Origin of the sequence: Streptomyces sp. NPDC051677 (genome assembly GCF_044453465.1) — a bacterium.
Taxonomy (GTDB): Bacteria; Actinomycetota; Actinomycetes; order Streptomycetales; family Streptomycetaceae; genus Streptomyces.
Genome location: NZ_JBITCT010000005.1, coordinates 1 through 113354 on the forward strand (window position 1 = coordinate 1; position 113354 = coordinate 113354).

102 protein-coding genes and 1 pseudogene (1 of these 103 running past the window's edge) are annotated in these 113354 nt (G+C 71.4%); 46 read left to right on the forward strand and 57 right to left on the reverse strand.

Going from position 1 to position 113354, the window contains the following annotated elements; genetic code table 11:
• Positions 1-281: 281 nt before the first annotated feature.
• Both typA and ACIBAF_RS07150 read right to left on the reverse strand, forming a co-directional pair.
• Positions 282-2189, reverse strand: coding sequence for a translational GTPase TypA (gene typA, locus ACIBAF_RS07145; protein ID WP_399462121.1), 1908 nt, complete (start codon positions 2187-2189; stop codon positions 282-284).
• Positions 2190-2398: 209 nt separating this feature from the next.
• Complete coding sequence (locus ACIBAF_RS07150; protein WP_399462380.1) at positions 2399-4723, reverse strand: ABC transporter family substrate-binding protein; 2325 nt, start codon at positions 4721-4723, stop codon at positions 2399-2401.
• Between the two features lie 284 nt (positions 4724-5007).
• On the opposite strand from ACIBAF_RS07150, the gene ACIBAF_RS07155 reads away from it, so the two are divergent.
• The 4 genes from ACIBAF_RS07155 to ACIBAF_RS07170 are packed head-to-tail and all read left to right on the forward strand — an operon-like array spanning position 5008 to position 8887.
• Positions 5008-5298 carry a hypothetical protein gene (locus ACIBAF_RS07155; protein WP_399462122.1) on the forward strand — a complete coding sequence of 97 codons (291 nt, stop codon included), beginning with the start codon at positions 5008-5010 and terminating at the stop codon, positions 5296-5298.
• Positions 5299-5316: 18 nt separating this feature from the next.
• On the forward strand, positions 5317-6150 hold the full coding sequence (locus ACIBAF_RS07160; RefSeq protein WP_399462123.1) for a hypothetical protein: 834 nt from the start codon (positions 5317-5319) through the stop codon (positions 6148-6150).
• A gap of 32 nt (positions 6151-6182) precedes the next feature.
• Positions 6183-8120 (forward strand): fumarate reductase/succinate dehydrogenase flavoprotein subunit, encoded by a 1938-nt coding sequence (locus ACIBAF_RS07165; protein WP_399462124.1) that lies wholly within the window; start codon positions 6183-6185, stop codon positions 8118-8120.
• Positions 8117-8887 (forward strand): succinate dehydrogenase/fumarate reductase iron-sulfur subunit, encoded by a 771-nt coding sequence (locus ACIBAF_RS07170; protein ID WP_399462125.1) that lies wholly within the window; start codon positions 8117-8119, stop codon positions 8885-8887. Before ACIBAF_RS07165 ends, ACIBAF_RS07170 begins: the two co-directional genes overlap by 4 nt.
• Positions 8888-8980: 93 nt before the next feature.
• Here the strand turns inward: ACIBAF_RS07170 and ACIBAF_RS07175 are convergent, their stop codons facing one another.
• Positions 8981-10024 (reverse strand): hypothetical protein, encoded by a 1044-nt coding sequence (locus ACIBAF_RS07175; protein ID WP_399462381.1) that lies wholly within the window; start codon positions 10022-10024, stop codon positions 8981-8983.
• Between the two features lie 667 nt (positions 10025-10691).
• Between ACIBAF_RS07175 and ACIBAF_RS07180 the strand changes: the two genes are divergently transcribed.
• On the forward strand, positions 10692-12161 hold the full coding sequence (locus tag ACIBAF_RS07180) for a hypothetical protein (protein ID WP_399462126.1): 1470 nt from the start codon (positions 10692-10694) through the stop codon (positions 12159-12161).
• Positions 12162-12509: 348 nt separating this feature from the next.
• Here ACIBAF_RS07180 and ACIBAF_RS07185 read toward each other — a convergent pair whose 3' ends face one another.
• The 6 genes from ACIBAF_RS07185 to ACIBAF_RS07210 form a co-directional block, all read right to left on the reverse strand.
• Positions 12510-15158, reverse strand: coding sequence for a SpoIIE family protein phosphatase (locus ACIBAF_RS07185; RefSeq protein WP_399462127.1), 2649 nt, complete (start codon positions 15156-15158; stop codon positions 12510-12512).
• A 269-nt stretch (positions 15159-15427) separates the two neighbouring features.
• Positions 15428-15856, reverse strand: coding sequence for an ATP-binding protein (locus ACIBAF_RS07190; RefSeq protein ID WP_399462128.1), 429 nt, complete (start codon positions 15854-15856; stop codon positions 15428-15430).
• Positions 15857-16011: 155 nt separating this feature from the next.
• Entirely contained in the window at positions 16012-16422 is a 411-nt protein-coding gene (locus ACIBAF_RS07195; RefSeq protein WP_399462129.1) for a (deoxy)nucleoside triphosphate pyrophosphohydrolase, read from the reverse strand.
• 30 nt (positions 16423-16452) lie between these two features.
• Positions 16453-16686 (reverse strand): hypothetical protein, encoded by a 234-nt coding sequence (locus ACIBAF_RS07200; protein WP_399462130.1) that lies wholly within the window; start codon positions 16684-16686, stop codon positions 16453-16455.
• A gap of 450 nt (positions 16687-17136) precedes the next feature.
• A complete protein-coding gene (locus tag ACIBAF_RS07205) occupies positions 17137-17889 on the reverse strand; it encodes a GntR family transcriptional regulator (protein ID WP_399462131.1) in 753 nt (250 codons plus the stop codon).
• A 183-nt stretch (positions 17890-18072) separates the two neighbouring features.
• Positions 18073-19377, reverse strand: coding sequence for a DUF4190 domain-containing protein (locus ACIBAF_RS07210; RefSeq protein ID WP_399462132.1), 1305 nt, complete (start codon positions 19375-19377; stop codon positions 18073-18075).
• A gap of 140 nt (positions 19378-19517) precedes the next feature.
• Between ACIBAF_RS07210 and ACIBAF_RS07215 the strand changes: the two genes are divergently transcribed.
• Positions 19518-20666 carry a serpin family protein gene (locus ACIBAF_RS07215; RefSeq protein WP_399462133.1) on the forward strand — a complete coding sequence of 383 codons (1149 nt, stop codon included), beginning with the start codon at positions 19518-19520 and terminating at the stop codon, positions 20664-20666.
• Positions 20667-20787: 121 nt separating this feature from the next.
• On the opposite strand, the gene ACIBAF_RS07220 is transcribed toward ACIBAF_RS07215, so the two are convergent.
• A complete protein-coding gene (locus ACIBAF_RS07220; protein WP_399462134.1) occupies positions 20788-23034 on the reverse strand; it encodes a DEAD/DEAH box helicase in 2247 nt (748 codons plus the stop codon).
• A 147-nt stretch (positions 23035-23181) separates the two neighbouring features.
• On the opposite strand from ACIBAF_RS07220, the gene ACIBAF_RS07225 reads away from it, so the two are divergent.
• Positions 23182-24153: a kinase gene (locus ACIBAF_RS07225; protein WP_399462135.1), complete on the forward strand. Its 972-nt coding sequence runs from the start codon at positions 23182-23184 to the stop codon at positions 24151-24153.
• 658 nt (positions 24154-24811) lie between these two features.
• On the opposite strand, the gene ACIBAF_RS07230 is transcribed toward ACIBAF_RS07225, so the two are convergent.
• The gene (locus ACIBAF_RS07230) at positions 24812-25006 is read right to left on the reverse strand and encodes a hypothetical protein (RefSeq protein WP_399462136.1); all 195 of its coding nucleotides are present in this window, start codon (positions 25004-25006) and stop codon (positions 24812-24814) included.
• A 100-nt stretch (positions 25007-25106) separates the two neighbouring features.
• On the opposite strand from ACIBAF_RS07230, the gene ACIBAF_RS07235 reads away from it, so the two are divergent.
• Entirely contained in the window at positions 25107-25364 is a 258-nt protein-coding gene (locus ACIBAF_RS07235; RefSeq protein WP_399462137.1) for an acetyl-CoA synthetase, read from the forward strand.
• A gap of 46 nt (positions 25365-25410) precedes the next feature.
• Here the strand turns inward: ACIBAF_RS07235 and ACIBAF_RS07240 are convergent, their stop codons facing one another.
• Positions 25411-28002: a glycosyl hydrolase gene (locus tag ACIBAF_RS07240; protein ID WP_399462138.1), complete on the reverse strand. Its 2592-nt coding sequence runs from the start codon at positions 28000-28002 to the stop codon at positions 25411-25413.
• A gap of 153 nt (positions 28003-28155) precedes the next feature.
• On the opposite strand from ACIBAF_RS07240, the gene ACIBAF_RS07245 reads away from it, so the two are divergent.
• A complete protein-coding gene (locus ACIBAF_RS07245) occupies positions 28156-28404 on the forward strand; it encodes a type II toxin-antitoxin system RelE/ParE family toxin (RefSeq protein ID WP_399462139.1) in 249 nt (82 codons plus the stop codon).
• A 220-nt stretch (positions 28405-28624) separates the two neighbouring features.
• Here ACIBAF_RS07245 and ychF read toward each other — a convergent pair whose 3' ends face one another.
• The gene (gene ychF, locus ACIBAF_RS07250; protein ID WP_399462140.1) at positions 28625-29713 is read right to left on the reverse strand and encodes a redox-regulated ATPase YchF; all 1089 of its coding nucleotides are present in this window, start codon (positions 29711-29713) and stop codon (positions 28625-28627) included.
• A gap of 514 nt (positions 29714-30227) precedes the next feature.
• Here ychF and ACIBAF_RS07255 point away from each other — a divergent pair.
• The gene (locus ACIBAF_RS07255; RefSeq protein ID WP_399462141.1) at positions 30228-30617 is read left to right on the forward strand and encodes a DUF6542 domain-containing protein; all 390 of its coding nucleotides are present in this window, start codon (positions 30228-30230) and stop codon (positions 30615-30617) included.
• A gap of 38 nt (positions 30618-30655) precedes the next feature.
• Here the strand turns inward: ACIBAF_RS07255 and ppgK are convergent, their stop codons facing one another.
• Positions 30656-31402 carry a polyphosphate--glucose phosphotransferase gene (gene ppgK, locus ACIBAF_RS07260; RefSeq protein ID WP_399462142.1) on the reverse strand — a complete coding sequence of 249 codons (747 nt, stop codon included), beginning with the start codon at positions 31400-31402 and terminating at the stop codon, positions 30656-30658.
• A gap of 29 nt (positions 31403-31431) precedes the next feature.
• Entirely contained in the window at positions 31432-32469 is a 1038-nt protein-coding gene (locus ACIBAF_RS07265; RefSeq protein WP_399462143.1) for a 4-hydroxy-3-methylbut-2-enyl diphosphate reductase, read from the reverse strand.
• Positions 32470-32560: 91 nt separating this feature from the next.
• Here ACIBAF_RS07265 and xseA point away from each other — a divergent pair, with 91 nt between their 5' ends.
• The 3 genes from xseA (at position 32561) to ACIBAF_RS07280 (ending at position 34830) form a co-directional block, all read left to right on the forward strand.
• The gene (xseA, locus tag ACIBAF_RS07270) at positions 32561-33775 is read left to right on the forward strand and encodes an exodeoxyribonuclease VII large subunit (RefSeq protein WP_399462144.1); all 1215 of its coding nucleotides are present in this window, start codon (positions 32561-32563) and stop codon (positions 33773-33775) included.
• Positions 33776-33824: 49 nt separating this feature from the next.
• Entirely contained in the window at positions 33825-34052 is a 228-nt protein-coding gene (locus tag ACIBAF_RS07275; RefSeq protein ID WP_399462145.1) for an exodeoxyribonuclease VII small subunit, read from the forward strand.
• Between the two features lie 187 nt (positions 34053-34239).
• Positions 34240-34830 carry a malonic semialdehyde reductase gene (locus tag ACIBAF_RS07280; protein WP_399462146.1) on the forward strand — a complete coding sequence of 197 codons (591 nt, stop codon included), beginning with the start codon at positions 34240-34242 and terminating at the stop codon, positions 34828-34830.
• A gap of 78 nt (positions 34831-34908) precedes the next feature.
• Here ACIBAF_RS07280 and ACIBAF_RS07285 read toward each other — a convergent pair whose 3' ends face one another.
• Positions 34909-35433: a DUF4245 domain-containing protein gene (locus ACIBAF_RS07285; protein WP_399462147.1), complete on the reverse strand. Its 525-nt coding sequence runs from the start codon at positions 35431-35433 to the stop codon at positions 34909-34911.
• 131 nt (positions 35434-35564) lie between these two features.
• Here ACIBAF_RS07285 and glpX point away from each other — a divergent pair, with 131 nt between their 5' ends.
• A complete protein-coding gene (gene glpX / locus ACIBAF_RS07290; RefSeq protein WP_399462148.1) occupies positions 35565-36599 on the forward strand; it encodes a class II fructose-bisphosphatase in 1035 nt (344 codons plus the stop codon).
• Positions 36600-36706: 107 nt separating this feature from the next.
• Here glpX and ACIBAF_RS07295 read toward each other — a convergent pair whose 3' ends face one another.
• The gene (locus ACIBAF_RS07295) at positions 36707-37084 is read right to left on the reverse strand and encodes a WhiB family transcriptional regulator (protein ID WP_399462149.1); all 378 of its coding nucleotides are present in this window, start codon (positions 37082-37084) and stop codon (positions 36707-36709) included.
• Between the two features lie 130 nt (positions 37085-37214).
• Positions 37215-37901, reverse strand: a complete 687-nt coding sequence (locus ACIBAF_RS07300; protein ID WP_399462150.1) for a DUF1707 domain-containing protein — start codon at positions 37899-37901, stop codon at positions 37215-37217.
• 177 nt (positions 37902-38078) lie between these two features.
• Here ACIBAF_RS07300 and ACIBAF_RS07305 point away from each other — a divergent pair, with 177 nt between their 5' ends.
• Positions 38079-39770 (forward strand): fumarate hydratase, encoded by a 1692-nt coding sequence (locus ACIBAF_RS07305; protein WP_399462151.1) that lies wholly within the window; start codon positions 38079-38081, stop codon positions 39768-39770.
• A gap of 67 nt (positions 39771-39837) precedes the next feature.
• Here the strand turns inward: ACIBAF_RS07305 and ACIBAF_RS07310 are convergent, their stop codons facing one another.
• The gene (locus tag ACIBAF_RS07310; protein ID WP_399462152.1) at positions 39838-40335 is read right to left on the reverse strand and encodes a hypothetical protein; all 498 of its coding nucleotides are present in this window, start codon (positions 40333-40335) and stop codon (positions 39838-39840) included.
• On the reverse strand, positions 40332-40853 hold the full coding sequence (locus tag ACIBAF_RS07315) for a SigE family RNA polymerase sigma factor (protein WP_399462153.1): 522 nt from the start codon (positions 40851-40853) through the stop codon (positions 40332-40334). The genes ACIBAF_RS07310 and ACIBAF_RS07315 overlap by 4 nt, the downstream gene beginning before the upstream one ends.
• 141 nt (positions 40854-40994) lie before the next feature.
• Here ACIBAF_RS07315 and ACIBAF_RS07320 point away from each other — a divergent pair, with 141 nt between their 5' ends.
• The 3 genes from ACIBAF_RS07320 (at position 40995) to ACIBAF_RS07330 (ending at position 45595) form a co-directional block, all read left to right on the forward strand.
• Entirely contained in the window at positions 40995-42380 is a 1386-nt protein-coding gene (locus ACIBAF_RS07320; protein ID WP_399462154.1) for a class II fumarate hydratase, read from the forward strand.
• A gap of 73 nt (positions 42381-42453) precedes the next feature.
• Complete coding sequence (locus ACIBAF_RS07325) at positions 42454-43146, forward strand: DUF402 domain-containing protein (RefSeq protein ID WP_399462155.1); 693 nt, start codon at positions 42454-42456, stop codon at positions 43144-43146.
• A 316-nt stretch (positions 43147-43462) separates the two neighbouring features.
• Positions 43463-45595 carry a SpoIIE family protein phosphatase gene (locus ACIBAF_RS07330; protein WP_399462156.1) on the forward strand — a complete coding sequence of 711 codons (2133 nt, stop codon included), beginning with the start codon at positions 43463-43465 and terminating at the stop codon, positions 45593-45595.
• 93 nt (positions 45596-45688) lie between these two features.
• Here ACIBAF_RS07330 and ACIBAF_RS07335 read toward each other — a convergent pair whose 3' ends face one another.
• Positions 45689-48160, reverse strand: a complete 2472-nt coding sequence (locus ACIBAF_RS07335; protein ID WP_399462157.1) for a transglycosylase domain-containing protein — start codon at positions 48158-48160, stop codon at positions 45689-45691.
• A gap of 309 nt (positions 48161-48469) precedes the next feature.
• Here ACIBAF_RS07335 and ACIBAF_RS07340 point away from each other — a divergent pair, with 309 nt between their 5' ends.
• The 6 genes from ACIBAF_RS07340 to ACIBAF_RS07365 all read left to right on the forward strand — a co-directional run bounded on the left by ACIBAF_RS07340 (position 48470) and on the right by ACIBAF_RS07365 (position 54087).
• Positions 48470-49411, forward strand: a complete 942-nt coding sequence (locus tag ACIBAF_RS07340) for an SPFH domain-containing protein (RefSeq protein WP_399462158.1) — start codon at positions 48470-48472, stop codon at positions 49409-49411.
• Positions 49408-49662: a hypothetical protein gene (locus ACIBAF_RS07345; protein WP_399462159.1), complete on the forward strand. Its 255-nt coding sequence runs from the start codon at positions 49408-49410 to the stop codon at positions 49660-49662. Before ACIBAF_RS07340 ends, ACIBAF_RS07345 begins: the two co-directional genes overlap by 4 nt.
• A gap of 127 nt (positions 49663-49789) precedes the next feature.
• Positions 49790-50314: a PadR family transcriptional regulator gene (locus ACIBAF_RS07350; RefSeq protein WP_399462160.1), complete on the forward strand. Its 525-nt coding sequence runs from the start codon at positions 49790-49792 to the stop codon at positions 50312-50314.
• Positions 50311-51000, forward strand: a complete 690-nt coding sequence (locus ACIBAF_RS07355; RefSeq protein ID WP_399462161.1) for an ABC transporter ATP-binding protein — start codon at positions 50311-50313, stop codon at positions 50998-51000. The genes ACIBAF_RS07350 and ACIBAF_RS07355 overlap by 4 nt, the downstream gene beginning before the upstream one ends.
• On the forward strand, positions 50997-53336 hold the full coding sequence (locus ACIBAF_RS07360) for an FtsX-like permease family protein (RefSeq protein ID WP_399462162.1): 2340 nt from the start codon (positions 50997-50999) through the stop codon (positions 53334-53336). The genes ACIBAF_RS07355 and ACIBAF_RS07360 overlap by 4 nt, the downstream gene beginning before the upstream one ends.
• Before the next feature lie 208 nt (positions 53337-53544).
• Positions 53545-54087, forward strand: coding sequence for an alkyl hydroperoxide reductase (locus ACIBAF_RS07365; RefSeq protein WP_399462163.1), 543 nt, complete (start codon positions 53545-53547; stop codon positions 54085-54087).
• Positions 54088-54090: 3 nt separating this feature from the next.
• On the opposite strand, the gene ACIBAF_RS07370 is transcribed toward ACIBAF_RS07365, so the two are convergent.
• The 5 genes from ACIBAF_RS07370 to ACIBAF_RS07390 form a co-directional block, all read right to left on the reverse strand.
• A complete protein-coding gene (locus ACIBAF_RS07370; protein ID WP_399462164.1) occupies positions 54091-55497 on the reverse strand; it encodes an AI-2E family transporter in 1407 nt (468 codons plus the stop codon).
• A gap of 141 nt (positions 55498-55638) precedes the next feature.
• Positions 55639-56355: a transglycosylase SLT domain-containing protein gene (locus tag ACIBAF_RS07375; protein WP_399462165.1), complete on the reverse strand. Its 717-nt coding sequence runs from the start codon at positions 56353-56355 to the stop codon at positions 55639-55641.
• A 73-nt stretch (positions 56356-56428) separates the two neighbouring features.
• Entirely contained in the window at positions 56429-57103 is a 675-nt protein-coding gene (locus ACIBAF_RS07380) for a transglycosylase SLT domain-containing protein (RefSeq protein ID WP_399462166.1), read from the reverse strand.
• 429 nt (positions 57104-57532) lie between these two features.
• Positions 57533-58858 carry a PhoH family protein gene (locus ACIBAF_RS07385; protein ID WP_399462167.1) on the reverse strand — a complete coding sequence of 442 codons (1326 nt, stop codon included), beginning with the start codon at positions 58856-58858 and terminating at the stop codon, positions 57533-57535.
• A gap of 347 nt (positions 58859-59205) precedes the next feature.
• Complete coding sequence (locus ACIBAF_RS07390) at positions 59206-59979, reverse strand: isoprenyl transferase (RefSeq protein ID WP_079660025.1); 774 nt, start codon at positions 59977-59979, stop codon at positions 59206-59208.
• A 710-nt stretch (positions 59980-60689) separates the two neighbouring features.
• Here ACIBAF_RS07390 and ACIBAF_RS07395 point away from each other — a divergent pair.
• Entirely contained in the window at positions 60690-61877 is a 1188-nt protein-coding gene (locus tag ACIBAF_RS07395) for a winged helix DNA-binding domain-containing protein (RefSeq protein WP_399462168.1), read from the forward strand.
• Between the two features lie 35 nt (positions 61878-61912).
• On the opposite strand, the gene ACIBAF_RS07400 is transcribed toward ACIBAF_RS07395, so the two are convergent.
• The 16 genes from ACIBAF_RS07400 to ACIBAF_RS07475 all read right to left on the reverse strand — a co-directional run bounded on the left by ACIBAF_RS07400 (position 61913) and on the right by ACIBAF_RS07475 (position 74890).
• Positions 61913-62713: a methyltransferase domain-containing protein gene (locus ACIBAF_RS07400; RefSeq protein ID WP_399462169.1), complete on the reverse strand. Its 801-nt coding sequence runs from the start codon at positions 62711-62713 to the stop codon at positions 61913-61915.
• Positions 62714-62800: 87 nt separating this feature from the next.
• Positions 62801-63187, reverse strand: coding sequence for a DUF192 domain-containing protein (locus ACIBAF_RS07405; protein WP_399462170.1), 387 nt, complete (start codon positions 63185-63187; stop codon positions 62801-62803).
• Positions 63188-63230: 43 nt separating this feature from the next.
• On the reverse strand, positions 63231-63848 hold the full coding sequence (locus ACIBAF_RS07410) for an OmpA family protein (protein WP_399462171.1): 618 nt from the start codon (positions 63846-63848) through the stop codon (positions 63231-63233).
• Between the two features lie 8 nt (positions 63849-63856).
• Entirely contained in the window at positions 63857-64438 is a 582-nt protein-coding gene (locus tag ACIBAF_RS07415) for a hypothetical protein (RefSeq protein ID WP_399462172.1), read from the reverse strand.
• 35 nt (positions 64439-64473) lie between these two features.
• Positions 64474-64995: a pilus assembly protein TadG-related protein gene (locus ACIBAF_RS07420; RefSeq protein WP_399462173.1), complete on the reverse strand. Its 522-nt coding sequence runs from the start codon at positions 64993-64995 to the stop codon at positions 64474-64476.
• Positions 64996-65051: 56 nt separating this feature from the next.
• Entirely contained in the window at positions 65052-65288 is a 237-nt protein-coding gene (locus ACIBAF_RS07425) for a Flp family type IVb pilin (protein ID WP_399462174.1), read from the reverse strand.
• 108 nt (positions 65289-65396) lie between these two features.
• Positions 65397-66185 (reverse strand): response regulator, encoded by a 789-nt coding sequence (locus tag ACIBAF_RS07430; protein ID WP_399462175.1) that lies wholly within the window; start codon positions 66183-66185, stop codon positions 65397-65399.
• Positions 66185-67846: a histidine kinase gene (locus ACIBAF_RS07435; RefSeq protein WP_399462176.1), complete on the reverse strand. Its 1662-nt coding sequence runs from the start codon at positions 67844-67846 to the stop codon at positions 66185-66187. Before ACIBAF_RS07435 ends, ACIBAF_RS07430 begins: the two co-directional genes overlap by 1 nt.
• A gap of 11 nt (positions 67847-67857) precedes the next feature.
• Positions 67858-68745 carry a DUF5936 domain-containing protein gene (locus ACIBAF_RS07440; RefSeq protein ID WP_399462177.1) on the reverse strand — a complete coding sequence of 296 codons (888 nt, stop codon included), beginning with the start codon at positions 68743-68745 and terminating at the stop codon, positions 67858-67860.
• A gap of 16 nt (positions 68746-68761) precedes the next feature.
• On the reverse strand, positions 68762-69706 hold the full coding sequence (locus ACIBAF_RS07445) for a type II secretion system F family protein (RefSeq protein WP_399462178.1): 945 nt from the start codon (positions 69704-69706) through the stop codon (positions 68762-68764).
• Between the two features lie 5 nt (positions 69707-69711).
• Positions 69712-71049, reverse strand: a complete 1338-nt coding sequence (locus ACIBAF_RS07450; RefSeq protein ID WP_399462179.1) for a CpaF family protein — start codon at positions 71047-71049, stop codon at positions 69712-69714.
• Between the two features lie 16 nt (positions 71050-71065).
• Complete coding sequence (locus ACIBAF_RS07455; RefSeq protein WP_399462180.1) at positions 71066-71488, reverse strand: TadE/TadG family type IV pilus assembly protein; 423 nt, start codon at positions 71486-71488, stop codon at positions 71066-71068.
• 1 nt (position 71489) lies between these two features.
• Complete coding sequence (locus ACIBAF_RS07460; protein WP_399462382.1) at positions 71490-71819, reverse strand: pilus assembly protein; 330 nt, start codon at positions 71817-71819, stop codon at positions 71490-71492.
• Positions 71820-71965: 146 nt separating this feature from the next.
• Positions 71966-73234, reverse strand: coding sequence for a CpaE family protein (locus tag ACIBAF_RS07465; RefSeq protein ID WP_399462181.1), 1269 nt, complete (start codon positions 73232-73234; stop codon positions 71966-71968).
• Positions 73235-73247: 13 nt separating this feature from the next.
• Entirely contained in the window at positions 73248-73955 is a 708-nt protein-coding gene (gene cpaB, locus ACIBAF_RS07470) for a Flp pilus assembly protein CpaB (protein ID WP_399462182.1), read from the reverse strand.
• A 65-nt stretch (positions 73956-74020) separates the two neighbouring features.
• Positions 74021-74890 carry a hypothetical protein gene (locus ACIBAF_RS07475; RefSeq protein ID WP_399462183.1) on the reverse strand — a complete coding sequence of 290 codons (870 nt, stop codon included), beginning with the start codon at positions 74888-74890 and terminating at the stop codon, positions 74021-74023.
• Positions 74891-75173: 283 nt separating this feature from the next.
• On the opposite strand from ACIBAF_RS07475, the gene ACIBAF_RS07480 reads away from it, so the two are divergent.
• From ACIBAF_RS07480 to ACIBAF_RS07490, 3 genes are all read left to right on the forward strand, one after another.
• Entirely contained in the window at positions 75174-76865 is a 1692-nt protein-coding gene (locus ACIBAF_RS07480; RefSeq protein WP_399462184.1) for a chitinase, read from the forward strand.
• 181 nt (positions 76866-77046) lie between these two features.
• The gene (locus ACIBAF_RS07485; protein WP_399462185.1) at positions 77047-77349 is read left to right on the forward strand and encodes a hypothetical protein; all 303 of its coding nucleotides are present in this window, start codon (positions 77047-77049) and stop codon (positions 77347-77349) included.
• A gap of 70 nt (positions 77350-77419) precedes the next feature.
• Positions 77420-78790: an Nramp family divalent metal transporter gene (locus tag ACIBAF_RS07490; protein ID WP_399462186.1), complete on the forward strand. Its 1371-nt coding sequence runs from the start codon at positions 77420-77422 to the stop codon at positions 78788-78790.
• A gap of 111 nt (positions 78791-78901) precedes the next feature.
• On the opposite strand, the gene ACIBAF_RS07495 is transcribed toward ACIBAF_RS07490, so the two are convergent.
• Together ACIBAF_RS07495 and ACIBAF_RS07500 are read right to left on the reverse strand one after the other, a co-directional pair.
• Positions 78902-80158, reverse strand: a complete 1257-nt coding sequence (locus ACIBAF_RS07495) for a hypothetical protein (RefSeq protein WP_399462187.1) — start codon at positions 80156-80158, stop codon at positions 78902-78904.
• A 112-nt stretch (positions 80159-80270) separates the two neighbouring features.
• A complete protein-coding gene (locus ACIBAF_RS07500; protein WP_399462188.1) occupies positions 80271-80780 on the reverse strand; it encodes a SigE family RNA polymerase sigma factor in 510 nt (169 codons plus the stop codon).
• 129 nt (positions 80781-80909) lie between these two features.
• Here ACIBAF_RS07500 and ACIBAF_RS07505 point away from each other — a divergent pair, with 129 nt between their 5' ends.
• Positions 80910-81275, forward strand: coding sequence for a hypothetical protein (locus ACIBAF_RS07505; RefSeq protein WP_399462189.1), 366 nt, complete (start codon positions 80910-80912; stop codon positions 81273-81275).
• 13 nt (positions 81276-81288) lie between these two features.
• On the opposite strand, the gene ACIBAF_RS07510 is transcribed toward ACIBAF_RS07505, so the two are convergent.
• Both ACIBAF_RS07510 and ACIBAF_RS07515 read right to left on the reverse strand, forming a co-directional pair.
• The gene (locus ACIBAF_RS07510) at positions 81289-81480 is read right to left on the reverse strand and encodes a hypothetical protein (protein WP_363167757.1); all 192 of its coding nucleotides are present in this window, start codon (positions 81478-81480) and stop codon (positions 81289-81291) included.
• 11 nt (positions 81481-81491) lie between these two features.
• Positions 81492-82343 carry a helix-turn-helix domain-containing protein gene (locus tag ACIBAF_RS07515; protein WP_399462191.1) on the reverse strand — a complete coding sequence of 284 codons (852 nt, stop codon included), beginning with the start codon at positions 82341-82343 and terminating at the stop codon, positions 81492-81494.
• A 266-nt stretch (positions 82344-82609) separates the two neighbouring features.
• On the opposite strand from ACIBAF_RS07515, the gene ACIBAF_RS07520 reads away from it, so the two are divergent.
• Together ACIBAF_RS07520 and ACIBAF_RS07525 are read left to right on the forward strand one after the other, a co-directional pair.
• Complete coding sequence (locus ACIBAF_RS07520; RefSeq protein ID WP_399462192.1) at positions 82610-83128, forward strand: ATP-binding protein; 519 nt, start codon at positions 82610-82612, stop codon at positions 83126-83128.
• A gap of 10 nt (positions 83129-83138) precedes the next feature.
• Positions 83139-83289 (forward strand): annotated as a pseudogene (locus ACIBAF_RS07525) (zinc ribbon domain-containing protein); the annotation flags it as partial.
• A gap of 56 nt (positions 83290-83345) precedes the next feature.
• Here the strand turns inward: ACIBAF_RS07525 and ACIBAF_RS07530 are convergent.
• The 3 genes from ACIBAF_RS07530 to ACIBAF_RS07540 all read right to left on the reverse strand — a co-directional run bounded on the left by ACIBAF_RS07530 (position 83346) and on the right by ACIBAF_RS07540 (position 87968).
• The gene (locus ACIBAF_RS07530) at positions 83346-83813 is read right to left on the reverse strand and encodes an ATP-binding protein (RefSeq protein WP_334577533.1); all 468 of its coding nucleotides are present in this window, start codon (positions 83811-83813) and stop codon (positions 83346-83348) included.
• Positions 83814-83898: 85 nt separating this feature from the next.
• Positions 83899-84831, reverse strand: coding sequence for an anti-sigma factor RsbA family regulatory protein (locus ACIBAF_RS07535; RefSeq protein WP_399462193.1), 933 nt, complete (start codon positions 84829-84831; stop codon positions 83899-83901).
• Between the two features lie 278 nt (positions 84832-85109).
• On the reverse strand, positions 85110-87968 hold the full coding sequence (locus ACIBAF_RS07540; protein ID WP_399462194.1) for a LuxR C-terminal-related transcriptional regulator: 2859 nt from the start codon (positions 87966-87968) through the stop codon (positions 85110-85112).
• Positions 87969-88272: 304 nt separating this feature from the next.
• Here ACIBAF_RS07540 and ACIBAF_RS07545 point away from each other — a divergent pair, with 304 nt between their 5' ends.
• Positions 88273-89643: a M14 family metallopeptidase gene (locus tag ACIBAF_RS07545; protein WP_399462195.1), complete on the forward strand. Its 1371-nt coding sequence runs from the start codon at positions 88273-88275 to the stop codon at positions 89641-89643.
• On the opposite strand, the gene ACIBAF_RS07550 is transcribed toward ACIBAF_RS07545, so the two are convergent.
• The gene (locus ACIBAF_RS07550; RefSeq protein ID WP_399462196.1) at positions 89640-90278 is read right to left on the reverse strand and encodes a hypothetical protein; all 639 of its coding nucleotides are present in this window, start codon (positions 90276-90278) and stop codon (positions 89640-89642) included. The genes ACIBAF_RS07545 and ACIBAF_RS07550 overlap by 4 nt on opposite strands.
• A 238-nt stretch (positions 90279-90516) precedes the next feature.
• On the opposite strand from ACIBAF_RS07550, the gene ACIBAF_RS07555 reads away from it, so the two are divergent.
• Entirely contained in the window at positions 90517-92526 is a 2010-nt protein-coding gene (locus ACIBAF_RS07555; protein WP_399462197.1) for a zinc ribbon domain-containing protein, read from the forward strand.
• A gap of 172 nt (positions 92527-92698) precedes the next feature.
• On the opposite strand, the gene ACIBAF_RS07560 is transcribed toward ACIBAF_RS07555, so the two are convergent.
• Genes ACIBAF_RS07560 through ACIBAF_RS07570 form a run of 3 tightly spaced genes read right to left on the reverse strand, consistent with a single transcriptional unit; the run spans position 92699 to position 95024 of the window.
• On the reverse strand, positions 92699-93124 hold the full coding sequence (locus ACIBAF_RS07560) for a RidA family protein (RefSeq protein ID WP_399462198.1): 426 nt from the start codon (positions 93122-93124) through the stop codon (positions 92699-92701).
• Positions 93121-93885 (reverse strand): IclR family transcriptional regulator, encoded by a 765-nt coding sequence (locus ACIBAF_RS07565; RefSeq protein ID WP_399462199.1) that lies wholly within the window; start codon positions 93883-93885, stop codon positions 93121-93123. The genes ACIBAF_RS07560 and ACIBAF_RS07565 overlap by 4 nt, the downstream gene beginning before the upstream one ends.
• On the reverse strand, positions 93882-95024 hold the full coding sequence (locus ACIBAF_RS07570) for a sugar kinase (RefSeq protein ID WP_399462200.1): 1143 nt from the start codon (positions 95022-95024) through the stop codon (positions 93882-93884). The genes ACIBAF_RS07565 and ACIBAF_RS07570 overlap by 4 nt, the downstream gene beginning before the upstream one ends.
• Before the next feature lie 125 nt (positions 95025-95149).
• On the opposite strand from ACIBAF_RS07570, the gene ACIBAF_RS07575 reads away from it, so the two are divergent.
• Both ACIBAF_RS07575 and ACIBAF_RS07580 read left to right on the forward strand, forming a co-directional pair.
• Positions 95150-96424, forward strand: a complete 1275-nt coding sequence (locus ACIBAF_RS07575; protein WP_399462202.1) for an amino acid deaminase — start codon at positions 95150-95152, stop codon at positions 96422-96424.
• Between the two features lie 11 nt (positions 96425-96435).
• Positions 96436-98061 (forward strand): amidohydrolase family protein, encoded by a 1626-nt coding sequence (locus tag ACIBAF_RS07580; protein ID WP_399462203.1) that lies wholly within the window; start codon positions 96436-96438, stop codon positions 98059-98061.
• Positions 98062-98083: 22 nt separating this feature from the next.
• Here the strand turns inward: ACIBAF_RS07580 and ACIBAF_RS07585 are convergent, their stop codons facing one another.
• Complete coding sequence (locus ACIBAF_RS07585) at positions 98084-98971, reverse strand: serine protease (protein ID WP_399462204.1); 888 nt, start codon at positions 98969-98971, stop codon at positions 98084-98086.
• A gap of 355 nt (positions 98972-99326) precedes the next feature.
• On the opposite strand from ACIBAF_RS07585, the gene ACIBAF_RS07590 reads away from it, so the two are divergent.
• Positions 99327-99554 (forward strand): hypothetical protein, encoded by a 228-nt coding sequence (locus tag ACIBAF_RS07590; protein ID WP_399462205.1) that lies wholly within the window; start codon positions 99327-99329, stop codon positions 99552-99554.
• Positions 99555-99630: 76 nt separating this feature from the next.
• Here the strand turns inward: ACIBAF_RS07590 and ACIBAF_RS07595 are convergent, their stop codons facing one another.
• On the reverse strand, positions 99631-100242 hold the full coding sequence (locus tag ACIBAF_RS07595; protein ID WP_399462206.1) for a hypothetical protein: 612 nt from the start codon (positions 100240-100242) through the stop codon (positions 99631-99633).
• 125 nt (positions 100243-100367) lie between these two features.
• Between ACIBAF_RS07595 and ACIBAF_RS07600 the strand changes: the two genes are divergently transcribed.
• The 6 genes from ACIBAF_RS07600 (at position 100368) to ACIBAF_RS07625 (ending at position 106719) form a co-directional block, all read left to right on the forward strand.
• Positions 100368-101579, forward strand: a complete 1212-nt coding sequence (locus ACIBAF_RS07600) for a pyridoxal phosphate-dependent aminotransferase (protein ID WP_399462207.1) — start codon at positions 100368-100370, stop codon at positions 101577-101579.
• 111 nt (positions 101580-101690) lie between these two features.
• On the forward strand, positions 101691-102131 hold the full coding sequence (locus ACIBAF_RS07605; RefSeq protein ID WP_399462208.1) for a hypothetical protein: 441 nt from the start codon (positions 101691-101693) through the stop codon (positions 102129-102131).
• A 211-nt stretch (positions 102132-102342) separates the two neighbouring features.
• Entirely contained in the window at positions 102343-103407 is a 1065-nt protein-coding gene (locus ACIBAF_RS07610; protein WP_399462209.1) for a hypothetical protein, read from the forward strand.
• A gap of 12 nt (positions 103408-103419) precedes the next feature.
• Entirely contained in the window at positions 103420-104589 is a 1170-nt protein-coding gene (locus tag ACIBAF_RS07615) for a toxic anion resistance protein (RefSeq protein ID WP_399462210.1), read from the forward strand.
• Positions 104586-106130, forward strand: coding sequence for a substrate-binding domain-containing protein (locus tag ACIBAF_RS07620; RefSeq protein WP_399462211.1), 1545 nt, complete (start codon positions 104586-104588; stop codon positions 106128-106130). The genes ACIBAF_RS07615 and ACIBAF_RS07620 overlap by 4 nt, the downstream gene beginning before the upstream one ends.
• On the forward strand, positions 106117-106719 hold the full coding sequence (locus ACIBAF_RS07625) for a hypothetical protein (protein WP_399462212.1): 603 nt from the start codon (positions 106117-106119) through the stop codon (positions 106717-106719). Before ACIBAF_RS07620 ends, ACIBAF_RS07625 begins: the two co-directional genes overlap by 14 nt.
• 129 nt (positions 106720-106848) lie before the next feature.
• Here the strand turns inward: ACIBAF_RS07625 and ACIBAF_RS07630 are convergent, their stop codons facing one another.
• Positions 106849-108690 (reverse strand): phosphoenolpyruvate carboxykinase (GTP), encoded by a 1842-nt coding sequence (locus ACIBAF_RS07630; RefSeq protein ID WP_399462213.1) that lies wholly within the window; start codon positions 108688-108690, stop codon positions 106849-106851.
• 315 nt (positions 108691-109005) lie between these two features.
• Here ACIBAF_RS07630 and ACIBAF_RS07635 point away from each other — a divergent pair, with 315 nt between their 5' ends.
• The 4 genes from ACIBAF_RS07635 to ACIBAF_RS07650 all read left to right on the forward strand — a co-directional run bounded on the left by ACIBAF_RS07635 (position 109006) and on the right by ACIBAF_RS07650 (position 112889).
• Positions 109006-109719 carry a hemolysin III family protein gene (locus ACIBAF_RS07635; protein WP_399462214.1) on the forward strand — a complete coding sequence of 238 codons (714 nt, stop codon included), beginning with the start codon at positions 109006-109008 and terminating at the stop codon, positions 109717-109719.
• Positions 109720-109863: 144 nt separating this feature from the next.
• Positions 109864-111489: an MFS transporter gene (locus ACIBAF_RS07640; protein ID WP_399462215.1), complete on the forward strand. Its 1626-nt coding sequence runs from the start codon at positions 109864-109866 to the stop codon at positions 111487-111489.
• Positions 111490-111491: 2 nt separating this feature from the next.
• Positions 111492-112130, forward strand: a complete 639-nt coding sequence (locus ACIBAF_RS07645; RefSeq protein ID WP_399462216.1) for a TetR/AcrR family transcriptional regulator — start codon at positions 111492-111494, stop codon at positions 112128-112130.
• A gap of 33 nt (positions 112131-112163) precedes the next feature.
• A complete protein-coding gene (locus ACIBAF_RS07650) occupies positions 112164-112889 on the forward strand; it encodes a Mut7-C RNAse domain-containing protein (RefSeq protein ID WP_399462217.1) in 726 nt (241 codons plus the stop codon).
• Between the two features lie 39 nt (positions 112890-112928).
• On the opposite strand, the gene ACIBAF_RS07655 is transcribed toward ACIBAF_RS07650, so the two are convergent.
• Positions 112929-113354, reverse strand: partial view of a thioredoxin domain-containing protein gene (locus tag ACIBAF_RS07655; protein WP_399462218.1) — the 3' portion only. Its footprint extends 1608 nt past the window's final position; only the last 426 of its 2034 coding nucleotides appear in the window; its start codon lies beyond the right edge, outside the window — the gene reads right to left on this strand; it ends in the stop codon at positions 112929-112931.

Sequence of the window (113354 nt, forward strand, 5' to 3'; positions counted from 1 at the left end):
CGGGCAGAACCCGCCCGTGACGGCCAACTGCCCGCTACACTCCCACCGCTCGACGTTTCCCCAGGTCAAGCCACGAAGTACTGCTGGAGTACTAGCACACCTGTACGCGCGAGTCGATGAAGCCGACTCGATGAAGCCTGGGCGATGAAGCCGACTCGATGAAGCCGGGGCGATGAAGCCGGGGCGATGAGGGCGTTCGCGAAAAGCCCGGGCGCCCCCACGAGGGGACACCCGGGCTCCCGGAGTGCGGCGCGGCCGCGGACTGCGCCTGCCTGCCTGGATCAGCCGTGCTTGGCGCGGCTCGCGGTGCGGGCGCGGTCGCGCTGGTCGAGGACGACCTTGCGGATGCGGACGGCCTCCGGGGTCACCTCGACGCACTCGTCGTCACGGCAGAACTCCAGCGACTGCTCCAGCGACAGCTTGCGCGGCGGGACGATCGCCTCGAACGAGTCGGCCGAGGAGGACCGCATGTTCGTGAGCTTCTTCTCCTTGGTGATGTTCACGTCCATGTCGTCGGAGCGCGAGTTCTCGCCGACGATCATGCCCTCGTACACCTCGGTGCCGGGGTCGGTGAACAGCACGCCGCGCTCCTGGAGGTTCGTCATCGCGAACGCGGTGACGGCGCCGGCGCGGTCGGCGACCAGCGAGCCGTTGTTACGGGTCGTCAGCGTGCCGAACCACGGCTCGTGGCCCTCGTGGATGGAGTGGGCGATGCCCGTGCCGCGCGTACCGGTCAGGAACTCGGTACGGAAGCCGATGAGACCGCGGGACGGCACGACGAACTCCATGCGGACCCAGCCCGAGCCGTGGTTGGACATGTTGTCCATCCGGCCCTTGCGGACGCCCATGAGCTGCGTGACGGCGCCCATGTGCTCCTCGGGCACGTCGATCGTCATGCGCTCGACCGGCTCGTAGACCTTGCCGTCGACGTCCTTCGTGACGACCTGCGGCTTGCCGATGGTCAGCTCGAAGCCCTCGCGGCGCATCTGCTCGACCAGGATGGCCAGCGCCAGCTCACCGCGGCCCTGCACCTCCCAGGCGTCGGGGCGCTCGGTGTCCAGGACCCGGAGGCTGACGTTACCGACCAGCTCGCGGTCGAGGCGGTCCTTGACCTGACGGGCGGTGACCTTGCGGTCCTTGACCGCGGCCTTGTTGTCGGCGCCCTTGCCGGTGCCGCCACGGCCGACCAGCGGCGAGGTGTTGGTGCCGATGGTCATGGAGATCGCCGGCTCGTCGACCGTGATGAGCGGCAGCGCGATCGGGTTCTCGGGGTCGGCGAGGGTCTCGCCGATCATGATGTCCGAGATGCCGGCGACGGCGCAGATGTCACCCGGGCCGGCCATCTCGGCGGGCTTGCGGGTGAGCGCCTCGGTCATCAGCAGCTCGGTGATGCGCACGTTGGACATCGTGCCGTCACGCTTGATCCAGGTGACGGTCTGGCCCTTGCGCAGCTCGCCCTGCTCGACGCGCAGCAGCGCGATACGGCCGAGGAAGTTGTCGGCGTCCAGGTTGGTGACGTGCGCCTGGAGCGGAGCCTGCTCGTCGTACTCCGGAGCCGGGACGTGCGACAGGATCGTGGAGAAGAAGGGCTCCAGGTTGTCGCTGTCCTTCGGGACCGTGCCGTCCTCCGGCTTGGTCAGCGAGGCGACGCCGTCCCGCGCACACGCGTAGACGATCGGGAACTCGATCTGGTCCTCGTCGGCGTCGAGGTCGAGGAAGAGGTCGTAGGCCTCGTTGACGACCTCGTCGATGCGCGAGTCGGGACGGTCCGTCTTGTTGATGCACAGGATGACGGGCAGGCGGGCCTGCAGCGCCTTGCGCAGCACGAAGCGGGTCTGCGGCAGCGGGCCCTCGGAGGCGTCCACGAGCAGCACGACGGCGTCGACCATCGACAGACCACGCTCGACCTCACCGCCGAAGTCGGCGTGACCGGGGGTGTCGATGATGTTGATCGTGACGACGTCCCCCCCGTCCTTGGGGTGGTACTTCACCGCCGTGTTCTTGGCGAGGATCGTGATGCCCTTCTCACGCTCCAGGTCGTTCGAGTCCATCATGCGGTCGTCGAGCGACTCGGCGGCGTGCGCGGCGAAGGCGCCCGCCTGCTTGAGCATGGCGTCGACCAGAGTCGTCTTGCCGTGGTCGACGTGGGCGACGATGGCTACGTTGCGAATGTCGTGGCGCGTGGCCATAAAGCGGCGTTCTCCCGGAGTGTGAGGGCGACCCTGCTGCGTACGTCTGTGTTACGCGGGCCCTGCCGGGCTTGACACGCCACGGCCTCACCCCATGGTACGTGGCCCGGCGGGGAAGGGCTTCCGCAGGGCCACACGGTTCATTCGGCGATCACCTCGCGCTCACTTCCGCGCCCGCTTCCGCGCCCGCTTCCGCGCTCTCTTCGCGCTCACTTCTTCGAGGAGCTCGCGGCGCCCTTCGCGCCCTTCGCGCCCTTCTTCAGGAAGCCCATGTCCTCGTAGACGGGGGTCTGGAAGCCGAAGGCGCCCGCGTTGACCACGTTCTTGCGGGCGGCCGTGAGCTGGGGGCGCTGGTAGAGAGGAATCGATCCGGCAGCCGCCCAGATTCGGGAGTCGGCCTTGCGGATCAGGGACCGCTCCTCGTCCGCGTCGAGGGTTCCGAGAGCCTGATCGAACAACTGATCGACCTGGTCGGTGCCGACCCGGGTGTAGTTCTGCTCCACGCTCAGCGAGCCGTCGGCGGCCGGCATCGGCTTGGCGTAGATCGGCCGGGCGTCGGTGGCGGGGAAGGCGGACGCGGGCCAGGAGTACAGGGCGAGGTCGTACTGGCCGGAAGCGATGTGGTCCTTGAAGTAGCTCTCGTCCGAGACCTTGGTGATCTCGGTGCCGATGCCGACCTTCGCCAGCATCCTCGTGATCCGCTCGGCGACCGCCGCCAGCGGCTCCGACCCCGGGCCGGACGGCAGCACGAACCGCAGTGTGAGCGCCTTGCCGTCCTTGGCCAGCGCCTTGGCGGGGGCCACGGCCGGCGCGGCGGTGCCCTGCGGCGCCGGGGTGCCCTGGGGCGCGGCGGTGCCCTGGGGCGCGGCGGTGCCCTGGGGCGCGGGGGTGCCCTTCGGGGCGTACGCGCCGGGGACGGCGCCCTGGTGCAGCTGCTTGTACTGCTTGCCGTCCTGGGCGAGCTGCCGCCCGCCGTCCTCGCCCTTGGCGGCGTGCCGCTTCTCCTCGCGGCCCGCCTCGGCCGGCGGCTTGTCGTCCTCGCCGACGATGTACGTGCCGTCGTTGCCGCCCGGGGAGTCGTCGTCGGCCTTCTTCCCCTTCGCCCCGGCGGCCTTCTCGTCCTTCGCCCCGGCGGCCTTCTCGCCCTGCGCGCCGGCCGCCTTCTCGCTCTTCGGCTGCTCCTTGACCGGGCCGCCGAGCACCCAGCCGGCATCCGCGAGCAGCGCCTGCGCCTCGGAGGTGTCCTGCCCGCCCAGCGCCCCGCTGTTGTCGGCGTACGCGTCCTGCCCGGCCAGGGCCAGGTGACTGCCGACGGGCTCCGCGGGCAGGCCCAGCGGCTTCAGCACGAGCTTGGCCAGTTCCCTGCGGTCCAGCGCACGGGCGACGGCCCGCCGCACCCGCTCGTCCGCCAGCGGCCCGTCCGCGCCGTTCAACGCCAGCTGCGTGTACGCCGGCTCCAGCGAGCGGCGCACCTCGAAGTCGCGCAGCGCCTTCTGCTGCTGCTCCCACTCTGCGATCGCCCTGGTCAGCTTCGTCCGGTCGTCGGCCGCGTCCTCGGTCCGCTCCTCTTCGGGGCCGTGGGCGAGGGCCCAGGAGCGCGGCGCCTTCGCGGCGGTGCGCCCGCCGCCGGGACCGGCGAGCGGTCCGGCCGTGCCGTTCGCGGCGCCCTCGACGCGCTGCGCGCCGGCCGGGTCGATCTCGGCCAGGTCGAGCTTCCCGGCGGCCAGCGCGGACGCCCGCTCGTTCCTGGGGACGGCCGTCAGCACGATCTCGGAGAGCTTGGCCTGGCGCCCCCACCAGCGCGGGTTGCGGGTGAGGCGCACCTGGCCCGCCTTGCGGTCGACCTTGTTCACCAGGAACGGCCCCGCGGTCACCTTCAGCTTGCCGCGCGCCCCGTCGTTGAAGGAGTCGGGCGTGCCCATGACCTCCTTCGGGTACAGCGGCGAGAACAGCGACCGCCAGTCGGCGTAGCGCTGCTTGAAGGTGACCCGGACCTCCAGGTCGTTGGCGCCGCGCTCGATCTTCTCGATGCGGTCGTAGCCGGCGTTGCGGGCCGTCCAGTAGGCGCTGTCCTTGCCGGACAGGGCGCGCCACTGGGCGGCGAAGTCGGCGGCGCCGATCTCCCGGCCGTCGCTCCAGACGGCCTGCTGGTTCAGCCGGTACAGCACGACCTGCTTGGGCTCGGTGTCGACGACCTTCGCGGACTCCAGGTAGTCGGCGTCGCGCCGCGGCCGTCCGTTCACGTCCAGCCGGTACATCGCGGGCAGCACGGCCTGGGCGACCCGGGTGGTCGTGGCGTCGGCGTCCGACTGGAAGGCGTTGAGGGTCTCCGGCACCGTGTCCACCGCCCAGCGCAGCGTGCCGCCCTCGGCGACCCGGGCGCGGGCGGCCGGGGCGATGTCCTGGCGGGCCAGGGGCTTGCCGGCCTCGTCGGCGGAGCCACAGCCGGCCAGCAGGGGCACCGCGAGCGCACCCGCGGTGAGGAAGACGACCGAGCGCCGGACCGCGCGCGGGCCGACGCCGTGGTGGGACATCGACATCTCTGGTACCTCCGGGGAGCCGCTACCGGTGCGTTCTGATCACATTTGGCGGTATTTTGGAGTTGATCAGATCTACGGCTCACTGAAGAGGAAAGGGTTCGCCTGCCGGAAGCGACACGGCGGCGGGGGGCTCCAAGGCCACTCGTGCGGAGCAACGCACCCCTTCCGCATCCGCCAATCGCTGCACACGCCTTCACATCGACCGGTGTGACGCGCAACACTCGCAGGCGCATGAACGTTGCCGTCCAGGGCTGCGGCCCACGGAAGCGAGGTACGTCATGTCCGTGCACGACGACCTGACATCGGTCCAGCGCTGCCTCGACGATCTCTCCCGGTCCGTCGGCCGCCTGGAGCAGCATCTGGGCAGCGGTGGTCTGGAGATGCGCCGCGTGCGCACCGACGCCGACCATCTGCGCGAGAGTCTCGCGCTGCTGCGCGAGGCGGCCGCCCATCCGGCCTCGTCGCGCAAGCCCGAGCTCGTCACCATCCCCGACACCCCGTACGACGACTCCCTGTGGATCGACACCGACGACGAGGGACTCGGCGCCCGGGACCGACACGCACCCTGACCCGACCGGAGTCCTGAGTTGGCCACTGGTACGGAACCTCCACCCACCGACCCCCATCCCCCGAGCGGCGTACGCGGCGCCGGCCGCGCCGCGATCGCCGCGCCCCATCTGCGGACCGACCGCTGGTGGCTGGCCCCCGCCGCCACCGCCGCCGGTCTGCTGGCGTTCATCGCCTACTCGACCTGGCGGGCCTTCGCGAACGCGGACTACTACGCGGCGCCGTACGTCTCGCCGTTCTACTCCCCGTGCCTGGCGGATAACTGCCGGCCCATGCACGCGGGTCCCAACGCGGAGCTCTTCGGCGGCTGGTGGGGCCTCTCCCCCGCGATCATCATCCTGATCTTCCCGCTCGGCTTCCGGCTGACCTGCTACTACTACCGCAAGGCCTACTACCGGGGCTTCTGGGCGTCCCCGCCGGCCTGCGCGGTGGCCGAGCCGCACCAGAAGTACACCGGTGAGACCCGCTTCCCGCTGATCCTGCAGAACATCCACCGGTACTTCTTCTACGCGGCGATCGTCGTGGCCGGGATCCTGACGTACGACACCGTGCTCGCCTTCCGCGACGAGCACTACGCGTGGGGCCACATGGGCCTGGGCACCCTGGTCTTCCTGCTCAACATCACGCTGATCTGGGCGTACACGCTGTCCTGCCACTCCTGCCGGCACATCGTCGGCGGCAAGCTGAAGCACTTCTCCAAACACCCGGCGCGCTACAAGGCGTGGCAGTTCGTCGGCCGGCTCAACGCCCGCCACATGCTGCTGGCCTGGGCGTCGCTGGTGAGCGTGGCGCTCGCCGACTTCTACGTGTATCTCGTCGCGTCCGGTGTCTTCGACGATCCGAGGTTTTTCTAGATGCTGCCGAACCTGATGAGTGGGGCCTGCTGATGTCCGTGGTCGACCGCCAGGAGTGGGACGTCGTCGTGGTCGGGGCGGGCGGCGCCGGGCTGCGTGCCGCCATCGAGGCCCGCGAGCGCGGCGCCCGCACCGCCGTCATCTGCAAGTCGCTGTTCGGCAAGGCGCACACGGTGATGGCCGAGGGCGGCATCGCGGCGGCGATGGCCAACGCCAACGAGCACGACAACTGGCAGGTCCACTTCCGCGACACCCTGCGCGGCGGCAAGTTCCTCAACCAGTGGCGGATGGCCGAGCTGCACGCCCAGGAGGCCCCGGACCGGGTGTGGGAGCTGGAGACCTGGGGCGCCCTCTTCGACCGCACCAAGGACGGCCGGATCTCCCAGCGCAACTTCGGCGGCCACGAGTACCCGCGCCTCGCGCACGTCGGCGACCGTACGGGCCTGGAGCTGATCCGCACCCTCCAGCAGAAGATCGTCTCCCTCCAGCAGGAGGACTTCAAGGAGACCGGCGACTACGAGTCCCGGCTCAAGGTCTTCCAGGAGTGCACGGTCACCCGGGTCCTGAAGGACGGCTCGCGCGTGTCCGGCGTCTTCGCCTACGAGCGCGAGAGCGGCCGTTTCTTCGTCCTGCAGGCGCCCTCCGTGGTGATCGCGACCGGCGGCATCGGCAAGTCCTTCAAGGTGACGTCGAACTCGTGGGAGTACACCGGCGACGGCCACGCGCTGGCCCTGCTCGCCGGCGCGCCGCTGCTCAACATGGAGTTCGTGCAGTTCCACCCGACGGGCATGGTCTGGCCGCCGTCGGTGAAGGGCATCCTCGTCACGGAGTCCGTCCGCGGGGACGGCGGGGTGCTGCGCAACTCCGAGGGCAAGCGGTTCATGTTCGACTACGTCCCCGACGTCTTCAAGGAGAAGTACGCGGAGTCGGAGGAGGAGGGCGACCGCTGGTACGAGGACCCGGACCACAACCGGCGGCCGCCGGAGCTCCTCCCGCGTGACGAGGTGGCCCGCGCGATCAACTCGGAGGTGAAGGCGGGCCGCGGCTCCCCGCACGGCGGAGTCTTCCTCGACGTGTCCACGCGCATGCCCGCCGAGGTCATCCGCCGCCGGCTCCCGTCCATGTACCACCAGTTCAAGGAGCTGGCGGACGTCGACATCACCGCGGAGGCCATGGAGGTCGGGCCGACCTGTCACTACGTGATGGGCGGCATCGCGGTCGACTCCGAGACGGCCGCCGCCCGCGGGGTGCCGGGCCTGTTCGCGGCCGGCGAGGTGGCCGGCGGCATGCACGGCTCCAACCGGCTCGGCGGCAACTCGCTCTCCGACCTGCTGGTGTTCGGCCGCCGGGCGGGCCTGCACGCCGCGCAGTACACGGCGGCCCTCGGCGCGGGCCGCCCGGCGGTGGCCGACGAGCAGGTCGACGCGGCCGCGGCGGAGGCGCTGCGTCCGTTCTCCGCGGAGGGCCCGGCCGCCCCCGACGGCCGCCCGCCGGAGAACCCGTACACCCTGCACCAGGAGCTCCAGCAGACCATGAACGACCTGGTCGGCATCATCCGCCGCGAGGGCGAGATGGAGCAGGCCCTGGAGAAGCTGGCCGAGCTGCGCGTACGGGCGCGGCGGGCCGGCGTCGAGGGGCACCGGCAGTTCAACCCGGGCTGGCACCTCGCGCTGGACCTGCGCAACATGCTGCTGGTCAGCGAGTGCGTGGCCCGGGCGGCCCTGGAGCGCACGGAGTCGCGCGGCGGCCACACCCGCGAGGACCACCCGACGATGGACCGCAGGTGGCGCAACGTCAACCTGCTGTGCGCACCGGCCGACCCCTTCGGCGACCCGGAGTCGACGGACCCCGTCCAGGGCCGGATCACCCTCACCCGCGAGACCACCGAGCCCATCCGCCCCGACCTGCTCGCCCTCTTCGAGAAGGAGGAGCTGGTCAAGTACCTCACCGAAGAGGAGCTGTACGAATGAGCAGCTACGACGCCCACTTCAAGGTGTGGCGGGGTGACGTGCGGGGCGGCGGCCTGGACGACTTCAAGGTCGAGGTGAACGACGGCGAGGTGGTCCTGGACATCATCCACCGCCTCCAGGCCACCCAGGCGCCCGACCTCGCCGTCCGCTGGAACTGCAAGGCGGGCAAGTGCGGGTCGTGTTCGGCGGAGATCAACGGGCGGCCCCGGCTGATGTGCATGACCCGTATGTCGGTCTTCGAGCGCGCGGAGACCATCACCGTCACGCCGCTGCGCGCCTTCCCGGTGATCCGCGACCTCGTCACGGACGTCGGGTTCAACTACCAGAAGGCGCGGGAGGTGCCGTCGTTCGTGCCGCCCGAGGGCGTCGGCCCCGGCGAGTACCGCATGATGCAGGAGGACGTGGACCGCTCGCAGGAGTTCCGCAAGTGCATCGAGTGCTTCCTGTGCCAGGACACCTGCCATGTGGTCCGCGACCACGAGGAGAACAAACCGGCGTTCGCGGGTCCCCGCTTCCTCATGCGGGTCGCCGAGCTGGACATGCACCCGCTGGACGCCGCCGAGGAGTCCGGCGTCGACCGCAAGCGCACGGCCCAGGACGAACACGGCCTCGGCTACTGCAACATCACCAAGTGCTGCACGGAGGTCTGCCCCGAGGGCATCAAGATCACGGACAACGCGCTGATCCCCCTGAAGGAACGCGCGGTCGACCGCAAGTACGACCCGCTGGTCTGGCTGGGCTCGAAGATCAGGAGGCGCTCGTCGTAGGCGTAGAAGTGCAGGCGGGACGTACGGCCGGGACGCCGTAGCAGGACGTCTCAGCAGGACGTCTCAGCAGGACGCCGCCGCCCGGCGAGGCGCTCACCGGACCCAGCCCTCTTCGTACGCCGTCCAGTCGGTCTCCGTCGCCGTGAAGTCCACGTACGCCGCGACGCCGAAGTTCTCGCGGTCGGCGTCCGTGCGGGACAGGCCCAGGCGGACGCCCCGGACGGCGGCGGCCACGGTCTCCGCGTGCGCCCAGTGGCCGAAACGGTTCTCCCGGTAGAAAGGCAGGCCCATCAGGAGGTCGGTGGAGTCCGGGGTGACCTCCAGGGCGAGCGAGGTCTGCTGGGCGACGTAGCCGCCGTAGGTGCTCTGCAGCGGCTGCATGGTGTCGTACGACATCACGGCGATCTGGTCGACGCGGCGGGCGACCTGGCCGAAGAACCGCTGCGACCACCACTTGGGGTGGCCGGTGGTCGTGCCCCAGAAGGAGTGGAAGCCGGGCACCGGGTCGATCTGGTGGGCGGCCACGGAGAGTTGCGCGTTTGCGGCGCGGGTGACGGCGCGCAGGGAGTCGAGGAGGGCGAGGTAGTCGCCGTCGTCGGAGTGGAGGGGTTCGAGGTCGAAGTGGGCGCCCTGGAAGCCGGCGGCGAGGATCTCGCGGGTCGACCGGACGACGGCGGCGCGGGTCTCGGCCCGCTCCAGCCGCATGCCGTCCGGGCTCTCGCTGGCGAGCACGTCTCCGAGCCAGGCCTGGACGCGGAGCCCCGGCGCCTCCCGGTGCACGGCGGCTATGAACCACCGCGCGTTGGCGTACGCGGACGCGGGGAGGGTGCCGTTGTGCTCCAGTGGCCCGGCGTGGACGTACAGGTCGTGCATCCCGGTGCCGCGCAGCCGCCCGGCGAGCGCCTTGACGTCGGCGTCGGTCTTCCGCCCGTCGACCCAGGCGTGTCCCAGCCAGATGGCGTCCTTGCCGCGGGTGCGGGCGCTGTCGGCCGGGTCGCCCAGGTAGTTCACCCGCAGAGCCGCCTCGGCGACGAGAACCGGTCCGAGCAGGACCAGCGCGACGACGAGCGCAACGCGACGCAGCCGCCGCCCGCGCCGCCCATCTGCCTCGACGCGCCCACCACCGGGCGACCCCACCGAAACACCCGCACCCTCGGCGGGAATCGCCCCCTGCGCCCCCTCTTGCTCCTCCCGCTCCTCGCGCCCTTCCCGCTCCTCCCGCTCCTCCCGCTCCTCCCGCTCCTCCCGCTCCTCGCGCCCTTCCCGCTCCTCGCGCCCTTCCCGCTCCTCCCGCTCCTCCCGCTCCTCCCGCTCCTCCCGCTCCTCGCGCTCCTCGCGCCCTCCCCGCTCCTCCCGCTCCTCCCGCTCCTCCCGCTCCTCCCGCTCCTCCCGCTCCTCCCGCTCCTCGCGCCCTCCCCGCTCCTCCCGCTCCTCCCGCTCCTCCCGCTCCTCCCGCTCCTCCCGCTCCTCGCGCCCTCCCCGCTTCTCCTTCTTCTTCACCGCGGCGTCGGTCCCCGTCGGTGTCTCCGCCGCGGGTTCCTCGTCCGTCTCCGCGTTTCTGTCCGACCCCGTCCGCCCCGGTGATCGTTTCATCGCCGGTCCCCCTCCCGTGTCGTTCCGTCCCACGGCCCCCGCCTCGGGTGCATCCCGGTCGCGTGGCTGTATTCGCGGCCATACGCTCCCAAATGTGACCTCTTCCTTGCTTCGAGGCCGAGCGCGGCCCGCCGGGTCGCACATATCCGTGCGGGTGGCTCATGCCGTGCTGGGTGGTGCGCTTGGGGTCGTGTGGCTGGTGTTGCCGGGGATGACGTCCGGTGACGACGCTCCGGTTGCGATCAAGGAACCGGCGCCCGCCGCGAGCGCCGTCGCGGCCGACGAGGACGAGACGTCCGCCACCGATCTGGTGCTCCCGCTCGTCGCGGTCGGCGCGGCGGGCGCGGTCGCCGGGTACGGGTACCTGCGCCGGGTCCGTCGCGCCCGGGAGCGGACCACCCCCGGCGGGGTCGGCAGCCCGCCGCCGGCGAAGGCGTCGCCACCGCTCGCCGCCCGCGACGAGCAGTCCTGCGCGGCGCTGGTCGAGGCCGACAACCGGCTCCGCGCGGCGCGCACCGAACTCGGCTTCGCCGAGACGCTGTTCGGGACGGAGGCCGTCGTCGGCTTCCGCCGGGCCGTCCACGAGGGGGAGTCCGAGCTCGCGGCCGCGTTCCGGATGCGGCAGCGGTACGACGAGGGGGTGCCGGCGGAGGAGGCGGCCCGGGGGCACGCGCTCGCCGGGATCATCGGGCGGTGCGAGGAGGCCGGCCGGCGGCTGGACGCCGTGGCCGACGCGTTCGGGGAGCTGCGGGGGCTGGAACGGGGGACGGACGAGGCGCTGGGGGTGTCAGGGGCGCTGGGGATCGCCGAGCGCAGGTTCCGGGAGCTGACGGGGCGTGCGGGGGTCGCGGAAGCGGTCCTCGCCGGACTCCGGGCCCGGTACGCGCCGACCGCCACCGCCTCCGTCACCGGCAACGTCGAACAGGCCAAGGACCGGCTCGTGTTCGCCACCGTCCGGCTCAACCAGGCCCGCCAGGCGGCCGATTCGGGTCGGCCGGAGGGGGCGGCACGGCAGCTGCGGGCCGCCGAGGGCGCCGTCGACCAGGCGGCCGTCTTCGTCGAGGGCGTCGACCGGCTGGCCACGGAACTACGGTCGGCCGAGCAGACGATCCCGGCCGCCCTGACGGGCGCGGAGGCCGAGCTGGCCTGGGCCCGGGCGGGGGGAGCCGCCCACGGCCCTGCCGGCACACCGCCAGGTGAGCTGCACGCCCGGCTGGCGCATGCCGACGCCGTGCTGGACTCCGTACGGCAGGAGCTGACCGGAGGGCAGCCCTACGATCCCCTCGGCGTGCTGCGCCGGATCGTGCGGGCGACCGCGCCGGTCGCCTCCGGGCGGGCCGGGGTGCTGCCGGCCGCCGCCCTGATCACCGCCCGCACCGCCACCGCCGCCGCGGCCGACTTCGTGGCGACGCACCGCGGCGCGGTCGGCGCCACCGCCCGCACCCGCCTCGCCGAGGCGCAACGACTCCTCGCGACAGGGGACCCCACGGACCGCCCACCGGCCGACGCCCTCGCCCTGGCGGCCCGGGAACTGGCCGAACTCGACGTGAGAACGCGCGGCACCCCCTATCCGACCGCAACGGCAGGCACCGGCGGCGCCGTCCTCGGCGGCATAGTCCCACCCGAAAACCCCGACACCGGCACCCCCGCAGGCTTCACCACCCCAGCCGCCCCCGCCTGACCCACACCGACGCAGACCCACCGGCACCACCCCGGCCGAAGACCCCGACACCGGCACCCCCGCAGGCTTCACCACCCCAGCCGCCCCCGCCTGACCCACACCGACGCACGCCCACCGGCACCACCCCGGCCGAAGACCCCAACACCGGCACCCCCGCAGGCTTCACCACCCCAGCCGGCCCCGCCTGACCCACACCGACGCACGCCCACCGGCACCACCCCGGCCGAAGACCCCGACACCGACACCCCCGCAGGCATCACCACCCCAGCCGGCCCCGCCCCCACCTAACCCCGCAGGCGCGCGCAACCCAGCCGGGTCGGTCGGTCGTAGCCCGGGCGGGGGCGGGGGTCAGAACAGGCTCAGGAGGGCCTCTGCCGGGTCTGTCAGGCCTGTTTCGCCGTCCGGGAGGGGGAGTTCGAACCACACCGTCTTGCCGCGGGGGGTGCGGCGCGAGCCCCACGCCGCGGAGAGGAGGCCCACGAGCTGGAGGCCGCGGCCGCCCTCGTCGGTGTCGCGGGCGCGACGGCGGCGCGGCTGGACGAGGCCCGAGTCCCAGACCTCGCAGACCAGGGTGCGGTCCAGCAGCAGCCGGAGCCTGATCTCGCCCTCGCCGTACCGCAGCGCGTTCGTGACCAGTTCGCTGACCAGCAGTTCCGTCGTGTCGACGAGGGGTTCGAGGTCCCAGGAGAGCAGCTGGCCGCGCGCGTACTCGCGCGCCCGGCCCACACTGCGCGGCTCGCGGGGCAGCGTCCAGTCGCCGACCGAGTCGGCGGGCAGGCCCTGGACACGTGCCATCAGCAGCGCGATGTCGTCCTCGCCGTGGTGCGAGTCGAGGGTGTTGAGGACGTGGTCGCAGACGTCCTCCAGCGGACTGACCGGGTCCGTCAGCGCCCCCACGAACGCGTTGAGGCCCTCGTCCAGCGGGTGGTCGCGCGATTCGACCAGTCCATCCGTGTAGAGCGCCAGCAGCGCGCCTTCGGGGAGTTCGACCTCCACCTCCTCGAAGGGCTCGCCCCCGACGCCGAGCGGCATGCCCGGCGGCACGTCCAGCATCAGCGCCGGCTCGCCGGGCTCGACCAGGACGGGGGGCAGATGACCGGCGTTGGCGAAGGTGCACCGGCGGGTCACCGAGTCGTAGACCGCGTACACGCACGTCGCGAGGTACACCTCGGACAGGTCGGCCTCGCGGGGGCGGCGGGCGGCCCGGGTGGCCTGCTGGACGCCGCCCGGCGTGCCGAGGCCGCGCGCGATCTCGTCCAGCGCGGAGAGGACTTCGGCCGGTTCGAGGTCGAGCAGCGCCAAGGTGCGCACGGCCGTACGGAGTTCGCCCATCGCGACCGCGGCGCGCAGCCCCCGCCCCATGACGTCGCCGACCACCAACGCGGTACGGTGACCGGGCAGTTCGATGACGTCGAACCAGTCGCCGCCGACCTCGCTGGGCCGGCCGGTGGAGGCGTTGCCGGGGAGGTAGCGGCAGGCGATGTCGAGGCCCGAGGCCACCGGGTCGCCGGGCGGCAGCAGCGACCGTTGCAGTATCAACGCCCGCTCGTGCTCGCGCCGGTACAGCCGTGCGTTGTCGATGCAGACCGCGGCCCGCGCCGCCAGCTCCACGGCGAGATCCCGGTCGCGGTCCCCGAACGGCTCGCTGCCCTTGGTGCGCGAGAACTGCGCCAGGCCGACGACGGTGTCGTGGGCGACCATCGGGACGGCGAGGGTGGACTGCACCAGGCCGCCCTCCTCGCCGGGGATGGCCTGCGGGCGGGCGGTGCGCAGGGCGTCCGCGCAGGGCGAGTTGAACGGGAAGTGGTGGACGGCGCCGACGGCGACGGGCGCGCCGGCGCCGGCGAACGGGGCGTCGGAGACGGCGGAGGAGAAGGCGACCCGGCGCAGTTCGGCGCTGCCGTCGGCGAGGCCGGGCGGGGTCTCGTCGCCGGCCAGGAGACCCTGGTAGAGGTCGACGGTGGCGAGGTCGCAGAAGCCGGGCACGACGACGTCGAGGAGTTCGCGCGCGGTCGTCTCCAGGTCGAGGGAGTTCCCTATGCGGGTGCCTGCCTCGTTCAGAAGGGCGAGATTGCGCCGTGCGGCGGCGGCCTCGCGGGCGGCGGCGCGGCGGGCGGTGTTGTCTATGCCGAGCCAGGCGATGCCGATGGGGCGGCCGGAGCCGCTGTGCACGCGGTAGAGGTTGATCGACCAGTGCCGGCGCTCGTCGGAGCCCGGGACGTAGCCGGTGATGTGCATGTCCGTGATGGAGTCGCCGGTCTCCAGGACCCGGCGCAGGGTGGCGCTGACCCGGTCGGCCTCGGACCGGGGCAGATAGTCGTGCACGCCCTTGCCGCGGTGGTCGTCGGGGCTGCCGCCGAAGACGGAGGCGAACCGCTCGTTGGCGCGGCGGACCCGCAGCTCGGTGTCGATCAGCAGGAAGCCGAACGGGGATTGGCCGAAAATCGACTGCGAGGCGGCGAGGTCGGTCTCGATGGTGCGGAGCGTGCGGACGTCGACGACGATGCACACGGCGGCCTTCTCGCCGTCCAGGCTGCGCGTCGGCATGACGTACACCTCGGCGAGGCCCTGCTCGCCGCGCCCGCCGCCGGGCACCGGGTCGGGCACCCGGAAGGGGACCACGCCGGTCCACTCGCGCCCGTCGAGGATCTCGGCCATCTTGCGCTGGCCGCGCTCGCGCAGGTCCGGGTCGACGAACGCCTCTATGGGGTCCATGCCGACGGCTCTGTCGGCCGGGATGCCGAGGATCTGCTCGGCGCGCAGACTCCACTGGTCGACGAGGCCGTCGGGGCCGATGGAGAACGAGGCGACCTTGATGTAGTCGTAGATCGAGCCGGGCGGACTGCTCTGCCACATGGCGTCACCCGGCGTCCCCGCCTCGCCCGACCCGTCGGCGAAGTCGCGCGCGGCGTCGGCGGCGAGCGCACTCGCGGCCCTCGCCCTCGCGCCGCCCGACGGGTCCTCGGACTCCGTGGCCTTCGCTGGTATCTCGCTCACGCGAACCGTCCCCTCCAGCTCACCGCGTCCGGCACCGGTCACCGGCAGCGGCTGCCCGCAGTATCCAGCACTACGGGTCCGCACGACACGGTGTTCACGATCACAGCACGGCCCAGGCTTTTTTCGGACCGTGCCGCGTCAACACTTCCAGTCTTCTAACCAGCGGGCACGCCGTCGAACCACTCCTTCCGGGACCGGTCGCAACCGGAGCCGGACGGGGGACACGGCCACCCCGGCTGTACACCGGCTCATCCCCGCGAGACGGGGCGTCAACCCGGTACCGCGAGTTCGAACCACACCGTTTTTCCGGTGTCCCCGGGACGGGTGCCCCACCGGCGCGAGGAGGAGGCAACGAGCTGCAGTCCGCGCCCGCTCTCGTCGTCGGGCCGGGCGACGCGCTCGCGGGGCGGGTCCGGCAGCGGGTCGGAGACCTCGACCAGCAGCACACCCGCCAGGCCGGCGGGGCGCACCAGACGGACGCCGATGGGGCCGGTGGCGTGCCGCAGGGCGTTGGTGACCAGCTCGCTGACCAGCAGGGCCGCGATGTCGCCCAGGCTGTCGAGGTCCCAGCCGTGCAACTGGCTCCGGACGGCGCCGCGGGCGGTGCGCACCGCACCGGGGTCCGCGGGGAACGTCCATTCGGCGCGGTCGCCATCGGTGTCGATCACGCCGATCACTTCCCAGGCCAGCGAGTACACCCATGTCCGGTTTCGTGGGGTTAATGGGCACATACCCGATATCCGCGAGGCAGTACCGCACAACAGGGCGCACTGTGGCACGAACGGCGTACGAGCCGCCCCGCTCCTCGATCAACGCGCCCCCGCGCCTTCCAAAGAGGCGGAGCAGCCTCGGATCAGCGGGTGTGGGTGTTGAGTCCGGCGAGGGTTTCGCGTACTGCGGGCACGTCCTGGTCGAGCCAGTCGACGTGCCAGATCTCGTCCGGGGTGAGCCAGCGCAGGGCGTCGTGGTCCTGGAGGGGACGGGGGGCCGCGGAGCCGGGGCGCAGGCGGGCGGTCCACACCTGGAGGACGTAGGGGGATTTCAGGGGCCACTCCCCCGGGACGCGCTCCACGGTCTCGGCGTCGACGCCGAGTTCCTCGCGCAGTTCGCGCACCAGGGCGGCCTCGGGCGCCTCGCCCTCCTCGACCTTGCCGCCGGGCAGCTCCCAGCGCCCGGCGAGTTCCTCGGGCGCGCTGCGGCGCGCGGCGAGCAGGCGGCCGCCGTCGAGCAGGGCGGCTCCCACCACCACGATCCGTTCCGTCATGCGGCGGAGCCTACGGGACCGCGGGACGCGTCAGTTCCGGGTGCCGTCTCCGTGCTGTGCCTGTGCCTGTGCCTGCGCCTGGGCTTCGCCCTGGCCCTGACCTATGCGTTCGATCCAGTACAGCTGCTTGTGGCCGCGACTGTCGAGGGTGTCCGCGATCTCCTGGGCCTCGGCCCGGCTCGCGTACCTGCCCACGCTGTAGCGATTGCCGTTGTCGTCCTGCCGTATGACCAGCCAGGGCAGAGAGACGGTGCTGTCGTTCATCGCCCCCCACTCCCCCTTCTCGCCCCGGCCTGCCCGGATCCCGTACGCGGCACGCTGTGCGCCCCGCCTGCCAAGGAAACCGCAATCCGCATATGCCCGAGCGTACGCCTTACCTTTACGCACCGAACACGGCTTTGCACAAAGAGGTACGCAACCAGCCAAGACGGAGGGGGCGCACGGGACCGAGCGCGCCGTGCGCGCGCGGCGATGCGTCCGGTTGGCGGGGGTCCGGGCGCCTACCGGACGACCTGCGGGAACGATGGGAAACGACCGGATTCCGACGGCGGGCGGGCGGCCCCGCGAGGCGCCGATACCGGGGGCAACTGCCGGAAGGGTGTGCGCCGCCCGGGCGAATGCACTACCGTCCCGGGCCGCGCCTCCGCCTCCACTGCTTCACTCATGCCACCGGGGCGGGGGCGACCCGCACGCGCCGCGGCGGCCAGAGGGGCTCTACTTCACCGGCAGGTGGTAGGCGACCCGGTAACGGTCGGCCGGGATCACCACGTCGGCCGTCTCGACCGGGCGGCCGGAGGCGTAGTAGGTGCGGTGGACGACCAGGACGACGTGCCCCGGGACGCCGCCCAGCATGAGGAGTTCCTCGGCGAGACCGGGCCGGGCGCCGACCTCCTCCGTGACGTTGTCGACGATGACGTCGATGGCGCGCATCCGCTCGACGACGCCCATGCCGCCGAGCGGCCCCTCCTCGGGCAGCATGACGGGGGTGCGGCCGGTGACGGCGAGGGGCTCCCAGGAGGTGGACAGCATCATCGCCTCGCCGGCCTCCCGGAAGACGTACTTGGTGCGCATCACGCGGTCGCCGACCTTGATGCCCAGCCGCTCCGCGACGTCGACGCACGCCTCGACCTGCTCGCTGCTGGACTCCCAGGTGCCGCGGTGGTGCCCCTCGGCCTGTTCCTGACGGAAGGGCGTGGCGCCGCTGACGGGGCGGTAGCCCGAGCGGGCGATCCGGCGCGGCACGGGCCGCTCACGCACGTACGTGCCCGATCCGGAGCGGCCCTCGACCAGCCCCTCGGCCATGAGCACCTTGCGCGCCTCCAGCGCGACCGTGTCGGAGACGCCGTACTCCTCGCGGATTCTCGCCTGGGACGGGAGACGGGTGTGGGGTGGCAGCGACCCGTCGGTGATCTTCTTGCGAAGATCACCCGCGACACGCAGATACGCCGGCTGCTCACCGAATGTCACTGGCCACTCCCATCAGGTTGTACAGACAGCTACAGCCTGGCAACCGTGGGTTGTGCCATGCAAGCAAAGGCCAGAGAATCACTCGATGTGATGACATCTGCCCGGGAAACGCTTTACCCAGGCACTTTCTCCCCGCTATGGACGTAATCACACGCATGCTCACACACGCCATCACACGCGTGATCACACATCCAGACCGCCGTCGCCGCCGCCCCGGCCCGTGCCGCCGCTGCCGCTCCCGCTGCCGTCCTCGTCGTACGTGGGCCGGGTCGTGGCCAGGCCCAGAGCCTTGCGGGCGGTGACCGTGGAGTCGCCGTCGACGTACTTGTAGGCGGTGTCGTAGTGCGTGTAGAAGCCGTCCACGGACGTGGCCTTCTCCGCCGCCGCCCACTCCTTGCCCGCGGCCCGCATGTCCTTCACCAGGGCGGCGAGGGGAGCGCGCGCCGTCGCGGACCAGGTGTGCGCGCCGAGCGCGGCCGCCTGCTCGTCGGTCGCGTCGCCGATGTCCCCGGCCCAGGTCCGGTTGCTCGCCAGGTCCTCCTCGGCGTATTCCTCCGGCTCCTCGAAGAGGACCTGGTCGACGGCGGTCATCGCCTTCAGGAAGGCCAGCTGGTCGGCGTCGAGGGTCGTCTCGTCGGTGCGCAGCGAGCCGGTCAGGGTGCCCTTCTCGTCCGCGTTGGCGAACACGCAGGTGATCTCGCGGTCGCCCTGCTCCCAGCTCTCGGAGGTGGGCGTGAGGTAGTAGACGTCGACCTCGTCGGTCACCGCCCAGGCGTCCATCGCGTAGGCGTTCTCCAGGTCGTAGCACTTGTCCTCGGCCACGTCGGTGACGTGGTCGTCGCCCGGAAAGTCGCTGCCGGGCAGCGGAACCGTCGCGAACACCTCGGCGTCGTGCTCACCGGAGCAGGCCACCTCGTCGACGTCGTAGACGTTCTCGTCGAAGGTCTTGCCCGGCACGTCGAAGCAGTCGCCCTTGGCCAGCGCGAAGCTGGAGTTGGGGCTCGCGCCCTCCTTGAACCCGTCCCAGAACTCGGAGGCGCCGCCCGTGGCCAGCGCCAGGACCCACAGCGCGAGCCCCACGGAGGACAGGATCGCGCCCGCGACCGCCATCCCCTTGCCGCGCTCCCCCCGCTTCTTGATCTGCACCAGCGCGATGATCCCGAGCACCAGACCCACGGCCGGTATGAAGCAGAGGATGCCGAGGACCAGGGCGGCGATGGCCACCCCGTTGATCGGCGAAGGCCGGCCGAAGGGGGTGTACCCCTGCCCCCACACCGGGTAGGGCGCCGCCCCGTAGGGGGCCTGCGGATACGGTCCCGGCCCGGGATACCCGGGCGGGGACTGCTGAACCTGGGGACCGTACGGCCCCTGGGGGTGCGGGCCCTGCGGGGGCGGTGCGAAGGGGTCCTGCGGGTACGGGCTCTGCGGCTGCGGAGGCTGGTACGGGTCCTGGGGCTGGTGGGGCCCGGGAGGCGGAGGTATGGACACGAGTACCGTGCTCCTGGTTCAGAAGGTCAGGCGGTTGTTCAGGCGGTTGTTCAGGCGGTTTGAAGCAGAACGACTGGGCGCATCGTAAGCGCGGTACGAGCGGGGGCGGAACAGTGGTCGCGAATGCGACGATCCGGGCGGTGAACGGGCTCACGGGCCGGTGGGCGGGGGTCGCCGGTCCTGAGACGAACTCGGTGTCCTCGGCGGTGGGCGTGTGGCCGCTGTTGGCCTTCCTCGCGGACGGAGCCGCGGGTCCCGCGCGGGAGGAACTGACGGAGGCGCTCGGCGTACCGGCCGGTGAAGCCGGCGTCGCCGCGCGGGAGTTGCTGTCCGGGATGGGTGCGATGCCGGGTCTGGACACGGCCCTGGGGCTGTGGACCAAGCGCACCCTGGAGCTGCGGGAGGCCTGGGAGGCGGGACTGCCGGCCGAGGCGCACGAGGTGCTCACCGGGGACGCGGCGGCCGACGGCGAGGCCCTGGACGCCTGGGCGGCGAAACGGACCGGCGGGCTGGTCAAGCGGATGCCGGTCACGCTGGGCGACGACACCGAGATGGTGCTGGCGAGCGCGCTGGCGCTGCGGACGCGGTGGCTGCGGCCCTTCCGCGCCGTCCCCCTGCACAGCCCGCACTGGCCCGACCGGACGCTCCTCGGCCTGCGGCGCGAGACCCTCCTGCTGGACCGGATCGGCGTCGCGGACACGCCCGACGGACACGTCACCGAGCTGAAGGTGTTCGGCACCGACGGCATCGACGTCCACCTGCTGCTCGGCGAGGAGCACATGATGCCGGGGCAGGTGCTGGGGGCGGGCGTGGACCTCCTGGCCGGCCGGCGCCGGGTCGTCCCCGGTCCCCGACTCCCCTACGGGGACGTCGGTCCCGGCCTCCGCGTCGTGAAGGAGCGGTCCATGACGCCCGACCCACCGACGCTGGACGTCATGACGGCGGCGTTCGAGGTCTCCGCCCACCACGATCTGCTGGCGCGGCACGAGCTGTTCGGGCTCACGACCGCCCGGGACGCGAACCACGGGCACTTCCCGGGCATCAGCGCGTCCGCGCTGGCCATCGCGTCGGCTCGGCAGTCCGCGACGGCGGAGTTCGGCGCGGAGGGCTTCCGGGCGGCCGCGGTGACGGCGGTCGTCTCCGCCCCGGGCAGTGCGCCGCCCCGGCTCCGCTGGATCACCACGAGCCTCAAGGCCCGCTTCGACCGCCCCTTCGGCTTCCTCGCCCTGCACCGCCACTCACGGCTGGTGCTGGCGGCGGGCTGGGTCGCGGAGCCGAAGACCTTCTGACGCATGGCGGAGGGTCGCCCTCGTACCGGGCCCTCTGGAGGTGGGGGCGCCCCCTCCGGGGGGAGCGTGCGAGGACGAGCAGCCGGGCGTCGCGAGCCAGGCGGGACCTTGCGGACACGGCCTAAGGCTCGCCCGCCAGCCTGCGCTGTTCCTCCTGCACGATGCGGCGGGCGAGGCCGTCGTCGGAGACGTCCACCGCGTCCGGGGTCGCCTCCGCGGTGTCGCTGCGGCGGGCGTAGGCGTCGAACAGGCGGTTCTTGTCGCTGAGGATGCGCAGGAGCCGGTCGTCCACGCTGTCCGTGACCAGCAGTCGGTGCACCTGGACCGCGCGGACCTGCCCCATGCGGTGCGCGCGGGCCACCGCCTGGTGCTCCAGGGTCGGCTTGACCTGCGGCTCGCACAGGACGACCACGGACGCGGCCTGGAGGTTCACCCCGACCCCGCCCGCCTCGATCTGGCAGAGCAGCACCGCATGCCCCTGGGCGGCCGTGAAGTCGTCGACGATCCGCTGTCGGCGGGCGGCGGGGAGGTCTCCGGACAGCGGCCCGAACACGCCGTCGCCCAGCGCGCCCTGAACCGCCCTCAGAACATCGCGGAAGTACGAGAACACCACCGCCTTCAGGCCGTTGGCCGCCGCCTCCGCGACCAGTTCGCGCAGCCGTTGCAGCTTCGCGGACTTCTCCGGGTCTGCGTACGCGGCCCTGCGCATCGCCATGAAGTTCCCGGCGGCGACGGCCGCGCGGTAGGCGTCCTGGTCGGCGGCGCTGAACTCCTCCCATTCGTCGACCTGGATCAGCGCGGGCAGCTCGGTGAGCACGTCCTTCTGGTTGCGGCGCAGGTAGGCGGGGGCGACGGCCCTGCGGAAGGCGTGCGGGCCCGCCGCGCCGGCGCCGGCGCGTAGCTCCGGGACCAGTTCGGGCCGCAGGTGGCGGACGAGGGCGCGGAACTCCTCGACCCGGTTCTCCATCGGCGTGCCGGTGAGGAACAGGACGCGGTCGCAGACCCCGGTCCACACCGCGACCGAGCGGGCGCGGCGGGTGTCGGGGTTCTTGACGTAATGCGCCTCGTCGACGACGAGCAGACCGGGCGGCGGCGCGGCGTCGGGGCCGCCGCGCGCGGCCTGCGGCTCGGGCAGGGTGTGCAGGACGTCGAAGGCGGTGACGGCGACGCCGCCGCGCTCGCGCCACTCCGCGTACGCGTCCCGCCGGTCCGGACCGTGCACCGGCACCGCTCTGAGCGTGCTGCGGGCACGGATCTCCCGCGTCCAGTTGATGAGCACGCCCGCCGGACACACCACCAGGAAGTGGGCGTGTCCCTCGGCCGCGAGGTGGGCGAGGACGGCGATCGCCTGGACGGTCTTGCCGAGCCCCATCTCGTCGCCGAGGACGACCCGGCGCTGGGCGAGCGCGAACCGGGCGCCGAAGGCCTGGTAGCCGCGCAGGGAGACCCGGCGGTGGGTGTCGTCCAGCGGTTGCGCGTGCACCCGCTCGGCCACGTCCGACGGCACGAACCCCTCGGCGGCCGCCACGTCCGCCGGGTGGGCGCCGAGTTCCGCGAGCCGGCTGTAGTACTCGGCGGAACGCACCTCGAAGTCGACCCAGGGCTCGATCTCGGAGACCGGTTCGCGCAGCAGGTCGGCGGTGGCCTGGGCCAGACGCAGCGGCACGTCCGCCTCGGCGGCCTCGGCCGTCAGCTCACGCAGTGCCGTGACCGCGGCGCGCGCGGCCTCCCGGCTGCGGCTCCCGGTCAGCGCCAGCCGCAGCCGGCCCGTGGCCGGGCGGGCCGCGGGCAGCAGTTCGGCGAGCCTGGTCTCGTACCGCTCGGCGGCCTGCACGGCGCGGGGCAGCTCGGGGCCGGCCTCGACGAGCCGGTACAGCGCGGCGACCAGGGCGGCGGTGCGGGGCTCGGGACGGTCGACGTCGATCCGCACCGAGACGGTCTCGCCGACCGCGCGGGCGATCTGCCGGGCGGCGGCCAGTGCCTGGTCGGCGGTCTGCGCGCCGACGCCGGGAATCTGCCGCAGTGCGTGCCGGCTCGCCTCGTGCACCTCGTGCACCGAGCGGAACCCGGCCGCCTCGACGGCCGCGAGCCGCAGCCGCCCCCCGGTGACGTCCTTCAGCCGGGTGAGCGGGATGGACCGGAGCTCCTCGGCGACGAGGGCGTCCCTGAGCGGCGTATGGGCAGCCCGGACGGCGTCCAGGGCGCGGGTGTGGTCTGCGCGCAGGGTGCGGGCGGCCTCGTACAGCCGCACCCCTTCCTCGTACAGCTCCCTCGCCCGCCGGCCGACGGGCGGAGCCGTGTCGACCGGCCCGCGGACGGGGTCGCGCACGGCTGTCGCCTCCCCGCCCCGCGCCCAGGCCCGCGCCATGCCGCCACCCCCTCGCCCGCCGACCGTCCGTCGCCCGCTCCGACGTCCTCCCCGCCGTCCCCCATGCTCGCACCCGCCGCCGACAACGGACCGTGATCGCCCCGACTGGCACGATGGCGGCGAGATCGGGAGGCGGGAGGGCGCACGGTGTCGTCGACGCAGACGGCCATCACCACGGCCGCGGGCACAGGCACGGCCACAGGTTCCAGCACAGGCTCGGGTGCCGCTTTCGGTACGGGCACGGCCCCCGTCCACCACGGCGAGCTGCTGCAGGGCGCGTTCACCGGGCCGTCGGGCGCTCCTGTGCGCGCTCTGGTCACGCTGCCCTGCCCGCTCCACACGACCCGGGCGACCTTCACTCCGGTCCCCGGCGGCGAGGTCACCGTCTCGCCGCCGTGGAAGGAGAAGGCGCGCAGAGCGGCCGAACTGACCCTGGACGGCCTGCGGTTGCGGACGGGCGGCCGACTGGACCTGGTCGGGGACGCGCCCACGGGCCGTGGTTTCGGCTCCTCCACCAGCGACGTCCTGGCGGCGGTCCGGGCCGTGCGGGACGCGTTCGGCGCTCCCCTGACGGCGCGGGAGGCGGCCCGGCTCGCGGTGCGCGCGGAGACGGCCTCCGACGCGCTGATGTTCGAGGCGACCGCGGTGCTGTTCGCGCAGCGCGAGGGCACGGTGGTCGAGGACTTCGGCCACCGTCTGCCGCCCCTGCACGTCCTCGGCTTCGGCTCCCGCGCCGACGGCCACGGCGTGAACACCCTCGCGCTCCCCGCGCCCCGCTACGACAGCGCGGAGATCGCCCGCTTCGACCGGCTGCGCGTCCTGCTCCGCCGTGCCCTCCGCGCCCAGGACGCGGCCCTGCTCGGCGCGGTGGCGACCCGCAGCGCGCTGCTCAACCAGCGGCGCCTTCCCGTCCCGGGCCTCGACCGTCTCCTCACCACGGCCCGCGCCTGCGGCGCTCTCGGCCTCCAGATCGCCCACAGCGGCGACATCGCCGCCTTCCTGTTCGCGCCGGAACCCCCGGAGGCCCGGACGCCCCGCACCACCCGCGCGCGCGAGCTGTTGCGCGGGGCGGGCGTCGAGGAGTGCTGGGAGTTCGCCGTCGGCGCCGCCCCGCGGTGACTCGCTGCGCGCCGGACCAGGAGTGGATCGACGGCGCCCCGGCCGGGAGGGGGCGGCGGGACGCCGACGGCTGCGGGCATACGGAGGTGGGCTGCGGGGCGGGCACGGTCAGGGTGTGGAGCAGACGGCCGTCGGGTGGTACGCCGAGCGGCACGTCGAGCCCGGCCGGTCGGCATGGGACGGAGGCGTGACCGGCGTCCTCCTTCGGCGAGTTCGTAGCCGTCGGCGGCAACGGGCGTCGTCGGCTGCGGTGCGGCGGATGGCATGGGCGGTCTCCTCGGTCAGCGCAGGGTGGTGCCGTCCGGCTGGTCGAACAGGCCGAGTTCGTCCAGGGTCGGCAGCCCCTCCCAGTCGCCGCGGGTGCCGACGGCGAAGGCCGCGGTGGGGGGGGGGGGGGGGGGGCCGCGCGCCCCCCCGCCGGCCCCCCCCCCCCCCCCCCCCACCGCAGCACCGCAGCACCGCAGCACCGCGGAGGAGTCCCCGCCAGGTATCCGGCCACGAAGGCGTCGCCCGCGCCGACCAGGTCGACCGCGTCGACCCGACGTGCCGCGCGGTCGGTCGAGCCGAACGTCTGGCGGTCTCGTCGCTGACGGCGGAGCATGCTGGTGGGGCACACGAACGGGCCGGGAGGTGCGGGAATGCGGTGGTGGGCTGGAGGTCACATGATCGCCGCGGTGGCGGTCCTCGCCGCGTGCAGCACGTCGGGCGGCGGCGGGTCGGCGGCAGACGGCTCGTCAGGAAGCGCACCGCCGGGGCCGCCGTCCGGTACGCCGACCCACACGTCCGCCCCGGCCTCGTCCTCCGCGCCGCCCGCGAGTCCGACGCGGCCGACAGCCTCAAGATCGCCCGTCACGCCCTCCCCCTCGACCGCCGGCTGCGCATCGGGACGGACAGAGGTCGCCGTCGCCCCGGGTGACCCGGTCCAGCGGCCGTTGTGCGTCCGGCCGGCAACGGTGGTCTCCCTGGTCCTGCGACCCCGGACGGACGACAAGCGGTGGACGGCCGTACAAAGCTCCGCGCCGGTCTTCGTCCTGGTGTCCGGATGGCGGCTGGACGCGGACGGCACCGCGCACGCCACGCTGCGGGCCGCGGGCACCCGGGGCGGCGGCGCGAAGGTCACCGCGCTGGCGAAGGCACCGGACGTCGCGGGTGCGGCGAAGGCCGCCTTCACGCTGAACGTGGACGTGGTCCCGTACGCGCGGGAGGGGTGACCTCGGAGAGCCCGGGGTCACCCCTGCCTTCACCGCACGGTGTGCGTCAGTCGCAGTCGCGCACCTTGACGGTGTAGATGCCGCGACCGTGGGTGGCCGCGTACAGGGTCTTGCCGTCGGGGCTCAGCTTGAGCTGGAGCACGGCGACGGCCGGGAGGCTGCCGACCCGCTGCCACTTGGTGTGCCCCGGGGCGCGGTACACGACGCCCAGGTCGGTGGCGACGGCGAGGCCGCCGTTCGGCGTGACGACGGCGGAGTCGGCCGGCACGTCGGGGAGGTCGGCGGAGACGTCCTTCCAGGTGGCGCCGCCGTCGGTGGACTCGAAGACGTGGCCGACGCCGGCGCCGGGGCCCTCGGTCCAGTGCCGGGAGAAGCCGTTGACGGCGAGGAAGACGTGGTCGGCGTTCTTCGGGTCGACGGCGAAGCCGCTGAGGTAGCGGTTGGGCACGGCGCCGTCCACGGGCAGGGTGATGTCGTGCCAGCCGGTGCCGTCCGCGTTGCCGACCGAGATGCCGCGGGCGAAGCCCTGGTTGTTGCAGGGCCCGCACCAGGCCGCGTACACCTTGCCGCCCGAGGCCGCGACGGCGGTCGCGGTGCGCCCGGCGCCGAGGTCGTACACGCTCTTCCACTCGTCGCCGCTGCGGATGGCGTAGCCGTGGGTCTGCACCCAGATGTGCCGGCCGCCCGCGATCCACGTCGAGCTGCTCTTCAGGTCGGCCGCGAGCGGGGCGATGAAGCGGGCCTCGCCGGTGGCGTTGTCGGCGGGGGCGACGTTGTACGACGTCGCCTTGGTGGCGTCGTCGACCCAACTGCCGTCGTTCACGGCACAGTTCTGGGTGACCTGGATCGCGAGGTAGACGTACTCCTCGGCGATGTTGCAGCCGTTGGCCGGGTCGGTGAGCGTGTCGCCGCCGTCACCGCCGAAGTTGGAGCCCATCACCTTGTCGTTGCTCCGCAGGATCGACTGGCCGTTGTCCTGCAGTCCGCCGGTGACCGAGACGCCGCCGTGGTCGAGGTCCTTGCCGACGCCCACCGAGTAGTACTGGAGGGCGTCGATGGTGCCGTCGTTCAGCGAGGTCCAGTCGGTGGCGTGACCGGAGGCGTCCTGGGAGCCGTCGACCGGACGCTTGTAGACGCCGCCGTCGTTGCCGACGTACACGAAGCTCTTGCCGTGATAGCGGCCGATCGCGACCCCGTGCTGGTCGGAGTGCGTGGTCTGGTTGCAGTCGCCGGTCTGCTCGGCCGGGTCGATGGACCAGCAGGGGAAGGTGAAGTTCCAGTACGGGCCCACGGTCGACCAGGTGGCACCGCCGTCCTTGGTCTCGTAGACCTCCTCCAGACCCGCGTACACATGCTTCGGGTCGCTCGGGTCCACGGTCAGGAACTGGTTGTACCAGGCCTGCACGCCCGGCATGTATCCGCTGGACGTCAGCGCCGAGCCGTCGGCGGCCAGGCCCTTGTAGTCGGCGATCTTCGTCCAGGGGCCGAACGGCGAGGCGGCGCTGAAGATGCCCTCGAGGCCGCTGTCCGGGTTGGTGTTCAGCTGCTCAGGCGACTGGTCGACGGCGTAGTAGCGGGAGCCGTCGGCGGAGCGGGCGAAGGTGACGTTGCCGACGTCGTCCGCGTCGGTCGGCAGGTCGCCGAAGCCGCTGGTGATGCGGGTCCAGACTCCGTCGACCCTCGTGTAGAAGCCGTTGTAGTCGTCACCGCTGCGCCAGCCGACCGCGAGGATCACCCTGGACGGGTCCTTCGGGTCGATCGCGATGTCGTTGGCGATGTTCTTGTACGCGGCCGAGTCGTCGTCCGCCTTCGAACCGCCGGGCAGATAGTCGGGGTTGGGCGCGAACTCCAGCTTCCAGGCGCCCTTCAGCGTCTTCGTGGAGTGGCTCCACACGCCCGCGCTGGTCGCCGCCCACACCTTGCCGCCGCCGAACCGCAGCTCGTGGACAGTGGTGGACTCCAGCTCGTCGCCGCCGACCCGGCTGCGGGAGGAGAAGACGCCCTGGTGCGGGTGGGACAGAAGGTAGACGCCGCTGCCGAGGTAGGCGTCCGCGTTGGTGGTCGCCTCGCCGGTGCCCAGCCACAGCCGTCCCGAGCCGTCGAGCGCGAGCGCGCCGGTGGACTGCGAGGGCAGTCCGTCGCTGATGGGCTTCCAGTTCCCGCCGCCCTTGTGGGACCGCCAGACGCCGCCGCCGGCACTGCCCGCGTAGACGTATCCGTCGTCGTCGGCGGCGATGGCGGCCATCCGGCCGGTCACGTTGCCCGAGCCGCCACTGGAGTTGGAGTCGACGTCCCGGTAGCGGGAGTCGTCGGAGTTGTAGGGCAGGTCGGTGACGTGGTGCCAACTACCGCCGGTACGGGGCAGGTTGGTCATGCCGGTCCAGGCGGCGCCGTACGCGCCGGGGGCGACGACGCCGGGCGAGGTGCGGGCCTCGGCGTACTGGTCGGCGCCTTCGGCTATCTCGTCCGCCTCGTTGCCGTCGTCCTCGTCCTCGCCCTTCAGACGGGGACTCATGGCGCCCACGGACTGCTCGCGTTCGGCGGCGAGCCGGGCGAGGGCTCGACCTCCGAACGGGCTCTTGCTGTTGCCGGACGCGGCACCTGCGGGTGTCGCGAGGAGTGCGGCGGATGCGGTCATGGCGCAGAACGTGAGCCATCGTCTCGTACGAGTTGGTGCCGGCACCAGGTCCTCCGAAAAAGGGTGGTCGTACAGCCGTCGTGGAGAACCCGACCACCGACGCCAGAAGGCGTCCGGCATTTGGAAAACCCTTAACCAGAACCTGCCACTACCGTGGCGGCAGGCTCAGGCACCCCATCCGAAGGCTCGCAGGGGCAGCCCCGCGGCGACGGCGAACGCGACGCCACCCGAAACCAGCGGGAGAGTGACCCGATCGGATTCAACACCACGGCGCTCGTATCCCAACCCGATCGCCGTCGCCTCCGGGTCCGCGACTACCGCGTCATCTACACCATCGACAACGGTGAACTGGTCGTGTGGGTCGTTCAGGTCGGACACCGCTCCACGGTCTACGACACGTGAGGTCTTGGACATGGCTCGGCACAAGCCGCCGCCACCCCATCTCCTCCCAGCACGCAACGGATGAAGAGAGGTGACGGGGGGTGTCGGTGAGTGATGCCGGGGCCAGAAAAACCCGGCACCCTGTCAGCACGGGAACGCAGAAGGGGTTGGGCTCGTCAGAACCCGACCCCTTTCGACCCGCATATTTGACGAAAATCTCTAACGTGCAGTAACCGGACAGCTACACGTTGAAGCGGAACTCGACCACGTCCCCGTCCTGCATGACGTACTCCTTGCCCTCCATGCGGGCCTTGCCCTTCGCGCGGGCCTCGGCGACCGAGCCGGTCTCCACCAGGTCGGCGAACGAGATGACCTCCGCCTTGATGAAGCCCTTCTGGAAGTCGGTGTGGATGACGCCGGCGGCCTCGGGGGCGGTGGCGCCCTTCTTGATGGTCCAGGCTCGGGACTCCTTGGGGCCGGCCGTGAGGTACGTCTGCAGGCCGAGGGTGTTGAAGCCCACGCGCGCGAGGGTCGCGAGGCCGGGCTCCTCGGCGCCGACGGACTCCAGGAGCTCCATCGCGTCCTCCTCGTCCAGCTCGGCGAGGTCCGCCTCCAGCTTGGCGTTGAGGAAGATCGCCTCGGCGGGGGCGACCAGGGCGCTCTGCTCGGCCTTGAACGCGTCGTCGGTCAGCTCGTCCTCGTCGACGTTGAAGACGTAGAGGAAGGGCTTCGTCGTCAGCAGGTGCAGGTCGTGCAGGAGCTCCTCGTTGCCGGAGCCCTGGACGATGCCCTGCGAGAAGAGCGTGGCGCCCTTCTCCAGGATCTCCTTCGCCGCCTCGACGGCCGCGACCTTCGCCACGACGTCCTTCTTGATCCGCGACTCCTTCTGCAGGCGCGGCAGGACCTTCTCGATCGTCTGGAGGTCCGCGAGGATCAGCTCGGTGTTGATCGTCTCGATGTCGTCCTTGGGCGAGACCTTGCCGTCGACGTGGACGACGTTCTCGTCCTTGAAGGCGCGGATGACCTGGCAGATCGCGTCGGACTCACGGATGTTCGCGAGGAACTTGTTGCCGAGGCCCTCGCCCTCCGAGGCGCCCTTCACGATGCCCGCGATGTCGACGAAGTCGACCGTCGCCGGGAGGATCCGCTGCGAGGAGAAGATCTCGGCCAGCTTGGTGAGGCGCGCGTCGGGGACGCCGACGACGCCCACGTTGGGCTCGATCGTGGCGAACGGGTAGTTGGCCGCCAGCACGTCGTTCTTGGTCAGGGCGTTGAAAAGGGTCGACTTGCCGACATTCGGCAGACCGACGATTCCGATCGTGAGCGACACGTTGCGACTTCCCGTAGTCAGAAGGGCCAGTGGGCCGGTTCCCGTGGTGAGAGGGCCGGGGGCGGGCCAGGGGGCCGGCCGATGCCCCAGTTTACGGCGTGCCCGGCACCGGCCCGGCGGGCCCGTCGAACGCGTGGCCAAGCTCCGCCCCACGGCGTGTCCGACACCCGATTCGGCACATAAACCGACCTAAGTTGGTCCAGTGGAGCAACACAGGACACGCCCCCCGAACCGAGCCGTCCGACACGACCCGCCGCCGCCCCTGCCACCCCAGGCGGCCCGGGAACGAAGCCGCAGAGCCCCACGCCCCGGGGCGGAGCCCGCACGGACCGACCGGGCCCCACGGACCGACCGGGCCCCACGGACCGACCGGGCCCCACGGACCGACCGGGCCCCACGGACCGATCGCGCCGCACGGACCGATCGCGCCGCACGGACCTACGGGGCCGCACGGGTCGCCGGAGCCGACCGGGCCGACCGGGCCGACTGCGGGGAGCGGGCCTCGGGGCGGCGGATGCCGAACCCCCGGCTCACCGGGCTGGGCGCCGGGCTGTTCGGCGGGGCGTCGATGTTCGTGGTGGGGTTCCTGGACCAGGTGCTGTTCGGGGCTTCGCTGACGGTGTACGGCGTGCTGTTCCTGCCCGTGTGCCTGCTGGTCGCCCTCTGGGTGCGCGCGGCCGACCTGCTGTCCGCGCCCGTGATCGCGCCGATCGCCTTCGCTCTGGGGCTCCTGCCCGTGGCCGAAGGCGGAAACGGGGTCGGGGACCGGCTGATGGGGTTGGTGACGGCCCTCGCCACCCAGGTCGGCTGGCTGTACGGCGGAACGCTCCTGGCCGCGCTGACGATCCTGGTCCGCGGACTGCGCCGAGCGGTGGCCCGCCGCCACCCCGCGAACCGCCGCTAGCCGGCCGGTCGCGGAGCGTCCGGGGCCCCGTCAGCCCGTCAGTTGCCCTTCGCCGCCCGCATCGCCGCCCCGACGATTCCCGCGTTGTTCTGCAGCTGCGCCGGGACGATCTCCGCCTTGACGCCCTCGATGAGGTGCAGGAACTTCTCCGACTTGCGGCTGACGCCGCCGCCGATGATGAACAGCTCGGGCGAGAAGAGCATCTCGACGTGGGCGAGGTACTTGGTGACGCGGCGGGCCCAGTGCTCCCAGGTCAGCTCGCCGTCCTCCTTGGCCTTGCTGGAGGCGCGCTTCTCCGCGTCGTGCCCGTGCAGTTCCAGGTGGCCGAGCTCGGTGTTGGGGACGAGGACGCCGTCGGCGAAGAGGGCGCTGCCGATGCCCGTGCCGAACGTCAGCAGGATCACCGTGCCGCTGCGGTCGCGGCCGGCGCCGAACGCCATCTCGGCGACGCCCGCGGCGTCCGCGTCGTTGACCACCGTCACCGGCAGCCCGCCCAGCCGCTCGCTGAACAACGCGCGCGCGTCCGTGTCGATCCAGCTCTTGTCGACGTTGGCCGCCGTACGGATCGTGGAGCCGCCGGTGACCACGCCCGGGAAGGTCAGACCGACGGGACCGGTCCAGCCGAAGTGGTCCACGACCTCCTTGACCCCGTCGGCCACGCCGTCGGGCGTCGCCGGATGGGGGGTGAGCACTTTCAGGCGCTCCTGAGCCAGGTCGCCCCTGTCCAGGTCCACAGGGGCGCCCTTGATCCCGGATCCGCCGATGTCCACGCCGAAGATCTTCATGGCCCTACGTTACGACGACCGACTGACAGTCACTCGGTCACGGTGCCCGAGGAGCCCTCGGCGCCGCTTCCGCCGCGCTCGGCGACCAGGGCCGCCGCCTCCTCGCGCAGGTCCCGCCGGAGTTCCTTGGGCAGCGAGAAGGTGATGTGCTCCTCGGCGGCCTTGACGAGCTCGACGTCGCCGTACCCGCGCTCGGTGAGCCAGGCCAGGACCTCCTCGACGAGGACCTCGGGGACGGACGCGCCGGAGGTGACGCCCACCGTCGTCACGCCTTCCAGCCAGGCCTCGTCGATCTCGCTCGCGAAGTCCACGAGGTAGGCCTCGCGGGAGCCGGCGAGCTTGGCGACCTCGACGAGACGCTTGGAGTTGGAGGAGTTGCGGGAGCCGACCACGATCACCAGTTCCGCCTCCGCGCCCATCTGCTTCACGGCGAGCTGACGGTTCTGCGTGGCGTAGCAGATGTCGTCGCTGGGCGGCGAGATGAGCTGCGGGAACTTCTCCTTCAGGGCGTCGACGGTCTCCATGGTCTCGTCGACGGAGAGGGTGGTCTGGGAGAGCCACACGATCTTCGACGGGTCGCGGACCTCGACCTTGGCGACGTCCTCGGGGCCGTCGACGAGCTGGATGTGGTCGGGGGCCTCGCCGGAGGTGCCGATGACCTCCTCGTGGCCCTCGTGCCCGATCAGGAGGATGTCGTAGTCCTCGCCGGCGAAGCGGACGGCTTCCTTGTGGACCTTGGTGACGAGCGGGCAGGTCGCGTCGATGGTGGCGAGGCGCCCGCGCGCGGCCTCCTCGTGGACGACGGGGGCGACGCCGTGCGCGGAGAACATGACGATGTTGCCCGGCGGCACCTCCTCCGTCCGCTCGACGAAGATGGCGCCCTTGTTCTCCAGGGTCTGCACGACGTACTTGTTGTGGACGATCTCGTGGCGGACGTAGACCGGGGCCCCGTACTGCTCCAGGGCCTTCTCGACGGCGATCACGGCACGGTCGACGCCCGCGCAGTAGCCCCGGGGAGCGGCGAGCAGGACACGGCGGCGGCCAGGCGAAGCAGTCATGCGTCCCATCGTAAGGCCGCCTCCAGGGGGTCGAAGATCCCCGACGGGTGAAGGGTTCGCGTCCACTGCGTTGTCAGTCGTGGCCGTTACTCTCGGGCGCATGGCTGTGAACACGTCCGCGGACGCCCCGCTGCCCGTCGGCGAGGTGTCGCGGCTCATCGGGAGCTGGATCGAGCGGCTCGGCGCGGTGTGGGTCGAGGGGCAGATCACGCAGTTGTCGCGGCGTCCGGGTGCGGGCGTCGTGTTTCTGACGCTGCGGGATCCGTCGCACGACATCTCCGTCAGCGTGACCTGCTACCGACAGGTCTTCGACGCGGTCGCGGACGTCGTCGGCGAGGGCGCGCGGGTCGTCGTCCACGCGAAGCCGGAGTGGTACGCGCCGCGGGGGCAGTTGTCGCTGCGGGCCGTGGAGATACGGCCGGTGGGGGTCGGGGAGCTGCTGGCGCGGCTGGAGCAGTTGAAGAAGTCCCTGGCCTCGGAGGGGCTCTTCGCCCCCGCGCGGAAGAAGCCGCTGCCCTTCCTGCCGCAGCTCGTCGGGCTGGTGTGCGGGCGGGCCTCCGCCGCGGAGCGGGACGTCCTGGAGAACGCCCGGCACCGCTGGCCCGCCGTCCGCTTCGAGGTGCGCAACGTCGCCGTCCAGGGCGTGCACGCGGTGACGCAGGTCGTCCAGGCCGTCAAGGAGCTCGACGCGCTCGACGACGTGGACGTGATCATCGTGGCGCGCGGGGGCGGCAGCGTCGAGGATCTGCTGCCGTTCTCGGACGAGCAGCTGGTCCGGGCGGTCGCGGCCTGTCGCACGCCGGTCGTCTCGGCGATCGGGCACGAGCCGGACAACCCGCTCCTCGACCATGTGGCCGACCTGCGCGCCTCGACGCCGACCGACGCCGCGAAGAAGGTCGTGCCGGACGTCGGCGAGGAGCTGGAGCGGGTGCGGATGCTGCGCGGGCGGGCGCGGCGGTGTGCGGAGGCGTTCGTGGAGCGCGAGGAGCGCGGGCTGGCGCACGCGCTCGCGCGGCCCGTCATACAGGATCCGCACCGGATGGTCGACGAGCGGGCCGACCATGTCGCCTCGCTCGTGGACCGCACCCGGCGCACGCTCGGCCACCTCCTGGACCGCGCCGACTCCGAGCTGACGCACACCCACGCGCGCGTGGTGGCCCTGTCGCCGGCCGCGACGCTGAGGCGCGGGTACGCGGTGCTGCAGAAGGCGGACGGGCACGTGGTCCGGGACCCGGGCGAGGTGGCGGCGGACGAGGTGCTGCGCGCGCGGGTCGCCGAGGGGGAGTTCACCGTGAGCCGGGTCGACGGCCAGTAGCCGACGGCCGGACAGCGGCAGCCGGGAAACGACGACTGGGAATGGGTGCATGACGAGCAGGACGGACGAGGCGCTCGGTTACGAGCAGGCCCGCGACGAGCTGATCGAGGTCGTACGGCGTCTGGAGGCGGGGGGCACGACGTTGGAGGAGTCCCTCGCCCTCTGGGAGCGCGGCGAGGAGCTGGCCAAGGTGTGCCGGCGCTGGCTGGAGGGTGCGCGGGCGCGGCTGGACGCGGCGCTGGCCGACGAGGAGGAGACCACCGCGGACGAGGAGTGACCCCGGCCCCGGCGGGGCCGGCTCACCGCCTGGTGGGCCGGCTGACCGGCCGGGCGGATGTGAAGCGGATCACCTCACGCCCCCTTTTGTTGAACCTTGAACATCCCTCCCGTACCGTCGGTGTCGTCAGCCGATCCGGACCACGGTCCGGTACTGGATCCGGACGCCACTCCAAGGAAGTACACGCATGTCTCTCGTTCTTGACGCCGCCGCCCAGGACCTGCTGTTCCGCGAGGCCCGCACCGCGAACACCTTCACCGACGAGCCGGTGACCGACGAGCAGGTCCAGGCGATCTACGACCTCGTCAAGTACGGCCCGACGGCGTTCAACCAGAGCCCGCTGCGCATCACCCTGGTCCGCTCCGCCGAGGCCCGCGAGCGCCTGGTGAAGCACATGGCCGAGGGCAACCAGCCCAAGACCGCCACCGCCCCGCTGGTCGCGATCCTCTCCGCGGACAACGAGTTCCACGAGGAGCTGCCGACCCTGTTCCCGCACTTCCCGCAGGCCAAGGACCTCTTCTTCAGCGAGCGCCCGGCCCGTGAGGGCGCCGCCTCGCTGAACGCCGCGCTGCAGGTCGCCTACTTCATCATCGGCGTCCGCGCGGCCGGTCTCGCCGCCGGCCCGATGACCGGCGTGGACTTCGCGGGCGTCCAGAAGGAGTTCCTGGACGACGACCACACCCCGCTGGTCGTCATCAACATCGGCAAGCCGGGCGAGGACTCCTGGTTCCCGCGCTCCCCGCGCCTGGCGTACGACGAGGTCGTCACCACCGTCTGAGACCGGTGACGCAAGCACCAGTGACATACGAAGAGGCCCCCGGCGCGTGCCGGGGGCCTCTTCGTGCGTCGGGGGCGCTCATGCCAGCTTCAGCGCCCCGGCCATCGTCGACAGCTGCTCGAAGGATCCCGTGCCCGCGACGACCGTGGTCGAGCTGCCGGTGTCCTGCAGGACGAGCGCGTCGTAGCGGCCGCCGGTGTAGCGGGTCCAGGTGCGGCCGCCGATCTGCTCGGTGACCTTGGTCGCGGTCGAGCCCTGACTGGCCTCGTCGATGAACTGCGCGCGCTTCTGAGTGGACTGCTCGATCGTCACGTACTCCCCGTCGGGGGCGTGGAAACCGAGGTGCCAGGCGTCGAAGTCGGCGCCCTGGAAGCGCACCGAGGTCGCCTTCCAGGCGTCGGGCAGACCCTCGGGCGCGGCCACCGGGTACGACGCCGCGCGGCGCGCCGTGAGGAGCTCGACGCGGTAGTCGACTCGCTTGACGTCGGGAGCGCGGTCATCGTGGGGAATGAAGAGGTATATGACCCACGCCGCGATCATGATCAGCCCCAGGGAGAGGATCATGTCCCGGGCCGTCTTCTGCTTGCCGTTCGAACCTGCCACGCCCCCTATCGTCGCAGGTGCCCGGCGCGCTCATCCGTGGGGTCCCCTGCTCATTTTGTCGGACTGACGATAGAGTCGAGGCTCGAACCCTCATCCGGCCGTCGTCGTATCAGTCAGAAAGGTGCGCTCCGATGACCGAGCATCATCACTTGCCGTCCGAACTGGACGTCCCCTCCGAGGCCCCCGACCGCAACCTCGCCCTGGAACTCGTCCGGGTGACCGAAGCCGCCGCCATGGCCGCGGGCCGCTGGGTGGGACGCGGCGACAAGAACGGCGCCGACGGCGCCGCGGTGCGCGCCATGCGGACTCTCGTCTCCACCGTGTCGATGAACGGCGTGGTCGTCATCGGCGAGGGCGAGAAGGACGAGGCCCCGATGCTCTTCAACGGCGAGCGCGTCGGCGACCAGACCGGGCCCGAGGTCGACATCGCGGTCGACCCGATCGACGGCACCACGCTGACGGCGAAGGGCATGCCGAACGCGATCGCCGTCCTCGCGGCCACCGAGCGCGGCGCGATGTTCGACCCGTCCGCCGTCTTCTACATGGACAAGCTCGTCACCGGCCCGGAGGCCGCCGAGTTCGTCGACATCAACGCGCCCGTCGAGGTCAACATCCGCCGGGTCGCCAAGGCCAAGCGGGCCACGCCGGAGGACGTCACGGTCGTCATCCTGGACCGGCCGCGGCACGAAGGCATCATCAAGGAGATCCGGGAGACCGGCGCGCGCATCAAGCTGATCTCCGACGGTGACGTCGCCGGCTCGATCCTGGCCCTGCGCGAAGGCACCGGCATCGACCTGCTGCTCGGCATCGGCGGCACCCCCGAGGGCATCATCTCGGCCTGCGCCGTGAAGTGCCTGGGCGGCGTCATCCAGGGCAAGCTGTGGCCCAAGGACGACGAGGAGCGGGCCCGGGCGATCGACGCCGGGCACGATCTCGACCGGGTGCTGACCACCGAGGACCTGGTGACCGGGGAGAACGTGTTCTTCGTCGCCACCGGGATCACCGACGGGGAACTGCTGCGGGGGGTCCGGTACCGGTCGGAGACCGCGACCACGGACTCGATCGTGATGCGGTCGAAGTCCGGGACGGTGCGGCGGATCGACTCCGAGCACCGGCTGAGCAAGCTGCGGGCCTACAGTGCCGTGGACTTCGATCGGGCCAAGTGACCCCGCGCCGCTGAAAGCCGGCGGAGAGAGAAAGCCGGCGGAGAGAACAGCAAAGAAGCAGGGCGCCCCCGGTGCGGAGGGGGCGCCCCTCGCTTCTCCGGGAGCTGCTAGCCCGCTTGCGCTATGCGGCCCGCCGCTCGGGCCGCCTTCTTGAGTTCCACGTCGCGGCGGCGGCGTCGGGCGAGGACCACACGGCGTTCTGCTGCGGTGAGGCCGCCCCAGACGCCGTAGGGCTCGGGTTGCAGGAGGGCGTGTTCGCGACACTCCACCATGACGGGGCAGCGCGCACAGACCCGCTTCGCGGCTTCCTCGCGGGAGAGCCGGGCAGCCGTGGGCTCCTTGGAGGGGGCGAAGAACAGGCCTGCCTCGTCACGTCGGCACACCGCCTCGGTATGCCAGGGAGCGTCTTGGTCCCTGTCGCGCGCTGGCACCCGCTGGGCCGGGACAGCGGCGACCTGCAGGGACGAATGCGGCGGTTGCAGCACGGGTCTACTCCTGACGACGGCTTCGCGAGCGAGAGACGATGCAGCAAGGCCTACCCGCTGTACGCGCGCCTATGCACAGGGTTCGCGACCGCCGGATCCTCCGCTGTCGGGGATGGCGCGTTCACGACCGTCAACGGTCCAGGTGTTTGCGCAAACTCTTGTCGACCTTGTGCTGAACCCGATCGAGAATGTCCGCGACGAGCTTGCCCCGCTTCGGCCGGCCTTCGATGTTGCCCAGTACCGCCCACCCGTCGACGTAGACCACGGGCGCGTCGGACTGGGGCGAATCGAGCGCGTCCACCTCGAAGTTGCCGAGCACCGCACCGCCGGTGCCGCGCAGCGAGACGTTCTCCGGGACGCGGACCTCGATGTTGCCGAAGACCGAGACCGCCTTGATCACGACCTGCTGGTATTCGAAGAGCGCCTCGGTGAGGTCGATCTCGACGCTGCCGAACACCGCGTACGCGTGGATACGGCGGCCCGCGCGCCAACGGCCCCTGCGGACGGCGCTGCTGAAGACCGCGACCACGTTGTCGTCGGGGTCGGCGGGGATCGCGCCGGCGGTGGGCCGGCTGGGCGCGGAGGCGGGGGCCGCGCGGCGCTCGTGCGCGGCGGGCAGGTCCCGGACGAACGCCTCCAGCTCGCCGACCGTCTTGGCGGCCAGGACGCCCTCGACACGCTCGGCGTGCTCGTCGGCGGTCAGCCGGCCCTCCGCGAGGGCCTCGCGGAGCATGTCGGCGATACGGTCGCGGTCGGCGTCGGAGGCGCGCAACTCGGCGGCCGGCGTGGGTGCGGCGGTCTGCTTCTGAAGGTCCACGACAGCAGCGTACCCACACACGATAGATCGCGATACCCCCATCGGACCGCGGGACGGACGTCGGGCTGTCGCCGAACTGAGCCTTACCTCACAGGCTCGGCGTCAGCGGCAGGTTCTACGCTGGTGAGCGCCCGCCAACGGAGGCGGGCGCCGTCTGTCGAGTGAGGAATGGGCGAGATGCCGAGTAGTTCCCCCCCACCCAACCCTGCGTTCGCGTACACCGATCTGCTCCCCATGGGAGAGGACACCACCCCCTACCGGCTGGTGACCTCCGAGGGTGTCTCCACCTTCGAGGCCGACGGGCGGACGTTCCTCAAGGTGGAGCCGGAGGCGCTGCGCAAGCTCGCCGAGGAGGCCATCCACGACATCCAGCACTATCTGCGGCCCGCGCACCTGGCCCAGCTGCGGCGGATCATCGACGACCCGGAGGCCTCCGGCAACGACAAGTTCGTCGCGCTGGACCTGCTGAAGAACGCGAACATCGCGGCCGCCGGCGTGCTCCCCATGTGCCAGGACACCGGCACGGCGATCGTCATGGGCAAGCGCGGGCAGAACGTCCTGACGGACGGCGGCGACGAGGCGGCCCTCTCCCGCGGCATCTACGACGCGTACCTGAACCTCAACCTGCGCTACTCGCAGATGGCCCCGCTGACCATGTGGGACGAGAAGAACACCGGCTCCAACCTCCCGGCGCAGATCGAGCTGTACGCCGCCGACGGCGGCGCGTACAAGTTCCTGTTCATGGCCAAGGGCGGCGGCTCGGCCAACAAGTCGTTCCTCTACCAGGAGACGAAGGCCGTCCTGAACGAGGCCTCCATGATGAAGTTCCTGGAGGAGAAGATCCGTTCGCTGGGCACGGCCGCCTGCCCGCCGTACCACCTGGCGATCGTCGTCGGCGGCACCTCCGCCGAGTACGCGCTGAAGACCGCGAAGTACGCCTCCGCGCACTACCTGGACGAGATCCCGGCCGAGGGTTCGCCGCTCGGGCACGGCTTCCGGGACAAGGAGCTGGAGGAGAAGGTCTTCGAGCTGACGCAGAAGATCGGGATCGGCGCGCAGTTCGGCGGCAAGTACTTCTGCCACGACGTGCGCGTGGTACGCCTCCCGCGGCACGGCGCGTCCTGCCCGGTCGCCATCGCCGTCTCCTGCTCCGCGGACCGGCAGGCCGTCGCGAAGATCACCGCCGAGGGCGTCTTCCTCGAGCAGCTGGAGACGGACCCGGCGCGCTTCCTGCCGGACACGACGGACGAGCACCTCGACGAGGCCGGTGACGTCGTGAAGATCGACCTGAACCAGCCGATGGACGACATCCTCGCCGAGCTGACGAAGTACCCGGTGAAGACCCGGCTCTCCCTCTCCGGTCCGCTGGTCGTGGCCCGTGACATCGCGCACGCCAAGATCAAGGAGCGGCTGGACGCGGGCGAGGACATGCCGCAGTACCTGAAGGACCACCCGGTGTACTACGCGGGTCCGGCCAAGACCCCCGAGGGCTACGCCTCCGGTTCCTTCGGGCCGACGACGGCCGGCCGGATGGACTCCTACGTCGAGCAGTTCCAGGCGGCGGGCGGCTCCAAGGTGATGCTCGCCAAGGGCAACCGCTCCCAGCAGGTCACGGACGCCTGCGGCACGCACGGCGGCTTCTACCTCGGCTCGATCGGCGGCCCCGCCGCCCGCCTCGCCCAGGACTGCATCAAGAAGGTCGAGGTCGTCGAGTACGAGGAGCTCGGCATGGAGGCCGTCTGGAAGATCGAGGTCGAGGACTTCCCGGCGTTCGTCGTCGTCGACGACAAGGGCAACGACTTCTTCAAGGACCCGGCGCCGGCCCCCACGTTCACCAGCATCCCGGTGCGGGGCCCCGGGCTCGGGTGACCCTCGGACGGACGCCCGCCCCTGATTGGCGCAGGGGCGGGCGTCGCGTCGGTTCGGAAGCCGGTGGTCAGCCGGCGCAGACGACGAAGCTGACCGTGTCGCCGTTGTGGACGATCGTCGGGGCGTGCGGGGACACGCCGATCACCGAGCCCGGCTTGCAGTCGCCGGCAGCCTTCTCGGTGACGGCGCCGAGCTTCGTCTGCGTCTTGAGGAGGTACGTCTTGGCCCCCTCCAGAGTCCAGCCCGCGAAGTCGATGGGGATGGTCGGGTCCTCGCCGTAGAGCATGGTCGTGGCGTCGCTCTTGGCGGCCGTGCTGGTCGCCGGGGTCGTCGAACTCCCGCCGCCCGCCGCCGAGGTGGCCAGGGCGGTGCCGCCGCCCGCCGCGATGAGGGCTGCGGCGACGGCGGCGATGCCGACGGTCCGCCTGCGGCGGGTGCGGCGCTCGATCTGCGGGGCGTCGAAGGCGGGGGTCTCGGCGGAGTCCGCGAAACGGTTCATGGCGGTCATCAGTTCCTCTTCGAAAGGCGTGCGGCCGGAAGGCCGTGCGTCGCCGTACGAGGTCATCGGACTCCTTCCGGGCGCCGCTGCGGTGAAGGGGCGGAGAGTGCGGGGAACTGGTCTCTGAGCTTCTCGATGCCCCGGGCGAGCTGGGACCGGACCGTGCTCGGCGAGATGCCGAGGTCGGCCGAGATCTCGGCGTCCGAGAGATCGTGGAAGTATCGCAGCACCACCACGGTCCGCATCCGCATGGGCAGTTGCTGCAGTGCGCGCACCAACTGGTCCCTGCTGTCGACCTGTCCGTACTCGTCGCCCGGGGCGGCCGGGTCGCCGCCTTCGGGGTGCGCAGTCGTGGTCAGGCGGCGGAACCTGCGCCAGCGGTCGTTGGCGAGGTTCACCATGATCCGCCGGACGTAGGCGTCCGGAGCGTCCTTCGCGGCGATGGTGCGCCACTTGCGGCAGGCCTTCTCCAGGGTCTCCTGGACCAGGTCCTCCGCCGCCTCACGGTTTCCCGTGAGGACGAGGGCGCCCCTGAACAACGCGGCCGACCGGGCGGTCACGAATTCCTGGAAGTCCGTCTCCACACGCTCCTCCCTTCCTGTCACCCGTCCTCGACGTGGGCGCCCCCTCGTCTGCTGCACCGCCGCCCTGAGACGTGGATCACATCCAGCGACACGTACGGGTGAAGTCCGGAACAACCGTGCCGCCCGGATCGCTCTACAGGCATGAGCGAATACCGGATCGAGCACGACTCCATGGGCGAGGTACGCGTCCCGGCGGACGCCAAGTGGCGGGCCCAGACGCAGCGCGCCGTCGAGAACTTCCCCGTCTCCGGGCAGCGCATCGAGCGCGCGCACATCGAGGCGCTGGCCCGGATCAAGGGCGCCGCCGCCAAGGTGAACGCGGAACTCGGGGTGCTCGACAAGGAGATCGCCGAGGCCGTCCAGGAGGCCGCCGGGGAGGTCGCCGAGGGCCGGTGGGACGAGCACTTCCCGGTCGACGTGTTCCAGACCGGCTCCGGGACCTCGTCCAACATGAACACCAACGAGGTGATCGCCACGCTGGCCGGTGAGCGGCTGGGGCGACAGGTGCACCCCAACGACCACGTCAACGCGTCGCAGTCGTCGAACGACGTGTTCCCCTCGTCGATTCACATCGCCGCCACCGCCGCCGTCACCCACGACCTCGTGCCCGCTCTGGAGCACCTCGCCGACGCCCTCACCCGCAAGTCGCAGGAGTTCGCCGACGTGGTGAAGTCGGGGCGGACGCATCTGATGGACGCCACGCCCGTCACCCTGGGCCAGGAGTTCGGCGGGTACGCCGCGCAGGTGCGGTACGGCGTGGAGCGGCTGCACGCCTCCCTCCCGCGCCTCGCCGAGCTGCCGCTGGGCGGCACCGCCGTGGGCACCGGGATCAACACGCCGCCGGGCTTCTCCGCCGCCGTCATCGAGGAGATCGCCCGGGTCACCGGACTGCCGCTGACCGAGGCGCGCGACCACTTCGAGGCGCAGGGCGCGCGGGACGGGATCGTCGAGACCAGCGGGCAGCTGCGGACCATCGCCGTCGGACTGACGAAGATCGCCAACGATCTGCGGTGGATGTCCTCGGGGCCGCGCACCGGACTGGCCGAGATCAGCCTGCCGGACCTCCAGCCCGGCTCGTCGATCATGCCCGGCAAGGTGAACCCGGTGATCCCGGAGGCCGTGCTGATGGTCGCCGCGCAGGTCGTGGGCAATGACGCCACGGTCGCCGCCGCCGGCGCGGCGGGCAACTTCGAGCTCAACGTCATGCTGCCGGTGATCGCCAAGAACGTCCTGGAGTCGATCCGGCTGCTCGCCAACGTGTCGCGGCTGCTGGCGGACCGGACGGTCGACGGGATCGTCGCGCACCGCGAGCGCGCCCGTGAGTACGCCGAGTCCTCGCCGTCGGTGGTCACGCCGCTGAACAAGTACCTCGGGTACGAGGAGGCCGCGAAGGTCGCCAAGAAGGCCCTCGCGGATCAGAAGACGATCCGGGAGGCCGTCCTCGACGGAGGGTACGTGGAGCGGGGCGACCTGACGCTGCAGCAGCTCGACGAGGCCCTGGATGTCCTGCGGATGACGCACCCGTAACCTTTCGCGCTCCGGCGCGCGAACCGTGACGCGCGCCGCAGCGTCGTATGTCCATGGCACCTAATATCTGTGCATGGCAGACGGTGGAGCGATGAGACGCATGGGAACGGGCGGTGCGGCGGTCTTCTGGGAGCCCGGAGACCGGATCCTGTGGCGCTACCGGGAGAACGGCGGAGCACGCTTCCACATCGCCCGCCCGGTCACCGTCGTGCGGGACGACGAGGACGTGCTCGCCGTGTGGATGGCCCCGGGCACGCAGTGCGTGCGGCCCGTTCTCGCCGACGGCACCCCGCTGCACCAGGAGCCTCTGCACACCCGGTACACCAAGCCGCGGACCGTACAGCGCGCCCACTGGTTCGGCACCGGCGTGCTGAAGCTGGCCCGACCCGGCGAGCCCTGGTCGGTGTGGCTGTTCTGGGAGCCGGGCTGGCAGTTCAAGAACTGGTACGTCAATCTTGAGCAGCCGCTGGCCCGTTGGTCCGACGGGGTGGACTCGGAGGACCACTTTCTGGACATCTGCGTCTACCCGGACCGCAGTTGGGGCTGGCGCGACGAGGACGAGTTCGCGCAGGCCCAGCAGGACGGACTGATGGACGCCACGGTCGCCGAACAGGTGCGGGAGGCGGGCCGCAAAGCGGTGGAGGTGATCCGCGCGTGGGGGCCGCCGTTCGACGAGGGCTGGCAGAACTGGCGCCCGGATCCGTCCTGGGCCGTACCGTTGCTGCCGGAGGACTGGGACCGTACGCCCGCGCACATGTCCACATGAGACCCTTGATGCGCCCCCGGGCAACAAACGTAGGATCGTCCTCCGCAAGGCACGCTGGCAGTAACTCCCGGAGCAGACGCCGGGTCTGACCGAACGTCACCGAGGGGCGGCAGGACGTGAGCGAGGGGTACGAGGGCAACACCAAAGGGACGTTCGTCGTCGGCCCCCAGGGTCGTGCGCGGGCCACCGGTGACACAGGAACAACCTCTGACCACGCGGGAATTCCGTTCCGGGGACACGTATTCCGGGTATCGGGTTTCCTGCGGGACCAACTGCGCGCGCGGCGTGCAGCCCCGGACGGACGGATTCGACACGCGTGACGGAGCAGCCCCTCTCCTACGAACGCCCCCAGGGCGTCGACCCCACGGACCCCCGTGGGGCACTCCTGCGTACCCCGGAGCCCGCTGCGGCCCCGTCCGCCTTACCGCCCGACGCCTCGGGTACGACGACGCCGTGCGGCAAGGGTGGAAAGGGCAACATGGGCGGCCAGAGCGGCCAGGGAGCAGCGGGCAAGGACACGGCCGGGACGGAGGCCGGCTCCTCCGCGGAGACCGAGCACTCCCAGCCGTCGGCGTCCGCCGAGCCGGACACTCACCGGCCCCGCCCGGTGCCCGAGTCCATCCCGGCCCAGCCGGGCACGGACCCGCACGCGGAGCGGGGTCCCGGCGGCCAGGAGCGGCGCGGCGGAGGGGCGGCGGCGCAGCCCGGCCGGCCCACGCCGATGCGGCGGGACGGTGACCGGCTGCGCTTCGTGGGCGCCGCGACCCGGCGGATCGCCCGCGGACTGGACCTCGACGAGATCGTGATGGGGCTGTGCCGGGCCACCGTGCCGACCTTCTCCGACGCGATCCTCGTCTATCTGCGCGACCCGCTGCCCGTCGGCGACGAGCGGCCGGCCGCGGACCGCATCATGCTGCGGCTGCGCCGCACCGACCGCATCCCCGAGGAGCGGGACACCGAGACGGGTTTCGCGGCGCTGGCGCTGCCGCCGCCGGAGCCGGGTGAGCTGACCGCCGAGCTGTCGGCCTCGATCGGGGACATGTGCGAGGTGCGGCCCGGCGGGGCGCTCGCGGAGGTGCTGCGCGGGGTGCGTCCGGTGTTCGCCGACAATCCGGCCGCGCGCGCCGCGCTGCCCGAACTCCTGGGCGAGGACAGCACCTTGGTCGTCCCGGGCGGCCAGCGGGCGATCCTGGCCCCGTTGCGCGGCCGGCGCCGGGTGATCGGCGCCGCGGTCTTCCTGCGCCGTCCGGAGCGCCTCCCGTTCGAGAACGACGACCTGCTGGTGGCCGCGCAGCTGGCCACGCACAGCGCGCTCGGCATCGACAAGGCGGTGCTGTACGACCGTGAGGCGTACATCGCCGACGAGTTGCAGCGCACGATGCTGCCGGAGACCCTGCCGCGTCCCACGGGCGTCCGGCTGGCGTCCCGGTACCTGCCCGCGGCGGAGACGGCGCGGGTCGGCGGCGACTGGTACGACGCCATCCCGCTGCCCGGCAGCCGGGTGGCGCTGGTGGTGGGCGACGTGATGGGGCACTCCATGACGTCGGCGGCCATCATGGGGCAGCTGCGCACGACGGCCCAGACGCTGGCCGGGCTCGACCTGCCTCCGCAGGAGGTCCTGCACCACCTCGACGAGCAGGCCCAGCGGCTGGGCACCGACCGCATGGCGACCTGCCTGTACGCCGTCTACGACCCGGTGTCGCATCGCATCACCATCGCCAACGCGGGCCATCCGCCGCCCGTCCTGCTGCATCTGGGCGGCCGGGCCGAGGTGCTGCGGGTGCCGCCGGGCGCGCCGATCGGCGTCGGCGGGGTCGACTTCGAGGCGGTGGAGCTGGACGCGCCGGCCGGGGCGACGCTGCTGCTGTACACCGACGGGCTGGTGGAGTCCCGGCTGCGGGACGTGGCGACCGGCATAGAGCAGCTGCGCGAGAAGCTCGCCGCGACCGCCCAGCTGACCGGGCCGGACCATCCGCCGCCCCTTGAGGCGCTGTGCGACGAGGTGCTCGACATGCTCGGGCCGGGCGACCGGGACGACGACATCGCGCTGCTCGCCGCCCGGTTCGACGGGATCGCGCCGAGCGATGTGGCGTACTGGTTCCTGGAACCGGAGGACGCGGCTCCTGGCCGCGCCCGCCGGCTGGCCCGGCGGGCGCTGTCCCGCTGGGGTCTGGAGGACATGAGCGACTCCGTCGAGCTGCTGGTCAGCGAGGTCGTCACCAACGCGGTGCGGTATGCCACGCGGCCGGTGACACTGCGGTTGCTGCGGACCGACGTGCTGCGCTGCGAGGTCGGGGACGACGTGCCCCAGCTGCCCCGGCTGCGGCAGGCCCGGGCGACCGACGAGGGCGGGCGCGGCCTGTATCTGGTGAACCGCCTCGCCCGGCGCTGGGGGGCCACGCGGCTGAGCACCGGCAAGGTGGTCTGGTTCGAGCTGAACCGGAGCTGACAGCGGCGGGCAGCCGCGAGCAGAGGCACGAGAGAGGGCGCCCGGAGATCTCCGGGCGCCCTCTGCGCTGTCGTGCTGCTCAGCCGAAGTCCGCTACTGGCCGAAGATCGGATTGTCCGGATTCGGCGATCCGGACGACGGATCGTCCGTGGTGGGTTCCGACGAGGTGTTGCCCGACGGCGAGTTGGACGGGGACGAACTCGGCTTCGGCGAGTTCGACGGCGACGAACTCGGCTTCGGCGAGTTCGAGGGGGACGAACTCGGCTTCGGCGAGTTCGACGGCGAGGAACTCGGCTTCGGCGAGTTCGACGGCGACGGAGACGACGTCTGGACCGCCGCGCCCTGGTCGGTCTCCAGGTCGAACTTGCTGACCTCGGTGGAGACGCCGAAGGTGTACGCCGCCCAGATCTGCGCCGGGAAGCCACCGCCGTTGATGCGGCCGTCGACCGTGGTCAGGCCCGTCGTCGCGCCGGTCAGCGTGACCTGGGGGTGCGGGGGCTTGGCCGACTCGCCGAACAGGCCGACCGAGGTGACCAGGTCGGGGGTGTAGCCGGTGAACCAGGCCGACTTGTTGTTGTCGGAGGTACCCGTCTTGCCCGCGACCTTCTGGCCCTTGCGCAGCGGGTTGTCCCGCACGGACTTCTTGGCCGTACCGTCGTCGACCACGCCGGTGAGCACCGAGGTGACCGAGTCGGCGGCCTCGCGGTTGATGACCTGCGTGCCGATGGGCGACGCGAGCTTGAACGTCGGGTGGAGGCTGTTCTCCGCCGACTTGATGAGCGCCGGGGTGACCTTCTTGCCGTGGTTGTCGAGGGTGGCGTAGACGCCGGCCATCTGCAGGGGGCTCGCGCCCATGGTGCCGAGGGTCTGGGCCGGGACCGCCTTCAGGTCCTTGGTGTCCATGCCGAGGTCGTCGGCGACCTTCAGCACCTTGTCCATGCCGACGTCGACGCCCATCTGCGCGAAGACGGAGTTGATGGACTTGTTCAGCGCCGTCTGGACGGTGACGGGACCGTAGTCCTGGTCGTCCTCGTTCTCCGGGGCGAAGCCGATGTCGCTGCCGACGACGGGGCGCTTGCTGGTGCCGTCGTAGATCGTGTTGGCGGTGATCTTGTCGTCCTTCTGCGTCACGGCGTTGTCGTTGAAGGCCGCGGCGAGGATCACCGGCTTGAAGGTGGAGGCGGGCTGGTAGTCGGTGCGGGTGGCGTTGTTGAGGTAGTGGTCGGTGTAACTCGTACCGCCGTACATCGCCTCGACCGCGCCGGTCTTCGGGTTCACCGACACCGCGCCGGCCTGGACGTCGCCGTCGACCGGACGTTTCTTCTTGTCCAGCTTGCTGGTCAGCTGTTCCTTGACCGCCTTCTCCAGCGCCTTCTGCTTGCTCGGGTTGATGTTGAGCTCGATGTTCCAGCCGCCCTTGTTCACCAGCGCCGCGGCGGCCTCGTAGTTCTCGGCGGTGCCGTCGGCGACGAGCTGCCTGGCGAGTTCCGTGTTGGCCGCGTCGACGAGGTAGCCGACCTGGCCCTCCTTGCCGGGGGCGGCCTTCGGGTCCTTGGGGATCGGGAACTTCATGGCGTCGCGCTCGGACTTCTTCAGCCAGTCCTGCTCGACCATGTTGTCGAGGACGTAGTTCCAGCGGGCCTGGACCAGGCGCTTGCCGGTGTCGGAGGCGGAGGTCCAGTCGTACTGGCTGGGCGCCTGGAGCAGCGCGGCGAGGTAGGCGCCCTGCTGGACGTTGAGCTTGTCGGCGTCGACGCGGTAGTAGGCCTGGGCGGCGGCCTGGATGCCGTAGGCGCCGCGGCCGTAGTAGCTGGTGTTGATGTAGCCGGCCAGGATGTAGTCCTTGTCCTTCTCCCGGTCCAGCTTCAGGGAGATGACCAGTTCCTTCAGCTTGCGCGTGACGGTCTGTTCCTGGGTCAGGTAGTAGTTCTTGACGTACTGCTGGGTGATCGTCGAGCCGCCCTGCGCGCCCTTGCCCATCAGCGTGTTGAGGACACCGCGGGCGGTGCCCTTGAGGTCGACGCCCGCGTCGTTGTAGAAGGTCTTGTTCTCGGCGGCGACGAAGGTGTGCTGGACCGGCTTGGGGATCGTGGCGAGGTCGACGTTCTCCCGGTTGACGTCGCCGTCGCGGGCGAGGATCGCGCCGTTGCCGTACTTGTAGACGTTGCTCTGCAGGTCGGCGTCGGGGTTGCCCTTGGGGATGGGCGTGCTCACGTACAGCCAGACGAAGGCGCCGATGACGGCGACGGTCATGAAGAGGAACGTGCCGAGGATCTTCTTCCAGGTGAAGAGTCGGCGTATGAAGCTCTTGTTCTTCTTGCCGGCCTTGCCCTTCGCACTCCTGCCGCCCTTCTTCGCGTTCCTGCGGGCCGCCGCGCGCCCGCCGGCCGCGGGACCGGTCTCGGGGGCGGCCTCGGAGGCGCTCCGGGTCGCGGTCCCGGTGGTGGTCGCGGTCGTGGTCCCGGTGGTGGGGGGCGCGACGGACTCTGTCTCCGTCGAGCGGTTCCTGGGCGCCGCGCGGCGGCCACCGCGCTGTCGCGCTCGTCTCTCTTCCGCTCGTCCCATGAGTCCGCTCGCTCCGCTTCCTACTCGGCAGTCACACCAGTGCCCGTGGGCAGGGGCAGGTCAGCTCAGAAAGCTAACACCGCTCTCTATGACGAGGGGCTGCCGATCCGGTGTTCGGAGGGCGTGAGAATGAGCACCCCGCCCGGTGGAACCGGCAGAACGTCCCCACCGATTCGACGTACGAGAGGGGTACAGGGTTGCCGCGACGCGCTAAAGTGATATCACTTAGCTAGACAGCGGCTAGCAGAATCGGCCGCAGGGCCGACCACACGGCCCGAAGAGAAGACGAAAGAGAAACGGGGACCCGCCATGACCACGCACACCTCCACATCCACCCCCGAGGTCGACGCACCCGAGATGCCGGCCCCACGCGTGCACGAGTTCCCCGCGCACAGCGTGGGCGGCGGGCTCGCGCTGCTGCTCGGGCTGGTCGGGCTGCTGGCCGGCGGCGGGATGATCGCCACGGCCACCGCCGTGACCGCGACCGGAGTCAAGGCGGTGCTGATCATCGGCGGCATCCTGGTCGCCCTCGCCGCGTTCCTCGCGATGTGCGGGCTGAACACGGTGGCGCCGGGCGAGGCCCGCGTGGTGCAGCTCTTCGGCCGCTACCGGGGCACCATCCGGGAGGACGGGCTGCGCTGGGTGAACCCCTTGACCTCCCGCGAGAAGATCTCCACCCGGGTGCGCAATCACGAGACGGCCGTCCTGAAGGTCAACGACGCCTACGGCAACCCGATCGAGCTCGCCGCGGTCGTGGTGTGGAACGTGCAGGACACCGCGCAGGCCAGCTTCGAGGTGGACGACTTCCTGGAGTTCGTCGCCACCCAGACCGAGGCCGCCGTCCGGCACATCGCCATCGAGTACCCCTACGACTCGCACGACGAGGACGGGCTCTCGCTGCGCGGCAACGCCGAGGAAATCACCGAGAAGCTCGCCATAGAGCTGCACGCGCGCGTGGAGGCGGCCGGTGTGCGGATCATCGAGTCCCGCTTCACCCACCTCGCGTACGCTCCCGAGATCGCCTCGGCGATGCTCCAGCGGCAGCAGGCGGGCGCGGTGGTCGCGGCGCGGCGGGAGATCGTGGACGGTGCGGTGGGGATGGTCGAGGCGGCCCTCGGCCGGATCGCCGAGCAGGGCATCGTGGAACTGGACGAGGAGCGGAAGGCGGCGATGGTGTCCAACCTGATGGTGGTGCTGTGCGGGGACCGGTCGCCGCAGCCGGTCCTGAACACCGGAACCCTCTACCAGTGACGGTTCCCTCCGGGGGTTCGGCCCCTCAAGGTCGGCCGCAGCGCAAGCAGATGCTGCTGCGGCTGGACCCGCTCGTCCACGACGCGCTGGCCCGGTGGGCCTCGGACGAGTTGCGGTCGGCGAACGCGCAGATCGAGTTCCTGCTGCGGAAGGCGTTGAAGGAGGCGGGGCGGCTGCCGGGAGAGACGGGACCGCTGCCCCGCCGCGGGCGTCCCCCCGGCGGCTCCGCCCCCAGGCCGCCGTCCCCCTGAACGGCCTCGCCTTCGCCTGTTGCAGAACGGTGACAACCGGCCCCCACCTGCGCACTCGCACCCCCTGCCGCGGCCTGTGCACTCCGCGTATACATGCCAGGTATACACCGCATGTACAGTCCTCCTCATGTCCATCGGTCACACCCTCCTGGGACTCCTGGAGTCCGGGCCCCGCCACGGTTACGACCTCAAGCGGGCCTTCGACGAGAAGTTCGGTCACGACCGGCCGCTGCACTACGGCCAGGTCTACTCGACGATGTCCAGGCTGCTGAAGAACGGCCTCGTCGAGGTCGACGGCATCGAGGCCGGCGGCGGTCCCGAGCGCAAGCGGTACGCGATCACCGACGCCGGCGTCACCGACGTGGAGCGCTGGCTCGGCACGCCCGAGAAGCCCGAGCCGTATCTGCAGTCGACGCTCTACACGAAGGTCGTCCTCGCGCTGCTCACCCACCGCGACGCGGCCGACATCCTCGACACGCAGCGGTCCGAGCACCTGCGCAGCATGCGCATCCTCACCGACCGCAAGCGCAAGGGCGACCTCGCCGACCAGCTGATCTGCGACCACGCCCTGTTCCACCTCGAGGCCGACCTGCGCTGGCTGGAGCTGGCGGCCGCGCGTCTCGACAAGCTGAAGGCGGCGGTGACTGCGTGAACGCTCCCGGGGGATCCCTGCTCGTCGCCGAGAACCTGCGCAAGGCGTACGGCCCGACCATGGCGCTGGACGGCGCCGAGTTCTCCATCCACCCCGGCGAGGTCGTCGCCGTGATGGGCCCGTCCGGGTCCGGCAAGTCGACGCTGCTGCACTGCCTCGCCGGCATCGTGACGCCCGACTCCGGCTCGATCCTGTACGACGGCCGTGACCTCGCGACGATGAGCGACGCCCAGCGCAGTCAGCTGCGGCGCTCGGAGTTCGGGTTCGTGTTCCAGTTCGGACAGCTCGTGCCGGAACTGACCTGCGTGGAGAACGTGGCGCTGCCGCTGCGGCTGAACGGCGCCCCGCGCAAGCAGGCCGAGCGCACCGCCCTGAGCTGGATGGAGCGCCTGGAGGTCGACGACCTCGGCAAGAAGCGGCCCGGCGAGGTGTCCGGCGGGCAGGGACAGCGGGTGGCCGTGGCGCGCTCGCTCGTCACCAGCCCGCGCGTGATCTTCGCGGACGAGCCGACCGGCGCGCTGGACTCGCTCAACGGCGAGCGCGTGATGGAACTGCTCACCGAGGCCGCCCGAACGGCCAACGCGGCCGTCGTCCTCGTCACGCACGAGGCCCGGGTGGCCGCCTACTCCGACCGCGAGATCGTCGTACGGGACGGGAAGTCGCGGGACATGGAGCGGGTCGTATGAACCTGCGCCAGTGGAATCGGGACCTGGGCATGGGGGTCCGGTTCGCCTTCGCCGGCGGACGGGAGGGCTGGGTCAGGGCCATTCTGACGGCGGTGGGCGTCGGCCTCGGCGTGGCGGTCCTGCTGCTGACGACGGCGGTGCCGAACGTGCTCTCGGTGCGGCACGACCGTGAACAGGCCCGGCTGGACTGGGCGTTCGGCGACTCGAAGCCGACCAAGGCGGACGACACCCTGCTGATCAGGGGCACCGACACGGATTTCCGCGACAAGAGCGTGCGCGGCCGGTTGGTGGAACCGGAAGGAGCACGCGCGCCGCTGCCGCCCGGCTTGAGCCGGTTCCCGGCGAAGGGCGACATGGTGGTCTCGCCCGCGTTGAAGAAGCTGCTCGCCGATGACGGTTCGGCGCTGCTGCGCGAGCGGATGCCGTACCGGATCGTCGGGACCATCGGGGAGAGCGGGCTGATCGGCTCCCAGGAACTCGCGTACTACGCCGGCGCCTCCGGGCTCGCCTCGCACATGGACGACGCCGGTGTGACCCGGCTGAAGGAGTTCGGGAACCCGAACCCGACGCACGAGCGGACCGACCCGGTGCTGGTCCTGCTGGTCCTCGTCATCATCGTGGTGCTGCTGATGCCGGTGGCCGTGTTCATCGCCGCGGCCGTGCGGTTCGGCGGTGAACGGCGCGACCGCAGGCTCGCGGCCCTGCGGCTGATCGGTTCCGACGGCCGGATGACCCGGCGCATCGCGGCGGGCGAGGCGATGGCCGGCTCACTGCTGGGCCTGGTCCTCGGCGCGGTCTTCTTCCTGATCGGCCGCCAGGCGGCGGGCACGGTCGAGGTGATGGACATCAGCGTGTGGCCCAGCTACCTCAACCCCTCCCCCGCGCTGGCCGCGCTGGTCGTGCTGGCCGTGCCGACGGCCGCCGTCCTGGTCACCCTCTTCGCGCTGCGCGGTGTGGTGATCGAGCCGCTCGGCGTGGTGCGCACGGCGAAGCCCGCACGGCGTCGGCTGTGGTGGCGGCTGCTGATGCCGGTGGCCGGCCTCGCGATGCTCTACCCGATGATCGGACAGGGCCGCGAGAACGGGGACTTCAACCAGTACCTCGTGACCGGCGGCGTCCTGCTGCTCCTCATCGGGATCACCGCGCTGCTGCCCTGGCTCGTGGAGACGGTCGTCGCCCGCCTCGGCTCGGGCGGCGTCGCCTGGCAACTGGCCGTACGACGCCTGCAGTTGAGCAGCGGTACGGCGGCCCGGATGGTCAACGGCATCGCGGTGGCGGTGGCCGGGGCGATCGCGCTGCAGATGCTCTTCGCGGGCGTGGACGGCGACTACACCAAGCCCACCGGCCAGGACCTCACCCGGGCGCAGATGCAGGTGCGGGTGCCGAACGGCGTCCCGATGGCCGCGACCGCCCAGAAGTTCACCGACACCAAGGGCGTCCGCAAGGTCACCGCCCTGTGGGAGGGCTACCTGGGCGACTCCTCCTGGCGGAGCGAGAACGGTCCGAACCTGTCCGCCGATCTGACCGTGGGCGACTGCCCGGCCCTGCGCGAGGTGGCGAAGCTGCCCTCGTGCAAGGACGGCGACATCTTCGCGCTCACCACCTCCGAGGACCCCACCGACGGGCCGAAGCTGAACAAGCCCGGCACGAAGTTGTACCTGGAGCAGTCCTCCCCCGGGGGCGGCGCGGAGGTCGTCTGGACCGTCCCCAAGGGCGTCGTCGAGGCCCAGTCGGTCAAAGGCCTGGTCGACTGGGAGCGCGGCGGCTTCCTGATGACGCCGAGCGCCCTGCCCAAGGCGGCCGACAAGACGGTCCGCGGTGAGCTGTACCTCTCGATCGACGAGTCCATGCCCGACGCGTACGAGTACGCCCGCAACACGGCGTACCACGTGGATCCGCTGGCCGACCCGATGATGTGGGCGTCCACCCGGCAGAGCACGAAGTTCACCTCCATCCGCACCGGACTGCTCGTCGGCTCCGCCTGTGTGCTGCTGCTGATCGGGGCGAGCCTGCTGGTCTCGCAGCTGGAGCAGCTGCGCGAGCGCAAGAAGCTGCTGTCGTCGCTGGTCGCCTTCGGCACCCGGCGGCGCACGCTGGGCCTGTCGGTGCTGTGGCAGACGGCGATCCCGATCGCGCTGGGTCTGCTGCTGGCCCTGGCGGTGGGGCTCACGCTGGGGGCCGTGCTGCTGAAGATGACGTCCACGCCGGTGGGCGTGGACTGGGCGAGCGTGCTGACGATGACCGGTTGCGGAGCGGCGGTCGTCCTGCTGGTGACGCTGCTGAGCCTGCCGCCCCTGATGCGGCTGATGCGACCGGACGGCCTGCGCACCGAGTAACCCCCGTCCACACCCGCCACGGCAGCCACACCGGACCACGGCAGCCACGGCGACCACGGCAAAGGCCTCTCCCCGCATCCGGGGAGAGGCCTTTGTGCTCAGCCTTCGTGCTCAGACCGGCCGCCACCGACGAGCTGTGCCCTTGCGACGGGACCGAGGGTGAGGTCACCCTGGACTCGATCAAGCTGCCGGCGGGGAGTGAACTGTCATGACGTTGGATGCGCTGACGTCCGCGATTCCGGACTACGCCAGGGACCTGAAGCTCAATCTGGACGCGGTCATCGGTCACTCGAAGCTGTCCGCACAGCAGCTGTGGGGCACCGTGCTGGTGACCGCGATCGCCGCGCGCTCCCCCCTCGTGCTGCGCGAGCTGGCCCCGGAGGCGAAGGCGAACCTCTCGGCGGAGGCGTACACGGCGGCCCGGTCGGCCGCGGCCGTCATGGCGATGAACAACGTCTTCTACCGCACCCGCCACCTGCTCTCCGACCACGAGTACGGCAACCTGCGCCCCGGTCTGCGGATGAACGTCATCGGCGACCCCGGTGTCGAGAAGGTCGACTTCGAGCTGTGGTCGCTCGCCGTCTCCGCCGTCAACGGCTGCGGTCTGTGCCTGGACTCCCATGAGCAGAAGCTGCGCAAGGCGGGCGTCGACCGTGAGGTCGTCCAGGAGGCCTTCAAGATCGCTTCGGTGATCCAGGCGCTCGCGGTGACGCTGGACGCGGAAGCGGTGCTCGCCGACCTCTCGACGTGAGGTTCACTCGCGCGTCGTCACCGGGGTGTCGTCGGCCGGGAGTTGCGGCTTCCGGTCCTGCGGCGCGGGGGCCTGCGCGGCGGCGGGGGCGGCCACCGGTGCGACACCGGCCGCGGTGGCCCCCCGTGGCCGCGGCGACTGCCGCAGGGCCTGCTCCCGGGAGTAGGCGTGCAGATAGCCGACCACGGTGTTCGTCACGGCCACCAGGGGCACGGCCACGATCGCGCCGCCGATGCCGGCGACCATGCCGCCCGCCGCGACCGACAGGACCACCGCCAGCGGGTGGACGCGGACCGCGCGGCCGAGGATGAACGGCTGGAGGATGTGGCCCTCGATCTGCTGGACGGCCAGCACCACCGCCAGCGTCATCACCGCGGTGAACACGCCCTGCGTGACCAGCGCGACCACGACGGCCAACGCGCCGGAGGCGACCGCGCCGACCAGCGGGATGAACGAGAACAGGAAGATGAACACGGCGAGCGGGACGGCCATCGGCACGTCGAGGAAGTAGATGCCGAGGCCGATGAAGATCGCGTCGATCAGCGCGACTATCACCGTGCCGCGCACATACGCCGTGAGCGTCGCCCAGGCCCGCGGCCCCGCTCCCGCCACGCCCGGCCGGGCCGCGGCCGGGACCAGCTTGAGCGTCCACTCCCAGATCCGCTTGCCGTCGTAGAGCAGGAAGAGCGTCGAGAAGAACGACAGGAGGATGCCGGTCAGCGCCTCGACCACGACGGTGACGCCTTCCAGGCCCACCGAGGTGATCGCGTCGGTGTTGTCGCCGATCGCGTCGCGCAGGTTCTTGGCGATGCCGTTGATCTGCTTGTCGGTGACGTGGAAGGGGCTGTTGAGCAGCCAGCGGCGCAGGTCGTCGATGCCGTCCTGGACCTGGTCGGAGAGGTTGTCGATGTTCGCCATGACCTGCCAGGTCACGAACCAGCCCATCAGGCCGATGACGACGAACCCGAGGATCGCCGTCAGCGCGGTCGCGGGCCCCCCGGGCACGCCGACCCGCTTCAGCCGGGCGACGGTGGGTTCGAGGAGCGCGGTGAGCAGCAGGGCGACCACGAAGGCCATCACGACGAGTTGGACCGCGCTGATGACCTTGATGAGGATCCAGACGGTCCCGGCGAGCACCAGCAGCCGCCAGCCGGCCTCGGCGGCCACCCGCACTCCCCACGGCACGGCCTGCGCCGGGTCGGGGCGCGGACCGCGCGGCGGGAGTTCCTCGGCCTCGGCGGGCTCCGGGGCGGCCATGGCGGTCTCGGCGGCGGCGGGCGGCGACGGTTCCGGCTCGGGCTCCAGGCCCTCGCTCTCCCGCTCGACCTCCGCGCGCCGTTCGTCGAGCCGCTCCCCCATTTCGGTCAGACCGGCGCCCAGCCGGCCGAGCCACCCTGGCACACGCGACATGATCGGTCCTCTTCCCCCGTCTCTCCCCACCACTCCCCCTGGAGTCGTCGGTCCCGGCCGTACCGACCGTACAGGGCGAAAGCCCCTCCCCCTATGACGGGGAGGGGCTGCGCAGGGTTGAGCGAGAGATGGGGCGCGGGCTCAGTAGGAGTGGTTTGCCTGCCAGTAGTCCCAGGCGCCGCAGGGGCTGTCGTAGCGCTCGTTCATGTAGTTCAGGCCCCACTTGATCTGGGTGGCGGGGTTGGTCCGCCAGTCGGCGCCGGCCGACGACATCTTCGAGCCGGGGTAGGCCTGGACGAGGCCGTAGGCGCCGGAGGAGGGGTTGACGGCCTGGTAGTTCCAGGTGGACTCGTGGTTCACGATGTTGCTGAAGCACTGGAACTGGTCGGCGGGCACGATCTGCCGGGCGATGGCCTGGACCTCGGCGACGGTGTACGACGACTGCTGGGTGAAGCTGCCGGGGTCCGCGGTCGAACTGGAGGCGGACTTGGTCTGCGCCTCGGCGCGCTCCTTGGCCGCCTGGTCGGCCTTCGCCTTGTCGGCGGCGTCCTTGGCGGCCTTCTGCTTGGCCACCGCGTCCTTGGCGGCCTGCTTGCGGGCCGTCTCCTCCGCCGACTTCCTGGCGGTGGTGTCCGCGGCGATCGCCTGCGCGGAGGCCTGCTGGGTCACGGACGCGGTCTGTACCTGGGCCTGCTGGCCTACCGGTAAGTCCGCGAGGAGGGTCGAGTCGCCCGCCGTCGCCTCGGCGTCGTCGTTGGGCTGCGCGACGCTGCCCTGGGCGACGCCCATGACGGCGCCGACAGTGGTGACGGCGGTGGCAGAGGCCACGGCGAAGCCCCGGGCCGATATCCGGCTCACACGGATTCCTTCTGCTGAGTGATCAGGTGGTCAGGGTGAGGGGGGATGAACGGCCGGGGCCGCACGGGTCCTGCTAGTACCAGTGGTTGGCCTGCCAGAACGACCACGCCTCGCAGGGGCTGCCGTACCGGCTGTCCATGTAGTTCAGGCCCCACTTGATCTGGGTGGCCGGGTTGGACTGCCAGTCGGAGCCGGCGGACGCGTACTTGCCGGCGGGCAGCGCCTGGAAGAGACCGTAGGCGCCGGAGGAGGCGTTGACCGCGTGGTAGTTCCAGCTGGACTCGTGGTCCACGATGTTGCTGAAGCACTGGAACTGGCCGCTGGGCACCATCTGCGCCGCCATCGCCTGGATCTGGTCGATGGAGTAGGAGCTCAGGATCGGGAAGTCGCCCGCGCTGCGGCTGGCCTTGGTCTTGGCCTCGGCGCGCTCCTTGGCCGCCTTCTCGGCGGCCTCCTTCTTCGCGACGGCCGTCTCGGCGGCGGCCTTGCGGGCCGCTTCCTCGGCGTCCTTCTTCGCGCCCTCGTCCGCGGCGATGGCCTGGTAGCTGGCCTGCTGCGCAAGGGACGCCGTCTGGACCTGGGCCTGCTGGCCCACGGGCAGATCGGCGAGGAGCGTCGCGTCGCTTGCCGTCGACTCTGCGTCGTTGGGCTGCGCGACACTGCCCGAGGCAACGCCGACGACGCTTCCGACAGCGGTGACCGCCGTGGCCGAGGCCACTGCGAATCCCCGGACCGAGATCCGGCTCACACGGTTTTCCTTCCAGCATCGCCCGCTTCGGTGACCCTGGCGGACGCAATCGTGCCCTTGACGCTGGTCTCCGAACTGCGGGGTCACGGGAGACACGGGCCCGGTGGGCAACTCCCGCTACGGGAGCGCCGCGTGTTGCTCGGGCGGCATACGACGGTCGGTATGGAGTTGAGGATGAAGCTCAAGTGGTTCTGTACCGCTGGGGGTACAGGTGTGTCGTATGCGGGGCCTGACAGGACTGAGACTCTGCCGTAACCAAACGCGCAAGGCAATTCCGAGTTGCGTGTGAAAGCTCACATCTCCTTTGCCCCCGGGGATTTCACGAAAGGCCCACACGCGAAGGCGCCGCCCGGCTAGGCTCACTGCCTTTGCCGGACGGCGCCAACTCACCTCAGCGTTTGTGAAGTTGTCCGAGCAGGGTCAGATCCCTCAGATCTGCCCGTCCTCCAGCATTTCGGTCACAAGCGCCGCGATCTGAGACCTCTCGGACCGGTTCAGCGTCACGTGCGCGAAGAGCGGGTGTCCCTTCAGTTTCTCGACGACGGCGACCACACCGTCATAACGTCCGACCCGCAGATTGTCCCTTTGCGCCACATCGTGGGTCAGAACGACCCGGGAATTCGCGCCGATACGGGACAGAACGGTGAGGAGAACATTCCGTTCGAGCGACTGCGCCTCGTCGACGATCACGAAGGCGTCGTGGAGGGAACGGCCCCGGATGTGGGTCAGGGGCAGCACCTCCAGCATCCCGCGGGCGGTGACCTCCTCGATGACCTCGCGGCTGGTGACCGCGGACAGCGTGTCGAAGACCGCCTGCGCCCAGGGGCCCATCTTGTCGGCCTCGGAACCGGGCAGATAGCCCAGCTCCTGTCCGCCCACCGCGTACAGCGGCCGGAAGACCATCACCTTCTGGTGCTGGCGGCGCTCCAGGACCGCCTCCAGACCCGCGCAGAGCGCGAGCGCGGACTTGCCGGTGCCGGCCCGGCCGCCCATCGACAGGATCCCGACGTCCGGGTCGAGCAGCAGATCGAGCGCGATCCGCTGCTCTGCACTGCGGCCCTTGATGCCGAACGCCTCCCGGTCGCCGCGCACGAGGCGCACGTTGCCGTCGGCGGTGACCCGGCCGAGCGCCTTGCCGCGCTCGGACTGGATGGTCAGACCGGTGTGCACGGGCAGGTCGGCGGCCTCGGGCACGTAGGTGTGGCCGACCTCGAAGAGGATGTCCACCTGCTCACCGGACAGGCTCAGTTCGGACATTCCGGTCCAGCCGGAGGAGCCCGTGATGGCGAGCTCGGCGCGGTACTCCTCGGCGAGGAGACCGACCGAGGACGCCTTGATCCTGAGCGGAAGGTCCTTCGACACGACGGTGACGTCGAACCCCTCGGCCTGCAGGTTGCGGGCGACCGCGAGGATGCGGGAGTCGTTGTCCCCCAGGCGGTAGCCGGTCGGCAGCACACTGGGGTCCGAGTGGTTGAGCTCGACACGGACGGTGCCGCCGAGTTCCCCGATCGGGATGGGGGCGTCGAGGCGACCGAACTTCACCCGGTAGTCGTCCAGCAGACGCAGCGCCTGCCGGGCGAAGTAGCCGAGTTCCGGATGGTGCCGCTTGGCCTCCAGTTCCGTGACCACCACGATGGGGAGCACGACCTCGTGCTCCTCGAAGCGGGTCATGGCGTTCGGGTCGGCCAGCAGGACGCTGGTGTCGAGAACATAGGTGCGCCGGTCTGGCATACGGCGCTTTGTGCTGGTCACCACGGAAGGACGTACCCCCTCGGATGAGGTCGGGGAGCGACGGAGTGGAGCTGGACCGGTTCTCGGCCGCCCTGCACGGGCCGAGAACCGGCCCCCCGCTGCTTCTTCCGTGCCGTGACCGCACGGTCGGGCTGGTGCAAAGGGCCTCCCGGGCGGACGGCCCCGTGCCGTCCGCTGAGATCCGACACCCGTGGTTCGGGCGTCGACCTGCTTGGCTTATGCCCTCGAACATGCGCCGCCATGCCACGGCATATGACGGCGCGCCGGTGAACTCCTCGTTACGTCCTTCGTTACTTCTGCCCCTGGCGACCCGTCGGCGACCCCCAGGAGACCCTGGCGGCCCGGCCGTGTCAGCCGCCGTAACGCCGGTGGCGGGCCGCGTAGTCGCGCAGGGCGCGCAGGAAGTCGACCTTGCGGAAGGCCGGCCAGAAGACCTCGCAGAAGTAGTACTCCGCATGGGCCGTCTGCCACAGCATGAAACCGGACAGCCGCTGCTCACCGCTGGTGCGGATCACCAGATCGGGGTCGGGCTGGGCGCCGGTGTAGAGGTGGCGGCCGATCAGATCGACGCTGACGGAGTCGGCGAGGTCCTCCATCGAGGTGCCCTTGTCGGCGGCGTCCACGATCATCGAGCGCACGGCGTCGGCGATCTCCTGGCGGCCGCCGTAGCCGATGGCGACGTTGACCAGTATTCCGTCGACGTGGGCGGTGGACTCCTCGGCCTCCTTCAGCGCGGTCTGCACATGGGAGGGGAGGATGTCGGGGGTGCCGACGTGGTGGACGCGCCAGCGGCCGTCGGCGGCGAGGGTGCGCACGACGTCCTCGATGATGCCGAGGAGCGGAACGAGTTCCTCCTGCGGGCGGTCGAGGTTGTCCGTCGACAGCAGCCAGAGGGTGACGACCTCGACGTCCGTCTCGGTGCACCAGCCGAGGAACTCCTCGATCTTGTCGGCGCCGGCGCGGTGCCCGTGCTCGGTGGTGGAACCCGCGGCCTTGGCCCAGCGTCGGTTGCCGTCCATGATGACGCCGATGTGCTTGGGCACCTGAGCGTGGTCCAGGTGACCTTCCACCCGGCGTGCGTACAGCCTGACCAGAAGGCCGCGCAGCTTGTCGCGCAGGTTCACGTGAATGTCAGCCCCTCCGTACGGTGCGGTCCCCGCGGGGCGCAGCCTACCCCTGCGGCGCTTGGGCCGTTGAGCCGGGTGGGCGCGGACGGGGGTGCGGGGGAGGGCGGACGGAGGCGCGCGGGGGCACAAAAAACGGGCCGGTCCGTGGGGGGGGGAGACGGACCGGCCCGAGGGGGGGTTTCCACCATAACCCTTCGTAAGTGATGCTGCGTGCATCGGCGCGCCACAACTACTCTCCGGAGTCGCCCGACGACGCGCCGGTGGCCGTTTGCAGTGTTGTTCATGAGTGGTTCATGGCCAGAACGCAGCGGATTCCCAGGGCAATGGGGGCGCTTACCGGGGGAAGCAGAGGTTTTGGAGCGACTTGGGCGAGGGCCGGTCAGTTGTCCGAGGGTCCCCGAGGGTTCCCCCCGATGGGCTAACCCGACCGCGAACGCCGTCTTGACGGGGGCGTCACCGCGCAGCCCCCTCCACTGCGCGGTGACGTCCACGCAGCTTTGCTCACGCGAATTGCCTGGCCTCGAACTTACGTGAGGCCCGCACCGCATGTGAACTGTTGGCGATAACGATGTGGAAACTCCGCGGAGGTGGAGGTACGAGCGCGCCAGGCGGGCGGGGCGGGTGGAGCCGGCCCGGAGGGGCGCTCGGGATGTGCACGGCGCCACAGAGGACAGTATTCGACCTATTTGCCCCCTACCGTCGACGCCATGACCTTGCGGATCAGTTGGCGAGAGGCCTCCGCGCGACGGCTCGAACGACAGTTCCTGGCCAATTCGCCGGCAGGCGGTCCGCGGGGGCCCGCGGATGTCGTCACGGACGTCGTAGCGGCCATGCTCGGCGTGCACGCCCAGGTGCCGTCCGCGGCGGAGGTGGCGATCGGGGTGCGTGCGGAAGGAGTGACGCGGAGAGAGGTGCGGGCCGCACTGTGGGAGGAGCGGTCACTGGTGCGTACGCACGGCCCGCGCGGGACGGTCCACCTCCTTCCCGCCGGGGAACTCCCGCTGTGGAGCGCGGCGTTGACGGCGGTGCCGTCCGGGGCGGGGCCCTTCGCGCCCGACGTCCGGCTCGCCGAGAAGCAGGCGGAGCAGGTGGAGGCGGCGATCGCCGACGCGCTCGACGGGGTGTGTCTGACGGTGGAGGAGCTCGGCGAGGAGGTCGTCGCCCGCACCGGCCCCTGGGCCGGGGATCTGGTGATGCCCGCCTTCCAGGGCCTGTGGCCGCGCTGGCGGCAGGTGCTGCTCCGGGCGGGCCAGGCGGGCGCCCTGTGCTTCGGCCCGAACCGGGGCCGCAAGGTGACGTACACCCGCCCGCCCCGCTTCGACCCGCTCCCCCAGGACCGGGCCCTGCGCACACTCGTCCACCGCTACCTGACGGCCTACGGCCCGGCGACGCCCGCGCACTTCGCCAAGTGGCTGGCGGCGAAGGAGGATTGGGCGACCGGGCTGTTCGGGGAGCTGGCGGCGGAGGGAGCGGTGGAGGAGGTGCTCTTCGAAGGCGCACGGGCCTGGGTGGCGGCCGGGGACACGGGGTTCCCGGATGCGGCGGACCCGGGAGCCGCGGGCGGCGTGCGGGGCGTGCGGCTGCTGCCGTACTTCGACGCGTACGTCATCGCCGCCCAACCGCGTGAGCTGCTGTTCCCGGGGGCCGCGTACGAGCGGGCGCTGGCCGGCGGCCAGGCCGGGAACCACCCCGTGCTGCTGGTCGACGGCGTCGTGGCAGGAGTCTGGCACCAGGCGCGCCGCGGCCGTCGTACGACGATCACGGTCGAACCGCTGGGCCGCCTGACGGCCCGACAGACACGGGAACTCGGGGAACGGGCCGAACGCGTCGGGGAGGTGCTGGAGGCCGCGGCCGAACTGGTGATCGGCGAGGTGACCACGGGACCGCACGCCTGAGGGGCGGTGGGGCAAAGGGGCGGTCAGAGGGGCGGTCAGCCGGTCGGTTTGCGGGCCACGAAGAGGTGGCGGGTGCTGTGTGCGACGAACGGACCCTCGGCCTCGATCTGCTCGTGCAGGGCCCGGAGTCGGGGCCGGTACGTCTCCACCGTGAAGCCCGGGACCATCCACACCACCTTGCGCAGGAAGTGCACGACGGCCGCGATGTCGTGGAACTCGACGCGAAGCCGTTCCGCCCGCAGGTCGACGATCTCCAGCCCCGCCGCCTCGGCCCCGGCGCGCTCCCGCTCGGGGCGCCGGCTGCTGCTCACCGCGTCGGGCTGCGGCCCGAGGAAGTACTCGACGAGCTCGAAGACGCTGCGAGGGCCGACGTGCTGGGCGAAGTAGGTCCCGCCGGGTTCCAGGACACGGGCTATCTCGCCCCAGAGGGGCTCGACCGGGTGCCTGCTGACCACCAGGTCGAAGGCGGCGTCCGCGAAGGGCAGCGGGGCGTCCTCCGGGCAGGCGACGACCGCGATGCCGCGCGGGCGGAGCAGCGCCGTGGCCTTGGCGACGTTCGCCGGCCAGCCCTCGGTCGCGACGGTGAGGACGGGCGCGTCGGGGGCGACCCGACCGAGGGCGAAGTCCAGGACCTCCCCTCCCCCGGTCTGGATGTCGAGCGCGGCCGTCGCCCCGGCCAGCCGCTCGGCCAACGCCACCGCGAACCCCCAGGACGGCCGCTCCTCGGTGGCCCGCCCCTCGAACCACGAGAAGTCCCATCCCTCGGTGGGGACGGCGGCCCCTTCGGCCAGGAGGTCCTCGAAGCTGGGGCGCGGGTCGCGGTGGTCGGCGTTCATAGGGGGATCGTCACAGAAGAAGGGGCACGGACGCCGCCGATTTTTCTGCCGGTGCGGTGGAGGAAGGCACCGTGTTCTGCTCTCCCCTCACGGCGCTTCGCCGTCGGCTCGACCCGCCTCGACCGAGACCCGCGCCCCCGCCTTCACCCCCCACCCCGCCATGACCCCCGCCTCCGCCTCCAGAACATGCCGGGCGCGCAGGCGCGGTCGGCCCAGCCGGCCGGGGCGCATCGTGCGGACGGCGAGGACGGTGAGGTCGCGGGTCAGGTAGGCGACGTCGATGGGGATGCGCATGCGGAAGGTGTGGATGCCGGAAGCGGGCGACAGCAACAGCGCGCCGTCGACGGCGTCCCGGCCCAGAAGGCCCTTAGTACGGGCCCGGTAGGACGTGGCGAACTCCAACGGCACGGTCACACTCGCGCCGCCGTCCCCCTGCACCGTCAACCGACCCCGCCCGTCACGCCAACGCCTCATGCCCCACCCTTCGCGTCCTCTACGGCCTACGTGATGCGCAAGATCAGCTCGCCGTCCGCGGGAACGTGACCTCCACTCGGCGGTTTTTCTTGCGGCCCTCTTCCGTGGAGTTGTCGGAGATGGGGTACTGCTCGCCGTAGCCGCGGACCTCGAAGGTGATGTTCGGGTTGTTCAGCGCACCCGCGAGTTCCGCCTGGACGGCGTCCGCCCGCTGCTTCGACAGGACGTCGCCGTGGGCGGAGGAGCCCAGGTTGTCGGTGAAGCCGAAGACGCGGACCAGGGTGGTGTTCTGCTTCTTGATCTCGGCGGCGATCGTGGCGATCCGGGCCTGTGCCTCCGCGCCGAGCTTCGAGCTGTCCTTGCTGAAGAGGACCTCGGCCTGGAGGGCGAACGTCACGTCCGCGTTGGTGTCCTCCCGCCGCTCGTCCCCCGCCTCGTCCTCGACGACCTGCTTGATGTCCAGCACCTTGGGCGCGGCGAGGGTGCCGCCCTCCGGGAGCTTGAGGTCGGGGTCGTTGGGGTCGACCTCCACGGGGGCGGAGGCGGTGGGTTCGGTGCCGGGCGGGACGCTGGGCTTGGTGCCGTCGGCGTGGGCGGCGGGGGCCATCCCGATGATCACGAGGGTGGCCGTGGCCACCGCCAGAGTGAGACGTGGGGTCATGGCCGTCCTCACCCGGAGATCTTGATGACCCCGCTGGGGAACAGCGGGAGTTGGAAGGTGACGTCGGTCGAGCTGGCGGGGGGCGCGGGGAACTGCAGGAAGACGTCGATGGATTCGCCGGCCTTGAGTGCCGAGAAACCTGTCGTCGTCAGAGGGCGGCCGTCTGTGTCGCGCAGGACGTAGTAACGCTTCTTGCTCTTGGAGTCGACGAGGGTCGCGCCGCCCAGCGACAGTCCGTTGTTGATGATCTCGGTCTCGTTACCGCTCAAGGCGGACGGAATCACGACTTTCGTCCCACTGTCGTTCTTGAGGGATCCGTTGACGGTGACGAAGCCACCGGAGTCACGTACGGCGGAGGCGATCCGCAGCAGCAGCCCGCTGGGTCCCTTCAGCTCGGCCAACGGCTCCTCGGACTGCCCCTCCTGAGTGTCTGGCCGCGATCCACCTGTCTTGGACGCGGACGACGAGCTCTGCGGCTTCTTGTCGTCGTCGCCCCCGCCGCCGCAGGCCGCCGTGCCGAGAGCCAACCCGGCCACGACGGCCAGCACGACCGTCCCCCTGCGGGCTTTCGCCGTGAACCGCATGCTCATCACTCCGCTTCCTTCACCACTTGTCGTTCGGCGCGTCAGTCGTTGGCCAGGTGGACGTCGAAGAGGTCCTCGGGTTTGGGGAGATCAATGAGGTTCTTCGGGTCCAAGTCCCACTCCCTGTCGTCCTCGCAGGTGAGCTTCGGCAGCACGTCATCCGGTTTGCACAACGGTTCGATCACGGCGGTGGCATAGGCGCGTGCCTGCCTGCCTGCCGTACCGGGCACGACCGACTCCCCGACAGTCTTGTTCGTCTGAGCCCTGACGGTGTAGCCGAGAAGGCCGTCCAGCTTGCAGTCGTACAGGCTGGCGTCGTTCTGCACGGCGAGCTCAGAAGCCCGCCAACACGCGTCGTCCGCCCCGTTGCCGTCGAAGATGCTCTGCCACTTCGTCGGATCCCTGACCTCCAGTACCCACAGGTCGGCCAGCTGGTCCCGGGTTTCCTGCGCCGCCGCCAGCGCCGCCGCATCGGCCGCCGTCTGGGCGCCGTTGCGGTTCACCGCCGCCTGGCCGACCGCGAAGTACGCGAACGCCAGAAAGAGCAGGCCCGCCACCACCATGATGTAGATGGGGAAGACCTGCCCTGCGTCGCCGTACCCGCGAACTCGGACTCGGGTCAGGGGGCCACCTTTTCGATCTGTGTCCTGAGCTTGTCGACGATCGTCTGTCCCAGGTTCGTGTTCGCGATCAGGACGACGATCGCCACCACCACCGCGATGATGCCCAGGTACTCGACCGCGGTCTGCCCCTTGTCGCCGTGGGCGCGGCGGCGTACGGCCTGCGCCGTCGTGTTCGTCCAGCCGCTCACCCGGACCTTTGCCGCGACGGCGGTCTTCAGCAGCAGGTCGCTCATGGCGTTCCTCTCCATCGGTGGCGTGACCGGCAACGTAAGGCCGTGTGTCCGCCTCGGAGAAGGGTCCCTGGGCCCAATCCCGGGCCCAGGGAAGGATCCGACGGGGTTTCACGAAGTCACCGCCGTTCCCAGCCACTTGGCCGCTGCCTCGGAGCGGCTGCTGCTGTGCAGCTTGGCGAAGATGCGGTTGATGTGGTTCTTGACCGTCTTCTCGCTGATGAAGCAGGTGGCGGCGATCTGCTGGTTGTTCATGCCCGACGCGATGAGGTCCATGATCTCCGCCTCCCTCACGCTCAGTGGGAATCTCTCCCTGCCTACCGACGTCGACTGTCCCACAGTTGATTGCAACTGCGAAAGCGTTTTCGTAGAAGTCAGTGAAACTAGGGGCGTTGAGTCCGCTTTGGCGTGTGCAGTCGCATCGTTCTGGATGTGCGCCAGCACAGCTGTCGCCGCCGTAGGGGTGAAGTGGGCACGGCCCCGCGTGACGTCCCGTACCGCCGACGCCAGCTCCTCCACGGTGAACTCGCCGTGGACCAGATAGCCCCCGGCCCCCTCGCGCAGGGCCTTCCGCACGATCTCGGGCTCGTGGCTGTACGTCAGCATCACGACCCGGGCGATCCGCGCCAGGTGGGGAAGGGCCGAGAGGCCGTCCACGCCGGGCATGCGGACGTCCAGGAGGACGACGTCGGGGCGGTGTCGGAGGGCGGAGTCGTAGGCCTCGCGACCGTCTGCCGCCTCCGCGACGACTGCGATGTCCTCACGGCCGGAGAGGAGGGCGGTGAGGCCCGCGCGGACGACGGGGTTGTCGTCGGCCACGATCACGCGGACGGGGTCGGGCCGGTGCGGTGGGGGGAAGAGCGGCTGCACGGTGTCGGGGTGGGGCGGTCGGTCCGGCATCAGGCGGCCTCCTCTCGTGGGGCGAGCGCGACCAGGGGGAGTTCTACGCGGACCTCGGTGCCCCGGGAGTCGGGGCCGTGGCCGATGTGGATGCGGGCGCCGACGGAGGCGGCCCGCTCCACCATGCCGACCAGGCCGAAGTGGCCGGTACGGCGGAGCTGTTCGAGGGTGGTGTCGGGCGGGAGGCCACGGCCGTCGTCGCGGACGGTGAGGGTCAGGAGTTCGCCGGTCACGGCCGCTCGTACGTCGACGCGGGTCGGGGCCGCGTGGCGGTGGGCGTTCTCCAGGGCCTCCGCGGTGATGGTGAGGAGCTGGCGGGCCACGGCGGGCGGGACGGGGAGCGTCGTGCCGTCGCCGGTGGGGCGGTGGTATGTGATCGGCAGGCCGGTTCGATCCGCGAAGTCGTCTGCGGCGGCCGCCAGTTCGGGCAGGAAGTCGGCGCCCGGCGCCGGGTCCGACTCACGGCGGAGGTCGGTGAGGAGTTCGCGGGACTCGGCGGCGGCGCGGCGCGCGGCGCGGGCGACGAGTTCGGCGTGTTGGCGTACCCGGGTCGGGTCCATGTCGGGTGAGCCCGCCGAATGGGCCAGGGCGTCCGCCGCGAGGGCCACGCCGTGCAGCGTCTTGGCCACGGAGTCGTGCATCTCGCGGGCCAGCCGGGCACGTTCGGCGGCGACCGCCTCGGTGACGGCCAGCCGGGCCTTGACGGTGGTCAGGGCCTGGGTCGCCGTGCCGAAGCGGAGCATCAGCTGGCGCAGGGCGGAGCCGACCGCGCCGGTGATGACGCAGAAGCCGGGCAGCAGCAGTCTCTCGGCCAGGCCCGCCCCCGACTCCCGTACGAGGGTCGCGTGGACCAGCAGCAGGATCAGCGACTGGAGGGAGGCGAAGCAGGCGGCGCCCCGCCAGCCGTAGACGATGCCGGCGAGGAGCGGGGTGCAGACGCTGACGTAGGCGAGCGTGGTGTCCGGGCCCGCCGAGATCAGCAGCAGCGTGCCGAACAGGGTGTCCGCGACCAGCAGGGAGGGGTGGCGCAGGAGGAGAGGGCCGAAGCGCTCCCAGTCGCGGAAGAGGACGTACGAGCCCATGAAGGTGACGACCACGGCCGCGCCCACCAGGCGGACGCTCATGCCGGGGGCGGCGTTGAGGAGGGCGGCGGGGGCGGCGACGGCGATCATGGCCAGGCGGAAGGCGAAGACCTGGCGGCACATCGCTTGGAGCGCGTTGACCTGGAGGGGGATGGGGGCCTCGCCCTCGGCCGCCCGCCCCTCGGCCGCCTCGCCCTGGGCCGCCCGCCCCTCGGCCTTCCGGCCCCCGACCGCCCGCCCCTCGGCCTTCCGGCCCCCGACCGCCCGCCCCTCGGCCTTCCGGCCCCCGACCGCCCGGCCCTCGGCCTTCCGGCCCCCGACCGCCCGGCCCTCGGCCGCCTGGTCCTCGACTGCCCTACCGGCGGTTGCCCAGCCGCCGGTCTCCGTGCCACGGGTCTCCGTGCCGCCGGTCTCAGTGCTACCGGTCTCGGTGCCACCGATCTCCGCGCCACCGATCTCCGCGCTACCAGTCTCGGTACCGCCGGTCTCGGTACCGCCGGTCTCGCTGACGCCGCTGCTGCGGCCGCGCCTGCTGCGGCGGCGCCACTGGCCCGCCCGCGTCTCCATGGTGACCGTCATGTCCGCCCGCCCTAGTCGCCCGTGATCGAGCTGAAGTCCGTGCCGGAGCCGAGCAGCATGCCCGCGCCGAGGAGGAGCATCGTCGCCGGGACCATGAACGTCGTGATCATCAGCGTGGCCTTGGGGACCGCGCGGGCCGCCTTGCGGCGGGCGTTCTGAGCGTCCGTACGGCGCATGTCCTTGGCGATCGAGACGAGCGTGTCGACGATCGGGGCGCCGAGCTCCTCGCCCTGCTGGAGCGCGGTGACGAACATGGCGACCTGCTCGGAGTCGTTGCGGCGGCGCAGTTCCTGGAAGGCCTCGCGGCGGCTGACGCCGAGGTCCATCTGACGGAGGGTGATGCGGATCTCGTCCGCCCACGGGCCCTCGTAGCGGGACGCGACGCGGTCGAGGGCCTGGCGGAAGCCGAGGCCCGCGCTCACCACCACGGCGAGGACGTCGAGGAAGTCCGGCAGGGTCCGCTCGATGGCGTCCTTGCGGATGCGGATCGCGGACCAGATGCCGACCTCGGACCAGAACAGGCCGAAGGCGAGCATGAGGAGCGCGACGAAGAAGCTGCCCTGGAGGAGGGCGGCCAACGCCCCGAGGGCGCCGATCGCGCCGTAGACAGCGCGCCGGGCCGCGTAGCGGTCGATGGTCAGGCCGCCGGGGTTGCCCGCGAGGTCGATCCTGCGGCGGTAGCGGGTGACCTGCTTGGGGCCCATCAGCCGCAGGACGGCGGGGGCGTACCGCATGCCGAGGCGGTCGATGAGCGAGCCCACGGCGCTGGTGCGGGTCGCGCCGACCTCCAGGGCCAGCGCGAGGTCGCTGGGCAGCTTCACCTCGGCCCGGTACATGCGGATGCCGGCGAACATGCCCCAGACGCTGAGCCCCACGGCGAGTGCGAGCAGCAGTTCCATCCCTGGTTCCCCCTGCTCAGACGTCGATGCGGGACATACGGCGGATGAGGACGAAGCCGACGGCGTAGAGGCTGAACGCGATGATCACGCAGGCCTGGCCGACGGGCGACCCGGTCATGCGGTCCAGCGTGCCGTCCTCGACGCTGTTCATGAGGAACAACGCCCCGACCCCCAGCACCGGCACGGCGTAGGAGGTCATGTTCACCTGCGACAGCTGGGTGCGCACCTCCCGCCGGGTCTCCTTGCGTTCCTCCAGCGTCTCCGTCAGGTTGCGCAGCGCGCCGACGACCTGGCCACCGGCGCGGTTGGAGAGGACCAGGGTGGTGACGAGGACGACGAGTTCGCGGGAGGGCAGGCGGTCGGCGAGTTCGCCCAGGGCGTCGTCCATGGAGTGGCCGACCGCCAACTGGTTGGCGACCTTGGCCAGTTCCTCGCCCGCCGGGGCCTCCAGCTCCTCCGCCGCCATGCCGATGGCGGTGCGCAGCGCCAGGCCGGCGTGGGTGGCGTTGGCCAGGATGCGGGCCAGTTCGGGGAGTTGGTTGATGAACTTCTCGATGCGTTTCTGGCGTTGCCAGTTGAGGAACTGCCAGGCCGCCCAGACGCCCAGGAGGCCGGCGATCGGGCCGAAGAAGGGGGCCAGGGTGGCCTGGCCGACCAGCCACAGGCCGGTCACCGCCGCCAGCATGTAGACGAAGAACTCGCCGGGGGTCACGTCCAGGCCGGTCGCCGTGAGTTTCAGCTCCAGCTTGCGGCCCGTGGTCGTGTTGCGCAGTCGGCGGTCCAGGGTGCGGAAGCGGCGACGGCGGGCGGGGCCGGTGAGCTGGCCGGTGGAGGAGAGGCGCTCCACCAGTTCCGCCCGCTGGGCCCGGCCCCTGGCGTAGGTGTGCACGCCGACGACGACCAGGGCGCAGGTCAGCAGGGCCACGCCGGTGGTGAGGGTGGTGAGGGTGTCGAGGTCCATCAGCGTTACCGGGCTTCCCTTGTGGTCAGTTCGAGTGCGTCCCGAGCGACCCCGAACGCCTGCGGTATCGGCTGGCTCGCCATGTAGAGCCGGTCGGCGGTGCGACGGGGCAGCGGGAAGTACTCGAAGGCGCCGTGGATCCGGCCGTCGGCGGTCATCGGCTGGGCGGTGAAGCGGGCGATCGTCGCCAGCCGGTACGGCTCGCCGCCGTGGCTGTCGAGCAGGGCGATCTCGGTGATCCGGCGGGCGCCGTCGGCGAACCGGGTGAGCTGGACGACGACGTCCACCGCGCTGTTGATCTGGTCGTGCAGGGCGACGAAGGGGATCTCGACGTCCGACATCGAGGCGAGGGTCTGCAGCCGCATCAGGGCGTCCTCGGCGCTGTTGGCGTGGACCGTGGCCAGGGAGCCGTCGTGGCCCGTCGACATCGCCTGGAGCATGTCGAGCGACTCCCCGCCGCGGACCTCGCCGACCACGATCCGGTCCGGGCGCATCCGCAGGGAGTTGCGGACCAGGTCGCGGATGGTGATGCGGCCGTTGCCCTCGACGTTCGGGGGGCGGGACTCCAGGCGGATCACATGCGACTGCTGGAGCTGGAGTTCCGCGGAGTCCTCGATGGTGATGATGCGTTCGCCGTCCGGGATCAGACCGGAGAGGGCGTTGAGGAGCGTCGTCTTCCCGGTGCCCGTGGCGCCCGAGACGATCACGTTGAACTTCGCCTGCACCAGGCCCGCCAGCAGGTACAGCATCTGCTCGTCCAGCGAGCCGAAGCCCATCAGCTCGTGCAGGGTGAAGGAGCGCGGGAAGCGGCGGATGGTGAGGGTGGGGCCGGTGAGGGACAGCGGCGGGATGATCACGTTGACGCGTTCACCGGAGGGGAGGCGGGCGTCGACCATCGGGTTCGTCTCGTCGACACGTCGGTTGACCGTCGAGACGATGCGTTCGATCGTCTGCATCAGCTGGTCGTTCGACGCGAAGCGGAGCGGGAGCTGCTCCACTCGGCCGCCCCGCTCGACGAAGATCGCGTCGGGGCCGTTCACCATGATCTCGGTGATCGACGCGTCCTCGAGCAGCGGCTCCAGGATGCCGAGGCCCAGCGCCTCGTCGACGACCCGGCGGATCAGCTGCGAGCGCTCCACCGTGGACAGCACCGGGCCCTCGCGGCTGATGATGTGCCCGAGCACGCGCTCCAGCCGGGCCCGGCGCTCGGCCGCCGCCAGCGAACTCATCTCGGCGAGGTCGATCTCCTCCAGCAGCTTGGTCCGGTAGGAGGAGACCAGATGGCCGTCCTCGCCCCGGCCGCCGTTCTCCTCGGGGGAGGTGATGCGTGCCCGCAGGCTCATGTCGGATGCCCTTCCCTCAGTGGCCGACCGGCATCGTGGCCGTCTTGTGTGCCTCGCCGAAGTCCCCTATGCCGGGGATGACGGACGGGATGGTGACGGTGGAGGTGACCGTGACCTCGTCGTCGCCGAACGCGGACACGCAACTCGCGTTCAGCCGACTGCTCACGGCCTGCTGGCAGTCGGCGTTGTAGTCCCCGTCGAGGGACGCGCTGCGGGCCCCGGTCCGGGCCGCCGTGCCCGCCTGCTGGGCGGCGTAGGCGATCAGGCCGAGCTGTACGGCGCCCAGCGCGACCAGGAGGAGCAGGGGCAGGAACCCGAGGTACTCCAGGGCGACTTGCCCCCGGTCGCCTGCGCCCTTACGGCGATCGCGTGCGTCCTTGCGGCGATCGCATGCACCCTTACGGCGATCGCGTGCGCGCCTTCGGCCTCCGTACGCCATTTCAGTCGCCGTCCTCTTCCTCGACGGCGCCCGCGTGGCCGTGGACGGGGAACGGGAAGTCGATCAGGCCGGGGAAGAGGACGGGGACGTAGAGGGTGACGTCGGCCGTCACATAGCCGGTGCCGCCGCAGTCCACCTCGGCGTTCCCCTTCCACGCGTCCCCCAGCTCGGCCAGGGCCGCCTCCTGGCAGACGCCGGGCCGCTCCCCCGGAGGCGCCGCCGTGCCCTTCCGCACCGCCTCGTCGGCAGCATTCCCCGCGAGCGTGAACGTGTACCCCACCAGGACGAACTGCCACACCACCACCAGAGTCACGATGATCAGCGGTGTCATGCCGAGGAACTCGATGGTGACCTGGCCCCGGTCCTTCGCGAGACGGCCCTTCGCAGGACGGCCCTTCGCAAGACGGCCCTTCACGTGCCTCACGTGCCTCACGTGGCTCACGTGCCTCACGTGCTGCCTCACCTGCCACACGTGCCTCACTCCCTCCGCCGCCGGAACCCGACCGTGCCTCGGTCCCCGCCCCGGTCCTTGCCCCGCGCCCGTCCCCCGCTCCTGCGCACCAGCGCGGTCTCGGGCGCCTTGACCAGCCCCAGTTCGCCGGCGAGCGCCCACAGGGCCTGGCGGACGGCGCCCTTGGCGTCGAGGGTGTCGACGCGGCCGGCGTCCACGGCGGCCTGGAGTTCCTTGAAGTTCGCCGGGACCGTGGTCGCGGCGAGGGCCGTGCCGGTGATCTTCTGGATGAGCGGGGGCTGGATCTCCGTCCCGCGGCTGTGCCGGTTGACGACGACGGTCGTCTCCTCGGCCTTGCGGATCTGGAGCCGGTCCCACATGCGGACGGTGCGTTTGGCGCCGCGCACGGCGACCACGTCGGGGGTGGTGACGAGCAGGGCGCGGTCGGCGAGTTCGACGGCCGCCGCGCCCGCACCGCCGAGCTGGGCGCCGCAGTCGACGACGACGACCTCGTAGCGGGAGCGCAGGGCGCTGAGGATCTGGCGGGCGGCGCGGTCGGTGACCTCCTCGCCCCGTTCGCCCTCACCGGGGGCGAGCAGCAGGGCCACGCCGCTGTCGTGGCGGAAGACCGCCTCGGCGAGGATGCGGGGCGAGATGTCGGCGATGGCGGCGAGGTCGACGACCGAGCGGCGGAACTGGACGTCCAGGTAGGAGGCGATGTCGCCGGCCTGGAGGTCGAGGTCGACGAGCGCGGTGGGGCGACCGGAGGCCTGGGCGGCGAGGGCGAGCTGGACGGCCGTGAGCGTCGCGCCCACCCCTCCCTTCGCGCCGCTGACGGTGACGACGGTGCCGCCGACGCCGGTGAACACGTCGCCGCCGTGCCCGAGATGGCGTCGTACGCCCACCGACCACTGGGCGACGGCCTGGACGCGGCTGGCGAGATCCTCGTAGCTCAGCGGCAGGGTGACCAGGCCGCGGGCGCCGGAGTCCATGGCGGCGGCGAAGAGGCCGGGGCCCGCGTCGGTGGTGACGAGGATGACGCCGACCGCCGGAAAGCGCAGGGCGACCTCGCGGACCAGCTCCAACGCCGGCACGGGACCGATGCGTTCGTGGACGACGACGACCTCGGGCAGCTCGTCGACCGACTCGGCGGCCAGCCGGGCGAGGGTGTCGACGAGCTGCGTGGAGTCGCCGACCGGGGTGACCGGTTCGGCGTCCGGGAGCTGGCTGAGCAGGGTGGTGAGGGAACGGACCGCGTCCGCGTCGCCGACGGCCGGGAGGATCCTCGTGGGCATGGGCGGCGGCCTCTCACTTGTCCGTGGTGAGCTCGTACGTACGGTCCCGTTCGGGGACCGTGGTGTCGCCGCCGGGTGCGACGAGGGCGAGGCGGACGCGCTTGGCGAACGACTCGGCGTAGGTGAGACGCTGGGCGTCGAGGGTGGACAGCGCGAAGGTGATCGGGACCTGGTCGGTGGCCGACCGGTTGCGGTTGCTCTCGTCCGGATCGAGGGCCTTGATCTCGCCGACGTCGAGGACCCGGGCGTTGGTGACGATGATCTTCGACTGGTCGGGGTCGGCCGCGCGGGCGCCTTCGAAGGTGGCGTACACGTTGACGGTCGACCCCGGGGAGATCTTGCCGGCGACGCCGGTGGCCGCGTCGATCATGATGGCGACCTCCTGCTGCCCCGGCTGCAGGGCGGGCTGGGCGACGATCATGTCGCTCTGCAGCAGCGAGCCCTTCTTCAGCGTCGTCACCGCGATCTTGTTGTGGATGGCGGCGAGGTCGGTCACGGCGTTCTCCGACAGCCAGCGCTCCGGCATCTCTATCTTCTTGAACTGGTCCGCGCTCAGGGCGGTGTAGGGGGCCACGTCCGAGCGCAGCTCGTAGGCGGTGACCTCTGGGCCGACCTTGGACTTCACGTCGTCGATGACGGAGAGGACGCCGGCGAAGGCCGCGAGCGCGCACAACACCGACAGGAGCAGGAGAATCACGCCGCGGCGCTGACGGGAGTTCATGGGCCGTACAACCTCGTTGGGGGTCGGGTCGAGCGGACGGAAGGAGGCCTGCAGGTCAAGCTGTCTCAGCCGCCCGCGGTGAGCGCGCGGGCGGGTCGGGCGGTGAGCTCGGAGGCGGGCGGCGGGGTCGCGGAGCAGAAGACGCAGCGGTCGCCGATGACGTCGATGCCGCACCAGTGGCAGACGCCCTGCCGCACCGAGGTGACCAGTTGGTAGAGGACCGAAAGGTCGGGCAGATAGCCGCAGAACTCGATCGCCTTGCCGGTGCCCCACCAGTCGGCGGACTCGGCGGGCAGGGTCGTCTCCCGCAGCCCCTGCGCCTTCCAGGCCGGGGCGAGGACGTCGGTGACCCAGTCGGACTGCAGCTGGCCGCGGGCGACGAGCATCCAGGTACCGAACTCGGGTCCGGGCAGCGTCGCTTCGGGGCTCGCCTTCACCATCTCCGCCTGCGGATGCGCCAGCACACCGAACTGACTACCCGGAACCCATGACCTGGCATGCGACTTCAGGCCGACGACCGGAACCCGGTCGAGGCGGGCCACGGACCCGAGGAGGGCGCCCGCGTGGAGGTAGTGGGTGAGCAGCCGGCCCGCGGAGGCGAGGACGCCGGGGCCGAGGTCGCAGGAGGCCAGCTGACGCAACTGGCGGGCGAGGACGGCGACGGCGAGCGGGGGCAGTTCGGGACGGAACAGTGCGATGCGGTCGCTCTCCAGGAGGGAGCGGATGGTGTGCAGTCGCTGCTCCACGGCGGCGGGCACGGCCCGCGAGTACACGACGATCACGTGCCCGTACTGTTCGAGGAGGGTCTGGACGGCGGCGAGGGCCCCCTCCAGCGGCTGCCGGTCGAGGTCGGCGAGGACGCCGGCGGGCAGGGTGCGCTCGTCCTGGGGCGGCAGCGCCAGGTCCGCTCCGGTCACGGCAATGGCAGTTGGCACGCGCAGCTCCCCGAATTCCCGCGGTCCGGTCCACCGGCGTTACTCCGGTGCACCGGGATGACTTCATTGCGTGACTACCTCAGCACTGTATCCAGGCCCCTGTGGCCGGAGAACAGCTTTCCGTGACGGCCGGGAAACTCTTCATCTCGCAAGTCACAGCAAACCGGGGCAGGTTACGCACCCACGACCCGCCGTCCACCTCCACCGGCCCACCATCCCCCTCCACCGGCCCTCCACAATCGGACTCCTTGACAACGGAATTGGTCTGGACCAACTTATTGTCATGTACCCAATTAAGAGAGCGACACAGCTCTGGGCAGGAGCGGTGACCGCCGCCCTCGCCCTCTCCCTGACGGGCGCGGCTCAGGCGTCCGCCGCGGACCTGAACAACGCGAAGAACGCCGGCTTCGAGTCCGGCCTGACCGGGTGGTCCTGCTCGGCGGGCAGCGGCGCGACCGTCCCCTCCCCCGTACACGGCGGCACGGCGGCGCTGAAGGCGACCCCGGCCGGCCAGGACAACGCCCAGTGCACCCAGAAGGTGGCGGTGAAACCCAACTCCACGTACACGCTGAGCGCGTGGGTCCAGGGCGGCTACGCCTACCTGGGCGTCACGGGCACGGGCACGACGGACGTGTCGACCTGGACGCCGGACTCGTCGTCCTGGAAACAACTCTCGACCACCTTCACGACAGGGTCGTCGACGACCTCCGTGACGGTCTACACACACGGCTGGTACGGCCAGCAGCCCTACTACGCGGACGACGTCTCGGTCTACGGCCCCGACGGCGGCGGAGGCGGCGACCCGGCCCCGACGATCCCGTCCGCACCGGCCGGCCTGACCGTGTCCGGCACGAGCTCCTCGTCGGTGTCCCTGTCCTGGTCCGCGGTGTCGAACGCGACGGGCTACAACGTCTACCGGGGCGGTACGAAGGTCACGTCGGTGACCGGCGTTTCGGCGACGGTGAGCGGCCTGACGGCGTCGACGTCGTACAGCTTCCAGGTGACGGCGACGAACGCGGCGGGCGAGTCCGCGAAGTCCACGGCGGTGACGGGCACGACGACCTCCGGCACCGGGAACGGGGGCGGCTCCCTGCCCAAGCATGCGGTGACCGGGTACTGGCAGAACTTCAACAACGGCGCACGGGTGCAGCGCATTTCGGATGTGTCGTCCCAGTACGACATCATCGCGGTGGCCTTCGCGGACGCGACGACCACCCCGGGCGCGGTCACCTTCACCCTGGACTCGGCCGGTCTGGGCGGCTACACCGTGAACCAGTTCAAGGCGGACATCAAGGCGAAGCAGGCGGCCGGCAAGAAGGTCATCGTGTCGGTGGGCGGCCAGAACGGCACCGTCTCGGTGAGCGACGGGACGTCCGCGACGAACTTCGCGAACTCCGTGTACACCCTGATGCAGACGTACGGCTTCGACGGCGTGGACATCGACCTGGAGAACGGCCTCAACGCGACGTACATGAGCCAGGCGCTCCGCACGCTGTCAGGGAAGGCGGGACCGGGGCTGATTCTGACGATGGCCCCGCAGACGATCGACATGCAGTCGACGTCGAACACCTACTTCCAGACCGCGCTGAACGTGAAGGACATCCTCACGGTCGTCAACATGCAGTACTACAACAGCGGTTCGATGCTGGGCTGCGACGGCAAGGTGTACAGCCAGGGCTCCGTGGACTTCCTCACCGCCCTCGCCTGCATCCAACTGGAGGGCGGCCTGTCCCCGTCCCAGGTCGGCCTGGGCCTCCCCGCCTCGACGAGCGGCGCGGGCAGCGGGTACGTATCCCCGACGGTGGTCAACAACGCCCTGGACTGCCTGACGAAGGGCACAGCCTGCGGCTCCTTCAAACCATCGAAAACGTACCCTGCCCTCCGCGGCGCGATGACCTGGTCGACGAACTGGGACGCGACGGCGGGCAACGCGTGGTCGTCCTCAGTGGGACCGCACGTGCACGGGTTGCCGTAGGGCAGCGGGGGCGGCGCGGACGTTGCGTCGCCCAACCGCCCCATGTGATCTTTGGGACGTGAGCACGAGGGGGGACAGGGGAGCAGGACCGCCGAGCCGCCCTCGAAGCCCCGGGCGCACAGGGCTCACAGGGCGCACAGGGCTCAGGCTCGGCGTCCTGTTCGGGGGACTGACCGCAGCGGTGTCCACCGTCGCCATCGGCAGGTCATGGGCCGCTTGTGACATCGGCATCAACGCAGCGGCCAACAGCATGATTTTGCTGTTCCTCGCCCCTCTCATCTGGATCGCCGCCGCAGTCCCGTGGACAGTCCTGCACCGCGCCCTCGGCAAACGTCACCGAGGGGCCGCAATGACCGCAGGCCTCCTCTTCGCCCTGTGGTTCACCTGGTTTCTCGTGACCTGGCTCGGCATGCCGAACTCCTACCCAGCCCCGTCGTGCCCGAGCAACGTCCCGCCCTGGTGGCCAGGCTTCATCCCCGCATGACCACCCGGTTCACCCCGTAAACGCGTGTGCCCTCTTGCTAGGTCGGCTTCTTTGGGCTTTCTTGACCTTCATGGCGGACACCACGGGACCCCCCACGGGAAACTTCACGCACACCGAGGCTCCATCCGACATCGACCTCCACGGCAACACCTCCCCCCGCAAATCCAGTTGGAAGTACATCGGCCCCGGCATCGTGGTCGCGGCGACCGGCGTCGGCGCCGGCGACCTGGTCGCCACCCTCATCGCCGGAAGCAACTTCGGCTACACCCTGCTCTGGGCAGCCGTCGTCGGCTGCCTCGTCAAGATCTCCCTCGCCGAGGCGGCCGGCCGCTGGCACCTCTCCACCGGCCGCACCCTCTTCGACGGCTGGGCGAGCCTGGGCCGTTGGACGACGTGGTTCTTCGTCGTCTACGTGGTCGTCTGGGGCTTCGTCTACGGCGCGGCGGCGATGTCGTCGAGCGCGCTGCCGCTCCAGGCGCTGTTCCCCGACGTGATGGACCTCAAGTGGTGGGCCATCGCGTGTGGGTTGGTGGGCCTGGTGTTCGTCTGGTTCAACAAGTACGCCGTCTTCGAGAAGGTCATGACGGTCCTGGTGGGCGTCATGTTCGTGGTGACGGTGTACCTGGCGATCCGGGTCACCCCGAACCTCGGCGACGCCTTCGCGGGGCTGCTGCCGGTCCTGCCGGACGAGAAGGACTCCGTCCTCAACACCCTCGGCCTGATCGGCGGCGTCGGCGGCACGATCACTCTGGCCGCGTACGGCTACTGGGTCAACGCCAAGGGCTGGACGAACACGGGCTGGATGAAGGTCATGCGGCTCGACAACCGGGTCGCGTACATCACCACCGGCATCTTCGTCGTCGCGATGCTCTTCGTCGGGGCGGAGCTGCTGCACTCCGCGAACGTGGCGATCGCGAGCGGCGACAAGGGGCTCGTCCAGCTGAGCGACATCCTGGAGGCGGAGTACGGCACGGCTACCGCCAAGTTCTTCCTGATCGGCTTCTTCGCCACCTCCTTCACCTCCCTGATCGGCGTCTGGCACGGCGTGAGCCTGATGTTCGCCGACTTCGTGGCCCGCTACCGCGACCAGGGCGAGTCGGCGGGCGGTGCGACCGGCGGGGCGACCGGCGCCGAGGTCGCCTCCGGCGAGCGGGAACACTCCTGGCCGTTCCGGGCGTACCTGCTGTGGCTGACCTTCCCGCCGATCGTGCTGCTCTTCCAGGGCCAGCCGTTCCGCCTGGTCATCCTGTACGGCGTACTCGGCGCGGCCTTCCTGCCGTTCCTGGCGGGAACGCTGCTGTGGCTGCTCAACACCTCCCGCACGCCCAGGGAGTGGCGCAACGGACTGCTGAGCAACGCGATGCTCGTGCTGGCTGGGCTGCTGTTCCTGGTGCTGTGCGTGAAGCAGATCTGGGACCAGCCGTGGTCTGAGTTCTTCTGAGGGAGACACTGGCCCTGCTGGCCGCCGCCCGAGCCTGAGCCCGGGCGGCCTGAGCCTGCGCCGGAGGGCCAGTCCACCTTCCTCCCTCGACCTTGCGTCCTCCTCCGTCTCTCAGTCGCTCTGGCTCACCCACCGCGGGCTGAGCGCGATCGCCCGCAGCTGCTTGATCGTGAGGGCGGGCTTCGCGCGGGTCGCGGCCTTCTTCTGCTCGGGGGTGTTGAAGGCGCTGACCACCACGCGCAGACCGTCCTTGCGCATGGTGTCGACGGTCCACATCACCACCCCGGCCCCGCCCTTCTCGCCCGGCCCCTGCTTGACCGCGACCCGTGTGCCGTCGGCGAGGGTCTCGGAGCCGGGGCCGTACAGCTGGTCGGCGACGTCGGACATGTTCGGCTGCACGTTGACCTGGACCAGGCTCCCGCCCTTGCCGTCGTCCACGACCATGTAGCCGTACCCGGTCTCGTCGCTGCCGTACGAGACGCGCTTCAGGTCGGACGGCAACAGAAGACTGAGCTTGCGCAGAATGAGCCAGCCCGCCATCTCCGCAGGCCGGGTGCCCGACGAGGCGGTCGGGGCGGTCTGCTTCTTCTCCTTCGGCATGGCGTCGACGATCCGGCGCCACTGCGCGGCCGAGGCGAGCGTCTTCAACTGGGCGGTCGTCAGCGGGGGTTCCGGACGGGTGACCGGCTTCCCCTTCTCCGCCGCGGCGTTCCACTCGATGACGCTCACATGGTGCCCGGCCGGGGTGACCAGGTCCGCCCCCCACGCCTTGGTGTCCTCGCGGCGATCGGGATACTCGTAGCCCTGGTAGACGGTGATCGCCGACCCGTCGGGCAGCAGCTCGGTCTTGCAGCTGTCGAGGCCGGACTGCTCGCTGTCCGCGCAGGGCATCACGGCGGTGGACGGATTGATCTTCCCCGTGTCCGAGTGGACCCGGTCCAGGCCCAGGGAGATGGACCCCTCGCCCTTGCCGTCGTCGAACACGCCGACCGCGAGCGGCGGCAGGTCCTCGCCCGTGCCACGCGCCTCCGACTTGGTGAACTTCCCCTTGGGCAGCAGCTTCTGGAGCGTGCGGACCACGTCGTCGCCGGAGTAGGAGGTCGGCTTGCTGCTGCCGGTGGCGGCGACGGAGGAGGGCGTCGGGGTGGATGTGGCGCCGGGCAGCAGAAGCGCCCCGCCCACCCCCACGAGGGCGAGACTCGCCGCACCCCCCACGACCGCGGCCCTGCGCCGCAGCCGCAGCCGCAGCCCCCGGGCCTGACCGGCGGCGACGAGCGCGCCGCCCGGACTGTCGAAGGTGCCGCCGGCCTCGTGCAGGGCGGCGGAGAGCCGCTCCTCGAAGGGATCGCTGTGCTGGTCTACGGGCATGGTGAACCACCGTTTTCCACGAGGGATGGATGAAATCGAAGGCGCGTGCCGGAGCGGGGGGAGGGAGGCGAGGGGAGCCGGAGAGCCGACATGACCTGGTGGGCCGCACGGCTCAGGGTCTGGCGTACTCGCTCATGTCCTCGCCGAGCAGCTCCCGCAACCGTCCGAGCGCGCGCGTGCACCGCGTCCGCACGGCCGCCGAACTGGCGTTCATCGCGTCGGCGGTCTCCTCGACGGAGCGGTCCTCCCAGTAGCGCAGGACCACCACCGCCCGGTCCTTGGCGGGCAGCCGCCCGAGGGCCTGCATCAGCGTGAGGCGCAACGACGTGTCGCTGCCGCGGCCGTCGGGCAGGTCGGGGAACACGTCCACGGCCTGCTCGCGGCTGCTGCGTCTGCGCTGGTGGGCGAGGAAGGCGCGGGTGAGGACGGTCTGCGCGTACCCGGCCGGGTTGTCGACCCGGGACACCCGTCCCCAGCGGACGTACAGCCTGCCGAGGGTCTCCTGAACCAGATCCTCGGCGAGGTGCGTGTCCCCCGCGGTGAGCAGACACGCCGACCGGTACAGATGGCGGGCACGCGCCGCCGCGAACTCGGCGTACTCGTCCGCGCGGACCTGCCTCATGAGTGTTCCCCCTACGTCGGTTGCCGTGCCGTCCTCACTTCATTGATGCACTGGGTCCGGGGAAATGTTTCAGCGGGTTCAGAGGGGACCGAAAGTGGGCGCGCAGCCGCGGCCGGGTAAGTTTCCGCTGTGACCGACCAGCCCCCGCCTCCACCGCCGTCCACCCCACCGGGCTTCGGCCCGCCCCCGCCGCAGTACGCGCCGCAGCCGCAGCCCGGCCCGGAGTTCCTGGCGGTCGACAAGCACAACTCGGTCGTCGTCGACGCGTCGGGCGTCGCCTTCGAGATGTACGACATCACGATCGACTTCCCCTGGCCCGAGATCCGCAGCGTCCACTACAAGCCAAGCCCCAACGGCAAGTCCCTCATGGTCGCCGTGGTCCACATGGACGGCAGGGTCTACGAGTGCATGGTGACGGCAAAGCCGAGGGACCTGCTACAGGCCTGGTTCACCCAACTGGCATGGGTACTGGGCTACTACCGGCCGGCGGGGTAGCCGTCCCGTCGCGTCAGAGCAGGTGATCCGCCTTGCCCGCCTTGATGTCGAGGATCATCGTGCGGAGCGCTTCGCGGGAGTCGGTGAGGTAGGAGTCCTCGGCCCCGGCTATGGCGATGTAGGCGTTGCCGGTGGGGTCGGTGCCGAGGCGGAAGCAGCTGGCTCCCTCGCCGCAGAAGGGTTCCTCCCACGTGATGTCGTCCATCTGACGTCTCCTCACAGACTGTTGGCGATGTCCCGGACGAAGTCGCGTGATGCCTCGGGCGAGAGGGTGATGCGCTCCATCCAGTCCAGGTGCGTTCGGTACTTGGCCAACTGTGCCTCCCCTCCCAGGAATTCCGGCCCATGGGTGCTGTCGACCTGCACGGTGTCCAGCTGGGGGACCGGACCCTCCAGGAAGTTGAAGGTCTGCCCCGAGCCGGGAAACGAACCGGCGGTGAACGGGATGACCAGCAGCCGCACGTTCGGTCGTTCGGACGCGCTCAGCAGGTGCTCCAGTTGGGCGCGAGCCACCTTTCGCCCGCCGAACTGCATCCGCACCGCGGCCTCGTGCACGACGGCGACGTACTCGGGCGAGCTCGTGCCCTCAAGCACCTGCTGCCGCTCCACCCGGTACGCCAGCCGCAGGGCGACCTCGTGCTCCGGAAGCGGCGGGAGCACGGCTCGGAAGAGTTCGAGGGCGTGGTCGCTGGTCTGCAACAGGCCGGGGATGTGGGCGATGTGCACGGTCCGCATGCGCGTGGCGTAGGCCTCGAACTCGGCGATGTCCAGCAGTCCGGCGGAGAGGGAGCCACGGTAACGCTCCCACCATCCGCGCCTGTCGGGGCGCGCCATGTTGACGAGAGCCTCCACGTACACCGGGTCCGAACAGTCGCAGTTGCACGCCAGGGTGCGCAGCCGTTCCGGACTGATGGTGCGGATGCCCGTCTCGATGTTGGAGATCTTCGCACGGTCGAGGCCGAGCAGCCCGGCGGCCTGATCGGCCGTTATCCCCGCCGCCATCCGCATCTTGCGCAGCTCACTGCCCAGACGCTTCTGACGCTCGGTCGTCGTGGTCCTCGGAGGCATGCCGTTCCTTCCCGTGCGGTTCGTCAGCAGTCTGCCGCCCATCGGCGCGGACGGAACCCGATCGGGTCAATTTCACAGCTGGAGTGGCAATTGAACCATCCATCACCCTACATTCAGTAACGCACCCGCTACACAACGGCAGTTGGGAGTGCACCGCGCGAGCCTGCCCGCACGCTCCTTCCCTGGGAGGGGTGGGTCGCGTCAGGGAGACGAGCCACCGACTGCGGCCGGAACACGAACACGAACTCGAACGACAAGGAGCCCCCATGCCCATCTCCCGCTGTCCCGTCGCCCCCACCTTCCCCGCGGACTTCACCGCCCCCGTCCCCGAGACCCTCGCCTACAGCCTCACGCTCCCCGCCGCCCTGGCGAGCCCCGCCCTCGCGAGGGCGACCACGCGTGAGCTTCTCAAGGCGCACGGCCTGCACGACATGCTGGACCCGGCGCTCCAAGCGGTGGGCGAACTGACAGCGGTGGCAGCCCAGTTCACGGAGTCCCCGAACTTCTACCTCTCCCTCCGCTACCGAGCCGACACCCTCCGAGTGATCGCCTACGACAGCCACCCCCGCCACACGCAGCCCCATCTCGCCGCAGCCTGCGACACCCGCCGCCGCGCGGCCCTCCGCGTCCTCGCCTGCGTCTGCCGTTCCTGCGGCGGCAGCTGGGGCTTCGGCGAGGCCCACGAACCCGGCGGCGGGACGCGGATGTGGGCGAGGCTGCCGAGGGCGAGCGCGGCGGCGTACGGCACGGGGGCTCCGCGCACCCCCGCAGCGATTACCGCTTGAACTGCCGGGCCTCCACGTCCGGGAGTGGACGTGCGGTGAGTGCGGAACGGTGCACGACCGCGATCACAACGCAGCCCGCAACGTCCTTGCCCGCGCAGCGCGGTGAAGCAGGAAGCCCCCGGAAGGGTCAGACGACCCAGGCCGGAATCCCCGGACTTTAGGCCAGGGTGCACGTCGCTATGCGGATGCACACCGGGCTGCGCCGAGCCGTACAGACCTACTCGCAGGCGCAGGTGCCGAGTTCGAACCACACGGTCTTGCCCGGTCCGTCCTGGCAGCAGCCCCAGCGCCGGGCGAGCGCGTTCACCAGGAACATGCCCCGGCCGCTCTCCGTGCCGCCCGCGTGCAGCACCTGCGGGGTGCGACGGCCGGTGTCGGCGACCTCGCAGCGCAGGACGCCGTGAGCGGCGCTCAGGGTGAGACGGAAGCGGCTCGCGCTGTGCAGCAGGGCGTTGGTGGCCAGCTCGCTGACGAGCAGCTCGGCGGTGTCCACGAGCTCCTCCCGGTCGGCCAGCCCCCAGCCCTCCAACTGTCTGCGCACCTGCGCGCGGGCTTCGCGGACGGCGCTGGGCCGGGGGTCGTACTCGACGCTCCAATGGCCTGCCCCTATCGGCGGCTGGGGATAGGCGCCGTACTGAGGAGCGGGGTCCGGGAGGGGGCCGCTTCCCCCGGAAAGTCGCAGCATGGTGTCAGGATCTCCTTCCGGGCGCCGTCCGCGTACGGGGAGGACTACCCGATTCCGTACCTGTCGAGAGGCCGAGTCCGCACATCTATGCGTACTGCAGTCGTACGGTCGTCCCGGCGCCGCCGCCCGTGCCCGCCTGGCGGACGTCCACGTACGCGCACACCTGGCGGGCGAACCACAGGCCCTGGCCTGGCGCCAACTCTGCGGTCTGCGGCGGGACGAAGCCGGCGAGGGGGTCGTCGAGACGGCGGGCCAGGAGCAGTTCGCAGACGCAGCCGGGGGCCTCGCCCCACAGCAGCGCCCCGGCGACCGGTGCGAGGGAGGCCGCCTCGGCGACGGCCGTGGCGAACAACTCCGCGTCGGCGGCGGCCAGTCCACGACCCGTCGCCCAGGCCCGGACGAGGTCCGGCGCGGGGTCGGCGAGCGTCTCGGCGTCGGCGGGGGTCGGAGGCAGCGGTACGGCGTCCAGCTCCCCGGCGAGGCGCAGCGGATCCTCGTACACGCCGCTGTCCGGGTGGGCGCGGCGAGCCGCCTCGATGAGGGCGGAGCCGGCGGTGCGGGTGTCGTAGACGCACATGGCGGTGGTCGCCGTCGGCGCGAAGAGGAGGTTGGCGAGGGCCTCGTAGCGGATCCACTCGGCGCTCTCGCGCGGGGAGCGGCCGGCCCGGCCGTTCCACACCGGCTCCATGAGGAGGTGGGCCCGGCCGCCGGGACCGGCGTGCGCGGCGAGGTGAGCGGCCGCCCGGGCGATGGCGTTGGCGGCGGAGCCGGTGTACCAGTCGGTGTGCGGGACGAGGCCGACGTCCTTCGCGTCGGCGCCGAGGGCGTCACGCAGGAGGTCCAGCTTGTCGGGGGCGACGATGGCGACGGGCGGGGGCTCCTCGGGGGCGGCCAGGCCCTCGGCGAGGAAGGGGAGGGCGGCGGCGAGGAAGGCCTCGTCGCTGGCGGAGACGGACATGCGGTGGTCGAACGCGCCTGGGGCGGCGGCGGTGGCGGTGGCATCGGATTGAGCGGTCATGGGTCCGGGGTCCCCCATCGGGTGAGTGGGTGGATGCGGTGCGGTGCGGTGCGGTGCGGTGCGCGTACGGGAGCGGGAGCGTCTTCTGGAGCGGGAGCGGGAGCGTCTTCGGGAGCGGGAGCGGGGAGCGGGTGGCGGTGCGGGAGCGGGGAGCGGGTGGCGGTGCGGGAGCGGGGAGCGGGTGGCGGTGCGGGAGCGGGGAGCGGGTGGCGGTGCGGGAGCGGGTGGGGGGTGCAGGTGCGGGTGCAGGTGCGGGTGGGGGTGCGGGTGCGGGCGGGTCAGCGTTGGGCGGTCACCCAGGCGGCGATCTGGCTGCGGTTGCTGAAGCCGAGCTTGCTGAGGATGCGTTCGACGTGTCCTTCGGCGGTGCGGCGGGCGATCACCAGGCGGTCGGCGATCTGCTGGTTGGCGAGCCCCTCGGCGACGAGTTCGGCTACCTGGGCCTCCCGGCGGGTGAGGCGCTCGGAGGGGAGTTCCCTGGCTTCGGCGTCGGTCTCGGCCTCGGCGTCGGCCTCGGTCCTGCCTCTGCCCTCGCTCCTGTCCCTTCTCCTGTCCCTGTCCTTGTCCCTGCTCTCCTTCAGTTCGTAGGCGACCACGTCCGCCAGGGAGAGGGCGGCCCCGCGGTCGTACGCCCGGCGGAACGCGGTGGGGCCGAGGGCCTCGCGGACGCGCTCCTCGGTCGTGCGGCGGGTGGAGTTGAGGCAGGCCGCGCCCCAGCGGTCGCGGTCGACGTCCGCCCAGGCGCGGTCGGCGCCGCCGAGGAGGACGCCCGCGCGCTCGTGGGCTTCGCGGGCCGCCGCGATCCGGGCCAGCAGGTCGAGGGTGAGGCCCATGCCCAGGACGTCGTGGACGGCGTGCTTGAGACGTATCGCCTCCCTGCCGTGGCGCTGCGCCTGCGCCCAGTCGCCGCGCACGCTGTAAGCCAGCGCGAGGATCCGTTCCACGTACGACAGCACCCAGCGCTCGCCGTGCTCGGCGCACAGGGCGCGAGTCTGCTCGCAGACCGCGATGGCCTCGTCGGCGCGCCCCAGGAAGGCGAGGGCGCAGGCCAGTTCGACCCGGTCGAGGCCTACGAGGCTGAGGTGCTGGCCGGGGACGCGGCCTCGGTCGGCGGCGGCACGGAAGTGGTCGAGGGCGCCGGTGAGGTCGTCGCTGAAGAGGCGGATGACGCCTACGACGTAGTCGGCGTGGGCCGCTTCGGCCGTGTCGCCGAGGGTGTGGGCCAGGGCGCGGGCCTGTTCCGCCCGGTGACGGCCTCGGGTGAGGTCTTCCGGGCAGCCGGCGAGGAGGCCCGCGACCCACAGGGCGCGGGCTCGTTCGGGGGTGGGGTCGGGGTTGGCTTCGAGGGCGCGGTCCAGCCAGTAGCGGCCCTCTCGGGGGGCGCCGCAGGCGTGCCAGTGGAACCAGAGGGTGCCTGCGAGGCGTAGGCCCGCGAGGGATTCGCCGGGGGTGGTGAGGCTGAAGTCGAGGGCGCTGCGGAGGTTGTCCTGGTCGGCGCGGAGGCGGGCGACGATGTCCGCCTGGGCGGGGCCGAACCAGTGCTTCTCGGCGGCGCCGGCCTGCTGCTGCATCCGGTTCCGGTGCCGGACCCGGACCGTGTGCTCCTCTCCCGGGCGTTCGCGCAGGCGCTCCAGGCCGTAGTGCCGGAGGGTGTCGAGCAGGCGGTAGCGGACGGTGCCCGCCGGGCCGGACTCCCTGGACAGGACGGACTTGTCGACCAGGCCGGCGACGGCTTCGAGGATGTCCAGGCCGGCGACGGCCCGGAGGACGTCGCCGGCCCCCGCCCTCGCCTCGTAGGACTCCCCCGCCTCAAAGCCCTCTCCCGACTCGAGGCCCTGCCCCGCCTCAAAGCCCCGCCCCGCCTCAAAGCCCTCTCCCGACCCGAAGCCCCGCCCCGCCTCAAAGCCCTGCCCCGCCTCGAAGTCCTCTCCCAACCCGAAGCCCCGCCCCGTCTCAAAGCCCTGCCCCGCCTCGAAGTCCTCTCCCAACCCGAAGCCCCGCCCCGCCTCAAAGCCCTCTCCCGACCCGAAGCCCCGCCCCGCCTCAAAGCCCTGCACCGCCTCGAAGTCCTGCCCTGCCCCGAAGTCCTCTTCCGCGTCGCGGACCGCCCCCGTCCCGCGGACCGACCCCGTCCCGTGGACCGACCCCGTCCCGTGGACCGCCCCCGTCCCGCAGTCCGCCTCCGTCCCGCGGACCGCCCCCGTCCCGCAGTCCGCCTCCGTCCCGTGGACCGCCCCTGTCCCGCAGACCGCCTCTGCCGTGTCCAGGTCGAAGGTGCCGGGGAGGATCGACAGGCGGGACCAGGTCAGTTGTTCGTGCGCGTCGCAGAGGTCGTAGCTCCAGTCGACGGCCGCGCGCAGGGTCTGGTGGCGGGGCGGGACGGTGGGGCTGCCGGTGCTGAGGAGGCGGTAGCGGTCGTCGAGGCGGGTCAGGAGCTGGGGGACGTCCAGGACGCGCATACGGACCGCGGCCAGTTCGATGGCCAGGGGGAGGCCGTCCAGGCGCCGGCAGAGGCGGGCGACCGAGGCGCGGTTCGCTGCGGTGAGGCGGAAGCCGGGGACGACCGCGGCCGCCCGGTCGGCGAACAGGGCCAGGGCCGGGTAGCCGTCGGCCGCGGTCAGGTCGCCGTCCGGGTCGGGGACGGGCAGCGGGCGTACCTCCATCAGGTGTTCCTCGGTCAGGCCGAGGCGGTGGCGGCTGGTGGCGAGGATGCGGACGCCGGCGGTGCCCCGCAGCAGGGCGCCGGCCAGCGTCGCGCAGGAGGGCAGCAGGTGCTCGCAGTTGTCGACGACCAGCAGGACGCGGCGGTCGCGCAGGCGTTCCACCAGCGCGTCCAGGGGCGGGCGTGCCGAGTGGTCGTGCAGGTCGAGCGCGTCGGCGACGGCGAGGGGGACCAGGGTCGGGTCGTGCAGGCCGGAGAGGTGCACGAAGCGGACGCCGTCGGGAAAGGCCCGGGCCACGCGGGCCGCGATCCGGCCGGCCAGACGGGTCTTGCCGACGCCGCCGGGGCCGGTCAGGGTGACCAGTCGGGCCCGGGCCAACAGCTCGCGTCCTGCCGCCAGTTCGCCGCGCCGGTCGACGAAGCTGGTCGTCTCCACCGGCAGGTGACAGTCCCGGCGCGGCACCGATCCGCCCATGATCAGCCAGTCCTCTGGGGGTGTGATGCGGTGGGTTCCCGCGCGAGCCCTCAGCCTCCCCCGGGCCGTACATATATGCACTCCCGCCTCACACGCATGGGTGTACTTCCACGGGAACCGCTTCCGGAGATGCGACCGTGGCTACACTGCGCGGCCGATCGCTCACCGCTGCGCATGATTCCGGCCAACCGTCCCTTTGTCGTCTCTTGACCTGCTCATGCCATGCCCCGACGATGAGCGGCACCGCACCGCCGCACACAGCAAGCGCACAGCCCCCCACAACCGCTCCCCACGAGGAGAGTTCATGCGACTTCGCATTCGCGGCTCAGGATCCGGCGCAGGCGGCGCCCGCGGCGGCAGACGAACCGCCGCGCTCGCCGCCCTGCTGGCCCTCGCCCTCGCCGCGCCGCTCTCGGCGACGGTCACCGACGCCGCGGCGGGCAGCGCCCCGAAACCGACCGCCTCCGCCGACGACATCCGCCAGTACGAGATCCACATCGCCCACAGCACGCCCGGCATGCGCACCGCGATCGCCGCCTCCGGGGTCAGCGTCGACGAGGCCGACGAGGAGACCGTGGTGGTCTCCGGGCGCGCCGACCAGATCAAGAAGCTGCGCGCACAGGGCTACGAGGTCTCCCTGCTCGGCTCGGCGCCCAACCGGATCGCCGAGGACGAGGTGCGGTTGTACGACTTCCCGTCCGCCGACTCGAAGTACCACAACTACGCCGAGATGACGACGGAGATCGACCAGCGCATCGCCGCCTACCCGAGCATCATGAGCAAACGGGTCATCGGCAAGTCGTACGGCGGCCGGGACATCATCGCCGTCAAGATCAGCGACAACGTCGGCGCCGACGAGGCCGAGCCGGAGGTGCTGTTCACCCACCACCAGCACGCCCGCGAGCACATGACCGTCGAGATGGCCCTGTACCTGATCCGCGAGCTGGGCGCCGGCTACGGCTCCGACTCCCGCGTCACCAACATGGTCAACGGGCGTGAGATCTGGATCGTCCCGGACCTCAACCCGGACGGCGGCGAGTACGACATCGCCACCGGCTCCTACCGCTCGTGGCGCAAGAACCGGCAGCCCAACTCCGGCTCCTCGTACGTCGGCACGGACCTCAACCGGAACTGGAACTACAAGTGGGGCTGCTGCGGCGGCTCTTCGGGGTCCACGTCCTCGGAGACCTACCGGGGCGCGTCCGCCGAGTCGGCGCCCGAGGTGAAGGTCGTCGCCGACTTCGTGCGCAGCCGGGTCGTGGGCGGGAAGCAGCAGATCACCGCCGGCATCGACTTCCACACCTACAGCGAGCTGGTGCTGTGGCCCTTCGGGTACACCGGCGCGGACACGGCGACCGGGATGACCGCGGACGACAACGCCGCGTTCAAGGCCATCGGACAGAAGATGGCCGCGAGCAACGGGTACACCCCGGAGCAGGCCAGCGACCTGTACATCACGGACGGGTCGATCGACGACTACCTCTGGGGCACGCACAAGATCTTCGACTACACGTTCGAGATGTATCCGTCGTCCAGCTCCGGGGGCGGGTTCTACCCGCCCGACGAGGTCATCGAGCGGGAGACCTCCCGGAACCGGGACGCGGTGCTGCAACTTCTCGAGAACGCGGACTGCATGTACCGGTCGATCGGGAAGCAGAGCCAGTACTGCAGCTAGTCGGCGTCCTTGGCTTCGACGTCCTTGGCTTCGACGTCCTTGGCTTCGGCGTCCTTGGCCTTGACGTCCTCGGCTTCGGCGGCTTCTTCGCCGTCTTCGAAGTAGGCGTCGAGGACCGCGTCCAACTGCTCGTCCCACTCCTGGAAGCGCGCCCTGGCCGTCGCCTCGATCTCGATCGGGTACCAGCGACGGTCAGGGGTGTGCACCGTGATGGTGAACCGCTTGCCGAAGCGCGGCGCCTCCGTCTCGATCGCGCCGATCTCGTCCCAGCGGAACTCGCACTCCTCCTCGTCGAGGCGGAGCCGGACGCCCTTGGCGTCGGCGGCGATCCGCGCACGACGGTCGGAGGCCTCGAAGACGGGACCGTCGGAGGCATCGCTCTCCGCGGACTCGTCCTCGGCGGTCTCCTCCGCGGGGGCCTCCGTCTCCGTCCCCTCGACGACCTCGCCCTGGGCCACGTCCGCCTCGTCCGCCGCCCCGTCCGCCGCCTCGGCCTTCTCGGCCGGGTCGGTGTCCTCCGGCTCCGCGGTCGCGGGCGACGTGAGCCCGGGGATGAAGGCCGGGTCGAATCCGGCGCCCTTCAGGGGCTCGCCCTCCAGGGGCTGGCTGCTCGAACCTATCCGCTGCTGCTCCACAGCGGGAAGTATGGTCGAAGATCCTGTGCCGGACACAGCCAGCCCCCAACTTCGTTATGAGACGCCTACACGAGACACCTACACGAACAGGCTCACGCTTTCCCTTAGGGATCTGCAGTGATGTGCGGTGCTGCGTCGTCTGCCGGTCGTATGGGAGTGCGTGGATCGAATGCGTGACTTTTCCACGGGCGTGTCGTTGATCGGATGACAGCACCACGGGTGAGGGGAGGGGGCGCTGGTGAGCCGGAGGTTTCCGCTCGGTGAGGGGGAGTCGGCCCGCACAGCCTGTGCCCGTGGTCTGCTGCGGGCGGGGGTGGTGGAGAAGACGGGTGAGGTACTGTCGGCCGCTGTGCTGGCCCAGCGGGTGGGCTGGGCCGCGGATCTGGTGTCCGGTATGGCCGCCGGGCTGCTGGCCGCGCACTGGAACGCCGCCGATGTGGACCTGCTGGCCTCGGGCGTGGACGCCGGGGGCCGCGGGCTGCCGTCACAGGCGTGGATGGCGCTGCGACGCCTGGGCTGGACGGTCGGCCCGCCCGAGGGCATCCGTGTCAACGACCGGATCGTGCGCATGGCCCAGGAGCAGGCCGGGCGCCTGCTGCGGTCGGCGAAGTGGCGGGCCGACCTGACCACCGGAGTCATCGAGACGTGGCCCGCCGACCCCGCGAAGCGCACCCCTGCCGAATGGGACGCCGTCCGCGAGGCCATCCCCGACGGCCGTCACCTGCCCTCCGGCGTCATCACCTCTCGCACCAGGCAGATCGCCACCTTCCAGCGCCGGTACGGCTGGTTGCCGGCCGGCGTGTTCGAGCTGGAGACCTCGCCCCAGGCGGCGCGGATGCTGGTGCTGTCCGCGTGCGACGTCCAGCAGGCCACCCTCGCCCGCGCCGACGATCCCGGCCGGGCGCTGCTGCGGCTGCAGCTGCCCACCCGCCCCGACCCGCGCTCTTATGCGGACTGGACGTGGGTCGCCTGTCCGATCACACTGCCGCCCACCGTCCCGCCCGGCGCGGTGCTGCACCTGCCAACGCTCCGCGTCCACCGGGGCCGGGTGTGCGCCGACCTCGCCCACACCCATGCCGTGCCGAAGGCCCGGCGCACCGGGCACACGATCGCGCTGGGCGTGGACTGGGGCCTGAACACCCTGCTCAGCGCGGGCGCCGTCCGGCTCCACGGCAACGGGACGATCACCGCGCTGGGCTCCGGTGCCCAGTTCCGGGCCGCCGGTGTGCTGGCCAAACAGCACCGGCTGCGCCGCGAGAGCGAGCACCTGCACGCCAAGAGCGACCACTACCAGCGGCTCATCGGCGACAGTGACGAGCATCGTCTGTCCGGCAAACAGGCCGTGCTGGCCGAGGAGATCCGGCACGTGTCCCACCGGCGCTCGAACCTCAACGACGCCCTCGCCTGGTCCGCGGCCCGCTGGACGGTCGACCAGGCGATCACTGCCGGTGCGAGCGTGATCTACGTCGAGGACCTCCGCTCGATGGAGGCCCGGGGCATGGGCCGCACCCTGAACACCCGCCTGTCCCAGCAGGTACGCGGACAGATCATGGAGCGGATGCGGCACCTGGCCGCCGAAGCGGGCATCGCCGTGGTCACCGTCCCGGCCCGGAACACCTCGAAGCACTGCCCCCGCTGCATGGTCCCGCTGCGCCACCACAAGGCCCCCGACCGGCCCACCACACCCGGCTGGAAGTGGGCCGTCTGCCCCAATCCTGAGTGCCGCTGGCAGGGCGACCGCGACACCGGGGCGTGGCAGCGCATCGCCGCCCGCGGCCTCACCCACCAGACCAAGACCGCCACCGACCGCGCCAGCGGAGCGATGGTCGTCCGCAGCGTTGTCGACAAGCTCGAAGCCACCGCGGTGGTCGAACCGGCCACCCCACCCACTCGCCGGGACCGGTCCAAGACCGGACCCACCCGGCGCAGAACCCCACGCCCCGCGCCCAGGCGACGCAGGGCACCCTCCCCCACCGGCCCCTCGGGCCCGGCGGGCAAGCGTCCGGAGGGACACGCACCAACGGGCCGGAGACGGCTGCCCCGCGCAGCCCACCGGCACCAGGGCGTGACGACAATCAGCACACCCACCCCCGGACTCCGTCCCGGGGGACCCCCATCCCGCCGACACCGGCCACGAGGGACAGCACGGGGCGCAGGCTTCCACCTGCACGCCCACGCCACCCCACCCAGATGGGAACCGATCCAACCGATCCCGCAACCTGCGGATCACACAGGATCACTTAGCTGATTAGAGACGCTCAATACGGCCGCCACAACGAACCCCGCCACCGACAGCACCGTCTCCAGGACGGTCCACGTCCTGAGGGTGCCGCGCTCGCTGATGGGGGTATCGCGGGACGGCGCGAGATGGTGCGCCGTCCCTGCGTACGGGGTGCGGGAGTTGCGGGAGCGTCAGCGGATCAGCCGAGGACGGCCAGTGCGTCGATCTCGACCAGGAGTCCCGCGGGAAGGCCGACGTAGACCGTGGTGCGGGCGGCGGGCGGGGCGGTGAGGGGCTGTGCCTCGAAGTAGGCGTTGTAGAGCTCGTTGAACTCGGCGAAGTGGCCCGTGTCCGTCAGGTAGACGCGGATCATCATCACGTCGTCCCAGCTCGCGCCGCCTTCCTCCAGGATCGCCTTGACGTTGGCGAGGGTCTGCAGGGTCTGCTCGCGCAGGGTGGGGCCGGCCGGCGTCGGGGGCTTGCCCTCCTCGGCGGGGAGGAAGCCGACCTGGCCCGCGACCTGGAGGATGTTGCCCTTGCGGACACCGTGCGAGAACTTCGCGGGCGGGGTGGTGTGGGTCTTCGGGGTGAGCGCGATCTTCTCGGTCGCGGTCTTCTCGGTCATGAGGTGGCTTCCTTGATAGGTGTCCTGCCGGAGTACTCGCCGCTGATGGCGTCCGCAGCGCGGCGCACCAGCGGGAGGAGGGTGAGGAGTTCGTCGGCGGTGACGACGACGTTCGGCGCGGAGACCGACATCGCGGCGACCACCCGGCCGTCGTTGCCCCTGATCGGCGCGGCGACACAGTTGATGGACTCCTCGTGGCCACCGAGGTCGGTGGCCCAGCCCTGTTCGCGTACCTTCTCCAACTCCCGCAGGAATGCGGGGGCGTTGGGGGTGGAACGGGCCGTGTACAGGGGGTAGTCGAGCTTTTCCGCGACCGCCCGCCGCTCGGGCTCGGGCAGGTCGGCGAGGAGCAGTTTGGCGACGGCGGCGACGGTGATGGCGACGGGCTTGCCGATCCGCGAGTACATGCGGACCGGGTAGCGGCTCTCCACCTTGTCGATGTAGAGGACCTCGCCCTCCTCGTGGACGGCGAGGTGGACGGTGTGCCCGCAGGATTCGTTCAGACGGACGAGGTGGGGGTGGGCGATCTCGCGGATGTCGAGGTTCTCCATCGCCTCCTGGGCGAGGGCGAAGAGGCGGGCGCCGAGGCGGTAGCGCTGGTCGGACTGGCGGTAGACGAGGCCGTGTTCGTGGAGGGTGCGCAGCAGCCGCAGGGCCGTCGATTTGTGCACGCCGAGGCGGTCGGCGACCTGTCCGAGGTCGGCGGGTCCCTCGGCGAGCAGCGGCAGGATGCTCAGGGCGCGGTCGACGGTCTGACTCATGGGGTGCGTGCCTCCTCTTCGGCCTGGCCTTCCCGGTCTTCGGTGTGCGTCCAGCCGGGGCCGAGTCGAAGTGTCCCCCACGTCTCGGGGTCGAGGGCGGCCAGCCGGTCGGCGTGTGGGCGCGTCGGAGGGGCGGCGAGGTCGCCGGGGGCGGTGAGGGCGGCTGCGGCCATGAGGTGTCCGTGCCGCAGGCGTTCGCGTACGGGCAGTCCGCGCAGGGTGGCGGAGAGGAACCCGGCGGCGAAGCCGTCCCCGGCCCCGACCGCCGCGCTGACCTGGACCGTCGGGGCGGTTTCGAAGGTGACCGTCGGCTGTCCGGCGCCGGGGGTCGGCGCGGGCCGGAGCCGGTGCGCGCGGCCCGGCACCGACGGGGCGCCGCCGTCGCATCCGCCCGCGAACGCCGTCGCTCCCCGCGCCCCCTGCTTCACCACCAGCGTGCCCGGCTCCGGCAGCAGGTCCCTGATCGCCGTGGGCCCGCCCGTGACCCCCCACGCCTCCTCCGCCTCGTCCTCCCCCACGAACACGACGTCCGCGGCGCGTGCCAGCTCCAGCAGCACGCGCGGTCCGTCGGCGTCCCGCCACAGCCCGGCCCGGTGGTTGACGTCGAAGGAGATCAGAGGGCGGCCCGGCCGGCAGGCGGTCAGTTCCCGCAGCAGGCCGAGGCAGTCCCCGGAGAGGGCGGCGGTGATGCCGCTCAGGTGCAGTACGCGGCCCGCCCGGACCGCCGTCAGGTCCGTGTTCCCGACCGCCATCGCGGAGGCGGCGGAGCCGGCCCGGTAGTAGGCGACCTCGTGCGCGTCGGTGGCGCGGTCGCCGGCGGTGCGGAAGTAGACGCCGGTCGGGCGGGCCGGGTCCCGGCGTACGGAGGTCACGTCGACGCCGTAGGAGCCGATGGTCTCGACGAGGTGGTCGCCGAACCCGTCCGCGCCCACCCGGCTGACCCAGCGCACCGTGTGTCCGGCCGCCGCCAGCGCGCAGGCCACGTTGGACTCCGCGCCGCCGATGCCCCGGTCGAAGGACGGCACGTCGGCGAGGCGGCCGGGCCGGGAGGGCAGGAAGGCGACCATGGACTCGCCGAGCGCGACGACGTCCACGACGTCGGGGGCATTGCAGGGTCCAGTGGTGGTCACGATCCTCATAGCTCCCGTGCCGGTGCGGGTCGGAGGGTCCGTTGACCCCGCGTTGGCCGAGATGTTAGACAGCAGCAAACGACATACGCAATGGACGTTGCACAAGTTGCAACGCTCCTGATCAGGGAGGTTCCATGGGTACCGAGGCATTCGAGGCGCTCGCCCGACTCGCCGAGGAACGTGTCGACCACCGCTTCAAGGGCCTCCCGCCGGACGCCGACGGCCTCACCGTCGGCGAGCTGGCCGCCCAGCGCCGCAACCTCTTCACCGGCGGTTTCGCGACTCCCGTGCTGGCGCTCTCCGCCGAGCGCCTGGAGCACAACCTGCGGCTCATGGAGACGTACACCGCCCGCCACGGGCTGGTCTTCGCCCCGCACGGCAAGACGTCCATGGCCCCGCAGCTGTTCGCCCGCCAGATCGAGCACGGCGCCGTGGGCATCACCCTCGCGGTGCCGCACCAGATGCGGGTCGCGCGGGCGTTCGGGGTGGAGCGGATCTTCCTGGCGAACGAGCTGGTCGACCCGGTGTCCCTGCGCTGGATCTCCGCCGAGCTGGACGCCGACCCCGACTTCAAGTTCATCTGTTACGTCGACTCCGTGCGCGGGGTCGAGCTGATGGGCGCGGCGCTGCCCGACGCGGGCCGCCCCCTGGACGTCGTCGTCGAACTGGCCGCCGGCGAGGGCGCCCGCACCGGGGTCCGTACGGAGGCGGAGGCCGCGCTGGTCGCGGACGCGGTGGCCGCCGTCCCGTCCCTGCGGCTGGCCGGCGTCGCGGGCTACGAGGGCGAGGTGCCGCAGGCGACGCCGGAGCGGGTGCGGGCGTGGCTGGACAGGCTGGTCGCGCTGGCCGTCGAGTTCGACAAGGCGGGCCGGTTCGCGGGGCTGCACGAGATCGTGGTCAGCGCGGGCGGCAGCGCCTGGTTCGACACGGTGGCGGACGTGTTCGCCGAGATCCCCGAACTGTCCGCGCCCGTGCTGAAGCTGCTGCGCTCGGGCGCGTACGTCTCGCACGACGACGGCCACTACCGCAAGCTGACCCCGTTCAACCGGGTGCCGGAGGAGGGCGCGCTGGAGCCGGCGTTCCGCCTGTGGACGCAGGTCGTCTCCCGCCCCTCTCCCGACCAGGCGTTCGTCAACGCGGGCAAGCGGGACGCGGCCTACGACCTCGACCTGCCCTTCGCCCAGGTCGTCCGCCGTGACGGCACGGAACGCCCCGCCACCGGCCTCTCGGTGACCGGGCTCTCCGACCAGCACGCCTGGCTGCGCACCACACAGGAGGCGGACCTGCAGGTCGGCGACTGGGTGGGCCTCGGCCTGTCCCATCCGTGCACGACCTTCGACAAGTGGCCGCTGATCCCGGTCGCGGAGGCGGACGGCACGGTCGTCGACTACATCCGCACCTTCTTCTAGGAGCCGCAGCGATGGAAGACCTCGTCATCCGGGACGCGGACGTCGTCGACGGGACGGGCGCGGACTCCTACCGCGCGGACGTGCTGATCGACGACGGCCGGATCGTCGCGATCGTCAAGGAGGCGGCCGCGGCGGGCTGCCAACGCCCGAGAGCCGTACGGGAGTTGGACGCGGAGGGCCTGACCCTCTCGCCCGGCTTCATCGACATGCACGCCCACAGCGACCTCGCGCTGCTGCGCGACCCCGACCACAGTGCGAAGGCCGCGCAGGGCGTCACTCTCGAAGTCCTCGGCCAGGACGGGCTGTCGTACGCCCCGGTCGACGACCGCACCCTGGAGGAGGTCCGCCGGGCCATCACCGGCTGGAACGGGTACGGCGACGAGCTCGACTTCGACTGGCGTTCGGTGGGCGAGTACCTGGACCGCCTGGACCACGGCTTCGCCGGCGAGGGCATCGCCGTCAACGCGGCCTACCTGATCCCGCAGGGCACGGTGCGCGCCCTCGCCGTCGGCTGGGAGGACCGCCCGGCGACGCCCCGGGAGCTGGACCGGATGCGGCGACTGGTCGCGGAGGGCCTGGAGCAGGGCGCGGTCGGCCTGTCGTCCGGCCTGACGTACACGCCAGGCATGTACGCGCCGGACTCCGAACTGACCGAACTGTGCCGGGTGGTGGCGCGCCACGGCGGCTACTACTGCCCCCACCACCGCAGTTACGGCGCCGGCGCGCTTGAGGCGTACGCGGAGATGGTGGAGCTGACCCGCGAGGCGGGCTGCCCGCTCCATCTCGCCCACGCCACCATGAACTTCGGCGTGAACGAGGGCCGCGCCCCGGAACTCCTGACCCTCCTGGACAAGGCCCTGGACGCCGGCGCCGACATCACCCTCGACACCTACCCCTACACCCCGGGCTGCACCACGCTCGCCGCCCTGCTGCCCAGTTGGGCGAGCGAGGGCGGCCCCCAGGAGATCCTGCGCCGCCTCGCGGACGACGACACGGCCGCCCGGATCCGCCACGACCTGGAGGTGACCGGCGCGGACGGCTGCCACGGCGTGCCCGTCGACTGGGCCACGGTCGAGATCTCGGGCGTGGGCGACGAACGCCTGGCGGACCACGTCGGCCGCACGGTCCAGGAGTCGGCGGCCCGGCGGGACGAGGAGCCCTGGACGACGGCCCGCCGCCTGCTCCTGGAGGACCGGCTGGCCCCCACGATCCTCCAGCACGTGGGCCACGAGGAGAACGTCCGCACGATCATGCGCCACCGCGTCCACACCGGCGGTTCGGACGGCGTCCTGGTCGGCGCCAAGCCGCACCCGCGCGCGTACGGCACGTTCCCGCACTATCTCGGCCACTACGCACGGGAGTTGGGGATTCTGTCCCTGGAGGAGTGCGTGTCCCACCTGACCGGCCGCCCGGCGGCCCGGCTGCGCCTCCCCGACCGCGGCCTGATCCGCGAGGGCCACCGCGCCGACCTGGTCCTGTTCGACGCGGGCACGGTGGCGGCGGGTTCGACCTACGACGCCCCCCGCACCCTCCCGACGGGCATCCCGCACGTCCTGATCGACGGCCGCTTCGTCATCGAGGACGGCCGGCGCACGGACGTGCTGGCGGGGCGGGCGGTCCGTCGCAGTCCCGTGTGACGGAACGCCCCTCCGCTCAGCCTTACGGCCTGGGCAGGGTGCACCCGCTCGCGCTCAGGTTGAGCTGGTTGCCGGTCGTGAAGCAGGCCGGGATCTGGTAGATCTCCTGGGCGTAGTTGATGCCCTTGCGGACGACGACGTTGCCGCTCGCGTCGACCTCACACGGGTTGTTCTCGGTGCAGCGCTCGCCGTCCTCGTTGCCGGTGTTGTTGACGGCGACGACCTTGCCGGTGGACTGGTCGATCACCGGCGAGCCCGAGGTGCCGCCGATGGTCTGGCAGGCGGAGGTGTAACGGACCGAGTCCTTCCAGGTCCAGTCGCCCTCCTTCATCCGGTACACGAACCCGTCGATGCTGCAGTTGTAGAGCGTCTTCCAGTAGCCGGAGGCCACGGTGATGGCGGTGCCGGCGGTCGGGTGCGTGTCCTGCACGGTCAGCGCGGAGATCCCGTAGGAGCTCCTGATCGCCGCGTAGGTGCTGGTGAGCTGGTAGATCGACACGTCGGTGTCGGTCATCGTCCCGTAGGCGAGCTTGCTGGCGCGCAGGGTCGCGACCCGGGTGCCGGAGGAGTTGAGCAGCCCGAAGGTCCGGCTGGACGCCTGGTTGACGAGCACCTCGCCGGGCTCCGGGAAACCGGTAGACAGGCAGTGGCCGTTGGAGAGCACCAGCGCCGGGTCGGTGTCCAGGGACTTCGGGAAGCGGATGACCGAGCCGGAGCAGTTGCTGAGCGCGACGGTCCCGGCGAGGTTGACGGCCTTGAGCGTGGGCGCGGCCGCCTTGGTGTCCGCCTTGACCGCGATCGCCGAAGCCGAGGCGGCGGGCGCGGCGCTCATGGGCGCGGCGACCGCGGGCGCCGCGCCCGCCCCGGCGATGGCCAGGGCGAAGAACGCGGCGACGAGAGGCTTTCTCATGTGGGGGTCCCCTCTTACGACAAGGCGACCGGAGATCTTCCGGTCGCCCGCTGCTGTGTCATGCGTGTTTTGTCATGCGCATTGTTGGTGTCGGGAGAGGAGAGATCAAGGGTCTGTTTTCAGCCGCGGACAGGGGGCCGCGGCCGTGCGCCCGAGCCCTCGCACGGCGAGGCCGACTCGTGCGGGCCCATCGCGGAAGGGACTCTGCGCGCCCATCGCACCCCGTCGCCGGCGGCCGTCGCGCGCCGGTCGTCGCGAGGGAGGTCGGCCCTCGCGGACCCCAACCCCAGCACCGAAGCCGTCCGGCAACCACCGGACCGGCCCGCCGCCGAGTGGCGCGAAGGCGACGCATGGCTTGCGGGCGGAACATGGCGGAACACGGCTGTTCTCCGCCGAACAGCCGGAGCTGCGCCGCCTGGTCGAGCTGACGGCGCCGCACTGGGACCCCCTGGTCCCGCGCGAGACGGGCCTGGACATCGGCGCGACGTGCGCCGTCCGCGACCTCCACGCCTTCCCGCCGCCGGACGACTGGATCGCGGGCTTGCGCCCAACCTCGTCGGCCTCGGCATCGTCGCCGCCGTGACGGTGTTCTGGGCCGTCGTCTTCTACGCCGTGACCACCCTGATCCGGACCCTGCCCTGACCGTGCCGGGCCACGGCCTAGCGCCGCTTGATGCCTCCCCGGCCGTGCCCGCGGCCGCCGTTTGCGGCCGTGGCCGTCGGGGTGGTCGGCGCGGGGGTGTCGGAGGCGGCGGTAGGCGACGACGTACTCCTGCCGGGGTCGGTGACCGCACTCGGCGAGACGCTCGAAGGAGCGGCGGAGGACGATGACGACGTCTCGGCCGGGGCGGCGCCCGACTCCGCCCGAGGCGTGCCGGACCCGCTCTGCGGACTCCCCGCCCCCGTGGGCGCCACCGACCCCCCGTCCGGCCGCCCCGTACCCGCCTTCCCGCCCGGCGCGTCGCCGGACGACAAGCCCGCGTACCCGGCGATCGCCGCGGCCAGCGACACCGCGCCGGCGGCGACGATCACCCGCCGTGAACACCGGCCGCCCGTGCGGCGCGCGGCGCGGCGGCGGTCCGCGCGGCCGCCCGGCTCCGCCTGGGCCGGGACGACCCGGGGCAGCTCGGTCGTCTGGTCGTACGCGTTCTCCCAGCCGTGCGCGGCCGCCGGGTCCCGGTACTCCTCGTACGAGGTCGGATCGGCGGCCTCGTACGGGTGGTACACGTTCGGCCGCACCTGAGGTTCTGCGTTCTCGCCTGGCGTGGACATGGGCGCGGATTGTAGGGAAAGGCGCGGCCCGTGGGACACCCACCGGCGATAAGCGTGCAAAACACCCGTCTCACGTGGCGGAAAACACCCCCCGGGACGCGTTACCGAGCCGTAAGCTCCCAGACATGCAGGTGATCCAGTCGACCAAGCTCGCCAACGTCTGTTACGAGATCCGGGGCCCGGTTCTCGAGGAGGCGATGCGCCTGGAAGCGGCTGGTCACCGCATCCTCAAGCTGAACACCGGCAACCCGGCCGCCTTCGGCTTCGAGGCCCCGCCGGAGATCCTGGAGGACATCCTCCGCAACGTCTCCTCGGCGCACGGCTACGGCGACGCCAAGGGTCTGCTGGCCGCGCGCAGGGCCGTCGTGATGCACAACCAGACACTCGGCATAGAGACGGACGTCGAGCACGTCTTCATCGGCAACGGCGTCTCCGAACTGATCGTCATGGCGATGCAGGGGCTGCTGGACGACGGGGACGAGGTCCTCGTCCCCGCGCCCGACTACCCGCTGTGGACCGCCGCCGTCTCGCTGTCCGGCGGCACCGCCGTGCACTACCGGTGCGACGAGCAGGCCGACTGGATGCCCGACCTCGCGGACGTGGAGCGGAAGGTCACCGACCGCACCAAGGCGATCGTCATCATCAACCCGAACAACCCGACGGGCGCCGTGTACGACGAGGCGATGGTCCGCGGGCTGACCGACATCGCGCGCCGGCACAACCTCCTGGTCTGCTCGGACGAGATCTACGACAAGATCCTCTACGACGGCGCCACGCACACCCCGACCGCCAAGGTCGCCCCGGACCTGCTCACCCTCACCTTCAACGGCATGTCGAAGGCGTACCGGGTGGCCGGCTACCGGGTCGGCTGGATGTCGATCTCCGGGCCGCGCGCGCACGCCGACTCCTACATCGAGGGCCTGACGATCCTGGCGAACATGCGCCTGTGCGCGAACATGCCGGGACAGCACGGCGTGGTCGCCGCGCTCAGCGGACGGCAGACCATCAACGACCTGGTGCTGCCGGGCGGGCGGCTCAAGGAGCAGATGGACACGGCGTACGAGCTGCTCACGCAGATCCCGGGCGTGAGCTGCGTGCGGCCGAAGGGGGCGCTGTATCTCTTCCCGCGCCTCGACCCCACCGTCTTCAAGATCAAGGACGACCGGCGGATGGTCCTGGACCTGCTCCGCCAGGAGAAGATCATGGTCGTCCAGGGCACCGGGTTCAACTGGCCGGAGCCGGACCACTTCCGGGTCGTCACCCTGCCGACGGCGACGGACCTGCGGGACGCGGTGGGCCGGATCGGCCGCTTCCTGGACGGCTACGGCCAGTCGTAGCCGCGGCTCCCGCGCGCGACTCCGGGGCACGGCTCCAGGGCGCCTCGACGACTCAACCTTAGACGAAATCTAATGTAGGATGGTTTCCTGACATCACAGGAGGCCGTCCTCATGTACGAACCGATCCGCACCAAGTCGGTCCACAGCACGATGGCCGGCACGTCCTCGGACTTCCCCCACCGTTCCCGCGAGGAAGAGCTGGACATCCAGCTCGCAGGTCATCTCGCGGCGCTGCTCACCGTCACCGACGAGCTGTGCGCGACGGCCCCGTCCGCCGACCTGGACACCGCGGGCACACGGCTCGCGCAGCAGGTGGCCCGGCTGCGGGGAGGGCGGACGCAGGTCCGCTCGACCCCTCGCGCCGTCGCCCCGACGAAGCCGTGCCTCGCGGCCCTGCACGAGCGGGCGCACGCCCTGGCGGGCCGGGCCCTCCTCGTCGCCGCGTCCCGCGCGGACACCGCGGCGGCGATCCTGGCGGCCCAGCGCATGGACGCGCACGCCGCCGCGCTGGTGGAGCACGTGGAGAACAAGGAACTGAGCACCGCCGGCTGACTCCCCCTCGGGGGACCGTGAACGGCCCCGGTCCGCGTGCACCCGCAGCGACGCGCGGACCGGGCGCCACGCCCGCCGCGAACAGCGTCCCGAACAGCGTGCGGAACAACGTGCGGAATCCGCGCTTCCCGTTGAGTTCCGGGTCTCCCCCTTCACCTCCCGTTCACCCGGACCGCCCAGGAATGTGGGGTTCCGGGAGCACGCTCCCCCTGTGAGACGAATCGCAGGAATCGTCCTCGCTGTGCTGCTGATGGCGGGTGTGGTGGTCGCCGTCGTCGCGGGGCGCAGTGATGAGGACAAGGGCACGGCAACGAAGACCGTGCGGATGGTGATCGGGTCGGAGAAGGCGGAGTTCTTCGCGGATCCCGACGTGGTGAAGGCCCTCGCCGCCAAGGGCTACACCGTCAAGGCCGAGACCTCCGGGTCCTGGGCCATGGAGGGCCTGGACCTCAAGGGCTTCGACCTCGCCTTCCCCAGCAGCCAGGCGCCGGCCGTCGAGCTCGCCGCGAAGTACAAGGTGACGGGGACCCTCCCCCGCCCCTTCTACTCGCCCCTCGTCGTCGTGGCGCACAAGAGCGCCGCCGACGTGCTCGCCGGCAACGGTCTGGCCACGCTCGACGCCGCCCACCGAGGCACGCTGAAGATGGCCGCCTATCTCGACGCGGCCCGCGCCGACCGGACCTGGCAGCAGCTCAAGGGCGCTCAGAAGTACGGGGAGTTGACGGGCACCCTCTACCTCTCCAGCACCGACCCGGAGACCTCCAACTCCGGCGCCCTCTACCTCGCCGCCGCGTCCTACGTGGCCAACGGCGGCAAGGTGGTCGCGAGCGACGCCGAGGTCGGGCGCACGGCGCCCCTGCTGAAGAAGCTGGTGAGCGTCCAGGGCGCCCAGCAGTCCAGCACGGACGCGGCCTTCCGGGACTTCGTCAGCGGCGCCGGCAACCCGCTCGTCCTGGTCTACGAGTCGCAGGTCGCCTCGCTCCTGGCGGGCGGGCAGCAGCCCGACGACCTGGTGGTCCTCTACCCGGACACCACCGTCAACAGCGACCACACCGCCGTCCCGCTCTCCGAGAACGGCGCCGCCCTCGCCGAACTCCTCTCCAGCGACCCGCAGATGCGCAAGCTGGAGATCCGGCACGGGTTCCGCCCGCAGGGCGTCGCCGCCGAGTTCGCCTCGGCCACCACCTACCTCAAGAAGCAACTGACCGGCGTCCGCCAGGCGCCCGTGCCCACCTCCAAGGTGCTGCACGAGCTGGCGCGACGGGCGCGCGGATAGGGGGAACGACAGATGACCGACGACACCTTCACCCTCACCCCGCCCGAGGCGGTCTCCGCCGTGCCGCGGGAGAAGGCCGGCGGGCTCGTCCCCGTCGACGACGGGGTGCGCACCGACATGGCGGCCAAGGCCGCCGCCTACGTCGAGGGGCTCTCCGCGCTCGACGCCCGCTCGCCCGAGTTCGCGGGCAAGGTCGGCGAGATCACCGCGCTCGGCGCGGGCGAGATGCGCACGGCCGCCGCGCAGTCCAACCGCATGCTGGAGCGGACCATCCGGAGCCTGCCGGACAAGGGCGGGGACGCCCAGTCGCAGGTCGCGGGCTCGCTCGTCGAACTGCGGCGCGTGGTCGAGGACCTGGACCCGCGCGATCTGCCGGCCGCCAAGGGGCGCAAGTTCCTGTCCCGGCTGCCCGGCGGCAACAAACTGCGCGACCACGTCGCCAAGTACGCCTCCGCACAGGGCACGTTGAACAAGATCGTGGGCTCGCTGCGCGGCGGCCAGGACGAACTGCGGCGCGACAACGCCGCGTTGCAGACCGAGCGGGTCCGCCTGTGGGAGTCCATGGGCAAGCTCCAGGAGTACGTCGTGCTGACCGACGCCCTGGACCGGGCCGTCGAGCAGCAGATCGCCGGCGCCGAGGCCGCCGACCCGGAGCGGGCCGACAGTCTGCGCGCCGACGTCCTGTTCCCGGTCCGGCAGAAGCACCAGGACCTGCTCACCCAGCTCGCGGTGTGCGCGCAGGGCTACCTCGCCATGGACGTCGTACGCCGCAACAACGACGAGCTGATCAAGGGCGTCGACCGGGCCGCCACGACCACGGTGTCGGCGCTGCGCATCTCCGTGATGCTGGCCTCCGCGCTCGACAACCAGAAGAAGGTCATCGAGCAGGTCAACGCGCTGCGCGGGACCACCGAGGACCTCATCCGGGGCAACGCGGAGATGCTGGCGACGCAGAGCGGGGAGATCCAGCGGATCGCCGCCGACCCGGCCGTCGGCGCCGAGACCCTGCGCTCCGCCTTCCAGCAGATCTACCGCACCCTCGACGCCATCGACACCTACAAGGTGCAGGCGACCGAGGCGATGGCGGTGACGGTGGAGAACCTGACAGCCGAGCTCCAGCAGGCGAGCACCTACCTGGACCGCAGCCGCTCGCGCGGCGCGCTGGAAGGCGGGCTCGCATGAGACCTCCCGCGAGAGGGCCGCTCCTCGCGCTGACGGCTCTCGCCCTCCTGCTGACCGCGTGCTCCGCCGAGGACGACGCCAAGGACCCCGGCGCCCCGCGGCCCGGCACCCTGCGGGTCCTCGCCTCCAGCGAGCTGAGCGACATGACCCCGGTGCTGGACGAGGTCCGCAAGGACACCGGCCTCACGATCCGGCCGACCTACATGGGCACCCTGGACGCCGTGAACCTGCTGGCGAAGGGCGGCGCCGACGGGAAGTACGACGCCGTGTGGCTGTCGTCCGACGACTATCTGCGGCTGCGGCCCGACGCGGCGAAGAAGGTCGTCTCGGAGACGCCGATCATGTCCAGCCCGGTGGCCCTCGGCGTGAAGAACAGCACCTTCGACTCCCTCGGCTGGAAAGCCGATCACGTCACCTGGACGCAGATCGAGCAGGCCGTCCAGGACGGCAAGCTCACCTACGGCATGACCGACCCCGCCCGCTCCAACTCCGGGTTCTCCACGCTGATCTCGGTCGCCTCGGCGCTCTCGGGAGCACAGTCGGCGCTCACCGACGCGGACGTCACGAAGGCGACCCCGCGGCTGCGGGAGTTCTTCAAGGGACAGCAGCTGACCTCGGGTTCGTCGGGCTGGCTGGCAGCCGCCTACACCCGGCGCGGGGACGTCGACGCGCTGCTCAACTACGAGTCGGTCCTCAAGGGCATCCCGGGGCTGACGGTCGTCCGTCCCACCGACGGCGTCGTCACCGCCGACTACCCGCTCTCCTCCCTCGCCGCGACCGACGCGACGGCCCGGGGCAACGTCAAGCGGGTGACCGACGCGCTGCGCACGGAGGCCGTGCAGCGGCTGATCACCGCCAGGACCCACCGTCGGCCGGTCGTCGCCTCCGTACCGCCCGCGCCCGGCCTCGACACCGCGCGCCGGCGCGAACTGCCCTTCCCGGGCAGCCGTTCCGTCGCCGACGGGCTCCTCGACGCCTACGAGAACAAGCTGCGCCGCCCCTCGCGGACCGTGTACGTCCTCGACACCTCCGGCTCGATGGAGGGCGACCGGCTGCGCCGCCTGAAGGACGCCCTCAGCGACCTCACCGGCGACTTCCGGGACCGCGAGGAGGTGACGCTGATGCCGTTCGGGTCGGATGTGAAGAGCGTCGCCACGCATGTCGTCAGCCCCGCCGACCCGGACTCCGGGCTCGCCGCGATCCGCAAGGACACCGGGCAGCTGCGGGCCGACGGCGAGACCGCGATCTACACCTCGCTGGAGAAGGCCTACGACCACCTGGGCGCGGGCCGGGACACCTTCACCTCCATCGTGCTGATGACGGACGGCGAGAACACCAAGGGCGACGACGCCGACGACTTCGACGCCTTCTACCGGCGGCTCGGCGCCGACCGGCGGGACATCCCCGTCTTCCCCATCCTGTTCGGCGACTCCGACCGCTCGGAGCTGGAGCACATCGCCGAGCTGACCGGCGGCAGGCTCTTCGACGCCCAGAAGGGCTCGCTGGACGGCGCCTTCGAGGAGATCCGTGGCTACCAGTAGGGTCGTGGGCTTCCTGGAGTCCCGCAAGAACATCGCGGGCAGCGCCTGCGGGCTGGTCGGCCTGGCGCTGACGTTCACCGGCGTCGCGGGACCGTACTGGCCGGTGGTCGTGGTCGGCCTGTACGGCGCGGGCGCGCTGATCGCCCCGCCGGAGCGGCCGCCGCTGCCCGACTTCCCCAGCCCGTCCGCCCAACTGGAGGAGATCCGCGGCGACTTCGGGCGGCTGCGGGAGTACCTGGACGGCGTGGAGCTGCCCCCGGCCGCCGCCGGACGGCTCATCGAGCTGACCGGGCTGCTGACCGCGCTGCTCGACCCCGGCTGGGTCGGCGAGGTGCTCGCCCAGGACCCGGAGGGCGTGCACACACTGTCCCGGGCGGTCCGGCAAGACATCCCGGAGGCCGTCGACACCTACGTACGGACGCGGTGGTGGACGCGGCTCGCGCCCGGGCAGGAGTCGCCGGAACGGCACCTGGAGCGCCAGCTCGGCCTGCTGCACGAGGAGGCGGAGCGGCTGGCGGCGAGCCTGCGCGAGACGGAGGCCCGACGGCAGGAGTCGCACACCCGCTACCTGGAGGAGCGCAACCCGTAGCAGACGGGGAGCAGCGGAGAAAGGCGAAGGCCTGTCGTCGCGCTCCTCCCGTCGGGGCGGACGGGAACGCGCGACGACAGGCCCCGGACCCCGCACGCCGTTGTGCGGAGCCTCGCCGGTCCTTGGTGCTCAGCCCAGGCGCTGTACCAGCGCGTGGTACTCGTCCCACAGTTCCTTGGGCGTGTGCTCGCCGAAGGTGTTCAGGTGGTCGGGGACCAGGGCTGCCTCCTCGCGCCAGACCTCCTTGTCGACGGTGAGGAGGAACTCCAGGTCGGAGTCGGCCAGTTCGAGGCCGTTCGTGTCGAGGGCGTCCTTGGTCGGCAGCACGCCGATCGGGGTCTCGACGCCCTCGGCCTTGCCGTCGAGGCGCTCCACGATCCACTTCAGGACGCGGCTGTTCTCACCGAAGCCGGGCCAGACGAACTCGCCCGCGTCGTTCTTGCGGAACCAGTTGACGTAGTAGATCTTCGGGAGCTTCGCCTGGTCCTTGCCCTTGGCGACGTCGACCCAGTGGCCCATGTAGTCGCCCATGTTGTAGCCGCAGAACGGCAGCATGGCGAACGGGTCGCGGCGCAGCTCGCCGACCTTGCCCTCGGCGGCGGCGGTCTTCTCGGAGGCGACGTTCGCGCCGAGGAAGACGCCGTGGTTCCAGTCGAAGGACTCCGTCACCAGCGGGACGGCGGACGCGCGCCGGCCGCCGAAGAGTATCGCCGAGATCGGCACGCCCTTGGGGTTCTCCCACTCGGGCGCGATGATCGGGCACTGCGCGGCGGGGACGGTGAAGCGGGCGTTGGGGTGGGCGGCCGGACGGTATCCATTTGCTTCGCGGGCCGAGGACGGCGTCCAGTCGTTGCCCTTCCAGTCGGTGAGGTGGGCCGGGGTCTCCTCCGTCATGCCCTCCCACCAGATGTCGTTGTCGTCGGTGAGGGCGACGTTGGTGAAGACCGAGTTGCCCCACAGCGTCTTCATCGCGTTGGCGTTGGTGTGCTCACCGGTGCCGGGCGCGACGCCGAAGAAGCCGGCCTCGGGGTTGATGGCGTACAGCCGGCCGTCCGCGCCGAAGCGCATCCAGGCGATGTCGTCGCCGATCGTCTCGACGGTCCAGCCGGAGACGGTGGGCTCCAGCATGGCGAGGTTGGTCTTGCCGCAGGCGGACGGGAAGGCGGCGGCGACGTACTTGGACTCTCCCTGCGGCGGGGTGAGCTTGAGGATGAGCATGTGCTCGGCGAGCCAGCCCTCGTCACGGGCCATCACCGACGCGATGCGCAGGGCGTAGCACTTCTTGCCGAGCAGGGCGTTGCCGCCGTAGCCGGAGCCGTAGGACCAGATCTCGCGGCTCTCGGGGAAGTGCGAGATGTACTTGGTGGAGTTGCACGGCCACGGGACGTCCGCCTCGCCCTCCGCGAGGGGGGCGCCGAGGGTGTGGACGGCCTTCACGAAGAACCCGTCGGAGCCGAGCTCGTCCAGCACCGGCTGTCCCATCCGGGTCATGGTGCGCATGGACACGGCGACGTAGGCGGAGTCGGTGATCTCGACGCCGATCGCGGAGAGGTCGGAGCCCAGCGGGCCCATGCAGAACGGGACGACGTACATCGTCCGGCCCCGCATCGAGCCGCGGAACAGGCCCTTCTCACCGGTGAAGACGTCCCGCATCTCGGCGGGGGCCTTCCAGTGGTTGGTGGGGCCGGCGTCCGCCTCCTGCTCGGAGCAGATGAAGGTGCGGTCCTCGACCCGGGCGACGTCGGTGGGGTCGGAGGCCGCGTAGTAGGAGTTGGGGCGCTTGATCGGGTCGAGTTTGCGGAAGGTGCCCTTCTCGACGAGCTCCCCGCACAGGCGCTCGTACTCGGCCTCGGATCCGTCACACCAGACCACGTTGTCCGGCTGCGTGAGTTCGGCGATCTCGTTCACCCAGGAGAGGAGTTCCTGGTGGTCGGTGGGGATGACGGGGGGAGCCGCGATGTCGCGCGCCACGATTGCTCCTAAATGAGGGGTTTTGGGTTGGAGGCCCCGTGGGGGCTGCGACCCGGATGCTTCACGGTGGTGACCCTGGCGCTCATCCGGTGTCGACCGCACTCATTTGATCATCCGACTGTACCGCCCATCTGTCCAGAGCGCATCACAGGTGAGCGGAGTGAGGATGGCCACGTGTACGGACGTCTTTTTGCGTCCATGTGACGTTCAGGCGGTGGTCCCTTTGCCCAACTCCCGTGAGACGATGGCCACTCTTCACCCTTCATTCCGTCGGACCGAGCTGTAACCTACGGTTCCGTAGGTACGATTCGGCGTATGACTGCGCCCGTCCCCGACGCGACCACGGACACGCCGGCCGCCGGCCGCGGTTCCGTCGCACACGCCCTGTCGGAAGAGATCAAGCCCAAGCTCCGTGGCTGGCTGCATCTCGGCATGTTCCCGGCCGCCCTCATCGCCGGCCTCGTGCTCACCGCCCTCGCCGACTCCACCCGCGGCCGCATCGCCTGCGGCATCTACGCGCTCACCGCATGCCTGCTGTTCGGCGTGAGCGCGCTCTACCACCGCGGCAACTGGAACGCGCGCATGGACGGCATCCTGCGCAGACTGGACCACGCGAACATCTTCCTGATCATCGCGGGCACCTACACACCGCTGACCATGCTGCTGCTCCCCGGCGCCAAGGGACAGTGGCTGCTGTGGGGCATCTGGGGCGCGGCGCTGGCCGGCATCCTGTTCCGGGTCTTCTGGGTCGGCGCCCCGCGCTGGCTCTACACCCCCTGCTACATCGCGATGGGCTGGGCGGCCGTCTTCTTCCTGCCGGACTTCATGCGCACGGGCGGCATCGCGGTCCTGGTCCTCGTGATCGTCGGCGGCCTCCTCTACAGCGCGGGCGGCGTGATCTACGGCATCAAGCGACCCAACCCCTCACCGCGTTGGTTCGGCTTCCACGAGGTCTTCCACTCCCTCACCCTCGCCGCGTTCGTCGTGCACTACGTCGGCATCTCCCTGGTGGCGTACCAGCACGGGTGAGAACCAGCACGGGCGAGAACCAGCCGGGGTGACCGGCGCTTTTCCGCCTCCTTGTGGCCACGGCTTCCGAGCCGTGGCCATTTTCGTATGCCGGGAGTTCATAGCGATTGACATTACCTCGCTTTTGAGAGTTACTCTCATTTCATGGTTACTGTCACGAACGGCGCGGAGGGGACGGACACCTCCGAGGCGGGGCGAGACCCCCGCCGCTGGTGGGCCCTGGGGGCCCTGGTCGCGAGCATGCTCACGCTCGGCTTCGACACGACGATCCTCAACGTGGCCCTGCCCACGATGGCGCGCGACCTGGGCGCCGGCACCGGCGAGCAGCAGTGGATGGCGGACGCGTACGTCGTCGTCTTCGCGGCGCTGATGCTCCCGGCGGGCCTCCTCGGCGACCGGTTCGGCCGGCGCCGGATGCTGATCGCCGGCCTCGGGATCTTCCTCGTCGGCTCCCTCGCCGGCACGCTCGCCGGCGACGTCCACGCGGTGATCGCGGCCCGCGCCGTCATGGGCGTCGGAGCCGCGCTGGTCACACCGCTCGCGCTGTCGGTGCTGCCGTCGCTGTTCGCCCCCGAGGAGCGCACCAAGGCCGTCGGCGTCATCTCCTCCGCCTCCGCGCTCGGCCTGCCGCTCGGCCCGATCATCGGCGGCTGGCTGCTCAACCACTTCTGGTGGGGCTCGGTCTTCCTCGTGAACGTCCCCATGGCCGCGATCGGCATCGCCGCCTGCGTCTTCCTGCTCCCCGAGACCCGCGACCCCGCCTCCCCCAAGGTCGACATCGTCTCCACCGCGCTCACCGCGACCGGGCTCGGCGCCCTGATCTACGCGATCATCGAGGCGCCCACGCGGGGCTGGGGCGACCCTCTCGTCCTCGGGACGCTCGGCGCGGCCGTGGTCCTGATCGCCGCGCTGGTGCTGCGCGAGCGGCGGGTCGAGCGCCCCATGCTCGACATGACGCTGCTCGCCCACCGCGGCTTCCTCTTCAACACCATCGCCGCGACCCTGGTGATGTTCGTCCTGTCCGGCCTGCTGTTCGTACTGCCCCCGTACCTCCAGGCCGTCCTCGGCCACGACTCCCTCGGCACCGGCGTGCGACTGCTGCCGATGATGGGCGGCCTGCTGGTCGCCTCACGCACCGCCGGGCCCGTCGTCACCCGGTTCGGTGCGCGGGCCTCGGTGAGCGCGGGCCTGGTGGTGCTGGCCTTCGCCGCGCTCCTCGGCAGCCGGACGACGGCCGACTCCGGCTACGGCTTCACCGCGCTGTGGCTCTCCCTCACCGGCCTCGGCTTCGGCTTCGCCCTCATCCCGGCCATGAACGGCGCCCTGGGCGCCCTGCCCCGCGACCGCGCCGGCAGCGGCTCCGGGCTCCTGATGACGCTGCGCCAGGTCGGCGGCGCGATCGGCATCGCCCTGCTCGGCAGCCTGCTGTCCGGCGCCTTCCGGGACCGGCTCGACGTCACCGGCCTGCCCGCCCGGGCCGCCGACACCGCCGGGGACTCGGTGGTCGCCGCCCACGTGATCGCCGAGAAGGCCAACCTGGCCGACCTCGCCGCCTCCGCGAACGACGCCTATGTGCACGGCATGGACCTGGTCCTGCTGGTCTGCGGGATCGCCGCCCTCGTCTCCGCCCTGCTGGCGGCCGCGTTCCTGCCGGGAACCCGCGACGCCCAGGACACCGGTGCGCAGGACACCGGAGCCGGGGACGGTCCCGAGAACGCCGGCGCCGAGAACGCCGATCCCGCCGTGGCCGCCACCAAGGCCGATGCCTGACAATGGCCCCCATGACGGCCGCACGCACGAGTTCCCCCGCCGACCGCCCTCACCTCGGTCTCCGTGAGCGCAAGAAGATCAAGACCCGCGAGGCGATCCGCACCGCGACCTACGCGCTGATCAAGGAGCAGGGGTACGACGCCACGACGATCGAGCAGATCGCCGAGCGGGCCGAGGTGTCGCCGTCGACCGTCTTCCGGTACTTCCCGACCAAGGAGGACATCGTCCTCTCGGACGAGTACGACCCGCTGATGGTCGAGGAGTTGCGCTCCCGGCCCGTCGGCGAGACGTGGATGGACTCGCTGCGGCACGTGATGCACACGGCCATCGACGCGCTGATGGCGGAGGACCCCGAGGCGGTTCGCATGCGGGCCCACCTCACGATCCAGGTCCCCGCCGTCCGCTCCCGAATCTACGAGAGCATGTCGGACACCGCGCGGACGCTGCGCGGCGCCATCGCCGAGCGCTTCGGTCTCGACCCGGAGAGCCTGGAGGTGCGCGTCTACGCGATGTCCCTGATCGGCGGCCTGATGGAGGTCAACATGCACTGGGCCGAGGGCGGCTGCGAGGGCGACCTCCGGGGCCTCGTGGACCAGGCCCTGGACGTCATGGAGCACGGCCTCACCGCGAAAAACCCCTGAGGCCACCGCCCTCGTCCATGACATCCTGACCGGGTGAACGGTCCCGAGATCCGCGTCGAAGTCGCCCCCGAGCTGGCCCTCTTCGTGCCACAGGCCCGGCGCGGGGCCGCCACCGCCCTCGCCGTCGACGGCGTCTCCACCCTCGGCCATGTCGTCGAGTCCCTCGGCGTGCCGCTGACCGAGGTCGGCGCCCTGCTCGTCGACGGCCGCGAGGTCCCGGTCTCGCACATCCCGGCCGACGGCGAGTCGGTCACCGTCCGCCCGGTCGCCCGCCCCCAGCGGGTGCCGGGCGCCCCGCTGCGCTTCCTCCTCGACGTCCACCTCGGCACCCTCGCCCGCCGGCTGCGCCTGCTCGGCGTGGACACGGCGTACGAGTCGACCGACATCGGCGACCCGGCGCTCGCCGCCCGCTCCGCGGCCGAACAGCGCGTCATGCTCAGCCGCGACCGGGGCCTGCTGCGCCGCCGCGAACTGTGGGCGGGCGGCTACGTCTACAGCACCGACCCCGAGGAGCAGCTCCGCGACGTCCTCGACCGGTTCGCGCCCGAACTGCTCCCCTGGACGAGGTGCACCGCCTGCAACGGCCTGCTGCGCCAGGCCACCAAGGACGAGGTCGCCGACCAGCTCCGACACGGCACCCAGAAGTCGTACGACGTCTTCGCACAGTGCAGCTCCTGCGGCCGCGCCTACTGGAAGGGCGCGCACCACGAGCAGCTGGTCGCCATCGTGGAACGCGCCCTGGCGGAATTCGCGGGCTAAGGACTGTCCCTCAGCTGAGCCGGGGGCCGGGTCGGGGTGTCAGCCGTTCAGGGTGGTGCGTAGGCGGTCGGGGTCGGTGGTCGGGGCGTCGCAGGTGAAGTTGCGGCAGACGTACGCGGTCGGTTCGCCCTTGCGCAGCGGGCGGTCGGCGAGCAGCGGGAACTCGTCGCTCCCCGGGGTGCCGAACGCGACGACGGCACCCGGGGCCGTGCCCAGCAGGGCCGTGCGGTGCAGGGTCCTGGAGGCCGGGTCGTCGGCGCCGGTGCCGACGACGGCGACCTCGCGCGGCCCGTCGAGCAGCGCCTCCGCGGCGGCCAGCCCCCAGCCGATGAACCGGGGGACGCGCGGTCCGAGCGCCTTCACCACCCCCAACGCCCGTTCGGCGGCGGTGCGGTGGAGCTCCGAGCCGGTGTGGGCCGCGTAGCTCAGCAGCGCGCCGGCCGCGGCGGTCCAACCGGAGGGGAC

What these genes read in the sequence shown, in the direction of transcription:
- typA (WP_399462121.1), bottom strand. Translation starts at nt 2,189, where the DNA reads ATGGCCACGCGCCACGACATTCGCAACGTAGCCATCGTCGCCCACGTC.
- ACIBAF_RS07150 (WP_399462380.1), bottom strand. Translation starts at nt 4,723, where the DNA reads ATGTCCCACCACGGCGTCGGCCCGCGCGCGGTCCGGCGCTCGGTCGTC.
- ACIBAF_RS07155 (WP_399462122.1), top strand. Translation starts at nt 5,008, where the DNA reads ATGTCCGTGCACGACGACCTGACATCGGTCCAGCGCTGCCTCGACGAT.
- ACIBAF_RS07165 (WP_399462124.1), top strand. Translation starts at nt 6,183, where the DNA reads ATGTCCGTGGTCGACCGCCAGGAGTGGGACGTCGTCGTGGTCGGGGCG.
- ACIBAF_RS07170 (WP_399462125.1), top strand. Translation starts at nt 8,117, where the DNA reads ATGAGCAGCTACGACGCCCACTTCAAGGTGTGGCGGGGTGACGTGCGG.
- ACIBAF_RS07180 (WP_399462126.1), top strand. Translation starts at nt 10,692, where the DNA reads ATGACGTCCGGTGACGACGCTCCGGTTGCGATCAAGGAACCGGCGCCC.
- ACIBAF_RS07195 (WP_399462129.1), bottom strand. Translation starts at nt 16,422, where the DNA reads ATGACGGAACGGATCGTGGTGGTGGGAGCCGCCCTGCTCGACGGCGGC.
- ACIBAF_RS07200 (WP_399462130.1), bottom strand. Translation starts at nt 16,686, where the DNA reads ATGAACGACAGCACCGTCTCTCTGCCCTGGCTGGTCATACGGCAGGAC.
- ACIBAF_RS07220 (WP_399462134.1), bottom strand. Translation starts at nt 23,034, where the DNA reads ATGGCGCGGGCCTGGGCGCGGGGCGGGGAGGCGACAGCCGTGCGCGAC.
- ACIBAF_RS07240 (WP_399462138.1), bottom strand. Translation starts at nt 28,002, where the DNA reads ATGACCGCATCCGCCGCACTCCTCGCGACACCCGCAGGTGCCGCGTCC.
- ACIBAF_RS07255 (WP_399462141.1), top strand. Translation starts at nt 30,228, where the DNA reads ATGCCGAACCCCCGGCTCACCGGGCTGGGCGCCGGGCTGTTCGGCGGG.
- ppgK (WP_399462142.1), bottom strand. Translation starts at nt 31,402, where the DNA reads ATGAAGATCTTCGGCGTGGACATCGGCGGATCCGGGATCAAGGGCGCC.
- ACIBAF_RS07265 (WP_399462143.1), bottom strand. Translation starts at nt 32,469, where the DNA reads ATGGGACGCATGACTGCTTCGCCTGGCCGCCGCCGTGTCCTGCTCGCC.
- xseA (WP_399462144.1), top strand. Translation starts at nt 32,561, where the DNA reads ATGGCTGTGAACACGTCCGCGGACGCCCCGCTGCCCGTCGGCGAGGTG.
- ACIBAF_RS07275 (WP_399462145.1), top strand. Translation starts at nt 33,825, where the DNA reads ATGACGAGCAGGACGGACGAGGCGCTCGGTTACGAGCAGGCCCGCGAC.
- ACIBAF_RS07280 (WP_399462146.1), top strand. Translation starts at nt 34,240, where the DNA reads ATGTCTCTCGTTCTTGACGCCGCCGCCCAGGACCTGCTGTTCCGCGAG.
- glpX (WP_399462148.1), top strand. Translation starts at nt 35,565, where the DNA reads ATGACCGAGCATCATCACTTGCCGTCCGAACTGGACGTCCCCTCCGAG.
- ACIBAF_RS07305 (WP_399462151.1), top strand. Translation starts at nt 38,079, where the DNA reads ATGCCGAGTAGTTCCCCCCCACCCAACCCTGCGTTCGCGTACACCGAT.
- ACIBAF_RS07310 (WP_399462152.1), bottom strand. Translation starts at nt 40,335, where the DNA reads ATGACCTCGTACGGCGACGCACGGCCTTCCGGCCGCACGCCTTTCGAA.
- ACIBAF_RS07320 (WP_399462154.1), top strand. Translation starts at nt 40,995, where the DNA reads ATGAGCGAATACCGGATCGAGCACGACTCCATGGGCGAGGTACGCGTC.
- ACIBAF_RS07325 (WP_399462155.1), top strand. Translation starts at nt 42,454, where the DNA reads ATGGCAGACGGTGGAGCGATGAGACGCATGGGAACGGGCGGTGCGGCG.
- ACIBAF_RS07335 (WP_399462157.1), bottom strand. Translation starts at nt 48,160, where the DNA reads ATGGGACGAGCGGAAGAGAGACGAGCGCGACAGCGCGGTGGCCGCCGC.
- ACIBAF_RS07340 (WP_399462158.1), top strand. Translation starts at nt 48,470, where the DNA reads ATGACCACGCACACCTCCACATCCACCCCCGAGGTCGACGCACCCGAG.
- ACIBAF_RS07350 (WP_399462160.1), top strand. Translation starts at nt 49,790, where the DNA reads ATGTCCATCGGTCACACCCTCCTGGGACTCCTGGAGTCCGGGCCCCGC.
- ACIBAF_RS07360 (WP_399462162.1), top strand. Translation starts at nt 50,997, where the DNA reads ATGAACCTGCGCCAGTGGAATCGGGACCTGGGCATGGGGGTCCGGTTC.
- ACIBAF_RS07365 (WP_399462163.1), top strand. Translation starts at nt 53,545, where the DNA reads ATGACGTTGGATGCGCTGACGTCCGCGATTCCGGACTACGCCAGGGAC.
- ACIBAF_RS07370 (WP_399462164.1), bottom strand. Translation starts at nt 55,497, where the DNA reads ATGTCGCGTGTGCCAGGGTGGCTCGGCCGGCTGGGCGCCGGTCTGACC.
- ACIBAF_RS07395 (WP_399462168.1), top strand. Translation starts at nt 60,690, where the DNA reads ATGACCTTGCGGATCAGTTGGCGAGAGGCCTCCGCGCGACGGCTCGAA.
- ACIBAF_RS07400 (WP_399462169.1), bottom strand. Translation starts at nt 62,713, where the DNA reads ATGAACGCCGACCACCGCGACCCGCGCCCCAGCTTCGAGGACCTCCTG.
- ACIBAF_RS07405 (WP_399462170.1), bottom strand. Translation starts at nt 63,187, where the DNA reads ATGAGGCGTTGGCGTGACGGGCGGGGTCGGTTGACGGTGCAGGGGGAC.
- ACIBAF_RS07410 (WP_399462171.1), bottom strand. Translation starts at nt 63,848, where the DNA reads ATGACCCCACGTCTCACTCTGGCGGTGGCCACGGCCACCCTCGTGATC.
- ACIBAF_RS07415 (WP_399462172.1), bottom strand. Translation starts at nt 64,438, where the DNA reads ATGAGCATGCGGTTCACGGCGAAAGCCCGCAGGGGGACGGTCGTGCTG.
- ACIBAF_RS07420 (WP_399462173.1), bottom strand. Translation starts at nt 64,995, where the DNA reads ATGGTGGTGGCGGGCCTGCTCTTTCTGGCGTTCGCGTACTTCGCGGTC.
- ACIBAF_RS07425 (WP_399462174.1), bottom strand. Translation starts at nt 65,288, where the DNA reads ATGAGCGACCTGCTGCTGAAGACCGCCGTCGCGGCAAAGGTCCGGGTG.
- ACIBAF_RS07430 (WP_399462175.1), bottom strand. Translation starts at nt 66,185, where the DNA reads ATGCCGGACCGACCGCCCCACCCCGACACCGTGCAGCCGCTCTTCCCC.
- ACIBAF_RS07435 (WP_399462176.1), bottom strand. Translation starts at nt 67,846, where the DNA reads ATGACGGTCACCATGGAGACGCGGGCGGGCCAGTGGCGCCGCCGCAGC.
- ACIBAF_RS07440 (WP_399462177.1), bottom strand. Translation starts at nt 68,745, where the DNA reads ATGGAACTGCTGCTCGCACTCGCCGTGGGGCTCAGCGTCTGGGGCATG.
- ACIBAF_RS07445 (WP_399462178.1), bottom strand. Translation starts at nt 69,706, where the DNA reads ATGGACCTCGACACCCTCACCACCCTCACCACCGGCGTGGCCCTGCTG.
- ACIBAF_RS07450 (WP_399462179.1), bottom strand. Translation starts at nt 71,049, where the DNA reads ATGAGCCTGCGGGCACGCATCACCTCCCCCGAGGAGAACGGCGGCCGG.
- ACIBAF_RS07455 (WP_399462180.1), bottom strand. Translation starts at nt 71,488, where the DNA reads ATGGCGTACGGAGGCCGAAGGCGCGCACGCGATCGCCGTAAGGGTGCA.
- ACIBAF_RS07460 (WP_399462382.1), bottom strand. Translation starts at nt 71,819, where the DNA reads ATGACACCGCTGATCATCGTGACTCTGGTGGTGGTGTGGCAGTTCGTC.
- ACIBAF_RS07465 (WP_399462181.1), bottom strand. Translation starts at nt 73,234, where the DNA reads ATGCCCACGAGGATCCTCCCGGCCGTCGGCGACGCGGACGCGGTCCGT.
- cpaB (WP_399462182.1), bottom strand. Translation starts at nt 73,955, where the DNA reads ATGAACTCCCGTCAGCGCCGCGGCGTGATTCTCCTGCTCCTGTCGGTG.
- ACIBAF_RS07480 (WP_399462184.1), top strand. Translation starts at nt 75,174, where the DNA reads ATGTACCCAATTAAGAGAGCGACACAGCTCTGGGCAGGAGCGGTGACC.
- ACIBAF_RS07490 (WP_399462186.1), top strand. Translation starts at nt 77,420, where the DNA reads ATGGCGGACACCACGGGACCCCCCACGGGAAACTTCACGCACACCGAG.
- ACIBAF_RS07495 (WP_399462187.1), bottom strand. Translation starts at nt 80,158, where the DNA reads ATGCCCGTAGACCAGCACAGCGATCCCTTCGAGGAGCGGCTCTCCGCC.
- ACIBAF_RS07500 (WP_399462188.1), bottom strand. Translation starts at nt 80,780, where the DNA reads ATGAGGCAGGTCCGCGCGGACGAGTACGCCGAGTTCGCGGCGGCGCGT.
- ACIBAF_RS07510 (WP_363167757.1), bottom strand. Translation starts at nt 81,480, where the DNA reads ATGGACGACATCACGTGGGAGGAACCCTTCTGCGGCGAGGGAGCCAGC.
- ACIBAF_RS07515 (WP_399462191.1), bottom strand. Translation starts at nt 82,343, where the DNA reads ATGCCTCCGAGGACCACGACGACCGAGCGTCAGAAGCGTCTGGGCAGT.
- ACIBAF_RS07520 (WP_399462192.1), top strand. Translation starts at nt 82,610, where the DNA reads ATGCCCATCTCCCGCTGTCCCGTCGCCCCCACCTTCCCCGCGGACTTC.
- ACIBAF_RS07530 (WP_334577533.1), bottom strand. Translation starts at nt 83,813, where the DNA reads ATGCTGCGACTTTCCGGGGGAAGCGGCCCCCTCCCGGACCCCGCTCCT.
- ACIBAF_RS07535 (WP_399462193.1), bottom strand. Translation starts at nt 84,831, where the DNA reads ATGACCGCTCAATCCGATGCCACCGCCACCGCCGCCGCCCCAGGCGCG.
- ACIBAF_RS07540 (WP_399462194.1), bottom strand. Translation starts at nt 87,968, where the DNA reads ATGGGCGGATCGGTGCCGCGCCGGGACTGTCACCTGCCGGTGGAGACG.
- ACIBAF_RS07545 (WP_399462195.1), top strand. Translation starts at nt 88,273, where the DNA reads ATGCGACTTCGCATTCGCGGCTCAGGATCCGGCGCAGGCGGCGCCCGC.
- ACIBAF_RS07560 (WP_399462198.1), bottom strand. Translation starts at nt 93,124, where the DNA reads ATGACCGAGAAGACCGCGACCGAGAAGATCGCGCTCACCCCGAAGACC.
- ACIBAF_RS07565 (WP_399462199.1), bottom strand. Translation starts at nt 93,885, where the DNA reads ATGAGTCAGACCGTCGACCGCGCCCTGAGCATCCTGCCGCTGCTCGCC.
- ACIBAF_RS07570 (WP_399462200.1), bottom strand. Translation starts at nt 95,024, where the DNA reads ATGAGGATCGTGACCACCACTGGACCCTGCAATGCCCCCGACGTCGTG.
- ACIBAF_RS07575 (WP_399462202.1), top strand. Translation starts at nt 95,150, where the DNA reads ATGGGTACCGAGGCATTCGAGGCGCTCGCCCGACTCGCCGAGGAACGT.
- ACIBAF_RS07580 (WP_399462203.1), top strand. Translation starts at nt 96,436, where the DNA reads ATGGAAGACCTCGTCATCCGGGACGCGGACGTCGTCGACGGGACGGGC.
- ACIBAF_RS07585 (WP_399462204.1), bottom strand. Translation starts at nt 98,971, where the DNA reads ATGAGAAAGCCTCTCGTCGCCGCGTTCTTCGCCCTGGCCATCGCCGGG.
- ACIBAF_RS07595 (WP_399462206.1), bottom strand. Translation starts at nt 100,242, where the DNA reads ATGTCCACGCCAGGCGAGAACGCAGAACCTCAGGTGCGGCCGAACGTG.
- ACIBAF_RS07600 (WP_399462207.1), top strand. Translation starts at nt 100,368, where the DNA reads ATGCAGGTGATCCAGTCGACCAAGCTCGCCAACGTCTGTTACGAGATC.
- ACIBAF_RS07605 (WP_399462208.1), top strand. Translation starts at nt 101,691, where the DNA reads ATGTACGAACCGATCCGCACCAAGTCGGTCCACAGCACGATGGCCGGC.
- ACIBAF_RS07615 (WP_399462210.1), top strand. Translation starts at nt 103,420, where the DNA reads ATGACCGACGACACCTTCACCCTCACCCCGCCCGAGGCGGTCTCCGCC.
- ACIBAF_RS07620 (WP_399462211.1), top strand. Translation starts at nt 104,586, where the DNA reads ATGAGACCTCCCGCGAGAGGGCCGCTCCTCGCGCTGACGGCTCTCGCC.
- ACIBAF_RS07635 (WP_399462214.1), top strand. Translation starts at nt 109,006, where the DNA reads ATGACTGCGCCCGTCCCCGACGCGACCACGGACACGCCGGCCGCCGGC.
- ACIBAF_RS07640 (WP_399462215.1), top strand. Translation starts at nt 109,864, where the DNA reads ATGGTTACTGTCACGAACGGCGCGGAGGGGACGGACACCTCCGAGGCG.
- ACIBAF_RS07645 (WP_399462216.1), top strand. Translation starts at nt 111,492, where the DNA reads ATGGCCCCCATGACGGCCGCACGCACGAGTTCCCCCGCCGACCGCCCT.